This window comes from Prevotella sp. S7 MS 2, from assembly GCF_000762865.1.
GTDB lineage: Bacteria > Bacteroidota > Bacteroidia > Bacteroidales > Bacteroidaceae > Prevotella.
Window position 1 is genome coordinate 1 of record NZ_JRPT01000005.1, and the last position, 96,284, is coordinate 96,284.

82 protein-coding genes and 2 tRNA genes are annotated in these 96,284 nt (G+C 41.6%); 52 read left to right on the forward strand and 32 right to left on the reverse strand.

Annotated features, from left to right (window positions below; all coding sequences use genetic code 11):
- Positions 1-90: 90 nt before the first annotated feature.
- The 5 genes from cdd to HMPREF0671_RS02045 all read right to left on the reverse strand — a co-directional run bounded on the left by cdd (position 91) and on the right by HMPREF0671_RS02045 (position 4,905).
- Entirely contained in the window at positions 91-561 is a 471-nt protein-coding gene (cdd, locus tag HMPREF0671_RS02025) for a cytidine deaminase (protein WP_036896411.1), read from the reverse strand.
- A gap of 24 nt (positions 562-585) precedes the next feature.
- On the reverse strand, positions 586-1,953 hold the full coding sequence (locus HMPREF0671_RS02030) for a right-handed parallel beta-helix repeat-containing protein (RefSeq protein WP_231725676.1): 1,368 nt from the start codon (positions 1,951-1,953) through the stop codon (positions 586-588).
- Between the two features lie 78 nt (positions 1,954-2,031).
- Positions 2,032-3,216, reverse strand: coding sequence for an MFS transporter (locus tag HMPREF0671_RS02035; protein ID WP_036896416.1), 1,185 nt, complete (start codon positions 3,214-3,216; stop codon positions 2,032-2,034).
- A gap of 22 nt (positions 3,217-3,238) precedes the next feature.
- The gene (gene panB, locus HMPREF0671_RS02040; protein WP_036896418.1) at positions 3,239-4,057 is read right to left on the reverse strand and encodes a 3-methyl-2-oxobutanoate hydroxymethyltransferase; all 819 of its coding nucleotides are present in this window, start codon (positions 4,055-4,057) and stop codon (positions 3,239-3,241) included.
- A 173-nt stretch (positions 4,058-4,230) separates the two neighbouring features.
- On the reverse strand, positions 4,231-4,905 hold the full coding sequence (locus HMPREF0671_RS02045; protein ID WP_036896421.1) for an HAD family phosphatase: 675 nt from the start codon (positions 4,903-4,905) through the stop codon (positions 4,231-4,233).
- A 65-nt stretch (positions 4,906-4,970) separates the two neighbouring features.
- Here HMPREF0671_RS02045 and HMPREF0671_RS11715 point away from each other — a divergent pair, with 65 nt between their 5' ends.
- From HMPREF0671_RS11715 to HMPREF0671_RS02075, 6 genes are read left to right on the forward strand one after another with little or no spacing between them, the layout of a single operon-like run.
- Positions 4,971-5,768 (forward strand): RsiV family protein, encoded by a 798-nt coding sequence (locus tag HMPREF0671_RS11715; protein ID WP_052052759.1) that lies wholly within the window; start codon positions 4,971-4,973, stop codon positions 5,766-5,768.
- Between the two features lie 7 nt (positions 5,769-5,775).
- Positions 5,776-6,402 carry a 16S rRNA (guanine(527)-N(7))-methyltransferase RsmG gene (rsmG, locus tag HMPREF0671_RS02055; protein WP_036896423.1) on the forward strand — a complete coding sequence of 209 codons (627 nt, stop codon included), beginning with the start codon at positions 5,776-5,778 and terminating at the stop codon, positions 6,400-6,402.
- A 1-nt stretch (position 6,403) separates the two neighbouring features.
- Entirely contained in the window at positions 6,404-7,045 is a 642-nt protein-coding gene (locus tag HMPREF0671_RS02060) for an MBL fold metallo-hydrolase (protein WP_036896425.1), read from the forward strand.
- Positions 7,046-7,055: 10 nt separating this feature from the next.
- Positions 7,056-7,631 (forward strand): crossover junction endodeoxyribonuclease RuvC, encoded by a 576-nt coding sequence (gene ruvC / locus HMPREF0671_RS02065; protein ID WP_082721780.1) that lies wholly within the window; start codon positions 7,056-7,058, stop codon positions 7,629-7,631.
- Positions 7,632-7,639: 8 nt separating this feature from the next.
- Complete coding sequence (locus tag HMPREF0671_RS02070) at positions 7,640-9,124, forward strand: ATP-binding cassette domain-containing protein (protein WP_036896428.1); 1,485 nt, start codon at positions 7,640-7,642, stop codon at positions 9,122-9,124.
- 11 nt (positions 9,125-9,135) lie between these two features.
- Positions 9,136-9,615, forward strand: a complete 480-nt coding sequence (locus HMPREF0671_RS02075) for a hypothetical protein (RefSeq protein ID WP_036896521.1) — start codon at positions 9,136-9,138, stop codon at positions 9,613-9,615.
- 12 nt (positions 9,616-9,627) lie between these two features.
- Here the strand turns inward: HMPREF0671_RS02075 and HMPREF0671_RS02080 are convergent, their stop codons facing one another.
- Genes HMPREF0671_RS02080 through HMPREF0671_RS02095 form a run of 4 tightly spaced genes read right to left on the reverse strand, consistent with a single transcriptional unit; the run spans position 9,628 to position 14,438 of the window.
- Complete coding sequence (locus HMPREF0671_RS02080; RefSeq protein WP_036896430.1) at positions 9,628-10,785, reverse strand: DUF6057 family protein; 1,158 nt, start codon at positions 10,783-10,785, stop codon at positions 9,628-9,630.
- Between the two features lie 3 nt (positions 10,786-10,788).
- Complete coding sequence (locus tag HMPREF0671_RS02085) at positions 10,789-12,846, reverse strand: alpha amylase C-terminal domain-containing protein (RefSeq protein WP_036896433.1); 2,058 nt, start codon at positions 12,844-12,846, stop codon at positions 10,789-10,791.
- 23 nt (positions 12,847-12,869) lie between these two features.
- Positions 12,870-13,319 (reverse strand): YhcH/YjgK/YiaL family protein, encoded by a 450-nt coding sequence (locus HMPREF0671_RS02090; protein ID WP_036896435.1) that lies wholly within the window; start codon positions 13,317-13,319, stop codon positions 12,870-12,872.
- Between the two features lie 6 nt (positions 13,320-13,325).
- Positions 13,326-14,438, reverse strand: coding sequence for a phosphatidylinositol-4-phosphate 5-kinase (locus HMPREF0671_RS02095; RefSeq protein WP_036896437.1), 1,113 nt, complete (start codon positions 14,436-14,438; stop codon positions 13,326-13,328).
- 142 nt (positions 14,439-14,580) lie between these two features.
- On the opposite strand from HMPREF0671_RS02095, the gene kdsB reads away from it, so the two are divergent.
- Positions 14,581-15,330: a 3-deoxy-manno-octulosonate cytidylyltransferase gene (gene kdsB / locus HMPREF0671_RS02100; protein ID WP_036896439.1), complete on the forward strand. Its 750-nt coding sequence runs from the start codon at positions 14,581-14,583 to the stop codon at positions 15,328-15,330.
- Between the two features lie 215 nt (positions 15,331-15,545).
- On the opposite strand, the gene HMPREF0671_RS02105 is transcribed toward kdsB, so the two are convergent.
- Positions 15,546-17,135, reverse strand: a complete 1,590-nt coding sequence (locus HMPREF0671_RS02105; RefSeq protein WP_036896440.1) for an NAD(P)/FAD-dependent oxidoreductase — start codon at positions 17,133-17,135, stop codon at positions 15,546-15,548.
- Positions 17,136-17,318: 183 nt separating this feature from the next.
- Here HMPREF0671_RS02105 and thrA point away from each other — a divergent pair, with 183 nt between their 5' ends.
- From thrA to thrC, 3 genes are read left to right on the forward strand one after another with little or no spacing between them, the layout of a single operon-like run.
- Positions 17,319-19,754 (forward strand): bifunctional aspartate kinase/homoserine dehydrogenase I, encoded by a 2,436-nt coding sequence (thrA, locus tag HMPREF0671_RS02110; RefSeq protein ID WP_036896522.1) that lies wholly within the window; start codon positions 17,319-17,321, stop codon positions 19,752-19,754.
- 5 nt (positions 19,755-19,759) lie between these two features.
- Positions 19,760-21,001: a cofactor-independent phosphoglycerate mutase gene (locus HMPREF0671_RS02115; protein ID WP_036896442.1), complete on the forward strand. Its 1,242-nt coding sequence runs from the start codon at positions 19,760-19,762 to the stop codon at positions 20,999-21,001.
- An 11-nt stretch (positions 21,002-21,012) separates the two neighbouring features.
- A complete protein-coding gene (gene thrC, locus HMPREF0671_RS02120) occupies positions 21,013-22,320 on the forward strand; it encodes a threonine synthase (protein WP_036896443.1) in 1,308 nt (435 codons plus the stop codon).
- A gap of 135 nt (positions 22,321-22,455) precedes the next feature.
- Here thrC and HMPREF0671_RS02125 read toward each other — a convergent pair whose 3' ends face one another.
- The gene (locus HMPREF0671_RS02125) at positions 22,456-23,406 is read right to left on the reverse strand and encodes a GNAT family N-acetyltransferase (protein WP_084589705.1); all 951 of its coding nucleotides are present in this window, start codon (positions 23,404-23,406) and stop codon (positions 22,456-22,458) included.
- Between the two features lie 417 nt (positions 23,407-23,823).
- Here HMPREF0671_RS02125 and HMPREF0671_RS02130 point away from each other — a divergent pair, with 417 nt between their 5' ends.
- The 3 genes from HMPREF0671_RS02130 to HMPREF0671_RS02140 are packed head-to-tail and all read left to right on the forward strand — an operon-like array spanning position 23,824 to position 28,427.
- Complete coding sequence (locus HMPREF0671_RS02130; protein WP_036896448.1) at positions 23,824-25,344, forward strand: DUF4301 family protein; 1,521 nt, start codon at positions 23,824-23,826, stop codon at positions 25,342-25,344.
- Between the two features lie 16 nt (positions 25,345-25,360).
- Entirely contained in the window at positions 25,361-27,571 is a 2,211-nt protein-coding gene (locus tag HMPREF0671_RS02135) for a bifunctional (p)ppGpp synthetase/guanosine-3',5'-bis(diphosphate) 3'-pyrophosphohydrolase (RefSeq protein ID WP_036896451.1), read from the forward strand.
- A 1-nt stretch (position 27,572) separates the two neighbouring features.
- Positions 27,573-28,427, forward strand: coding sequence for an N-acetylmuramoyl-L-alanine amidase-like domain-containing protein (locus HMPREF0671_RS02140; protein ID WP_036896453.1), 855 nt, complete (start codon positions 27,573-27,575; stop codon positions 28,425-28,427).
- Between the two features lie 2 nt (positions 28,428-28,429).
- Here HMPREF0671_RS02140 and HMPREF0671_RS02145 read toward each other — a convergent pair whose 3' ends face one another.
- The 6 genes from HMPREF0671_RS02145 to HMPREF0671_RS02170 form a co-directional block, all read right to left on the reverse strand.
- Positions 28,430-29,476, reverse strand: a complete 1,047-nt coding sequence (locus HMPREF0671_RS02145; protein WP_052052761.1) for a DUF4421 domain-containing protein — start codon at positions 29,474-29,476, stop codon at positions 28,430-28,432.
- Between the two features lie 43 nt (positions 29,477-29,519).
- Complete coding sequence (locus HMPREF0671_RS02150; protein ID WP_036896524.1) at positions 29,520-30,503, reverse strand: Gfo/Idh/MocA family protein; 984 nt, start codon at positions 30,501-30,503, stop codon at positions 29,520-29,522.
- A gap of 274 nt (positions 30,504-30,777) precedes the next feature.
- Positions 30,778-32,919, reverse strand: coding sequence for a peptidylprolyl isomerase (locus HMPREF0671_RS02155; protein ID WP_036896455.1), 2,142 nt, complete (start codon positions 32,917-32,919; stop codon positions 30,778-30,780).
- A 170-nt stretch (positions 32,920-33,089) separates the two neighbouring features.
- Positions 33,090-34,349 carry a hemolysin family protein gene (locus HMPREF0671_RS02160; RefSeq protein WP_036896457.1) on the reverse strand — a complete coding sequence of 420 codons (1,260 nt, stop codon included), beginning with the start codon at positions 34,347-34,349 and terminating at the stop codon, positions 33,090-33,092.
- A gap of 20 nt (positions 34,350-34,369) precedes the next feature.
- Positions 34,370-35,035, reverse strand: coding sequence for an LPS export ABC transporter periplasmic protein LptC (lptC, locus tag HMPREF0671_RS02165; RefSeq protein WP_052052763.1), 666 nt, complete (start codon positions 35,033-35,035; stop codon positions 34,370-34,372).
- Positions 35,036-35,051: 16 nt separating this feature from the next.
- Complete coding sequence (locus tag HMPREF0671_RS02170; protein WP_036896459.1) at positions 35,052-36,359, reverse strand: hypothetical protein; 1,308 nt, start codon at positions 36,357-36,359, stop codon at positions 35,052-35,054.
- An 85-nt stretch (positions 36,360-36,444) separates the two neighbouring features.
- On the opposite strand from HMPREF0671_RS02170, the gene HMPREF0671_RS02175 reads away from it, so the two are divergent.
- The 3 genes from HMPREF0671_RS02175 to secA all read left to right on the forward strand — a co-directional run bounded on the left by HMPREF0671_RS02175 (position 36,445) and on the right by secA (position 42,536).
- Positions 36,445-37,656, forward strand: a complete 1,212-nt coding sequence (locus HMPREF0671_RS02175) for a DUF4105 domain-containing protein (RefSeq protein ID WP_036896462.1) — start codon at positions 36,445-36,447, stop codon at positions 37,654-37,656.
- A complete protein-coding gene (locus HMPREF0671_RS02180) occupies positions 37,653-39,065 on the forward strand; it encodes an alkaline phosphatase family protein (RefSeq protein ID WP_036896466.1) in 1,413 nt (470 codons plus the stop codon). The genes HMPREF0671_RS02175 and HMPREF0671_RS02180 overlap by 4 nt, the downstream gene beginning before the upstream one ends.
- A gap of 129 nt (positions 39,066-39,194) precedes the next feature.
- Complete coding sequence (secA, locus tag HMPREF0671_RS02185; protein WP_036896469.1) at positions 39,195-42,536, forward strand: preprotein translocase subunit SecA; 3,342 nt, start codon at positions 39,195-39,197, stop codon at positions 42,534-42,536.
- 215 nt (positions 42,537-42,751) lie between these two features.
- Here the strand turns inward: secA and HMPREF0671_RS02190 are convergent, their stop codons facing one another.
- Positions 42,752-43,933 (reverse strand): DUF3078 domain-containing protein, encoded by a 1,182-nt coding sequence (locus HMPREF0671_RS02190; protein ID WP_369793913.1) that lies wholly within the window; start codon positions 43,931-43,933, stop codon positions 42,752-42,754.
- Between the two features lie 530 nt (positions 43,934-44,463).
- On the opposite strand from HMPREF0671_RS02190, the gene yihA reads away from it, so the two are divergent.
- Both yihA and abc-f read left to right on the forward strand, forming a co-directional pair.
- Positions 44,464-45,060, forward strand: a complete 597-nt coding sequence (yihA, locus tag HMPREF0671_RS02195; protein WP_036896474.1) for a ribosome biogenesis GTP-binding protein YihA/YsxC — start codon at positions 44,464-44,466, stop codon at positions 45,058-45,060.
- On the forward strand, positions 45,060-46,841 hold the full coding sequence (abc-f, locus tag HMPREF0671_RS02200) for a ribosomal protection-like ABC-F family protein (protein WP_036896476.1): 1,782 nt from the start codon (positions 45,060-45,062) through the stop codon (positions 46,839-46,841). Before yihA ends, abc-f begins: the two co-directional genes overlap by 1 nt.
- Here the strand turns inward: abc-f and HMPREF0671_RS02205 are convergent.
- From HMPREF0671_RS02205 to HMPREF0671_RS02225, 5 genes are all read right to left on the reverse strand, one after another.
- Positions 46,838-47,440 carry an AbgT family transporter gene (locus HMPREF0671_RS02205; RefSeq protein WP_036896478.1) on the reverse strand — a complete coding sequence of 201 codons (603 nt, stop codon included), beginning with the start codon at positions 47,438-47,440 and terminating at the stop codon, positions 46,838-46,840. The two genes, abc-f and HMPREF0671_RS02205, sit on opposite strands and share 4 nt — an antisense overlap.
- Positions 47,430-48,155 (reverse strand): DUF5932 domain-containing protein, encoded by a 726-nt coding sequence (locus HMPREF0671_RS02210; RefSeq protein ID WP_036896481.1) that lies wholly within the window; start codon positions 48,153-48,155, stop codon positions 47,430-47,432. Before HMPREF0671_RS02210 ends, HMPREF0671_RS02205 begins: the two co-directional genes overlap by 11 nt.
- A gap of 6 nt (positions 48,156-48,161) precedes the next feature.
- Positions 48,162-51,650, reverse strand: coding sequence for a DUF5112 domain-containing protein (locus HMPREF0671_RS02215; protein WP_052052764.1), 3,489 nt, complete (start codon positions 51,648-51,650; stop codon positions 48,162-48,164).
- A gap of 283 nt (positions 51,651-51,933) precedes the next feature.
- Entirely contained in the window at positions 51,934-52,602 is a 669-nt protein-coding gene (locus HMPREF0671_RS02220; RefSeq protein ID WP_036896527.1) for a bifunctional 4-hydroxy-2-oxoglutarate aldolase/2-dehydro-3-deoxy-phosphogluconate aldolase, read from the reverse strand.
- A gap of 13 nt (positions 52,603-52,615) precedes the next feature.
- Entirely contained in the window at positions 52,616-53,638 is a 1,023-nt protein-coding gene (locus tag HMPREF0671_RS02225) for a sugar kinase (RefSeq protein ID WP_036896484.1), read from the reverse strand.
- Positions 53,639-53,885: 247 nt separating this feature from the next.
- Here HMPREF0671_RS02225 and HMPREF0671_RS02230 point away from each other — a divergent pair, with 247 nt between their 5' ends.
- Genes HMPREF0671_RS02230 through HMPREF0671_RS02250 form a run of 5 tightly spaced genes read left to right on the forward strand, consistent with a single transcriptional unit; the run spans position 53,886 to position 58,649 of the window.
- Complete coding sequence (locus HMPREF0671_RS02230; RefSeq protein WP_036896486.1) at positions 53,886-54,950, forward strand: substrate-binding domain-containing protein; 1,065 nt, start codon at positions 53,886-53,888, stop codon at positions 54,948-54,950.
- A gap of 24 nt (positions 54,951-54,974) precedes the next feature.
- Positions 54,975-56,267, forward strand: a complete 1,293-nt coding sequence (locus tag HMPREF0671_RS02235; RefSeq protein ID WP_036896487.1) for a Na+/H+ antiporter NhaC family protein — start codon at positions 54,975-54,977, stop codon at positions 56,265-56,267.
- Between the two features lie 12 nt (positions 56,268-56,279).
- Positions 56,280-56,978 carry a hypothetical protein gene (locus tag HMPREF0671_RS02240; RefSeq protein WP_036896488.1) on the forward strand — a complete coding sequence of 233 codons (699 nt, stop codon included), beginning with the start codon at positions 56,280-56,282 and terminating at the stop codon, positions 56,976-56,978.
- A gap of 56 nt (positions 56,979-57,034) precedes the next feature.
- Positions 57,035-57,742 (forward strand): glycoside hydrolase family 25 protein, encoded by a 708-nt coding sequence (locus HMPREF0671_RS02245; RefSeq protein WP_052052767.1) that lies wholly within the window; start codon positions 57,035-57,037, stop codon positions 57,740-57,742.
- Between the two features lie 10 nt (positions 57,743-57,752).
- On the forward strand, positions 57,753-58,649 hold the full coding sequence (locus HMPREF0671_RS02250) for a hypothetical protein (protein ID WP_052052768.1): 897 nt from the start codon (positions 57,753-57,755) through the stop codon (positions 58,647-58,649).
- 40 nt (positions 58,650-58,689) lie between these two features.
- Here HMPREF0671_RS02250 and HMPREF0671_RS02255 read toward each other — a convergent pair.
- Positions 58,690-58,763: transfer RNA gene (locus HMPREF0671_RS02255), tRNA-Pro, on the reverse strand.
- Positions 58,764-58,999: 236 nt separating this feature from the next.
- On the opposite strand from HMPREF0671_RS02255, the gene HMPREF0671_RS02260 reads away from it, so the two are divergent.
- Positions 59,000-60,085: an AAA family ATPase gene (locus HMPREF0671_RS02260; protein WP_036896489.1), complete on the forward strand. Its 1,086-nt coding sequence runs from the start codon at positions 59,000-59,002 to the stop codon at positions 60,083-60,085.
- On the opposite strand, the gene HMPREF0671_RS02265 is transcribed toward HMPREF0671_RS02260, so the two are convergent.
- A complete protein-coding gene (locus HMPREF0671_RS02265) occupies positions 60,074-60,769 on the reverse strand; it encodes an alpha/beta hydrolase-fold protein (RefSeq protein ID WP_036896490.1) in 696 nt (231 codons plus the stop codon). The two genes, HMPREF0671_RS02260 and HMPREF0671_RS02265, sit on opposite strands and share 12 nt — an antisense overlap.
- Positions 60,770-60,914: 145 nt before the next feature.
- Here HMPREF0671_RS02265 and HMPREF0671_RS02270 point away from each other — a divergent pair, with 145 nt between their 5' ends.
- The gene (locus tag HMPREF0671_RS02270) at positions 60,915-62,264 is read left to right on the forward strand and encodes an MATE family efflux transporter (protein ID WP_036896491.1); all 1,350 of its coding nucleotides are present in this window, start codon (positions 60,915-60,917) and stop codon (positions 62,262-62,264) included.
- A gap of 461 nt (positions 62,265-62,725) precedes the next feature.
- The gene (locus tag HMPREF0671_RS02275) at positions 62,726-63,322 is read left to right on the forward strand and encodes a sigma-70 family RNA polymerase sigma factor (RefSeq protein WP_036896492.1); all 597 of its coding nucleotides are present in this window, start codon (positions 62,726-62,728) and stop codon (positions 63,320-63,322) included.
- On the opposite strand, the gene rpe is transcribed toward HMPREF0671_RS02275, so the two are convergent.
- Both rpe and HMPREF0671_RS12580 read right to left on the reverse strand, forming a co-directional pair.
- Positions 63,319-63,978, reverse strand: a complete 660-nt coding sequence (gene rpe, locus HMPREF0671_RS02280) for a ribulose-phosphate 3-epimerase (RefSeq protein ID WP_036896493.1) — start codon at positions 63,976-63,978, stop codon at positions 63,319-63,321. The genes HMPREF0671_RS02275 and rpe overlap by 4 nt on opposite strands.
- 17 nt (positions 63,979-63,995) lie before the next feature.
- The gene (locus HMPREF0671_RS12580) at positions 63,996-64,121 is read right to left on the reverse strand and encodes a hypothetical protein (RefSeq protein ID WP_255347956.1); all 126 of its coding nucleotides are present in this window, start codon (positions 64,119-64,121) and stop codon (positions 63,996-63,998) included.
- 136 nt (positions 64,122-64,257) lie between these two features.
- Here HMPREF0671_RS12580 and HMPREF0671_RS02285 point away from each other — a divergent pair, with 136 nt between their 5' ends.
- From HMPREF0671_RS02285 to HMPREF0671_RS02345, 13 genes are all read left to right on the forward strand, one after another.
- Positions 64,258-66,840 (forward strand): endonuclease MutS2, encoded by a 2,583-nt coding sequence (locus tag HMPREF0671_RS02285; RefSeq protein ID WP_036896494.1) that lies wholly within the window; start codon positions 64,258-64,260, stop codon positions 66,838-66,840.
- Between the two features lie 198 nt (positions 66,841-67,038).
- Positions 67,039-67,112 (forward strand) — tRNA-Thr (locus HMPREF0671_RS02290).
- Between the two features lie 162 nt (positions 67,113-67,274).
- Positions 67,275-67,802, forward strand: coding sequence for a DUF4199 domain-containing protein (locus HMPREF0671_RS02295; RefSeq protein ID WP_036896495.1), 528 nt, complete (start codon positions 67,275-67,277; stop codon positions 67,800-67,802).
- A 2-nt stretch (positions 67,803-67,804) separates the two neighbouring features.
- Positions 67,805-68,767: a glycosyltransferase family 2 protein gene (locus HMPREF0671_RS02300; RefSeq protein WP_036896497.1), complete on the forward strand. Its 963-nt coding sequence runs from the start codon at positions 67,805-67,807 to the stop codon at positions 68,765-68,767.
- Positions 68,755-69,234 (forward strand): DUF6452 family protein, encoded by a 480-nt coding sequence (locus tag HMPREF0671_RS02305; RefSeq protein ID WP_036896498.1) that lies wholly within the window; start codon positions 68,755-68,757, stop codon positions 69,232-69,234. The genes HMPREF0671_RS02300 and HMPREF0671_RS02305 overlap by 13 nt, the downstream gene beginning before the upstream one ends.
- Positions 69,185-69,877: a DUF6048 family protein gene (locus tag HMPREF0671_RS02310; RefSeq protein WP_198025878.1), complete on the forward strand. Its 693-nt coding sequence runs from the start codon at positions 69,185-69,187 to the stop codon at positions 69,875-69,877. The genes HMPREF0671_RS02305 and HMPREF0671_RS02310 overlap by 50 nt, the downstream gene beginning before the upstream one ends.
- A 22-nt stretch (positions 69,878-69,899) precedes the next feature.
- Complete coding sequence (locus tag HMPREF0671_RS02315; RefSeq protein ID WP_036896499.1) at positions 69,900-70,925, forward strand: FAD:protein FMN transferase; 1,026 nt, start codon at positions 69,900-69,902, stop codon at positions 70,923-70,925.
- 14 nt (positions 70,926-70,939) lie between these two features.
- The gene (locus HMPREF0671_RS02320) at positions 70,940-71,626 is read left to right on the forward strand and encodes a Crp/Fnr family transcriptional regulator (RefSeq protein ID WP_036896500.1); all 687 of its coding nucleotides are present in this window, start codon (positions 70,940-70,942) and stop codon (positions 71,624-71,626) included.
- A 103-nt stretch (positions 71,627-71,729) separates the two neighbouring features.
- The gene (locus tag HMPREF0671_RS02325; RefSeq protein ID WP_369793914.1) at positions 71,730-73,811 is read left to right on the forward strand and encodes a M3 family metallopeptidase; all 2,082 of its coding nucleotides are present in this window, start codon (positions 71,730-71,732) and stop codon (positions 73,809-73,811) included.
- Between the two features lie 322 nt (positions 73,812-74,133).
- Complete coding sequence (locus HMPREF0671_RS02330) at positions 74,134-76,215, forward strand: M3 family metallopeptidase (RefSeq protein ID WP_036896504.1); 2,082 nt, start codon at positions 74,134-74,136, stop codon at positions 76,213-76,215.
- 2 nt (positions 76,216-76,217) lie between these two features.
- A complete protein-coding gene (locus HMPREF0671_RS02335) occupies positions 76,218-76,655 on the forward strand; it encodes a dCMP deaminase family protein (protein ID WP_036896505.1) in 438 nt (145 codons plus the stop codon).
- The gene (locus HMPREF0671_RS02340) at positions 76,642-78,291 is read left to right on the forward strand and encodes a S41 family peptidase (RefSeq protein ID WP_036896507.1); all 1,650 of its coding nucleotides are present in this window, start codon (positions 76,642-76,644) and stop codon (positions 78,289-78,291) included. The genes HMPREF0671_RS02335 and HMPREF0671_RS02340 overlap by 14 nt, the downstream gene beginning before the upstream one ends.
- Before the next feature lie 46 nt (positions 78,292-78,337).
- Positions 78,338-78,880 (forward strand): 5-formyltetrahydrofolate cyclo-ligase, encoded by a 543-nt coding sequence (locus HMPREF0671_RS02345; RefSeq protein ID WP_036896508.1) that lies wholly within the window; start codon positions 78,338-78,340, stop codon positions 78,878-78,880.
- A gap of 9 nt (positions 78,881-78,889) precedes the next feature.
- Here HMPREF0671_RS02345 and HMPREF0671_RS02350 read toward each other — a convergent pair whose 3' ends face one another.
- Together HMPREF0671_RS02350 and HMPREF0671_RS02355 are read right to left on the reverse strand one after the other, a co-directional pair.
- Positions 78,890-79,180: a DciA family protein gene (locus tag HMPREF0671_RS02350; protein WP_036896510.1), complete on the reverse strand. Its 291-nt coding sequence runs from the start codon at positions 79,178-79,180 to the stop codon at positions 78,890-78,892.
- A 6-nt stretch (positions 79,181-79,186) separates the two neighbouring features.
- Positions 79,187-80,290 carry a DNA replication/repair protein RecF gene (locus HMPREF0671_RS02355; protein WP_036896512.1) on the reverse strand — a complete coding sequence of 368 codons (1,104 nt, stop codon included), beginning with the start codon at positions 80,288-80,290 and terminating at the stop codon, positions 79,187-79,189.
- Positions 80,291-80,454: 164 nt separating this feature from the next.
- Here HMPREF0671_RS02355 and HMPREF0671_RS02360 point away from each other — a divergent pair, with 164 nt between their 5' ends.
- The 4 genes from HMPREF0671_RS02360 to HMPREF0671_RS02375 are packed head-to-tail and all read left to right on the forward strand — an operon-like array spanning position 80,455 to position 82,545.
- Positions 80,455-81,156, forward strand: a complete 702-nt coding sequence (locus tag HMPREF0671_RS02360) for a tetratricopeptide repeat protein (protein WP_036896513.1) — start codon at positions 80,455-80,457, stop codon at positions 81,154-81,156.
- On the forward strand, positions 81,156-81,632 hold the full coding sequence (gene ribH / locus HMPREF0671_RS02365) for a 6,7-dimethyl-8-ribityllumazine synthase (protein WP_036896514.1): 477 nt from the start codon (positions 81,156-81,158) through the stop codon (positions 81,630-81,632). The genes HMPREF0671_RS02360 and ribH overlap by 1 nt, the downstream gene beginning before the upstream one ends.
- A 12-nt stretch (positions 81,633-81,644) precedes the next feature.
- Complete coding sequence (locus tag HMPREF0671_RS02370) at positions 81,645-82,142, forward strand: 3'-5' exonuclease (protein WP_036896515.1); 498 nt, start codon at positions 81,645-81,647, stop codon at positions 82,140-82,142.
- A 22-nt stretch (positions 82,143-82,164) separates the two neighbouring features.
- The gene (locus HMPREF0671_RS02375) at positions 82,165-82,545 is read left to right on the forward strand and encodes a DUF6557 family protein (RefSeq protein WP_036896516.1); all 381 of its coding nucleotides are present in this window, start codon (positions 82,165-82,167) and stop codon (positions 82,543-82,545) included.
- Positions 82,546-82,559: 14 nt separating this feature from the next.
- On the opposite strand, the gene HMPREF0671_RS02380 is transcribed toward HMPREF0671_RS02375, so the two are convergent.
- The gene (locus HMPREF0671_RS02380; RefSeq protein ID WP_036896517.1) at positions 82,560-83,147 is read right to left on the reverse strand and encodes a DUF4738 domain-containing protein; all 588 of its coding nucleotides are present in this window, start codon (positions 83,145-83,147) and stop codon (positions 82,560-82,562) included.
- Between the two features lie 252 nt (positions 83,148-83,399).
- On the opposite strand from HMPREF0671_RS02380, the gene HMPREF0671_RS02385 reads away from it, so the two are divergent.
- From HMPREF0671_RS02385 to HMPREF0671_RS02425, 9 genes are all read left to right on the forward strand, one after another.
- Positions 83,400-84,080, forward strand: coding sequence for a DUF4230 domain-containing protein (locus HMPREF0671_RS02385; RefSeq protein WP_036896518.1), 681 nt, complete (start codon positions 83,400-83,402; stop codon positions 84,078-84,080).
- A 4-nt stretch (positions 84,081-84,084) separates the two neighbouring features.
- Entirely contained in the window at positions 84,085-84,723 is a 639-nt protein-coding gene (locus HMPREF0671_RS02390; RefSeq protein ID WP_036896519.1) for a DUF4230 domain-containing protein, read from the forward strand.
- A gap of 641 nt (positions 84,724-85,364) precedes the next feature.
- The gene (gene tnpA / locus HMPREF0671_RS02395; RefSeq protein WP_004292844.1) at positions 85,365-86,300 is read left to right on the forward strand and encodes a transposon Tn4555 protein TnpA; all 936 of its coding nucleotides are present in this window, start codon (positions 85,365-85,367) and stop codon (positions 86,298-86,300) included.
- Between the two features lie 141 nt (positions 86,301-86,441).
- Positions 86,442-87,560, forward strand: a complete 1,119-nt coding sequence (locus HMPREF0671_RS02400) for a site-specific integrase (protein WP_004338318.1) — start codon at positions 86,442-86,444, stop codon at positions 87,558-87,560.
- Between the two features lie 247 nt (positions 87,561-87,807).
- Positions 87,808-88,665 (forward strand): transposon Tn4555 protein TnpC, encoded by an 858-nt coding sequence (gene tnpC, locus HMPREF0671_RS02405; protein ID WP_004339687.1) that lies wholly within the window; start codon positions 87,808-87,810, stop codon positions 88,663-88,665.
- A gap of 199 nt (positions 88,666-88,864) precedes the next feature.
- On the forward strand, positions 88,865-89,239 hold the full coding sequence (locus tag HMPREF0671_RS02410; RefSeq protein ID WP_004338328.1) for an excisionase family DNA-binding protein: 375 nt from the start codon (positions 88,865-88,867) through the stop codon (positions 89,237-89,239).
- Between the two features lie 5 nt (positions 89,240-89,244).
- Positions 89,245-90,342 (forward strand): AAA family ATPase, encoded by a 1,098-nt coding sequence (locus HMPREF0671_RS02415; RefSeq protein ID WP_004348225.1) that lies wholly within the window; start codon positions 89,245-89,247, stop codon positions 90,340-90,342.
- A 3-nt stretch (positions 90,343-90,345) separates the two neighbouring features.
- The gene (locus HMPREF0671_RS02420) at positions 90,346-91,461 is read left to right on the forward strand and encodes a DUF6371 domain-containing protein (protein WP_004292742.1); all 1,116 of its coding nucleotides are present in this window, start codon (positions 90,346-90,348) and stop codon (positions 91,459-91,461) included.
- Positions 91,462-91,743: 282 nt separating this feature from the next.
- Positions 91,744-93,147: a hypothetical protein gene (locus HMPREF0671_RS02425; protein WP_004292734.1), complete on the forward strand. Its 1,404-nt coding sequence runs from the start codon at positions 91,744-91,746 to the stop codon at positions 93,145-93,147.
- Positions 93,148-93,239: 92 nt separating this feature from the next.
- On the opposite strand, the gene HMPREF0671_RS02430 is transcribed toward HMPREF0671_RS02425, so the two are convergent.
- Both HMPREF0671_RS02430 and HMPREF0671_RS02435 read right to left on the reverse strand, forming a co-directional pair.
- On the reverse strand, positions 93,240-94,205 hold the full coding sequence (locus HMPREF0671_RS02430; RefSeq protein ID WP_004339683.1) for a CfxA family broad-spectrum class A beta-lactamase: 966 nt from the start codon (positions 94,203-94,205) through the stop codon (positions 93,240-93,242).
- Positions 94,206-95,065: 860 nt separating this feature from the next.
- Positions 95,066-96,284, reverse strand: a 1,219-nt coding sequence (locus HMPREF0671_RS02435) for a DUF4982 domain-containing protein (RefSeq protein WP_156958353.1), incomplete at its 5' end; no start/stop codon positions are given.

The following is a 96,284-nucleotide window of genomic DNA, read 5'->3' on the forward strand; positions in this document are numbered from 1 at the left end:
CGAGATTTTAAGTGCAACATTGATGTGAGTCAAGGGAAAAGACAAGCTTTTTCGCAAAACAGCAAGAATTGACAAACCATAATATACAGCTTACAAACTAACAAAAGCAAACGGCAAAAGATCCTTTACAGAGTTTACAATATAAACTCCATCTGTACCATATAAATATACTTCCATATCAGAATGATAACGCTCTTCTATCTCTAACATCACTTGTCGACATGCTCCACAAGGGGTTATCGGCGATTCTAGCATTCCCTTATCATTTCGTGCCGCAATGGCAATTGCCTTTATTGCCTGCATAGGTTGTTGAGCTTGGGCAGCAAAGATAGCTGTACGTTCAGCACACAAACCAGAAGGAAATGCCACATTTTCCTGATTTGCCCCTATCACAACATCCCCATTATCAAGCAACAAGGCTGCTCCGACATAAAAGTGACTGTAATCTGCATACGAATTCTGCGTTGCGGCAATAGCTTTATCTATCAATTCTTGATAGACAGCGTCCAATTCTTCTTTCCGACAATATTTATATGAGATTTCAATTTTACGATTTTCCATATTAACTATATCTTTATTTATATTCTAATCTTTTGTACTCTGTCTTTCATAAGCTCCAATATCAGGATGTTCTAATCTAGGTATTCCTGTCCTATCAGTATACGAGGATTTGGATTTATCTCCTTTATCATTTGCCAAAGATGCTGATGATAAGCGGAAATCATATACTAAATTTCGTTCGTCAACCTTCATAAAGTTCTTCTTTCCTGCAGCGATGGTATCATCCACATTCTCATATTGCACATTCAAAAAACGATTGACATTCTCACTTGTAGGCTCTACTGTGCGCAAAAGGCATGATGAAAATTGATAATTAAAGGTCGATGCTTTATTATTAGAACCTCCAATAACATCCTTAGCATAACCTGTTATCAAACTATTATCACACGTAAATAACTCAAGCGCACCACTCGAATTAGAGATATTCAAAGCATATCCACGCGCAGAATCAAAAGGATAGAACTGCGCTATCGTGCAACCTTGTACCTCTACGCGTCCACCATTCGCAAACAGACAATCATTCAAACTGTTCGATAATTGACTATCATGAATCTTTAAATGAGCCGATTGAGCAGTAACTCCATAGCCTTTACAATTATGTATGGTGGAATTAGAAATGGTCAACTCAGAATTCTCATCGCATTGCACACCAGTATGCGCCCCATGCAATTCGACATATTGCAGTCGATTGTTCGTAGATTCAGAGTAAAACCGTAGCCCACCCCACTGTCCACTCACACGGTCATAAGGCAAATAGTCGAACACTCTGTCCAATCTATCGCCACGCATCAAAACTTCAGAATCCTTGTTCCCCTCACAGACAAGTGTCCCTTTTACATCAATTCCGGCACCATCATGAAAATACAAAGATGTTCCTCCAGCAATGCGAAGCGTAGCTCCACGGCTAATCGTTACCTTACCATATATTATAATAGGTGTAGATGAAGCCAATTGGGTATCTTCACTAACTACTAGATTATTCATTTTCAAAGCATTCCAAGTCCACGCTTTCAAATGAACCTTCTGCTCTACTCCACTTTCCAACTTAAAAACAAGTTCATCCTGACACAGTTGTGGTTTATCTTGATTGGTCGTTGGGGCTGTAAATTCCACATAAACTCGCAGGCTATCTCCACTACGAACCTCCAAGTCGTTTACTTGATAACCCGCTGTTTTACCTAGATATACTCCGTCAATATTTGCTCTAAAACCGTTTTGATTTCCACCAGCCAACTTCGCATTGGCCAATTTAATTCCTTCTCCCGAACGATTATAAACCCAAAACGAACGCGTAGACGAAGGTATATTGGAAAACACAGTATCAATTGATACCGTATCAGCAGAATAGACTAACATCTTATTCGGTGAAGTTGTGAACGATTCTTCGTTCATACAAGACACTGATACAAGCGAGAATACCGCTACTAAAAATATAAAACAAAATGTTCTCATCACTTATAATAACGAAAATCACCTGTTTTTATTTCTTACATACCAAGAATGGGTGAAGAAATTGTATATGATTAAAGATAATACCACCAAACATAAAGCCAACAAAAGCACCTGCTCTCGACTGGCTTGAAGAAAATAAAAGCTAACAAACAAGCCAACCGCCAATCCTCCTTCCCACAGCAGAAAGAACGTACTCTGCGAAGTACCACGTTCACAATGACGACTTAACTTAATGAGAAACAACAAAGTACGCGAACTTACTAAACCAACACCTAAGCCTAATAAGAATGCCGAAATCCATAAATGTGTCAATCCATGACGAAGATACATAATCAATATAGAGGCTCCAATACAAAGAAAACCTGAAATATTTTCACTCTTCAAATCGGCATTTGCAAACGCAAACTTCTCTGCAAGGAGAGCTACCAAGAAGCCTCCCATCAATAAAGCATAGAATGTTTCCGAATGGCTCAAACTAAAAAGTAAGCCAACAGCAATAGTTGTTAATAAGAAATTAAAGAACAACATGGCTCCATGCGACAAGAAAAATCGGTCGAAACTCATAACATGTGCATCTTCTTCCGGGGCTCTAAAAGAAAAATGTACGACCGAAAGGAACACAAAAGCAAGCACAGCTAATACAGCCGAAACCAAAAATGTATCAAGAATATTGAATTTAAACACCACCAACATTCCCACAACCGGTCCCAACGACAAAGCAAAACGACGAAGCCAAGCTGCCGAATAATTTGCTTCCGTACGATAGAACGACTCGCAAGAATCAATGACCAACGTACTTGCAAGAACCATCTCGGCCAATCCAAAGAATGCTCCCAACAAGAAACGCATAGCCAACATGCCAACTGCAAGTCCCCCCTGTGAGAACAATCCTGCATTCTTAAACATCAACCACATCAACACATACAAAGCCGCTACTACCAAAATAGCCTCCTTGCACACCAAATGTCGACATCTGGATTTGACCAAATAAGAGCAAAATGCCCCCAAGGCAAACAGGCCTATACCATAAGTTCCGAAAGCTAAACCTACAATATCAGAAGATGCAAAGTAGGTTTTACCCAAATAAGGTATCGACACCATCTGCACATACACAGACATGGTCAAGAACAATCCCACCAATGCCAGCATCCAAAAACTACGATGCCATAATCCTATGTGTATAGGGGAGTTTTGCGTATCCATTGCATTATCTCTAACAAAAATATCAATAACTTTCGTTGCCGTTTGGAAAATCAACCTCTTTGACTGCATTGATATAATCCTCTACCCCTGCCGTCATCTGCCCTCTTAATTCTGCAAACCGTCTCAAGAACTTTGGTTTGAACTCCTCTGTCAACCCCAGCGCATCTGCATAAACAAGGATTTGCCCATCAGTAGCATTACCCGCGCCGATTCCAATAGTTGCACAAACCACCGATTCAGTAACCTTTGCCGCCAATGCTGCAGGTATTTTCTCTAGCGTAATACCAAAGCATCCCGCTTCTTCTAGTGCATGAGCATCGGCCAACAACTTCTCTGCTTCAGCCTCTTCTTTCGCTCTCAACCCATAACCACCAAACTGATGGATACTTTGAGGGGTCAGACCAAGATGCCCCATCACCGGAATACCAGCATTGACAATAGCCTTTACCGTATCAACAATTTCAATACCACCCTCCATTTTCAATGCATCAACACCGGTCTCCTTCATGATTCTAATAGCATTTCGGAGCGCTTCTTCCTTGCTTATCTGGTACGATCCCATCGGCATATCACAAATTACCAAAGCATGCGAAACTGCTTTTGCCACCGATTTTGCATGATATATCATTTCATCAACAGTGATCGGGAGCGTATCAGCATTTCCTGCCATCACGTTGGAAGCCGAATCTCCTATCAAAATTCCATCAATGCCGGCAGCATCTATAATGCCGGCTGTCGTATAATCATAAGCAGTCAACATAGCTATCTTTTCACCGGAATTCTTCTTCTCAATGAATGTTTTGACCGTAACTTTCTTCTTATCTGTAGTTAAATATCCCATTTTAAATATTCTTTTATACATTCATACTCACTCATCTAGTAAGTATTCCATTTTAACTATATTTCTATCAATTTGGTGCAAAGGCCTAACAGTAGTGCTGCTTCCATTTTGCAGCGAAACTGCATAGGCTTGTCAGCAAGACTGCCAAACGTTTGCAGCAAGCTCATATCATTTCAACATGAAGCAGATTGTGGACTCTTACCCTGTTTAAAAGCACTTACTAACTCTTTAAAACCCTTATTTATATAATCCGTCCATACCACATCTGCATACGGAAGGATAGCTTCTTGGGGATTTGTCGTAGCCAAACCAACAACAAACATTTGCGCCGAACATACCGCACGCAGCCCATTATAGCTATCTTCTAAACCTACACAAACTTGTGGAGAGGCCCCAAAATGCTGAGCACCAAGCAAATAACATTCCGGATGGGGCTTACCATTCGTAAAGTCTTCGCTCGTAAAAATATGGTCAAACAAGTCTAAAAATTCCTTATGCTGCGCATATACATTCTGCATCTTAGGCCGATTACTGCTCGTTACTACGGCAGTCTTTACTCCATGCTTGCGTAAATCTAGAATAAATTCGACCACACCGGGCAGATAATCAAAGTGCATCTGAGTTTCAAATTTATTCAGTCGTTGAGTGATTTGTGGCTGTTCAGACCGAACATGCCCGAAATACTTATCGTAAATTTCGACAAGAGTTTGTCCCTTTATCTTTTGTTCCAAATTGGGAATATCAGGTTGATAACGTAAACACTCGCCTCTCCAAAACTCTGTATATTGAGGTTCCGTATCGAAAACCACTCCATCCAAGTCGAAGAGCGCGACTTTGAGTTCTTCCATTTTCACCTTATTTATTAATATTAGATGCAAAGTTACAATCTTTTTATGTAATTTTGCCCACGATTATGAAGAAATTACTGGTAGCAGCTTTGGTTGCATTGCTTGTAGTCTCATGCGGAAATTATGGTCATTCCATTTCCAAGTTGAAGGATATTGAGTTCGACAGTGTGACTGTGGATTCAGTATATAACTTGACGAAAGAACCCAACTCGCCTCGTATTTCGATTTCATTCAGGATATTGTATGCAAAAGGTAAAAAGGCCAATATCATCAACGATAGCCTTCTTCAATCCGCAATGTTAGGATATAGAAGCATTAGTGCTCACAACAATCATCTATCCTTTAAACAGCGTATAGACACCATTGCCTCGCTACTAATTGCCGATTACAAGGATTCATATTCTGATATGTATATGCTAGACCGCAATAATCCTGATAATTATAATTTCAAATGTCACATCAGAACAAAGGTTGAAAGCTTCAAAAACAACATCATTACATATACGGCAAATGTGTATTATCGACTGAACAAGGAATTAGAAGTACACCTACCAGTTGCCCTAAACTTCAACGCAAATACCGGACAACTTATCCATTTGGACGATTTATTTGTCAGCGGATACCAACCATTGCTGAACGAAATAATAGAAAAGGAACTCATTGAGCAATTCCATGCTGGTGACCAAGCCGGCTTGAGAAAAATGAAAATATGTGCTTACACACCGATATATCCGTCTGAAAATTTCATTTTGAAGAAAGATAAAATTATATTTGTGTACGAACAAGAAGAAATTGCCCCACACGACAAAGGAGAAATACGTGTAGCCATTGACAACGAAGAACTAACAAAAATACTCAAATAGATATTTCATGATAGATATTATCACTAAATATTTCCCAATTTTATCTGAGACGCAGTTGGAACAATTCCGCCAACTGATGCCTCTGTATACTGATTGGAATGCTAAAATCAACGTGATTTCTCGAAAAGACATCAACAATCTCTATGAACACCACGTGCTTCACAGTCTAGCTATTGCCAAGAAGATAGCCTTCAATGATGGAACCAAGATACTAGATTTCGGTACCGGCGGAGGTTTTCCCGGCATTCCATTGGCTATACTGTTTCCAAACTGCGAATTCAAACTCATTGATGGGACGAGTAAGAAGATTCGCGTAGTTCAAGAAGTTGCACAAGCTATTGGACTGAAAAACATTACAGCCGAGCACCTAAGAGGTGAAGATGAAGATGGGAAATACGACTTCATCGTGAGCAGAGCAGTCATGCAACTATCATCATTAATGCCCATTATTCGCAAGAATATCAAGAAAGAGTACTGCAATAAGCTGCATAATGGATTGTTATGTCTGAAAGGTGGAGACCTAACGAACGAACTTGCTCCATTCAAAAAACAAGTACAAGTAACTTCACTCGACACCTATTTCGAAGAAGACTGGTTCAAACAAGATAAGAAACTCATCTATATTCCGATTTAATATGCTGAACATCAAGAAATTTGTATGCAATATGATTCAGGAGAATTGCTACGTTGTGAGCGATGAGACACGCCAATGTGTCATCATTGATTGCGGTGCATACTATCCTGAAGAGCGTCAAGCCATCGTACAATATATCAAAAATGAACAGCTCACTCCTGTCCATTTACTGGCCACACATGGCCACATTGATCATAACTTCGGCAACAATACCATTTATGACGAGTTTGGGTTGAAAGTTGAAGCGCACGCCAACGAAGAGACAAATATGCAGCAACTAGACGCTCAGGTAAAGTCTTTTGTAGGTGTAACACTGGACTACACACTTCCACCTGTCGGGAAATATCTGCACGATGAGGATACAATAGCATTCGGTAACCACCGATTGACTATTATACCGACTCCCGGTCACACGGCCGGTGGGGTATTTTACTATTGCCAAAAAGAAAACTTGGCTTTTTCAGGAGACACGCTGTTCCGTCGCTCTATAGGGAGAACAGATCTTGGAGGCTCCATGTTCCAGATTATACAAAGCCTCCGTATGGTATGTCAGTTACCCGATGAGACTCGCATTTATCCCGGACACGGAGAGTCGACAACCATTGGAGAGGAACTAGCCGAGAATCCATATTTGGACAGATAAAGCTATAAAATTGAAACAGAGGGTTGAAAAAATAATACTGGGTATCGACCCCGGCACCAACATCATGGGATATGGAGTGCTGAAAACGAAAGCTAACAAGGCTTCATTGATTGCAATGGGTGTCATCGACTTGCGTAAGATAGGTGATATGTACTTGCGTCTAGGTACCATTTTTAAGAGAGTTACGGGCATCATAGACGAATATCTACCGGATGAAGTAGCCATAGAAGCACCATTTTTTGGTAAGAATGTACAATCAATGCTGAAACTTGGGCGTGCTCAAGGTGTAGCTATTTCAGCTGCAATCCTACGCGATGTGCCGATTCATGAGTATGCTCCACTGAAGATTAAAATGGCTATCACAGGACAAGGACAAGCCAGTAAGGAGCAAGTGGCAGGTATGTTACAGAAGATTTTACACATTCAAGAGCAAGACATGCCAAAGTTTATGGATGCCACCGATGCCTTAGGAGCTGCCTATTGTCATTTTTTGCAAATGGGAACACCCATAACCGACGCTACACACTATAATAGTTGGAAAGACTTTGCTAGAAAGAATCAACAGCGAGTTAGCAATAACGATTAAACTAGGATATGAATCATAAGATAATATCTATCCACCAAGGGATTGCCCGAATGCCGGAATGGCGTTTTACACAGCCCGTTGATTTCGAGATGTGTAAGGGAGAACAAATTGCCATCGTTGGTCCTAACGGTGGCGGGAAGTCGATGTTGGTAGATATTATCATTGGAAAACATCCACTCATTACCCACAGTCCTGAATATGATTTTACCCCTAGCAAGAAACAACTCGTTAGTGAAAACATCAAATACATCACATTTAGGGATTGCTATGGAGGAGATAATGACCGTACATATTTCCTTCAACAAAGATGGAATCAACAAGAAATAGATACAGAGACTCCTACGGTTGGCAGCAAACTAGAAGAGGCTTTCTTGCTATCCGGTGAAGATACACCTAAGCATAGAGCACTACAACAGCATATCTACGAATTGTTTGGGCTGGAGAATCTGCTAGATAAGTATATCATCTTACTGTCTAGCGGCGAGCTTAGAAAGTTTAAACTAGCCGGAATGCTATTCTCTAATCCTAGAATTCTGATATTGGATAATCCTTTCATAGGCTTGGATGCCGAAACAAGAGATAAGTTAAAGGTGCTTTTGAAAACGCTTGCAACAGAAGAAGGATTGCTGATTATCTTGGTTTTAAGTAAAACCGATGATATTCCAGACTTTATTACGCATGTCGTTGAAGTCAGCGATATGACGGTAAAACCTAAACGTCTCGCTGCTGACTTTATAAAACAGCAGGCCGAAGTACCTGCTCACATATTGGAAGAAAGCAAACGAAGCCTTATCTTAAATCTGCCTGCAAAAGATAAAGTCTACCATGCCAAAGAGATAGTAAGGATGAACCATGTCAAGATACAATATGGTGAACGTACAATTCTCAAGGATTTGGACTGGACAGTAAGGAATGGTGAGTGTTGGGCATTAAGTGGTCAAAACGGTTCGGGAAAGTCAACACTGCTTAGTTTGGTGTGTGCCGATAATCCACAGAGCTATGCTTGCGACATCACACTGTTTGATCAACCGCGTGGTAGTGGCGAAACTATATGGCAAATCAAGAAACATATTGGATATGTTTCACCTGAATTACATCGCGCTTATCAAAAAGATATGCCTGCCATTCGAATTGTTGCCAGCGGGTTAAAGGACTCTGTAGGCTTGTATAGCAAACCAAATCCAGAGGATTATGACGTTTGTCGATTTTGGATGCGTGTCTTTGGACTGAAAGGATTGGAAGATAAAAGTTTCTTAAAACTATCTAGCGGAGAACAAAGATTGGTTTTATTGGCACGTGCTTTCGTCAAAGATCCGGAATTACTCATCCTAGATGAGCCTCTACATGGTTTGGATTTAAGAAATCGAAGATTAGTAAAAGATATAATAGAAACATTCTGTAAACGCCCGAACAAGACGCTGATAATGGTTACACATTACAAAGAAGAACTTCCAGCATGTATCAACAACTATATATATTTGACGAAAAACTAACATTTGGAAATATGAAAAGAGTATTATTTGTTTTAGCCTTCATTGGCTTTACATTCACTTCGGTAAGCGCACAAAACGTTTACAGCGAAATCAAACGTTTGTCTGAGGCCGTAGCCAATGACCAAACAAAGGACATAGAAACACGAAAGATTGCCACTTTCAAGGTTGATGAACTGAACTATATGGCTGCCAAGAGTGCCGAGCTGATGCCGGATAGCAGCATGCGTATGCTTGATTATCAAGCTTATGCCATGTATGAATACGTGAATTTGTTCCTCGACAAACTCACCAAAGCAGAGAAGAAGACCGACAAAGACGAGGTAAAGGAAATCTTCAAAGTAGCTTCTATCAACAATAGTCGCTTCAATGACATGGACAAAGAATTGGTATTGGCCTATTATTCAAACCCAAACTACATAACACAGTTCAGTCTTGATACCGATTGGGTAAAAGCTTTGAGAGATGTAAAAGAATCTTTGGGGATTGAATAATCCCCATCCATCCTAGTTTGGAATACGGTTTCGGTAATAATACCAGAACCAATACGTGTCCCCATAAGAATCCCTTAGCATGCTATAGCGTTCTAAGGGATTCTTACTTTTATGTTGTAAGGACTCAAAATCTTGGAAGTCTGTATCAAGTATATCATTATGATAAGAGAGCAAAGGATTTTTTCGCAAATGATTATACAATACCAAAGCCTCTCTATAATGTTTAGGCAGATTCGTTAAAGAATCATGATGCTGTCTCAATGACTGTACGAACAAATCTAACTTACCATCAATCAGATAAGCACACAACCTATAATCATCAAGCTTCTTGTTCACCTTATGATGCTTACTCATATATTGGAAGTAGCGATAAGGGGGCATATATTGCTTAAACCAACCACCAAGAGACTTGTATAATCGGCTCTCTGGAAACATCATAAACTTGACACTACTACCATTAGGTAGCATAGACATAGTTCCACCAACCAAAGGATATTCGAATAACTTTTCTCCTAATTGATTCGTTTCGGACAATGCGGTGATACGAATAAGAGTGAGACTTGAATCAGAAGCATTCTCTCCCTTCCCTATTGTCAATGCCTTTTGATAGTCACCATCCAACAACGCCTGCTCAGCTTGCATTCGATAATGGAATACATCATCATGGTTTGCAAACAACCCAACTAGAAATATCATACAAGCCATCGTCAACAAGTTTATCCACATATCTTTTGAAAATAGTCCATGAGATGGTTTTAACGTATCAGGTAATTGTATTTGCAATACCAACCACACCAAACCTACATAGCAAACCACTAAAATGGGAATTGCATAAAGCCAACCACCCCAAGAAAGACCACCATCTATGTTTGGACTTATATCAGTAATGACTGTTAATATCAATAAAGATGGGAAATAAGTCAGTGCATGTACCTTTCCATCCAATCGTGTCCAAAAGTAGATTCCTAACTGTATCAGCCATAAAACGGTTGTAATCAAGGTAGCTCCAATCTCTCTATTATAGTGCGTTTGTCCCTTTGACAAGACATGTTGAGCTACAGCCAAGACATCGGCTTGGAAACTATAAAGGTATAAGAATGTAAAAACGAGAAAAACAATAGCGCATGCCATTCGAATAATGACAGTGCTATTGGTATAAGAAGATCTCATAAATCAATTTTTCTTTAGTACAAATGCAGTACGCGCAGGTAAATATAACTTCAACCATTCCTTATGTTCATTGACATACAATGGATCATAAGTAGTTAGATGTACGATAGAGTCATCATTCAATCCATTCCCTCCAAATTCCTTTGCGTCCGTATCTAACACCACATCATAGCCTCCTGTCTGCACCAAGAAACCATAATCTGTAAACGAATTGACCGGAGAGAAATTGAATACAAACAATAGATTGCCACGCATAAAGGCCAATACTTGGTCGCCATCATTGTGCCAAATCTCTTGAACATTCGTCAAATTGAATCGCTTCTCACTCTTGATAACTTTCAACATGGCTTTGTCAAAGTCACTCAAATAGTGATAATCCAATTCTAGATTATCCACAAGATTCCATTGTCTACGCGCATATTTATGGCTCCAACCATTTCCTTCTCGTGGGAAATCTATCCATTCAGGATGCCCAAACTCATTTCCCATAAAGTTAAGATAGCCACCATTGATGGCTCCGGCAGTCACAAGGCGTATCATTTTATGCAAGGCTATGCCACGGTGAACGGCTTCATTCTCATCCCCTTTCTTGAAATGCCAATACATATCAGCATCTATCAAACGAAAAATAATAGTCTTATCACCTACCAAAGCTTGGTCATGACTTTCGCAATAAGAAATAGTCTTCTCATCACTACGACGATTTCTCACTTCCCAGAAAATGGAGCTAGGCTTCCAATCCTCATCTTTCAGCTCCTTAATAGTCTTTATCCAGAAATCAGGAATATTCATAGCCATGCGGTAATCAAACCCATAACCACCATCTTCAAAGCGTGCTGCCAAGCCCGGCATGCCACTAACTTCCTCAGCTATCGTTATCGCGTGCTTGTTAACTTCATGTATTAACTTATTGGCTAAAGTCAGATAACATATCGCGTTATCGTCTTGTCGACCATTGAAATAATCACCATAGTTAGTAAAAGCCTCTCCTAGCCCGTGACTATAATACAACATGCTGGTCACACCATCAAAGCGGAAGCCATCGAAACGAAACTCTTCAAGCCAATACTTACAATTGGAAAGCAAGAAATGAACCACATTGTCCTTCCCATAATCAAAACATAAGCTGTCCCAAGCCGGATGCTCGTGACGGTCGCCCGGATAGAAATATTGATTCGGGTCGCCTGCTAAATTACCCAAACCCTCCTTTTCATTCTTCACAGCATGAGAATGTACCAAGTCCATAATGACTGCTACACCATGCGAATGAGCTTCATCTATTAATTCCTTCAATTCTTCCGGCGTACCAAACCGGGATGAAGAAGCAAAGAAAGAACTTACATGATAACCGAAACTTCCATAGTATGGATGCTCCTGTACGGCCATCATTTGTATACAGTTATACCCGTCTTTGATAACGCGTGGAAGCACTTGTTCCTTAAACTCACGATAAGTTCCCACCTTTTCTGCATCCAAACCCATTCCTACATGGCATTCATAGATGAGCAATGGGTCCTTATGTGGAGTGAATTTAGGCTTCTTCCAGATATACGCAAGTGCCGGATTCCACACCTGAGCAGAAAATATTTTCGTCCTTTCATCTTGTACAACGCGTGTTGCCCAAGCCGGAATACGCTCGCCTTCTCCCCCATCCCAGATGACGTACATCTTGAATAAGTCACCGTGTTTGACTGCTTTTGCACTCAATTTCAGTTCCCAATCCCCGGTCTCCGAGATACGGGTTGCACGATAACGGTCTGTTCGTTGCCAATCATTGAAGTCGCCTACCAAATAGATTTCTTTCGCATTGGGTGCCCATTCACGGAATACCCAACCTCTCGAAGTCTTATGTAAACCATAATACTGATATCCATTAGCAAAATCACTCAGTGTCTTTTTACCTTGACTAGTCAATTGGTTAATTTTCCATAGCGCATGTTCATGCCGCCCCCTTATAGCATCTTCATAAGGTATCAAGTATGAATCATTCTTAACCAATCCTATGTGCGAAGGCGCAGTATTCGTCTTCTTCAATGCAGTTTCTTTTGCCTTCTTTACCATATCGTGTTTATTTTAATTTCCAGTTAGTACATAGCAACCTTGAAGATTGCCTTCTTTAATTCTGCAGACTCACATATCCCCGGTGCATGTCCGTCTTGTGGAAGACATATAACCATATTTCCGAGTTTACAAGTTAGGAATGTCTGACATGAGACTCCTTCCACTTTAGCGAAATCCTTCTGCACATCAAAATCCACACTTGGCAATTCCGCAACAGGAGTATAGCCATATTCTTCTTCCGAAGTCAGTGGTATTGCTATATCCATCATCTTATGGTGATATTCCAATACAGCATCTTCCCGCTGCTTACCTTTCACCAAATCTATATTCACATAGACATTCTCACCGTCTATAAGATGCCTGCCTACAGGCAAGTCAATTAAAGAATGCGTTTCTACAAATTTACAAACCAAAGCTATACGAGGATTGAGTGCCGTATACATCTTTAGGTTTTCAAGTTTATCAATAATCATCTGATGCTAATTTTCAAATCGCCTTCCCAATTCATATCGCCCTTTCTTGACGATTTGACCATTCCGATCTTTCTCCACAAACTTACCATCACGCCGGCCATCTACATAACTTCCTTCAAAACGATTGCCGTCTTTATCTTCTTCCAAAGCAATACCATTGGGTACACCTTTCTTATATGTACCGCGGAACTTGCTTCCATTGGCATAGTGAATAATCACTTCTCCATTGAGTTCGCCATTCTTGAAAGTTCCTTCAAAGACGTCACCATTCTTCTTAGTCAACTTTCCTATACCGTTTTGCAAGTCATCTTTCCACTGTCCGGTATATATATCGCCATTCGACCATGCCAAAGTACCCTGCCCATCTTTGTTTCCTTCAAAGAAATGGCCGGTATATTTATCACCATTAGCGTATCTGAAAATTCCTTCACCAGTACGTTCGCCCTGCACATAGTCGCCTTCATACATGTCGCCATTTTGGAATTTATAGATTCCACGACCATTTTGTATGTCGTCTTTCCATTGTCCTATGTAAGCATCACCGTCTGCATACTTGTTTACTCCTTTCCCAGAACGCTGGTTATCTACCCACTGTCCATCGTAAGTAGTGCCATCTCCCCAATCAAAGATGCCCTTACCGCTCTTTTGGTCGTTCATCCATTGCCCATCGTAATAAGCCCCACTGGAATACGTATACTTTCCCTTCCCTTGACGTTTATTCTCTACCCAGTCACCGGCATACTTATCACCATTATAATAATACATCACTCCATGGCCTTGTTGCTTATCTCGAAACCACAGTCCTACATACTTATTATTGTTGAGGAAATAAAAGGTACCACGCCCATGACGCTGGTCTTGAAACCATTGACCATCATATTTTTTACCATCGGCATAGGTATAGATACCGGTACCTTGCCTTTTACCTTTCAGATATTCACCTTCATAGGTATCGCCATTGCCAAATACGGTACTTCCTTTACCTTGTGGTCGGCCTGAAACCATCTGCCCTTTATAGGTACCACCATCATGCGTGGTACATGAACCAAGCGTTATCTTCTGTGAAAAACCAGAAAGAGGGACAAGTAAGAGGAATAATGTTAATATCTTATTTTTCAATGTTTTTACAATTTAGTATACGCCAAAATTAAGAAATAATTGGATAACAACAAAATTAGTTAGTAAATTTTATTATTTTTGCATTGCATTCTCAGCCGTTAAATGTGCTGTAAGCCTAGTTATTAACTATCCAAAATTTGATATGAGATTTATAGGATTAATCCCCGCTCGTTACGGTTCCAGTCGATTTCCCGGAAAACCTTTGGCTCTATTAGGAGGAAAACCGGTCGTTCAACGTGTTTATGAACAAGCTAGCAAAGTGTTAGATGACGTATATGTAGCTACCGACGACCAACGCATTTACGAAGCCGTCGTATCTTTCGGAGGCAAAGCCGTCATGACCTCCACGGCACATAAGAGTGGTACCGATCGCATAGAAGAAGCTTACCAAACTATCAATCAGCCATTCGATGTGATTGTTAACATCCAAGGAGACGAGCCCTTTGTCAGCCAATCTCAACTCACGACCATTTGTCAAGCATTCGAAGATGACGACACACAGATAGCAACACTTGGCATATCCTTTAAAGATATGGCAAGTGTAGAGAATCCCAATTCACCTAAAATCGTTATCGATAATCAAGGATTCGCGCTCTATTTCAGCCGTAGCATTATTCCGTTTGTTCGTGGCATCGAATCTAGCGAGTGGCTACAACACTATCCTTTCCTCAAACACATCGGACTCTACGCCTACCGCTCCAACGTTCTTACTGAGATAACAGCCCTTCCTCAATCATCATTAGAGAAGGTCGAATCATTGGAACAATTACGTTGGCTTCAAAATGGATACCACATTAAAGTGGGAATTACGCACACTGAGACAATCGGAATAGACACTCCCGAAGACTTGGAAAAAGCAGAAACATTCCTCAAAACTAGGTTTAGGGAGTAGAAAACATAAGTTTCAAAATCTAGACTCAACGATTTTGAATCCTAACCCATAAACTCATAAACCAAAAAGCTCATGAACTCATCTTCCTGCATAGGCTTAGCAGCAATATTGAAAAGCCCGAACAGTAAAACTGCCAAGGCTCAACAGAAATGCTGTTGAGCCTTGGCAGCAGATGATTAAAAACCACATGAGGTCGTAATTACGGTAACATTGCCTTATAATTCATTCATATAAGCCGCACACATCTCGGCACATCGCTCCCCATCTATACCTGCCGACACGATTCCACCGGCATAACCGGCACCCTCACCACACGGGAATAAGCCACGAAGACGTACATGTTGCAAGGTTTCTCGGTCTCTCAAAATACACACCGGACTTGACGTGCGCGTCTCAGTAGCTATCAATACAGCCTCATTGGTTAAGAAGCCATGAGCATACTTACCAAATGTTTTGAAGCCTTCTTGCAAACGAGAACTAATCATATCGGGCAACCAAAAATGTAACGGACTACTGATGAGTCCCGGAGCATAACTGCTCTTGGGTAAATCATAACTCAATTTCTTGTTTACAAAGTCGGCCATACGCTGAGCCGGAGCCGTTTGACGCATGTTACCTTGCTGCCAACACATCTTTTCTAATCGCTTTTGAAAGTTCATTACCTTCAATACTTCCGGTACAGACGCATCCTCTTCCGAGTTTACAATATCTTCAGGATGCAATTCTACCACCATTCCACTATTACTCCAAGCTGTACCTCGATTACTCGGACTCATACCGTTGACCACTATTTGCTCCGGTCCTGTAGCCGCAGGGATAACAAATCCCCCCGGACACATACAGAAAGAATAGACTCCACGCCCCGCTACTTGCGTTACAAAAGAGTATTCTGCAGCAGGAAGATATTTACCTCGTCCCTGCTTATTGTGGTATTGTATTTGATCTATCAATTGCGATGGGTGCTCTAGTCTCACACCTACAGCTATTCCTTTAGCCTCCATCTCTACACGACTATCATACAGATAGTTATACACGTCACGAGCACTGTGTCCAGTAGCCAAAATAACGGGACCTCGGAATTCCTTTTCTACTCCTGTCTGTAGCTCAACAGCCTCTACACCTACAACAGTATCACCATCGAAAAGAAGACGTTCCATCTTGGTTTCAAAATGTACTTTGCCTCCACTTTGAAGAATTTGATTCCTCATATTCTCTATGACGCGGGGCAATTTGTCCGTTCCGATATGCGGATGAGCGTCGGCCAAAATACTCGTATTGGCACCGTGCTGACAAAAGACATTCAATATTTTGTCGACAGAACCACGCTTCTTGCTACGCGTATAGAGTTTTCCATCACTATATGCACCAGCTCCACCTTCGCCAAAACAGTAATTACTCTCGCCATCTATCTGATGGGTACGCGTGATTTGTGAAAGGTCTTTCTTGCGTTCTCTAACATCCTTCCCACGTTCCAAGACGATAGGACGGAATCCAAGTTCTATTAATCGAAGCGAAGCAAATAGCCCTCCGGGACCTTCTCCAACCACTATCACAGCCGGTTTGCCCGTCACATCGGGATATTCTGTATGAATGTAGCTATCATCCTGCGGCATTTCATTAATATATACGCGTATTTTAAGATTCACATAAATGGTACGCTGACGAGCATCTATACTCTTCTTTAAGATACGAATATGCTGAATGGTCCGTGCGTCCAGTCCTTTGTCTTGCGCAACAAACTGTTTTACACTCTCAACATTGTATGCTACTTGGGGTAAAACCCTTATTTGGTATTCTTGAATCATAGTTGCAAAGATAACATTTATCCCACAATAAAGACAACATTTTATAACTAAAGCACATCAATAAGATTCATTTTATTGTCAAAAACGTTGGTCATTGACATTTTTATCATTATTTTTGCCACTAAGTTTCGATACACCCTGCTTGTTTTAGGGATGTCGGAGCATTACATAAACATCTTTAAAATGAAAGTACTTAAATTTGGCGGGACATCTGTAGGTTCCGTAAAGAGCATTCTAAGCTTAAAACGTATCGTTGAGAACGAAGCCAAAAAGCAGCCTGTTATTGTCGTAGTGAGCGCACTAGGTGGCATCACCGACCAGTTATTAACAACCGCTCAACTCGCCCTAAAAGGCGATGAGACATGGAAAGACGAATTTGCCTCCATGGTAGACAGGCACCACAAGATGGTGGATACCATTATTACCAACCCCACAAAACGCGAGGCGCTCTTCACAACAATCGATTCCCTACTAGAGCAATTACGGTCTATTTATTTCGGAGTATATCTTATTCACGACCTCAGTGAAAAGACTCAAGATGCCATTGTGAGCTATGGCGAACGCCTAAGTTCAAACATTGTAGCCACTCTTATCAATGGGGCGAAATGGTTTGATAGCCGTAATTTTATCAAGACAGAATATATAAATGGCAGGCGGATGCTTGAGAGTGAACTTTCGGCCAAGCTTGTGAAGGAAGCATTTGCCGACCTTCCACGCATCAGTTTGGTACCGGGATTCATCAGTAGAGACGTGCATACGCGGCGCACAACGAACCTTGGACGTGGCGGAAGCGACTATACCGCATCCATTATTGCCGCCGCTCTAGATGCCGAAGTACTTGAGATATGGACAGATGTAGACGGTTTCATGACGGCAGACCCGCGTGTTATCAAGACCGCATATACCATCAACGAATTGAGTTATATCGAGGCTATGGAGCTTTGTAACTTCGGTGCAAAGGTCATCTATCCTCCTACAATCTATCCGGTATGCGTTAAAAATATACCAATAAGGGTGAAGAACACCTTCAACCCGGAAAATCCGGGCACCATTATCAAAAGTAAGATAGAGAATGATTGTAAACCTATCAAGGGTATTAGCTCTATCAAAGGAACTTCTTTGATTACTGTTACAGGCCTATCCATGGTTGGTGTTATCGGTGTAAACCGCCGTATCTTCACAGCCTTGGCCAACAGAGGCATCAGTGTGTTCATGGTGAGTCAAGCTTCATCAGAGAATTCGACCTCAATAGGTGTACGCGACCAAGATGCAAACGAAGCCGTTGATGTATTAAACAAAGAATTTGCCAATGAGATAACAGATGGTGCAATGTTTCCAATGCACGTAGAGAAAGGATTAGCAACCATTGCAATCGTTGGTGAAAATATGAAACATACGCCCGGTATTGCCGGCAAACTGTTCGGAACATTAGGCCGTAGCGGTGTCAGTGTGATTGCTTGTGCCCAAGGAGCCAGCGAAACCAACATCTCGTTTGTTATAGATTCTGCTTCATTACGAAAGAGTTTAAATGTATTGCACGACTCTTTCTTCCTCTCTGAATATAAGGTATTGAACCTATTTATATGTGGTGTAGGCACTGTCGGAGGCAAACTGATTGAGCAAATCAAAAAACAATACGAAACATTAAAGGAAACCAACGGACTGAAATTGAACGTTGTCGGTATCGCAAGTTCCAAAAAAGCCATCTATAATCGCGAAGGATTAAACCTCAATCAGTATCAAGAGGAGCTTAAAGCAAGCGAAGCCAGTTCGCCGGAGAAACTGTATGAGACTATCACGGAGATGAATGTATTCAACAGCGTGTTTGTTGATTGCACGGCCAGTAAAGATATTGCGGCGCTATATCAGCGACTTCTGGAACATAATATCAGTGTCATTGCAGCTAACAAGATTGCTGCCTCAAGCGAATACGATAAGTATTTGAAGCTCAAGAAGACTGCATTGACCCGCGGAGTGAAGTTTAGATTCGAGACAAACGTGGGTGCCGGCCTTCCAATCATAGGTACTATCAACGATTTAAGAAACTCCGGAGACAAGATATTGAAGATAGAAGCTGTTCTAAGCGGGACTCTTAACTTTATCTTTAATGAAATAAGCAGCACCGTACCATTCTCAGAAACTGTACGAAGAGCAAAGGAACAAGGCTACTCGGAACCCGATCCACGCATTGATTTAAGCGGAACCGACGTGATACGCAAGCTCGTTATTCTTAGCCGTGAAGCCGGTTACAAGGTCGAACAAGAAGATGTAGAGAAACAATTGTTTGTCCCAGACTCGTTCTTCGAGAGCAATGTAGAGAATTTTTGGAAGAATCTGCCAACACTAGATTCCGACTTCGAAAAACGCAGATCGGCTTTGGAACAAGAAGGAAAACGCTGGAGATTTGTTGCAACCATGGACAGAGGAAAGACCAACGTGGCTCTACAAGTAGTCGATCATAACCATCCTTTCTACAATTTGGAAGGAAGTAACAATATTGTCTTATTGACAACAGAGCGCTATAAAGAATATCCTATGCAAATACAAGGTTATGGTGCGGGGGCAAGTGTTACCGCCGCCGGTGTATTTGCCAACATCATGTCAATTGCCAATATCTAAAATAGATGAAACATATCATTATTTTAGGCGATGGCATGGCTGACCATGTTGTCGCAAGATTGGGTAATAAGACCCTTCTTCAATATGCTGACACTCCCTACATGGACATGTTGGCTCGTAAAGGAAGAACCGGGCGACTGATGACCATCCCAGAAGGATTCCATCCGGGTAGCGAAGTGGCCAATACATCTATTCTCGGTTACGACCTTAATTTGGTATACGAAGGGCGTGGGCCATTGGAAGCTGCATCTATCGGATATGATATGGCACTCGAAGACATGGCTATTCGATGCAATATTGTGAGTTTGGAAGACGGACGAATCAAGAGCCATCATGGCGGACATCTGACCACTGAAGAGGGCGATGTGCTCATTCAATACCTGAATAAAGAACTAGGCAACGACAAAATTAAGTTCATTACTGGTATTCAGTATCGTCATTTATTAGTCATCAAGGGCGGAAACAAGCACTTGGAATGTGCACCACCACACGACCATCCCAATGAAGAATGGATGCCTTTACTCATCAAACCAGAAAAGAATTATAAAGATTCCGAAGAGGAAGATAGAAAAGATGGAAGAATGAGTGCGCAAGAAACAGCCGACCTACTCAACGACCTTATATTGAGAAGTCAGCAACTTTTAGCGCAACATCCATTCAATAAAGACAGAAAAGAGAAAGCAAATTCCATCTGGCCATGGAGTGGTGGCTACCGCCCGAACATGCAAACACTGATGCAACTATACCCCCAAATCAAGGCAGGAAGCTGTATATCGGCCGTAGACTTGATTCGTGGAATCGGGCACTACGCAGGTTTAGACATTATTAAGGTACCGGGTGCCACCGGATTAGCTGATACAAACTACGAAGGAAAAGCTCAAGCTGCCATTGAAGCACTTAAGAAACAAGACTTTGTCTTCTTGCATTTAGAGGCCAGCGATGAAGCCGGACACGACGGAGATCTTGAGTTAAAGCTCCGAACAATAGAAAATCTTGACCATAGAATAGTTGAGCCCATCTATCATGAAGTTAAGAATTGGGACACGCCTGTGTGTATTGCGGTGCTCCCAGACCATCCTACACCTGTAGAAATCAGAACTCATGTAAAAGAGGCCGTACCTTTCTTGATTTGGCACAAAGAGATTATTCCAGACAAAGTTCAACTATATGACGAAACAAGTTGTGTAGAAGGAGGTTACGGACTTATCTATCTAAACCAATTCATGGAAACATTCATGAAGCTCTAAAACAGAAAGCTATGAGATACTATAGTACTAACAAGCAGACGCCATGGGCAACTTTGCACGAAGCTGTAGTCAAAGGATTAGCTCCGGACAAGGGGCTTTATATGCCCGAAACCATTAAACGACTACCCCACTCTTTCTTCGATAACATTGAAAATCTTTCATTTCAGGAAATGTCATTCGAGGTTTCCAAAGCTTTCTTCGGTGAAGATGTAGAGGAAAATGCTCTCAAACAAATTGTCTTTGATACATTGAGCTTCGATACACCAGTTGTAAAAGTAGAAGAAAACATATATGCCCTCGAACTATTCCACGGTCCGACACTTGCTTTTAAAGATGTAGGTGCCAAATTTATGGCGCGTTTATTACAATATTTCATCAAACAAGAAAGCCATGACCAAGTCAATGTACTCGTAGCCACCAGTGGAGATACGGGTAGCGCCGTAGCCAATGGATTTCTTGGCGTCGACGGTATTCACGTATATGTATTATATCCTAAAGGAAAAGTTAGTAGCATCCAAGAGAGCCAGTTTACAACGCTAGGGCGGAATATTACAGCCATAGAAGTAGACGGGGTGTTCGATGATTGTCAAGCTTTGGTCAAACAAGCTTTCATGGATAACCAGTTGAACAACCACATGAAGCTTACTAGTGCCAACTCCATCAACGTTGCTAGATTTCTACCACAAGCATTCTACTATTTCAATGCCTACGCTCAACTCAAGCAACTCCACCAACTAGATGGAAAAGAGATGGTAGTTTGCGTTCCGAGCGGGAACTTCGGAAACATCACAGCAGGATTGTTTGCCCAGCACATGGGACTCCCTATCAAGAGATTCATCGCTGCTAATAACGCTAACGACATCTTCTATCAATACTTGCAGACTGGTATCTACTCGCCTAAACCAAGCAAACAGACAATTGCCAACGCCATGGATGTGGGCGCACCAAGCAACTTTGCAAGAATTATAGACTTATACAAAGGTGATTGGAATGCTATTAAAGCGGCAATATCCGGAGCAACTTACTCCGATACAGACATCAAACAAATCATGGCCGACTGCTATCGAACCAATCAATACGTGCTCGATCCACATGGTGCATGTGGCTATGAAGCACTGAAAATAAATCTACAAGCAAACGAAGTGGGAGTATTTCTGGAGACTGCTCACCCAGCCAAGTTCAAAGAACAAGTTGATAGCATCCTCAAAACTGATATTGAGATTCCTCAACCACTGGCTAAGTTTATGAAAGGACAAAAGCAAATTATCCCCATGAGCATCAGATTTGAAGATTTCAAAGAATTTCTGTTGCAACAATAAAAGGCAAGTCTCCAATATTTTCCTTTGGTGACTTGCCTAAAAATGCTCTATCCCACTCTAGCCTCGTTTCTTCATTTCAAAATAGGCAGTGTGATACAACTCGCCTCCCATAGTTATTTTATAGCCTTCATCGCCTCAGCTCAAATCAAGATGACGTATTGATGTATGTTCCATACAATATTTAATGGTCTCATTAACTAGTTGATAACCCGGCGAATACCTTCCAAGTTTACCATCAATAGCCAACCATGGTATCACTACCCGTGTACCATCACGACTCACCATCCCCATCAATAAGGCAGCAATCTGTTCGTTATAATATAAAGTTGCTATGAAATTGTTACTACAGTTTCTAATACTTACGCAATCGTGCTTGGTGAACATCTTCATATACTTTTTGAGGCCTCTGTACTTACGGTATTTCTCCTGCTGCCTATCTGTATAAAAGAAATAGAACTTACTCCACTCTTTCAAGCAGAGAGGATGCCCACCTTCTACCATAAGCCGATACTCTAGTCCATCACTCTTCAACCTATTATATGAGGTGCGCAGATTTTGGCGTGCACTCTTACTCAAACCTTGGTAATAATCATCATAACTATCACTAAAGGGAATATTAACATAAGGGTAAAAAGTCACCTCTGTATCGGGGTATCGCTCTATATATCGCTGATAGACCTTAGATTGAACAGCAAAACGTGTCATCTTGATGATTCCAGACCGCTCCGTGAGTAGGTCGATGCATGCATCTATCTGTTCATCGGTTATGGTATCACGATAGATAAACTCTGCGACATCACATCCCTGTATTTCATTGAAGAGAGTTGGTAATTCACCTTGCTTTACCGAAACACTCAACGGGGCTATAAGCAGCGGTGTTTCATGATGGTAAATCACTACAAAAAGCGGATAACGCTTTTTACCAAAAATGCGCAATAAATGCTGTACCCAAATACACTTATTATAAAAATACGCCTGAAAAACACCCAGTGACTCATTATTATCATAAAGTTCTTTCCACACATGATGCAATTTCAATAGGTTGCTCGTCGTATATAAACTATAACATGATTTGGTATTTGCCATTTTCGTTAGTTGTATTTTGATTATTTACCCAATCCTATCCATTGATATATCCATTAGCAAGCTTTTATAGATAATAACCTTTCTTGTCGTAGTTCCATCCTCGTAACTGAAAAATATCATGAATAAGAGCGATAATTTGAGATGCAAAATTAATGAATATTCCTTTGATTACAAAATCAATATATTTCTTTATAAGAAACCCAACTTGTATATTAATGCTATCTAATAGGATTATCAACTTGTGAATTAAACAAATACAAGCGTAAAGGCATCATAAAGTTGGGAATTATAGATGCATTTCCTTTGTCAATAACTACAAAAATATTATCTTTGTGATGAACAGAATTGTGGAGGTTATCCATTATTCTTACATGCGATAAGCACAACCATAATTTCGTAATATAAAATCTTAACAATATGAATCTATCACCATCTGACCTAAAACAGATTTCCAATCACGGAATGACAAAAGAACAAGTAGAGCATCAGCTCAAAGAAATTGAAAGTGGTTTTCCATTTCTCCGATTAGAGCAAGCAGCTTCTACCAGTAGAGGAATTATTGCCCCTACACCCGAAGAACGCGATGCCTATATTAAGGCATGGAATACATATAAGGGAGAAGGACACACAATTGTAAAATTTGTACCGGCAAGTGGTGCAGCCAGCAGAATGTTTAAGAACATGTTTGCATTCTTGCAAGCTGATTACGATAAGCCAGAAACAGATTTCGAAAAGACTTATTTCGAGCATATACAGAACTTTGCTTTCTACGAGACACTCAACGATTGCTGCAAGAAGAATACCCATAAGGATATCCCGACACTGATAAAAAACAAACAATACAAGGATATCGTAGCTAACATGCTGAACGAGGAAGGGCTCAACTATGGTTCCCTACCCAAAGGTCTGCTGCTCTTCCATAACTACGAAGAGGGAGCACGCACTCCCATGGAAGAACATTTGGTGGAGGCGGCACTCTATGCCGATTCAAAAGGTGAGGCTAACATCCACTTCACTGTAAGCCATGACCACTTAGAACTCTTCAAACAAAGACTTGCCCAAAAACAAGCTTTTTATGAGAAGGAATTTAATATACATTACAATGTATCATTCTCTGAACAGAAACCTAATACAGATACCATTGCTACCAATCCCGATAATACGCCTTTTAGGAACGAAGATGGCAGCCTGCTCTTCCGTCCGGGTGGTCATGGTGCATTGATTGAGAACCTCAATGACATAGATGCTGACGTAACATTTATCAAGAATATCGACAATGTAGTTCCCGACCGGCTCAAAGAAGATACCATTGTCTACAAGCAACTCATTGCGGGTATTCTCGTCACTCTGCAAAAGCAAGCTTTCCACTATCTAAGAACGCTTGAGAGTGGACAATACAACCACGCTACACTAGAGGAAATCATCAGATTCGTACAACAAGATTTATGTTGCCGAAAGTCAGACATTAAGATGTTGGAAGATGCCGAATTGGTAATCTATCTCAAGAACAAGTTGAATCGCCCCATGCGAGTTTGTGGAGTGGTCAAGAATGTTGGAGAACCGGGCGGTGGTCCTTTCTTGGTCTACAACAGCGATGGCTCTGTCAGTCTACAAATACTGGAAAGCACCCAAATAGATACCAATAATACCGAATACAGCAAGATGTTTACCGAAGGTACCCACTTCAATCCTGTAGACTTGGTATGTGCAATAAAAGATTATCAAGGGAATCACTTCTATTTACCGGATTTTGTAGACAAGTCTACCGGTTTCATCAGCCACAAGAGCAAGAACGGTAAAGTTCTGAAAGCACTCGAACTTCCCGGTCTGTGGAATGGTGCTATGAGTGATTGGAATACCGTTTTCGTGGAAGTTCCACTCAGTACATTTAATCCCGTCAAAACTGTAAACGATTTACTACGGGAACAACACCAATAAAAGTAGCTACATCTTTATGAATAATAAGTTTGAATTCATTCCCCAAGAGAAGGCCGAAGCCCTGCAATTAAGGCGTCTATTACGTCAAAGCCTGACAGACTGCTTGATGGTAGACGACGAGAATAAAGTGAAACATTACCTCTACACGGCCATGGCTTCCGATATTATTCAGAGAGATGTATTCGGACTGAACCCGATACTTGAAAGTCTCAGAACCGCCCAACTTGCGGTCTCTGAGATCGGTATCAAACGTGATGGTGTCTTAGCAATATTGCTATACACCAGTATATCGAATGATTCGGATACCTTAACCCGCATTGAGGAAGATTTCGGAGGCGGTGTTTTCCGCATCATTAGAGGCCTATGCCGTATCCATGAACTCTATGCCAAGAATCCTATCATAGAAAGTGAAAATTTCAGGAACTTGCTATTGTCATTCAGCGAAGACATGCGTGTCATTCTCATTATGATTGCTGACAGAGTCAACCTGATGAGACAAATTCGTGATACGAACGAGCTAGAGCATAAGCAAGAAGTAAGTGAAGAAGCAAATTACCTCTATGCCCCACTCGCCCACAAACTAGGACTCTACAAACTTAAAAGCGAACTAGAAGACCTCAGCCTGAAATATCTTGAGCATGATGCTTATTATCTAATTAAGGATAAGCTCAACGCAACTAAAAAAAGCAGAGACGCCTATATCCAGCGGTTCATCGAACCTATCGACGAGAAGTTGAAACAAGCCGGTTTGTCATTCCACATGAAGGGCCGTACAAAGAGTATACACTCCATTTGGCAAAAAATGAAGAAGCAGAAGTGTAACTTTGAAGGTATATATGACTTGTTCGCAATCAGAATCATCCTTGACTCTCCTCTAGAAAAAGAGAAAATGCAATGTTGGCAAGCTTATTCTATCATCACTGATATGTACCAACCCAACCCAAAACGTTTGCGAGATTGGTTAAGCGTACCAAAGAGTAACGGATATGAAAGTTTGCATATTACTGTACTAGGACCGGAAAACAAATGGGTAGAAGTACAAATCCGTACAGAGCGAATGGATGAGATTGCTGAGCACGGACTAGCTGCCCACTGGCGCTACAAAGGGATTAAGAGCGAGGGAGGTATTGACGAGTGGCTCGCAAACATTAGAGCTGCACTCGAGAATAACGACGATTTGAAATTGATGGATCAATTCAAATTCGACTTATATGAGGACGAAGTATACGTCTTTACACCCAAAGGCGAGATTCTGAAATTTCCCAAAGGCTCTACCATACTCGACTTCGCTTACCATATCCATTCCGGTATTGGGAATACATGCGTGGGTGGGCGCGTCAACGGGAAGGCAGTTTCGTTTCGAGAACAGTTACATTCGGGAGATTCCATTGAGATTATTACCCAAAATAATCAACGGCCAAAGAGAGATTGGCTCAATATTGTAAAAAGCAGCAGAGCCAAAGCGAAGATTAGACTTGCCCTAAAAGAGACGCAAGCCAAGGACGGTTTGTTTGCCAAAGAACTATTAGAGCGCAGATTTAAAAATCGGAAACTAGAGATTGAAGAGAGCATCATGGCTCATCTCATCAAGAAGTTGGGCTATAAGGAGAATTCAGACTTCTATAAAGATATTGCCGACGAGAAACTCGATACCAATAATATTATAGAGAAATATATAGAAGTCAGAGACCACGACTTGAATCTCAATGCTCCCAAAGCTGCTGAAAGTGCGGAGAATTACCAATACGATAATCCAGATGCGAGGATACTAAAGCAGAATGATGACGTATTGGTGATTGATAAGAACTTGAAAGGTCTTGACTACAAATTGGCAAAATGTTGCCATCCTATCTATGGAGATTCCGTCTTCGGTTTTGTAACAGTCAATGGAGGTATCACCATTCATCGCACAGACTGTCCCAATGCGCCTGAATTACGTAAACGATTCGGCTATCGAATTGTAAAGGCAAAATGGAGTGGGAAAGGTACAAATCAATATAGTATCACACTTCATATCGTGGGGAATGATGATATAGGTATCGTCAATAACATTACCAATATCATTTCGAAGGAGGATAAACTCTCCATGCGTTCCATCAATATAGATTCTCATGACGGCATCTTCAATGGCAATGTGGTCGTGATGCTTGAGAATATAGATATGCTTAATTCACTTATCAAGAAGCTCCAGACGATTCGCGGAGTAAAACAAGTAGTAAGACTTTAATATGTATAGGAAACTTTTATTCATTATCATCAGCCTAAATACAATCGTTGCTAAAGCGGCTGCCCAGCAAATACAATATACAAAATATGATAGCACAAAAGTGGTATCACTGTTGAAACAGGCTAAGACACGGAAAGCTAATACAAATTACGTATTGTTTTTTGCTAGACAATTAGTCAATATACCCTATGTAGCCAAGACTCTAGAAAATAATCAAAGCGAAAAATTGGTCATCAATCTGAGAGAATTGGATTGCACTACCTATGTAGAAAATGTACTTGCTTTAACTTTATGTGCAAAGAAAAAACAGATAACCTTTAAGGACTTCTGCCATTATCTGCAAACAATCAGATATGAACAAGGAAGTATTCACTACACAAACAGGCATCATTATTTTACGGAATGGATTATCAGTAATACCAAATTAGGACTGGTAAAAGATAGACAAACAACAAAAGCACCTTTCACTGGTATACAGAAAATAAATGTGAGCTACATGAGCGAGCACCCTCAATACTATCCTATGTTAGTGAAAAACTCGACATGGAAAACAGCTATAGCTCGCATGGAAAAAGATTTAAACGGATTGACATATCGCTATATACCCAAGAAGACAATTGCAAACACCTCCCTATTCAAAAACTCAATTAAAGATGGAGATATCATTGCAATCATCACCAACAAGCGCGGACTAGATACTTCGCATATTGGAATAGCCGTATGGCATCGAGATGGACTTCACATGCTGAATGCCTCACAAATCCGAAAAAAAGTAGTAGAAGAGCCAATGCTGCTGAGAACCTACATGAGCAAGCATCCTATACAAATCGGAATACGAGTTATAGAAATCAAATGAGACTATTTTCTACCAAAATTAAAGCCAACATAGATATTTAAATTCCCAAATGTAGTATTGGCATGGAATTGGCTTTTATGGTAATTATAGGTATGCAGAATGGCACTTGTCCCTGCATACCATTTCGTATTATTCCACACGATACCGAAACGACCGACACCATCTAGATTCATATTCTTGAAAGTAAAGTTACGAAAACTAAAGCTCTTGTGTGCTTCATCTCCCTTACTACTCTGATATCCTAAGGCTAAAGACAGCGAAGCAGCAAATAACCAGTTCTTGGCAAAAACCCAGTTATAAGCATAACCACCCATTACTGAAAAATCAGAATAATTAATTTTTGAGGCCAACAGACTCGTATCGGCCTTTATCGTTTCAACGACAGCACTATTCAGTCGTTCTTCTGCCAAATCGTATAGCTTACACCAATCCAAATCTAAGGAATGGTGTGTATACCCAATACCAACAAGGGGCGAACCGGTACTAATCTTTTGACAAGTGCTCTGACTAAAGGCTGCCGGATAAGAAAATCTTTTATGGTTGAAAATATAATACAGATTAAAACCTTTTACACTCGCTTTAAATCCATCAAAAGAAGCTTTATCCAAAGGAGATGTATCAATTCCACTGCCAACTTCCAACTCACTGATTCGATAATCATCACCTGTCTTGCGGTAGAACAAATCAATTCCTATCTGATTACTATACAAACTCAAATCGAACTCCTTACGATTATTACCATCCGACAAATGACTAAGGTCTATGGTATAGCCTAAAAACACCCACCGCCAACCGATATAAGGCCCTATCTTTATACTCGGTTTAGGAGACAATCGCATTGTAGTTCCTTGTCTAGAACGCAACCAATACATCTCATAAGTATTCGTATTCTGCAACATGACTGTAAAATTATAATGCTGCGGCTCTATATAATGGGTATCTACACGGCTAAATTCCTTGACAACCTCATATATCCGATTGAATGTACTGCGCTTCTCATGATGCACAGTATCAAGTTGTGCCCATAAAGAAAGGGCACCAACAAACATAAAAATCAAAAATAAGAAGAGTGATTTCTTCAACACTGTCTATCTAAAGTTTACCTAAAATTCTATCCATAACCCAATTGACAGGGGTAGCACTCACACTAGTACATGTACAAGCACCAATCCCTTGTAAGTCTTCTGTCACAGTCTTGATAATTGGTAACTGTACATAGTCTGGATTAGGAACTGTAATACTTGTCGTCCCTGCACTTGTAACAAGCATGATTGGATCATAGTTAAATACAGAAAACGATACCATGCCTTTGTCGCCAATAACTTCTATTCGGTCTTCTTTGGCACTTTGATGCCCAACAAAACACCAAGAACCACTTCCGGGTAGGCCATTTTCAAACAAAAAACAAGCACTGATAGTGTCTTCGGCTTGATACAAATGAGCACGATTGGCACAATACCCATGTGCCCGTGTAATCACTCCGAACAGTTCTTGTAACAAATCGAGCTGATGAGGAGCTAAATCATAGAAGTATCCACCACCAGCAATATCGGGTTGAAGACGCCAAGGAAGATTCTTAGCACTACTATAATCTAAATCCCTCGGAGGTACAGAAAATCTCACCTGAACATTTGTCACCTTGCCAATAGTTCCACTAGAGATAATATTCTTCACTTTTTGGAAATAAGGAAGATACCGTCTATAATACGCAACAAAACAAGGTACACCAGTCTGCTCACTTACCCGATTGATTCGAGCACAATCTTCATAGCTGGAAGCAAGTGGTTTTTCTACATATACGGGCTTTCCTGCCTTCATCGCCATAATAGCGAATGTGGCATGACTAGATGGTGGAGTGGCAATATAAATGGCATTGATATTGGAATCGTCTATCAACTCTTGGGCATCAGTATACCATTTTTTGATATGATGACGCTCTGCATAAGAACGGGCTTTCTCTTCACTTCTACTCATGACTGCTTCAACATGAGAGCCTTCAATCTCGTTGAAAGCCGGTCCAGACTTCTTCTCTGTGACCTCTCCACAGCCAATAAACCCCCAACTAATTAGTTTCATATCTTTAATTTCCTTCGATTTAATATCTAATAGTAAGATGGTATCTTCTAAACTATCAACCATTCTACAGGCTAATCAGTGCAAAGATAATGCAAATAAGATATAAATAAGAAATTCTAGAATGTTTATTGTTGCTAATGTATTGATTCCTTGTACTACTCTATAAACTTTCTACTAGATGCTACAAAATAAAGCTCCAACCTGTTTTAGGCCGGAGCTTATATCTAATCAAAGAGATGTTACTTAATATAACACTTTCAATTCTAGGCAATACTTAGAAGAACAAATAACGGTTATCAACAACCTTTGCCTTCATATAAAGTTCATTCATGAAATTCCCAGCATACTGAAGAGCTTTCTGACGAAGTTTTTGTTCCTCTGACTTATCATTGAACTTAGTAGAACCAGCCTGCTTGTTCATGACTTGGAACACATAAACACCGGCATTACCTTTCACAGGTTTAGCACTAAACTGTCCTTTCTTCGTAGCAGCAACAGCACCACTAAGAGCTGGCTCACTAGCACCTGTTGCTGGAATAAATACTGGTGCAGCAAATGTAACCTGATTTACAGGAGAAACAGTTGCACCCTTAGCCTTTGCAGCAGCCACAGTATTGGCACCTTGAAGTTTTGCCAATAACACTTCAGCCTTCTTATCTTTCAACACTTCAGCCTTGACGACTTCCTTTACCTGATTGTCTTCCAAAGTACGATAACCGATAGGATGAATCTTTGTAAGCACTACAACCAACAAGTGGTCGTTATCGCCACATTCATACATAGGAGAAACACTACCCTGTTTAGCCTCAAACAACCATTTCAAAGCCTCACGTGTACTATGTATATTAGCCAAATAATGCTGAGCAGTTGTAACATCATTAGCCTCTTGAACCTTAAATCCACTAGCTTGTGCATTCTTCAAGATAGCTTCGGCAGATTGATTTGCACTTACAAAAGAGCTGAACTTATTATAAGCTGCACTGTAAGTCTCTCTAGAGAATTCTATATTCTTCTTGATAACAGCCGCAGTATACTTATTAATCATGCCCTTACGATCTACGACCTGAAGGATAATATTACCTTGAGTAACAGGAATATTAACGACTCCATTTACTGCCATGGTATTCAAGCTGTTGATAAATGTCTTCGTATCATTATCCATGGAAGGAGCATTCTGATACTGATTGGTGGTCATCCAAGTCTTCTCGCCAGTTTGGCCATACTTCTTAGCTAATGCCTCAAAATCAGCTCCACTCTTCAAAGCAGTATACACAGAATCAGCAGTCTTGCGAGCTACATCTACGGATGCGCCACTAATTTGAATCTGACGATACTGAATAGAATCAGGCAACTGCTGTTTTGCAACTAGTTTCACTATATTCATAGTATTGTCCTGATGGTTTACAGAAGGACCAAAAGTCTGACCTACAGCCATAGAATCCAAACGTTGCGCAATATCAGAGGGGAAAGCAGTCTTTGCTACAGGAATTCCAAGATAACTAATCAAAGAGGTACTCTTACGAACAACTTCCGCAGGATCAGCAGCGACAGCCAACTCACTAGCATAAGTAGCAAATTGCTTATTGATTGCAGACTTATCATTAGAAGAAGCTGTTACCTGATAATCAATAAACTTAATATCTCTACTTTCAACATACTGCTTAAAGCGAGGTTTCAATTCATCATACTTCGCTTTCAAATCTGCATCAGAAATCTTCACTTTATCGTCTGAAACACTGCTATAAGGCAATGAAGCCAATTGAATTTGATTTTCTTCTGTAGCATCCTTGAATGCCATCTTAGCTTCTACAGGATTAGACAAAAAGCTATGAGCCAATAGATTTTGGAACTTTTGTGCCAATGTTTGTTGACGCAAAGTCTTCTCTATAAAAGTCCAATACTTATAAATGGTTTCATATTGCTGTGCCATTTGAGGATTCGCTGTCTTCTGTGCCTTATACTCTGCAAGGAACTTTTGCAAAGCATTAGCATCAAAACGACCAGTTTGTTGATTAACAAAAGGAGTCTGCAATAACATTGGATTAGTTCCCTGTTTCAAAATATTCTGCATCTCCTTATCGGTAACTGTCAATCCAAGTTCCTTTGCTTCGTTTTCAACAAGCTTAGACTGGATATAAGTATTCCACACCATATCCTTCACTTGGTTCAACTGCTCATCGTTTAGGTTTTGAGTTCCCTGCTGCATTTTAATTACTTCAGTATACTCATCAACTAACTTTTGAAAATCCTGTACATTGATTTTCTCACCTAACACTTCACCGACTTGTTGACGTTGATTGTTTCGGTTTGTCTCACAAGAGCGAAACGCCTCTTCGGCAATGAAGGCAAAAAGACCTAGACCAATGATGATAATCAAGGTCACACCTTTGCTTCTAATTTTTCCTAATGCTGCCATTACTTTATTATGTTTATTTATTTTTATGTTTTTTCATCATACAAAGTGGCTACAAAAATAGCAATAAAAATATAAATAGAGTAACTTTTCTACCATAAAAGCTTACCTTATAAGCTATTTTCCTCATTGTTTGAATAGGTTAAACTATTTTTAAGTAGACTAATTCGCTATTATTTATCTATCCAAAGTCGCACTAATTCTATTTTTGTCATAGTATTCTTGATGATTTTAAATCTATATTTACCGATTTGTATCACTTCATTCAACTTTGGAAAGCTCTGATATTCGTGTAAAATAAAGCCTCCTATAGTCATATAATCATCACTTTCTGGCAACGCCAAATCGAAGAGTTCGTTCACTCGATCAATTTCCAACCGAGCCGACAACGTGTAACTTCCATCTTCATTTTTCTTGGAAATATATTTCATATTGTCGTGTTCATCTTCTATATCACCAAAAATTTCTTCCACAATGTCTTCCAAAGAGACTAGTCCACTAGTACCTCCAAACTCATCTACAACGATACCAAGACTTTTCTTTTCCTGTAAGAGCATATGCATTAAACGTTGAGCAGCCATCGTTTCAGGAACAAAGGGAATGGAATTGATATGGTCAGTCCAATGTGCAGGGTCACGAAACATTTCCGAAGAGTGTATATATCCCTCTACATGGTCAATATCTTCATTGTAAACAATAATCTTGGAATTACCACTCTCAATGAATTTCTGTTTTAATTCCTCCAACGTACAATTCTTCTCAACAGCATTGATTTCTGTTCGAGGAACCATACAATCCCTCACCTTTGTATCAGAGAAATCCAATGCGTTCTGAAAAATCTTCACTTCATCTTCTATATCATCGTCGCTCTTAGCATTCTCAATACTTGACTGAACAAGGAAATCAAGATCGACTTTTGAAAACTCACCGACACCATTACTTGTATCTATCTTTACCCCAAGTAGGCGTAATAAGATTTTAGAAAGGAACGTAGACAATCTACTAATAGGCCACAGGATGATATAAAAGACAAACACCAATGGTGAAAAGAATGCAAGGAGCTTATTCGGGTTGCTTTTAAAAAGCGTCTTAGGCATAAACTCTCCCACAAACAAGACAATAATCGTAGACAATATTGTGTCTGCCATCACCCTATATCCAGACTCCAACCCTACAAATATGGTGCTATCAAAGAAATGGGCAATCAAAATACCGTAAACAACAAGCACAATATTGTTACCCACCAACGTTGTACTAACAAAATCGTTAGGATGATGATAAAAGAAATCGACAATACGCTGAGTAATACTATTGCGATTTTTGTCCATTTCAGCTAACATCCTATTTGAAGAAACAAAGGCTATCTCCATCCCAGAAAAGAAAGCTGAGAAGAGCATCGTAATAATAATACTTATGATTAACGGTAAATCCAAATTATATAAATAATTTAATTTTAATGATTTAAAACAGGTACACTCAGTCTACGAGGTTCGGTTTGAGGACGCCTAGCTTTTTGTATCGAATCCGTAGCAACTTTAGCAGAATCCGTCATATCAGCATTATTATCAAAATCCCCCTTTTCAAAAGAGCCCTTCGTATTTGACACATAATACTTAGTCATCTTCTCATCACTTCGGAAATAAGTACCTTGTAACGTGCGTTCGGGAGTTATTAATCGGGAGAATACATAGGAATAAAGTTCATGTTTATTCTCGTCCCAAAATAATTGCTCGCTTTGAAACTTCAGTCCATCTTTCGTTAGAATCTTCACACGAGAGTGTAATTCCCATATTTTCTGCTGGGTATAATAATAAGCTGTATCGCATTGAATGTACGATTGAACATGGAATTTCTCATCAAATTGTTCCAAGAATAGTCCTTTATCAAATATCCATCTTGGAGGATTACGGTTTTCATTTACCTCCCACTCTTCTGTAACAATACGATATTTAATGACACCAGAGTCGGAGATGAGCGTATTAACTCCATAAGATGTCATCAATGCCACAGAATCTTTCTCTAAAATGGCAGGTGCAGTATGCTCTTTCTGCTCCTTACAAGAATTAAAAGAAAGGAACAGTAATAGTAAACAGCCGGATATACACCAAGAAGACTTCATTAAGACAAACAGCCTTTTATTCCACTTTCCACTTTGCAAACCAACGTTCATTAAACGTTAATCCTATATTTATTCTGAAAGTATTCTCCTTAATGAATCCTGTAGCTGATTGATTAACCCACTGTGCACTGATATTTAACATCGAACGATTATTATAAGCATTCATGATTGGAATGCCAAAACCTACAGTCGCACTAATCTCCTTAGGACCATCTTGCCCATTTATGACTAAGTATGGTGTCGCATAACTTACACCGGCCCGATAATGAATACGATTAAATAAAGACCGTGAACGCTTAGACATAGGAGTAAAATCAAATCCGGCCGTGATCTTATGTCTATCCTTAAACAGACCCGATGTCTTCATATAGCTTACATTACCATTAGACTCATTATATTGTGGAAACTCTGTAGTACCCCATTTTTGCAAAGAATAATCAACACCAAATTTCAACATATCATGGTGATTCCACATAAAACCGGCCCCAATGCTTGTCGGCATCTCAAGTGCTTTAGCCGCTATGTAAGACGTCGTATCGGCAGTAACCGTTTGGCTATTGGTAGAAACCACTTTACAAGAGGCATCTGCATTCAACTTATGTCCTAAACCATAAGTAAGACCAATTGTCAATTGATCCTTCTCTTTCAATTTTGCAGTATACTGAACACCGAAATCCAATTTATAGTTACTTACAGAAGCAGTATAATACTTAGCCAGCGTATTAACATAAGCATCGCTATAACTATTAATAACCGAGCGAGTATAATTACCCCAAAGGAAACCTACAGTCGCACCAAAAGAGAAACCTTTAAATGGCTCCCAACCAAATCCCAAATAGACATCATGCAACCCACCTTCACCATTATAGGTATTGCTATAAGCCTTTGACGTGTTGCTAGAATTTGGATTCAAGGTTTCTGTTGTCGCATAGTTATACCCTATATTAGTGAAGGGTATCAAACCAAAACTAACTCCAAAATGCTTAGCTGCCCGAAATCCAGCTACAACATAATCAAAAGTTGCATTATTAGCATTTTTACGAACCCCATTTTCGGAAAAATTGGTTATTTGTCCAGAAAAGCCTGCATCAAAGATGAAACTCAAAGAATCTATGGCAGACAACGATGCTGGATTTAGGTAATTTACTTGATTATGTTCACGAAAACCAAGACCTAAACCATTCATACCACGACTAAAGCCTGCTCCCTGCTCAGTGAGCATACCTAGTCCGAATTGACTATAAGGAGAATTCGTTCCACTCTGTGCAAACGCTGAGTTAGAGATTGCAGCCATCAAGGCCATGCATAGAAGTATCTTTTTCATCTAGTATAAAATAAACGCTGCAAAATTATCAAAAAAAACAGAAACAAATGCAGGATAACTCGGAAATATAAGTTATTTTTGCATCGTGAAACATTTCAACCACATATTAAGGACAGCTTATTTTATAATTTTACTGTCTTTAACAAGTATTACCAATGCCGAAAATACAAGCGGTACTCCAAAGAATTTATCAAAAGATTCTATTGAAATCAGTTTGTTGACATGCGGACCTGGGTCTGAAATCTATTCTCTTTATGGCCACACTGCCATCAGGTTTCATAATATAACTAGGAATGAAGATTGGGCCATTAATTATGGAATATTTTCATTCAAGCAAAGCTTTTTTATTTTAAGATTTGTATTTGGCCTTACCGATTACGAAATGGGTATCATCCCATTCAATGACTTTTTGGCAGAATACCAATCAGATCGTAGATGGGTAAAAGAACAAAAGCTTAATCTAACTCAAGCCGAAAAAGAGAATATAGAAAAGGCTCTAAGAACAAATTACCTACCAGAGAATCGAACCTATCGTTATAATTACTTCTACGATAATTGTAGCACAAGGGCTAGAGATATTTTAGTCAGTAATCTAGAAGGAAAAGTAACCTTTCCACCTATCACAAATCCGGATGCCACCTATCGTTCTATGATTCATCAATGGAATGAAGATAGTAGATGGGCACGCTTTGGCAACGATTTACTGCTAGGTATTAAGGCTGATTACAGAACAGAGAAATCTGAGCAACAATTCCTACCAGACTCGTTATGCAACGATTTTTCCAAGGCAACCATCAATCGCGTAGGCATTGCTGAGAACTTTGTTTCTGAAACACATTGGCTTATCCCTCCCACCACGGTGGTCTCCGTACCTAATATCTTCCAAGGAACACCACAAGGAGATGCTGCTATTCTACTTGCCATAACTATCATTTTTACGATTATAGCACATATATATTCCCCCTTAAAAGGTGTAACTATTTGCTTTGACTACCTACTATTCCTAGTTACAGGAGTATGCGGTCTCATACTTTTGGCCATGATTTTCAGCCAACATCCAACAGTTAGCATCAACTTCCAGATTCTAATACTGAATCCCCTGAACATACTTTTCCTATTCAAGAGATTTAGGAAAAACCACAAATATACTTATATACTGACTATTTGCTACACTTTTTTCTTCATATTAAGCTTCTTCCAGCAGTATGCAGAAGGAATGATGCTTTTGGCACTATGCTTGCTAATGCGTTGGACAGATAGAATATATTCTAAAAAACAATTAACAATAAATAGATGAATCGATACATTGCCATATTGATAGCTGCACTTACATCCGCTGAGATGCAAGCATTTCAATTGACACCAAGACTTGTTGTCAATATCAATATCGACCAATTGCGTACCGACTATATCGAAGCATTCTCCCCACTATTTGGCACTGATGGCTTCAAAAAGCTACTCTATCAAGGCAAAGTGTACGATGCAGCATCCTATAGTTTCACTCCTATAGACCGAGCTTCTGCCATATCATCTATTACAACTGGCACATCGCCTTATCATCATGGCATCATTTCGTCTACATGGTTAGATCATAAAACCCTCCGCCCTGCATCTTGTGTAGACGACATTAAATATTTTGCTTCACCTGCAAAGCTTCAGACCTCTACCATTGGAGATGAAATGAAAGTCAGTAGCAATGGTACAAGCATTGTATACGGACTTGCAGCTTACAAAGATGCCGCAATCCTTTCGGCCGGTCATGCAGCCGACAACGCTATATGGATTGACGAGAATACAGGGAAATGGCGTACCTCGACATATTACACACCCAAAAGCGAAAAATGGTTGCCTCAATCATCCATAGTAACAGCTACCAAACGAGGTAATAGTTTCAATGCAACAGAATACAATGAGCATATCGCCAATATGGCATTGACGGTCATTCAAGCGCGTGCCATGGGGGCCGATGAAACTCCAGATTTATTGAACATATCGCTTTCGGCAACTGCTTTTTCCCAAACATCCACCTCGCGTACCGATATGGAAAGAGTCTATACACAGCTTGACAAGACTCTAGGGAAATTAATTAGTAATATAGAAGCGCAGAGTGGAAAGGACAAGGTACTCTTCGTCATTACAAGTACTGGGTATGCCCAAGCAGATAATCGAAATTATACCCAATACCGTATTCCCACCGGCACGTTCTATATCAATCGTACCGCTAAACTCCTTAATGTCTATTTAAGTGCAATCTATGGACCGGGGGAATATATCGAGGCATATTATCACAACCAAATTTATCTGAATCATAGACTTATTGGACAGAAAAAGGCGACTCTCCATGATGTCCTTAGTCGGTGTCAAGAGCTTCTAAGTCAGACTGCCGGTGTCAGCGATGTATTTACAAGCAAGCGTTTACTCTCTGGGAATAACGACATACAAAAACTACGTAATGGTTTTTATCCCCCTGTCAGCGGAGATATTACGATAGAAATTGCTCCGGGTTGGCAACTAGTCAATGAAATTATACCAGAACATTATACAAGTAGTACAACTTTCGTACCATTTCCTATTATCTTTTATGGGGCAGGGATTCATGCAGAGAGAGTTACTACACCTGTTACTGTAGACCAAATTGCGCCTACGATTTCCAAAGCTATCAAGATTCGTGCTCCAAATGCTTGTAGCGCAGCTCCTTTATTCTAAGATTCATATCTTGGATAAAGCCCCTATATGCTTTTAGTCAATATTTTATCGAATCATGTGAAATTTATTTAGTAATTTTGCACACTGATATTGATATACCACTACAATAAGAATAAAACAATATAATATATGAACTTCAATAATTTTTTAAAATCGTTGTTCGGCGACAAGTCTACACGCGACATGAAGCTGATTCAACCATTAGTAGAGAAGGTAAAGGCCGCTTACCCTGAAATTCAAGCACTTAACAATGACGAGTTAAGAGCTAAAACCAAAGAAATCCAAAAGTATGTACAAGATTCTGCTAAAGAGCAGAAAACGAAGATAGAAGAGCTGAAGAAAAATATAGAAGAGACTCCTATTGATGAACGTGAAGAGATTTTCAACGAAATAGATAAATTAGAAAAAGAAGCTTTAGAGATATATGAACAGGCTCTTAACGAGGTAATGCCTGTCGCATTCAGTATCATCAAAGATACAGCACGCCGCTTCTCGGAAAACGAAGAAACAATAGTTACAGCCACAGACTTTGATCGTGAGTTGGCTGCCGACCCTAAGAACGACTTTATTACCATTGAAGGCGATAAAGCTATTTACCACAATGAATGGACAGCTGGCGGAAATAAACAGAAATGGGGAATGATCCATTACGATGTACAGCTCTTTGGTGGTATAGCATTGCATCAAGGCAAGATTGCAGAAATGGCTACCGGTGAAGGTAAAACCCTCGTTGCTACCCTACCGGTATTTTTGAATGCACTTACTGGAAATGGCGTTCACATGGTCACAGTCAATGACTATTTGGCAAAACGCGACTCAGAATGGATGGGGCCTCTTTACATGTTCAATGGCTTATCAGTCGATTGTATAGACAAACATCGCCCAAATTCTCCTGAACGTCGCAAAGCTTATCAGGCAGATATTACCTTCGGTACCAACAATGAGTTTGGTTTCGACTATCTACGTGATAATATGGCAGTAAGTCCTGCCGACCTTGTACAACGTCAACACAACTATGCAATAGTCGACGAGGTCGATTCTGTGCTAATTGATGATGCTCGTACACCTCTCATTATCTCAGGTCCTGTGCCTAAGGGTGACGACCAAATGTTCGAGGAATACCAACCATTGGTAGAGCGTCTTTATGAAGTTCAGCGTAAACAAGCTACGGAATTATTGGCCGAAGCAAAACAAAAGATTACAGAGGGACGACAAAAGAAAGATCAAAAGATTCTCGACGATGGTTTCCTCGCGCTCTATCGTTCATACAAGGCATTGCCTAAGAACAAGCCCTTGATTAAATATCTGTCAGAGGAAGGTATCAAAGCTGGTATGCTTAAAACCGAAGAGTTTTACATGCAGAACAACAACCGAGAGATGCCTAAAGCTGTCAAGCCTCTGTATTTCGTTGTTGACGAGAAGTTGAACAGTGCTGACCTTACCGATAAAGGCACCGAATGGTTGGCACAACAAGTAAACGACAAAGGCCTCTTCGTTTTACCCGACATCACCTCTCAGCTTTCTGCGTTGGAAGCTGAACATGAATTGACAGATCAAGAGCGACTTGACAAGAAAGATGACCTACTCAATAAGTATGCCGTTCAAAGTGAGCGTGTACACACATTGCAGCAGCTTCTGAAGGCTTACACCATGTTCAATAAGGATGACGAATACGTGGTTATCGATGGAGAAGTAAAGATTGTCGACGAGCAGACCGGACGTATCATGGAAGGTCGCCGTTGGAGTGACGGGCTACATCAGGCTGTTGAAGCCAAAGAGCATGTACATGTAGAGGCTGCAACACAGACCTTTGCAACGATTACATTGCAGAATTACTTCCGTATGTACCATAAGTTGTCTGGTATGACTGGTACAGCTTCTACCGAAGCAGGAGAATTCTGGGACATCTACAAGCTCGATGTTGTAGAGATTCCGACAAACCGTCCCATCCTCCGTAAGGACTTAGACGATCGCGTATACAAGACTGCTCGTGAGAAATATGCAGCTGTCATCGACGAGATTGAAGCTATGCGCAACAGTGGTCGGCCATGTCTTGTTGGTACAACATCCGTTGAAATCAGTGAACTTTTGAGCAAAATGCTCAAGATGCGTCGCATTCCACATAACGTATTGAACGCAAAGAAACACCAACAAGAGGCACAAATCGTAGCCGAGGCAGGCCGTTCTACAGACGGACTTGGTGCTGTAACCATCGCTACCAACATGGCTGGTCGTGGTACCGACATCAAGTTGACCGATGAAGTAAAGGCTGCCGGAGGTTTGGCCATCATCGGTACCGAACGTCACGAGAGCCGTCGTGTAGACCGCCAGTTACGAGGTCGCGCCGGTCGTCAGGGAGACCCGGGCTCTTCTGTGTTCTACGTAAGTCTTGAAGATAAGTTGATGCGCCTCTTTGCCAGCGAGCGTATTGCCAAAGTAATGGACCGTCTTGGCTTTGAAGATGGCGAGCGTATCGAAAGCCCAATGATTTCTAAGAGCATTGAGCGTGCCCAAAAGAAGGTTGAAGAGAATAACTTCGGTATTCGTAAACACTTGTTGGAGTACGACGATGTGATGAACAAACAACGTACCGTTATTTACGAAAAGCGTCGCCATGCATTGATGGGCGAACGCATCGGTATGGATATTACCAACATCATTTGGGATCGTTGTGTCAACATCGTAGAGAAGAATGACTTCGAAGGAGCTAAAGAGCAATTCTTGAAAGTGCTTGCTATGGAATGTCCTTTCGAACAAGACGAATTTGAAAACGCATCTACATCCGACCTTGCCGAACGTGCTTTCCAAGCCGCTATGGCTGCCTTTAAGCGTAAAGTAGACCGTATTCAGAGTGTTGCATGGCCTGTTATCAAAGATGTTCAAGAGAATCAAGGACAACTCTATGAACGTATCATGGTACCAATCACAGATGGTAAGATGATTTATCAGATACCTTGCAATCTCAAAACAGCTTACGATACAGAAGCCAAAGATGTCGTTAAGCAGTTCGAGAAAGTCACAATGCTCCGTATCATTGATGATAACTGGAAAGAGAATCTACGTCAGCTCGACGAATTACGCCACTCTGTACAGAACGCTTCATACGAACAGAAAGACCCATTGTTGATTTTCAAGCTCGAAAGTGTGAAGATATGGGATACGATGATTGACGACATGAACAATCGTACAGCATCGATTTTGATGCGTGCTCAGATTCCTGAAGTACAGCAACAAGTACAAGAAGCTGCTCCCGAAGAACATTCTCAGCTCTACCACGAGCAGAAAGAAGACATCAACGAGCAACTAGAAAGAGCCGCACAGCAAGCTGCCGCACACCGCGATACGCGTGAGGGATACAATGAAGTAAATCATACACCGTACGTAGCAGACAAGATGCCACGCCCCAACGACCCTTGTCCATGTGGTAGTGGTAAGAAGTTCAAGAATTGCCACGGACGCAATATCGAATAAAAACAAGAAAGCCATGGAGTCAACTCCATGGCTTTCTTGTTTTTATTTGATACATAGATCATCAAATTTAAGGCCTTATCTCAACTTACTTCTATCTCTTCTATCTTGCTTGTAATAAGCATTGAGCAACCCTTAATACACTCTGGCTATTTAATCTCTGCCAAAACAAGAAATAAAGCCACGCTGTTGAGAGCTATCAAAAACTACAGAGGAGATTAGAAAGAATAAGCAAATCCTAAACTAGCATACTCTTTCAACTGCCAATATCCATGATGATTATCCCTTTTAGAGCCATCATCAAAGCGCGGATAGATAAAGATATTAGTAGATATATACCTGTTGAATTTAAACACAAAGGTATTTTCCCATTCCAATTCTGTACGACTGTAAGTGGTATAACCATAGAGACGAGTCTTCCAACTAATCATATCACTGAATTTCCAGTTCAAGTCTACGGTGATTTCCGAACCTATATCATGCAACTGATGTTTTCCTTCATCAAGTCCAAATCGCGGTGCAAGAGCCAAACGGCTGACATATTTAAAATTATAAGCTGCAGGAGCTAGATGAACAGTACCTGTAAGTTTCTTCTTAAAAAAGTCAACCGTATAATCCATACCGACAGACAGATTGGCTCCAAAAGGACTCATGAAATCACTAAACACAAAGGGATTATTCGAAGCATAGCCACGCATGAACTGAGTATAGGCTATCAACTGAATTGTATAATACCATTTCTTAGTAGCTTGGAATCCCAACTTTCCAGTATAACGAATCAAGTCTTCGCTGGTCTTCAAACTATGAAGGCTATCACCTCTTGAAGTCTGTAGTCCTAGTTTCAGCTCTAACTTATTGTCCCATTTCACCTTCTGCTTATTGTTATAATTAGCTTGAAGCGTCACAGCACCAACCATCGAGTAGCTGCTTTCGCCCGCCTTATACCAGTTGCTAGAGACATAATTCTGCAAGAATTGCAAATAATAATCTCCACTAAAAGTCCAAAAATTAGGCTTATGAATAATCGGTGCTGCAGCTATCAAATCTGGTTCTATAGGCGTTGGGGCCACTTGTTCTACCAAATCAGGATGTGACTCCCTTGTCTGTTCACCTACTTCCAATGTCGGCCCAATAATATCAAGTTTACTTTGGGTCGTAGATACCAATTGCGGATGATTCATATAGACAGATAGCAGAGCTCGCTCCAAGGCCAGTTCAGTAGGCGATATCTTCTGCATATCACTATCTAGCGATAGCATACGATGGCTTACATTCTTATAGTAAGCCAATGGTAAAAACAGTCTTGCATAAGTAGGCGACGGTGTAAACCTACTAAATCCTATTTGAGGAGTCATATCAGACGACATCGTATCGGGCCTATGCTGTGCCAGAGAGTCCATATAGCTTTCTACAAAGTGAGAATCTCGAAGATTCATCCCTTCCCTATTAGTATGTTGTGCAACTACAGGCAGACACGATGCCATGCAAAATAAAATCAAAAACTTCTTGCTTGTCATTTTTATCATTATAGTAGAGTACTCTCTGCAAAAGTAAATAAAATAATCGTAATATCTAATGTAAATGAGAAAATTACGTTCCTACGAAGCTGTTGCTATACTTATAACAACGACAATATCAAGCTATCAACTCAAAATCCAAATCTTTTTATTTTCCCATTACATTGCAGTAAATACTTTATAGTATTGACAGCACTTCACTGCAAAATCGAGGCAGAAAAACTGCAAAGGCTTACCAACAATGCTGAATAAGCCATGCAGCAACGCTGCCCAAACCTTGCAGCAAGGTAAGTATAAATATAGTGATTCCTAAATGTAGAACAAAAAACAAACAAACTTCATGCTTCAAAGTATCCAACAAGTATCTATTCAGCTATTTTTTGTATCTTTGCAGAAGATAACAACACGAATATATGGAAATCAAAAAATCTGAATTTGTCATTTCATCTCAGACTGTAACCCAATGTCCAAAGGATTCCAAGCCTGAATATGCATTCATTGGCAGATCCAATGTTGGTAAATCCAGTCTCATCAATATGCTTTGCAACCATAAAAATCTTGCAAAGACATCAGCTACTCCGGGTAAAACATTGCTCATCAACCACTTTATTATCAATAATGAGTGGTATCTTGTAGACCTTCCCGGCTACGGTTATGCAAAGCGTTCAAAGGTGATGCAGAAGAAATTGGAGCAAATGATAAGTTCTTATATCCTACAAAGGGAACAACTCATCAATGTGTTTGTGCTCATCGATGTAAGACATGAGCAACAGAAAATAGACCGAGAATTCATCGATTGGTTGGGCGAAAGCAATGTACCATTCACCATTATATTTACCAAGGCCGATAAGCTGGGGGCAGTAAAAGCGCGTCAGAATGCTGCAGCTTGGATGAAACAACTAGAAGACAGATGGGAAGAGCTGCCACCATATTATATTACCAGCTCTGAAAAGAAGATAGGGCGAGAAGAAGTTCTCAACTGTATTGACGAAATCAATAAGACTCTCTGATGCCAGTACAACGCCCTTATCTTGATGTCCAAAACCTCACAAAGAGTTTTGGAGCTTTGGTTTTATTCGACAAAATCTCTTTTTCCGTAGCCGAAGGGCAACGAGTAGGCTTGATTGCTCAGAACGGAACGGGCAAGTCTACCCTACTCTCTGTACTCACAGGAAAAGAGGGTAAGGATTCAGGAGAAATCATTTATCGCAATGATTTGAAGATTGGCTACTTAGAACAATCCCCTGCCTTTGCCCCGGAAGAAACAGTCCTTGATGCTTGTTTCAATCATCATGGCTCTGAAGAAAAGATGCTCAAGGCCAAACAAATACTCACTCAGCTTAAAATCAGCGACATGAATCAGAAGATGGGAGAGCTGAGTGGTGGCCAACAAAAACGTGTCGCATTGGCTAATGTGCTTACCACCGAACCGGATTTCTTGATTCTTGACGAGCCTACCAACCACCTCGACCTTGACATGATAGAATGGCTTGAAGGCTATTTGTTGCGAGGTAATAAGACTCTTTTGATGGTTACACACGACAGATTCTTCCTTGACAGGGTATGCAATCTCATCGTAGAACTCGACAACAAGCAGACTTATACTTATCGGGGTAACTATGCTTATTATCTGGAAAAACGCCAAGAACGCATAGACAACACACGAGCCGAGATAGCAAGAGCCAACAATCTGTATAAAACGGAGTTGGAATGGATGCGCCGTATGCCACAAGCACGTGGACACAAAGCACGTTATCGCGAAGAAGCTTTCTATGAATTGGAAGCCAAAGCCAAACAAAGAATCGAAGAAAGACAGGTTCGACTGAAAGCAAGAAATGTATATATAGGATCTAAAATCTTTGAGTGCCAATATGTATCAAAAGCATGGAGCTCAGAGAAAGTGATTCTCAAAGATTTTTACTACAACTTTGCACGATTCGAAAAGATGGGAATCGTAGGTAATAATGGAACCGGTAAATCCACCTTTATCAAGATGTTACTGGGCTTAATACAGCCCGACAACGGTAAGTTTGATATTGGCGAGACCGTGCGTTTCGGCTATTTCTCACAAGAGGGACTGCAATTCGACGAGCAACAGAAGGTTATTGACGTCATCACAGACATTGCCGAATACATCGATCTTGGTGGAGGTAAGCATCTTACAGCAAGCCAATTCCTGCAACACTTCATGTTCTCGCCTGAAGAACAACATAACTTCGTATACAAATTGAGCGGTGGAGAGCGTCGCAAACTCTATCTATGTGCCGTACTCATGAGGAATCCTAACTTCCTAGTATTAGACGAACCTACTAACGATTTAGATATCCAGACACTCCAAATACTAGAAGCTTATTTGCAAGACTTTCCCGGTTGTGTCATTGTAGTGAGTCACGACCGTTACTTTATGGATAAAGTTGTAGACCATCTTTTGGTATTCAAGGGCGATGGAGAGGTACAAGACTTCCCCGGAAACTATACACAATATAGAGAATACAACGCCCTTAAATCGCAAAAGGAAGAGAAGGCAACTTCACAGACAACCACAACTACCAAAAACGACTACCATAATGTCACCAAACGAAAGCTTTCTTTCAAGGAAAAGAGAGAATACGAGCAATTAGAAGCAGACATTTCTGCCTTAGAAACAAAGATAAAAGACATTGAGACAGCCTTGTGTAGTGGCACGTTAAGTGTAGAAGAGCTTACAGAAAAAAGTAAAGAGTTGCCTCTGCTCAAGGATGAATTAGATACCAAGGAAATGCGTTGGCTGGAACTAGCAGAATTTGCTTAATTCACAGTCAACATGAAAACAGCAGAGGCATACAGCTGCACCGCTAAGAGATAAACCACAAATAGCGGTGCAGCAGTAATAATACCGGCAGTTAACATACTAAAAGCATCCTCTATCTTTTGCACTTCTCCGCAGACAACAGCATAACTAATAGAGAATGCTATTAGCGCAAATGCACCAATAGGAATAATTCCTTGCGAAAAACTGCTGGGATATAAATGCCCCGTAACACTCAACAGAATGGCATGAGGTAGCAGTGTCAAAGATGCAATAATGGCAAGGAAGATTAATAACTCCACTCCTACAAGTTGCAAAGCAAGGCGTTGTCGAAACGTCAGAGGGAACTTAATACTGAAAATACGACTACTTTTAACAGCGCCAAGAGCCACACATAGCAACAATAACCAACTAAGATAAGGAGATGAAAAATTCTCTATCATATGGCCGAAGTACCATCTCACTCCCTCACTACTCAATAAAGAGCGCAACGGTTCTTCCGGCATGGCTGCAGTAACCAGCCACGACAGTAATATAATAACAAACTGAGCCAACAGTAAACCCAGTGTCACAAAGCCCCATATTCGGTAACTATTCCTCATCAGGACGTAGATTATCTATATCAAGGATTCTTAATTCAAAAGCCCGTACCACCAATCTTGTGGCATTTACTCCCATTCCTCCGTTTCCATCGGGGAACATTTTCTGCACCAACTCGTTTTGTCTCTTTTCCAAACTCTTTACTCCAAACGGCATACCACGCAAGTTTGTAATTTGCTCCTTGGTATATCCCAATGCCAAATGGCGTAAAAAACGCTCATCATACTCATCAATCTCGTAGTTGACCAAAGCCTCTTGACGCATCAATTGATTGTTCACACTACGCTTGAAACGCTCCACTATCTTCTCTAGAATAGGCTGGTTGAATACCAATCTTTTCCCATCCATTACGCTAGATACATCCCCACGCGTGAGCAACTCACCGCTTTTCAAGATGACACCCTCACATCCGGCATCCAAAACATCCACCCATAGCTTCTCATTCAATATTTCACCTGTGAATATAAGCACCTTAACTAGGGGATAAGACTGCTTGGTCTGTCGGCATATTTCCACACCTACGGTCGTCGATCCACCCAATCCTAAGTCTAACAAGACAAGATCCGGCAAGTTTTGTTTCATCAGTTTCCAATACGCCTGTTCGTTTTCGGCCGTTCCAAGTATTTCCGCTTCCGGTATATCATTACGGATAATACCAAGCGTTCCCTTCAGTTCCAGAGGGACATCTTCTACTATTACAATCTTGAAATTATTCATATTCGGTTATTTTAATTTATCTGCTATCTGTTTAGGTAATACAATATCAATGGCTATACCACCAGTTACAGCGCTATGCCGTGCTTGTATTCCACTGGCTCTTGCATTTGTCGTCTCGCCAATCTCGCGCACTATCTGCCTGCAAATCATATATTCTATATTTACAGAAGAAGGCGTAAAGAGTTCCAAACATTCTTTATCAGACAATTCTAACTGCGGAATTTCAACTGTTACAATGCTATAAATGCCATCACGCTCCCTACTTTCCAACTGCAAATTGGATGTTCCGGTCAACTTACGGAGCTTATCTAGCAAGTATTTAAGAATGTCATCGTCTATCGTAACATTACTATCAATCTGTCGCATAGCCTGCATACTCAGCAACATGTACAGCTCTTTATAATAATCTACGACTTCTTTTATAACCTGCAAGTCTCCTTTATCGTCTATCAATTGCTTGATTCTAGACGGATAATACATGGTTTCGTGCTTCAATGTAGACAAGCAATTATCTAGCACACTATTACTTACATACAGCCGATCGCTTTCGTAACGAGTCCTATTCAACTCATCTTCGGCCAGTTCCAATCTGTTTTCTGTCTCTTGATTGTGCTGGATACTTTGGCTTAGCGACAATTGCACCTGACTTACAAGCGCATTTAATCCTGCATAACGGGGATGTAAAGGATGATTCAGTCCTTTCCACATCCTTTGAATCAATGTCAATTTCTCCTCAGGAGTCATGCTCGACAACAACACTTCGTTTATCTTGCGCACCTTTTCTACACAGAAACGATAATAAAGGCGATGCCTATAGTAAACGAAATAATAAGCCGGTAAGATACTTAACAGCAGAATTATCAAAATAGCAATAGCAACATTCTTATTGGTTTCCGACCGTTGCATCAGCGTCACATAGTTTCCCAAGCTTCTATCTGCCGAACGTTTCCTAAACAACTGAGTATAAGCTTTGTTATTATAATGGTACAATTTCCACTGATGTAAGGCCAAAGCTGCCACTGCACTCTCATTTCTTACCCTTAATATCACATCATAATTGGTACGCAAACCATCTTCAAGCCAAATCTGTTCGGCCGGTATATCTCCATTATCATACAATTTCATCTGATAAGGTGTACCCATTTTCTTGGACAGATAGAATGCATTTAAAGCGTCAATACACTTTTGGGCATAAACGAGCGTACGACTATAATCCCCACGAACGTTACTATCGTATACTGAATCAGAATACTGTAAGGCTATAGATAAGTCCTTATTCGCAGCATTCATCTCTTTTGGTGCCAACAATAAGATGGCAAATATAAGAATCCGACTAATCCCTTTAGGCAGTCGGAAAGAAAATACACTACCCTTCCCTACCTCACTGGCCACACTGATAGAGCACACATTGAATATTTGACTCACCTTGCGATACTTATCAATGATACCCTTACAATTCATCAAGCCGAAACCATGAGATTTCTCTGATGTCTCTATCTTTTTCTCATCAAGTAAGTGTTTATGGTCAAAAATGTGAGCAATGTGCTCTTCATCCATACCTACACCGGTATCAGATATGGAGATTTCAACATAATCAGAGGCCGAACGGCTGCACACAGACACCGTTCCACCTTTCGGAGTGAATTTACGTGCATTGTCTGTCAACGTGTTAAGCATAAACAGGGTCAATGTTTTATCGGCCTTAACAACACTATCCGTGTCTCCCACCTGTAAAGTAATGCCTTTCATGGCAAAACTCATTCCACCTTTTTTGAGTAATTCAAATAAATTTTGTAGTTTGAAACTCTCAATGTGAAGGTTCAATTGTCCCTGCTTCAACTGTATCCATTGAGTCAATTTATCATTATAGGCATTAATTTGACTCGTCAACTCCGAGATATACATCAAGCGTTTTTGACGCATATCCTCATCTTCATGAGAATTTGTAAGTCGCTGAACTTCATTGGAAATACGGTCTATCAATGGAGTGATACTATTGACTAGTGCTATCTTGGCACGCTGTTCTAAGTTTCGCTTACGATTATCCAATATGCGGAAGTGCATCATCTGGATTTCCTCTTCTATCTCATCCAGTTTATTCTGTTGGCTTACTAGCTGCTGTTCAGACTGCCTATTCCACTGCTCCAATGGCTCAAACAGATTCTCGGTATCTAATTCTTGGTCTTTGCGCTTACGCATTCGACTGAATACGATAAGCAATGCGATAATCAAAACTATCGTCACAACCACAGCAACAATCATCAGATTCAATACTTGCGACGACTGGTCGAGCTGTGCAGCACGTGCCTCTAGCAATCGGTCTTGGCGTGTCATCTCTTGTATATCCAAATAGATATTGCGATTATAATCACTCTGTGGCTTGTCGTCAATAGCCGAAAAGGCAAGACTTAATTGCTCTCGAATAGACGCAACTAGATCGGGCGCACGATTGATAACGGTATCTGAGTTCAACGCATCGTTCAAACAAATGATAGCAGAACGATAATCTTTCTGTCCCCAATAGCACTCTGCCAACGTTCGATAAGCACCTGCTATCTGATAAACATCACCATATTGCTTAAACAAAGCTAACGCACGCTGTGCCAAATTGCCTGCCAAAAGCGAGTCGGGCATTTGATCTACATTGAGATATTTAATTGCCGGGAGATTATTCTTAATCAGTCGCTGAGCCGATTGAGGTGATTTCAAATGCTCACTGATAGCTTGCATAGAATTAGCTTCCCAATAAGGATAGTCGTTTTCGCGCGACATGATATAGCAACGCACCAAATAATCGAACTCCGTCTGACTGATTTCCTCTTCCGTTCCACGCGTGATAATACCACCAGAACCTACATTATAATAATAAGATAGTAGCTGGGCGGTGTCTTTAGATACGATTCCGTTAGGGTCAATGCGTGCCATTGCCTTGAGAGAAGGCGCCGACAGGCCCACATAATAGAAATAGGTAGACCCCACAATAGCATACTCGCTCTGTGCATAAGCTACACGCATCTGCTGGCGAACATTCAATGTCCCGACCTCTTCATTGATACGCTTCAATCTAAGAGAAGCACGTTCACGGTATTTATAAAAATCTTTGTTCCGGGATTGTCGCTGGCATAAACGCATAAACTGGACATCAGCCACCAATAATTCTACCTGATTATCGGTAGCGTCTTGAGCTTTTGACAAATATTGGGCAGCACGGTTATAGTCCATTTTGACCATGCTGACAAAAGCCAAGTTATTCAGTGCCTCCGCCCGCCCGTCGGCATAACCATGGGACAAAGCATAAGCCTTGTTGGCATACTTTAAAGTTGAATCCAAATCACGGTAATGGAAAGCATACGAACGAGCATTCAATTCATCCACAATTTGATGATTTGAATGAGTACACGCAACGCAAAGAGACAGATTGATAATCCAAAAGACTACCAATAACAACCTCTCTATCAGCCGTTTATGACACGTATGGTACACCGATAAGGTCATGATTATTCAAAGGTAGTATTTTTTTTCTACATACATTCTAGCCTTTGGACTTTTTTAACAACACACATCTATAAAGCAACAGTCATCAAATTAATACTAAAAACTCATCACTACTCACTCCTACCCAATCACTCCTTATATACTGCAAAACCTCTGCAATATCGCTGCCTAGACTTTTCAGCGTTGCTGTTTGGTTTTTTCAGCAATGCTGCCACAGCCGTGCAGTAATATCACAGAGGCTATTAAAATTATTAATAACAGTATTCTTATTAAAGAATATGTTCTATCTAGCCTTGGCAATATAGCCCAAAGCCTCTTTACACTTAGCAGTAATAGCCTGCCAATTGGCAGCTGCTATCACATCTTTAGGGAACAATTGCGACCCCATACCGACGCAAAGTACCCCCGACTTTATCCACGAAGTGAGGTTCTCTTCATCGGGCGACACAGCACCAGTCACCATGATATTGCTCCAACGCAACGGACCAAGCACATTCTTCACAAACGACGGACCACCAACATTGCCTGCAGGGAATACCTTCGTGACATCGCAACCGGCTGCTTGTGCATCGCTAATCTCGCTGACACTGCCACATCCGGGAGAATAAGGTACCAATCGACGATTACATACCGGTGCAATTTCGGGATTAAAATTAGGGCCTACAATAAAGTTGGCACCCAATTGCATATACAAGGCAGCCGTAGGAGCGTCTATAACTGTACCTGCACCCAGTATCATCTCAGGGCATTCAGACGCTGCCCACTTTACTAATTCACCGAAAATTTCATGTGCAAAGTCACCACGATTGGTAAATTCAAACACTCGCACGCCACCCTCATAGCACGCTTTGATGACATTCTTGCAAATATCTACATTGTTATTAAAGAATACAGGTACCATTCCGGTAACCCGCATGGCTTCTATCACCTGAACTTTATTAAATCTTGCCATTGTCGTAGTTGTTTTATCGTTGTACTCTACCGTTTGCATTACCCCCTGCCAAACTCTCTACTTCTGCAACAGAGACTATATTAAAGTCACCGGGAATCGTATGTTTCAAAGCAGAGGCAGCCACCGCAAACTCCAAAGCATCAGCTTGGTTGTCGTAAGTTAACAGTCCATGAATGAGTCCACCAGAGAAACTATCGCCTCCACCAACGCGGTCTATGATAGGCAAAATGTCGTAACGCTTACTCTGATAGAATTCTTTACCATTGTAGATGAGCGCTTTCCAACCATTATGAGAAGCAGAGATAGATTCCCTTAACGTGCTGACAACATACTTAAAACCAAATTGTTCCATCATGGCTTTGAAGATATTGTAATATCCCTCAGCATCTGTTTTGCCCCCTTCCACATCGGCATTAGGCTTAAATCCAAGGCATAATTGAGCATCTTCCTCATTACCTATGCACACATCGACATACTGCATAAGAGGCTTCATGATGCTTTGCGCCTTTTCAGGTGTCCATAGTTTCTTTCTAAAATTCAAATCACAGCTCACGGTTACACCATGTCTTTGTGCGGCTTCACAAGCCAACTTAGTGAGTTCAGCAGCCTTATCGCTGATAGCCGGAGTTATTCCACTCCAATGGAACCACTGTGCATCCTGCATTATCACATCAAAGTCGAAGTCTGAAAGTTCAGCCTCGGCCATGCTACTTCCGGCTCTGTCGTATATCACTTTCGACGGTCTCATGCTCGCACCACTTTCCAAATAATAGATTCCAAGCCTATTACCACCACGTGCCACATACGATGTATTGACTCCAAAACGCCGTAAAGCGTTAACAGCACACTGCCCTATCTCGTGAACAGGAACCTTGGAAACGAAGTAAGCTTCATCTCCATAATTGGCACAACTCACTGCTACATTGGCTTCACCACCTCCATAAACTACGTCAAAGGAATCACTTTGTACAAATCTTTTTTGTCCGGGAGAAGACAGGCGAAGCATAATCTCGCCCATTGTTACTACTTTTGCCATTACAATTAATTTATTGTTTGTCAGATATTGATTATCTTTTCGGCAAATATAAACAATATTTTGCAAAGCAGAAAAACTAAAAGCACAAAATTAAAATTCATTGTGTAGGCACACACCTTTTTCTTTTTAAGCGCGTAAAATTCAAAAAAAATATGTAAGTTTGCAAAGTATAATATGTATAAAAGCATACGGTGAGGGAATCATCCTTTTGTCGTTATGTTCTTGCAAACTATCTATTAGAATTTCAATGACTGAAAGAATCAGAATCAAAGACATTGCGAAAAGAGCAGGAGTCTCCGTTGGAACTGTAGACCGTATCCTACATAACCGCCCCAATGTGTCGGCAGAAGCACGTAGAAAGGTAGAGAAAGCATTGGCAGAAATGAATTATCAGCCCAATATGTATGCTAGCGCATTGGCCTATAACAAGTCGTATACATTCTATCTCATCCTACCCAAGCACGACTCGGAAGCCTATTGGGAAGAGATTGAAGAAGGGGCAAAGAAAGCAACAGAAGCTCGTAGAGATTTTCATATCGAAATCCAAATTCTCTTCTACGACCGATTTGATGACGAGTCTTTCAACAATACATGTGCGACTTGTCTGGAAGCCGCTCCCGATGGTGTAGTTGTAGTACCGGTATTATTAGAAATCACACGCAGATTTACGGATAAACTGCACGATCAGAACATCCCTTTCATCATGCTAGACTCTTATATGCCCGATTTAAGACCACTGTCTTTCCTCGGTCAAGACTCGTTTGCTAGTGGATACTTTGCAGCCAAGATGCTGATGTTGATAGCTTCACAAGAGTCGGAAATCATGTTGATGAAGCAGATGAAGAATGGTATTGTGGTCAGTAAACAGCAAAATAACCGCGAAGTTGGACTTAGACATTACATGAATGACCATTTCCCTGAGATTAAGATTATCGAAGTTAATCTGCCTCAAGATGGCTCTAAGAGAGAATACGACCATATTCTTGAGCAATTCTTTTCGACACATCCACACCTGCATCACTGTATTACACTGAACTCTAAAGCACATCTTGTCGGTGATTTCCTACTCCGTACAAATCGCCGGGACGTTCAGATTATGGGCTATGATATGGTAGAGAAGAATGCTCAATGCCTCAGACAAGGTAGCATATCTTTCTTGATTGCACAACATGCATTCCAACAAGGCTACGGTTGTATAGAGACTTTGTTCAAAGCTATCGTATTGAAAAAGAAAGTAGAACCGGTCAACTACATGCCGATAGAGCTTCTCACGAAAGAGAATGTAGAATTCTACCGTCGCACACAATTATAAATCGTTTTAGCAGGATATAAAATATTGAAAACCAAGAGAGGGTTGTTGGCACTCACGCCACTTGCTGTATTACTCACATTCATTGTGATATTCACTATATATTCTGTTAGCAAGACAGACCAAGAGGGCAACCTTTCGCTAACAGTAGCTTTTCTTGTGGCCAGCGTATATGCCATTGCCATACCCGGAACATCATCTCTTAACAAAAAGATAGAGATTTATAGCCGAGGAGCGGGAAGTAGCAATCTACTGCTAATGCTATGGATTTACATCTTGGCAGGGGCTTTTGCGTCTTCCGCCAAAAGCATGGGAAGCATCGACGCAACAGTAAATTTTGCCATGAGTGTGCTACCGGCGAGTCTCCTTTTGCCCGGTCTCTTTCTGGCAGCATGCTTCATCTCTATCTCAATAGGGACAAGTGTAGGAACCATCGTAGCCCTGACACCTATCGCAGTAGGCATCGCCCATTCCACAAACTTCAATATTCCATTGGTAACAGCGATTATTGTGGGAGGCGCATACTTTGGAGACAATCTTTCATTCATATCAGATACCACTGTCGTTGCCACACAAACACAAGGCTGTAAGATGAGCGATAAGTTCAAAGTAAATGCTCGTATTGTAGCTCCTGCAGCCATATTGGTACTGATAGCATACGCTACCATCGGCACGGATGTACAATTGCCATCCCAACTTCCACCTGTGGAATACGTAAAAGTAGTTCCTTACCTCGTGGTTTTGATAACTGCTATTTTGGGAATGAACGTCATGGCGGTGCTGACTATCGGACTTCTACTCTGCGGAATCATTGGTATTATCAATGGGAATTACAATATTTTCCAATGGTTTGGTACGATGGGAACCGGTATACTAGGCATGGGAGAACTCATTATCATAGCCATGATGGCTGGAGGAATGTTGGAAATCGTACGAGAGAATGGAGGTATAGACTTCATCATACAAAAATTGACAGCTCATATTAACGGTAAACGAGGTGCCGAACTTACCATCGCCGCACTGGTATCATTCGTCAATATCTGTACAGCAAACAACACCGTGGCTATCTTGACAGTTGGTAATATCTCTAAAAAGATAGGAGATAAATATGGTGTAGACAATAGAAAGGCAGCTAGTATACTGGATACATTCTCTTGTTGTGTGCAAGGTGTCATACCATACGGCATACAAATGCTGTTGGCTGCGGGCCTTGCCGACATCAATCCGATAGATATTATCCCTTGTCTATATTACCCTATGGCGATTGGAGTATTTGCTTTACTGGCCATTCTACTTAGACTTCCAAAACAATATTCTTAAAACTATTCAAGTATGGACATCATCAAACGAAACCTATTTGCAGAGTTAAGAATACAACACTTTGCCTCCGATGAAAAGCCGGAGCCAATGTCTCGATTCAAACAAAAAAGATTAGAGGGATTATTGGCGAATATTGACTATAACAACAAAGGGAAAGCAACACTTAGTACTCCTATTCTCAACAGACGCTTGAAACATATTCAAGAGGCAGAACGACATGCCATAGACACTTCTATGGAAACACTCGACCTCTTAAATATTATTGTTTCCAACATCAATGCAACCATAAACAGCGGTATTTCTATCAAAGGAATCATTCTATTGGGACAATATTTGCGCACCAAAGGCGATAAGGTAGATTTCATAAAACTAGAACAATGGCTTCGGAAATTGCACATCAGCCGAATGGCTCAGTTGCAAGGAAGTATCCTTATACAGTTCTTTGGCTTTGAAATAGATGAGATTCCATTTGTCGAATTCCTAGAAAAAGACTCTTTCAGGCTCATGAATAGGACGGTAACTCACACAGAATCCGACCAAAAAGAGGAATGGCACTTTAGACAAGATAAAACTGGATTCGTGCATAACAACCCTACCTTATTGCGCAAAAACCTGAGAAGAAGCATTCGCTATGTCAAGTTTGCACCCATAGAGACCATTAGTAACTTCATAGGAAACTTTGCACGATCGCTTTCAGAGATAGAAGAATAAGCAAAATATATTTAATTTTCTTTGTCATTACTGCCTTTTACCGTATTTTTGCAAATATGAATCAATTTCTAAAGAAAGCTATATATATCCTTTTCGGGCTCTTATTCTCTATCCAATTACAAGCTCAGGACTATTATATACAATGTGAAGACACTTGTTCACATATCCATGGTATTGACCTAAGTCACTATCAAGGCGATGTATTTTGGGAGACAATAGGAGACAACACCAAAATGGCATACGTGTATTTGAAAGCTACCGAGGGGGGAGACAGGATTGATGCTAAGTACGAACGCAACATTGAGTTGGCACATAAATACGGACTTAAAGTAGGCTCCTACCATTTCTTCCGCCCTAAAACAAATCTCACGGCACAGTTACAAAACTTCATGACACAGTGTAGACCAGCCGACCAAGACCTCATTCCAATGATTGATATTGAGACAAAAAGTGGTCTTTCTACTGACGAATTTTGCGATTCACTCTTCAAATTCATTGACATGGTAGAAGCTGCATACCATCAAAAGCCACTAATATACACTTTCACAAACTTCTACGACAACTATCTACTGGGCAAACTCGACAACTACGAGTTAATGATAGCCCAATATACACAGAGAGAACCGGTCTTGAAAGACAACAGAGACTTCATTATGTGGCAATATACCGGTAAAGGTAGAATCAATGGTATCAATGGATACGTAGATAAAAGTCGCATGATGGGCAATCACTGTCTAAGAGAAATCAGATTCAGACACAGATAAATCATTTACTATGACACCAACAGAAAACAATCAAAAAAGCGGTAAACGCACTTCATTCATCCTTGGTTTCGTCATTGCCATATTCGCTTGTGGTATCTTTTTCTACTTTTATACCAACACATCCGGCAATAAAGAGAAGGAAGCATACGAATACGCGATGAAGAGTACAGACCCTAACGTACTGCAGAGTTACCTTGATAGCTATGCCGACGCACCGGAGGAGCATCGCGATAGCATCCAAGCCCACTTATCTATGTTAAGGTCTATTGATAAAGACTGGACCAATGCGGTGGTCAGCAACTCCAAATCCATGCTGGAAGATTACCTAGCTGCTCACCCGAATTCGCCCCATAAGCAAGAAACTCTCAGCAAGATTGACTCCATAGATTGGCAAACGGTGTCGACAGCCAACAGTATCGACGCTTACAATTCATACATGGAAGACCATCCAAGTGGTGCATTCTTCGAGCAAGCCAAGGATGCCATCAAGACCATCAAGGCCAAAACTGTTCAACCGGAAGAGCTACAAATGATTAGCACAAGTTTCCGTAACTTCTTCCATGCCATTGAAACAAGGAACGAAGATGCTCTACTAAGCACAGTCAATAACATCCTTACCTCATTCTTAGGCAAGCAAGATGCCATCAAAAGCGATGTTATTACTTTCATGCATAAGATATATAAGGACGACATGACGAGTATGCAATGGATTCTCAACAATAATTATAAGATTTCAAAGAAAGAAGTTGGGCTAGACGAATACGAATATACCGTCACTTTCTCTGCCATACAAAGTACTGAATATACTGATGCTAGCAAGAATACGAAGACCAAATACAGATTCAATGCGAAGACTGGTCCCGACGGAAAGATAACAGAACTCAATATGTCGAGAATCATTGAGTAAACGAAAATAAAAAAGCATACCTAATTGGTATGCTTTTTTGTCGGGGCGACAGGATTCGAACCTGCGACCACCTGGTCCCAAACCAGGCGCGCTACCGGGCTGCGCTACACCCCGTTGCAATGTTTAGAAACCGTAATTTCTGAATTGCGAGTGCAAAGGTAACAACATTTTCTAATACTACCAAATTTTATCTTCACTTTTTCCAGACCTTTTTTATTTATCTATCTGTTGACAATTATGAGTCGACAGCTTATTATCAATAACTACAATATAAAGGTATAATTTGGCACTATGCAGGAAATTGACTAATTTTGTCACTCATTTACAACCATAACAACAGATTGAAGAGAATGAAAGAAATCAAGAAAATCGTACTTACAGGTGGCCCATGCGCCGGTAAAACCACAGCTTTAGTCAAGGTGATAGAGCACTTTTCCAGCCTAGGCTTTAAAGTTTTTACTATTCCTGAAGTCCCTACTCTCTTCAGTCAATCAGGTATGGACTATCTCACCTCAAACCCTCAACTGTTCTACGAAGGTGAAAAAGCCACCTTAGAAGTACAATTAGAGCTTGAAAACAAGTTCATTCGCATGGCCGAAACATGTACAGAACCCGTTGTCATCATTTGTGATCGTGGCGTAATGGACATCTCTGCTTACATGAAATCTGAGATGTGGGATAAGATTATTGGCGATATTGGCGTCACAACAGCACAATTGCGCGATGCTCGATACGACGCCGTACTCCACCTAGTCTCGGCTGCCGACGGTGCAGAAAACTATTACACCAATAGCAACAACAAGCATCGAAGCGAGGGATTGGAGTTAGCTCGGCAACTTGATAAGAAAGTTATCGAAGCTTGGACAGGCCATCCGCACTTGCGCGTCATCAACAATCACGAGAATTTCGACAACAAACTCTATCGCGTACTCAAAGAAATCTCAAGTGTACTTGGACTTCCCCAGCCTATTGTTGAGGAACGGAAATATATCGTAGAATGTATTGCCGACATCCCCGGAAGCATTGAGAGCGAGATAACACAAACCTACTTAGTGGCCGACCCCGGCTGCGAAGTAAGACTTCGCCAGCGTAGTTGGAATGGTAAAAATGTAAATGTACACACCACTAAGAAGAGGCTTTCCGAAACAGAACAACTAGAGACAGAGCGTCAAATCAGCAATAACCTTTATGCATCGATGCTACAACAGGCCGATCCTTACCGACAAACGATTCGTAAAATGCGCAAGAGTTTCATTTGGAAAGGACAATATTTTGAACTCGACACGTATCTCAGCCCCATTGAAAACCTTGTGATACTTGAGACAAAAGGGGTAGAAAAGCAAGAAGACGTGAAGTTTCCACCTTTTATTAAAGTCATCAAAGACATCACCGGCAATGCCGATTACTATAATTACAACCTTGCTTTACGACGCTGACAATTGCCTCAAAGCCCATATAAAGCCCTTGGCGGTTCGCTCAACCGACTGTTGGAAATGATTACCGGGATTCCATTCCAAGATTGATGACATCCCCACTTGCTGTTGACATAATTCATATTGTCGCCTAATGCATTCTCCAACCAAAACCATCTGTTGGTTGCGAGTATGTTCTTCGCGATCCCCCAAACTTAAATAGACAGCCTTTACATGCTGCGGATGATGCTCTGCAAACTCCAACCAACGCGGAAACCATACCGACGGAGAAGCTGCTACAACTGCTTGAAACATATTTGACTGGCAGCCAACCCATAAGGCAAATAGCCCCGCCAAGGAGTAACCACCTATTATACATATAGGTGACTTCGCCACAACACGCTTATCTCGCAATGCAGGAATCATCTGTTTTATAATAACTTGCAACGTATCGGCTGCACCATCACCAAACGCTTGTTTCCCAAATACAGGCGGAGTCGACCACGGTGACAACTCTTCCAACCATTGTTCGATGGGATATGCGACAAGCAGAAATGATTCATCAACCGCTCCCGCAATCATAGCCACTTCCTCATCAAGCACTTCTAGATTGTGCTCATCAACCGGTTGGATCAGCACATAATTTGCATCTACATTTCCATACATACGGCAATTACGCTTATTTATCAAGATTTCCGTTTTCTCCATCTCCTCTTTCTTTGGCTAAAATCACCTTTAAAGTTATTCATTTTCCTGTACCAACCCACCATAAACGGTACTTTTTTATATTTTTCCCATCTCTCATACCCACCACACCTCATAATTTAACTATCTTTGCACTCATATGTTAAAGATGTATTCATATTCCAATCATTACAAGTCGTTACTCACTTTAGGGTTTCCCATCATTGTCGGGCAAATCGGAACCATTATTCTCGGTACTGCCGATACACTGATGATAGGACATCATAGCACGCAAGAACTGGCGGCAGCAGCCTTTGTCAACAATCTGTTTGTATTAGTCCTCATCTTCTCCATGGGCTTTTCTTATGGTTTCACCCCTATTGTAGGCTCGCTGTTTGGACAAGGAAAAAGCCGAAGAATTGGCGAATTTCTAAAGAACAGTCTCCTTGCCAACAGCCTGTTAGCCATCATTGTTATGGGCTTACTAGGCTTTCTATATCTCAATATACACCATTTAGGGCAGCCCAAAGAGTTACTTCCGCTTATGCGTCCCTATTTCATCATCAATCTAGTTTCCATACCTTCTGTTGCATGGTTCAACACATTCAAGCAATTATCCGATGGTACTGGCGACACGAAGACACCCATGTGGATACTGTTAGGTGGCAATCTCTTAAACATCCTAGGCAACTATATTCTGATATATGGCAAGATGGGGCTGCCGGAATTAGGACTGCTAGGTGCCGGAATCGCTACTATGGTCTCTCGCATAATCATGGCCATTGCATACTTCTACATATTTTTCTTCACCAACAGACATCAGGAAATACGCCGAGGCTATCATGAAGGTAATCTCAATCGCAAAGATTTCGTCCACCTCAACAAACTAGGATGGCCATTGGCATTTCAGATGGGAATGGAAACTGCAGTTTTCAGTCTCAGCTCTATTATGGTAGGATGGATTGGAACCACTGCTCTTGCAGCCCATCAAGTCATTTTAACCATTTCACAATACTTTTATATGGTTTACTATGGCATGGCTGCTGCTGTCGCCGTAAGAACCAGTCACTTCCATGGACAGCACGATTATAAGAATATCCAATGCACAGCTACAGCCGGCTTTCATCTTGTTCTCGCGATAGCAGTAATGATCTCTATCCCCGTATTGGCATTTCGTAGCTCTATCGGTGGTTGCTTTACCGACAACCTAGAGGTGACAACGCTTGTATCAGAAGTCATCATCGTACTCTTCATCTATCAGTTTGGCGATGGCATGCAATGTAACTACGCCAATGCTTTACGTGGAATGGCAGATGTAAAGCCACTAACCATCGTTGCCTTTATAGCCTACTTTGTCATATCCCTACCCACCGGTTACTTCTTAGGCATACGCTATCAATACGGCCTGCTGGGTATTTGGGCTGCCTTCCCCATTGGCCTGACCACTGCAGGAATCCTATATTATTATTTTTTCAAGCGTCGATTAAACTCCTACACCAATCACTCTGTCCACTCATAATCCCCTCACTCTTCACTCATACCGCATCGTTTTTCACTCCTAACTCACCACTTCTCACTCCTAACTCATCATTCTCCACTTACTGCCGAGCCTCGGCAAGAGTGCTGTCTTGCCTTTTCAGCAATGCTGCAAAAGCTTGGCAGCCATGCTGTTAAGCTCTTGCAACAAGGTCAAGAAATAGACAATTATGTTAAAAAAAAGACTTTTGTGGGTCTAAAATTTGCTTTTATCAAATGAAAAACCTACATTTGCGGTATTAGTTTTCATGATTTCGACCATTTTATCGAAATCTATTTTTGAGGTTGGTAGCATCCTGCACCAACCTCTTTTTTATATCATAAATTTGGTAAATTGGTAAAATCATCTTAACTTTGCATATAATTAACAGTTCTAAGACAATAGTTTTATAAGTTTATCAGCCTATCGATACACATTTACTTGAAACAATTAACTTTTAAGAAATGAACAATCTCCAAGAGATGACCGATGAGGAATTGGCTCTCCGTTATATAGACGGAGACAATAGGGCTTTTGATTTATTATTGTCACGCAACCAATCCAAACTCTTCTCCTACATACTTTTCGTTGTCAGAGACCGCGAAGTTGCTGACGACATATTCCAAGAAACTTTCGTTAAAGTTATCTGCAAACTCAAACAACGTAAGTATACGACAAGTGGGAAATTCTCTGCTTGGCTTACGCGTATAGCCCATAATGTTATCATGGACTGGTATAGAGCCCAAAAAACGGAAAAGATAGTTGAGCCGACACAAGATAACGACCTTTCAAACCTGCATGTACAGCAAACTATCACAAGCAATATAGAAAACTATTACGTCTATCAACAGACACTCAACGACGTAAAGCAGATGATGAATCTACTCCCAGCCCCACAGCGCGAGGTGGTATTCATGCGCTATTACCAAGAATTATCGTTCAAAGAAATTGCCGAGCTTACCAATGTAAGTATCAATACTTCGTTGGGAAGAATGCGCTACGCTCTGCTCAATATGCGCAGAATGGCTAAAGAACACAACGTAGCGCTGGTGATTGATTAAATTTTCTTCAATTCTTTTAGAGAATGGATGGTGGCTATAGGGTCCCTTGACTTAAACACATAGCTACCACTTACAAGTGCATCTACTCCAGCTTCTACGAGCCGGGGAGCCGTTTCCCCCTGCACCCCTCCATCGACTTCAATGAGCGCATGACTACCTGTACGCTGTATCAACTCGCGAAGTCGAGCCACTTTATCAATTGTATTTTCTATAAATTTCTGTCCACCAAATCCGGGATTCACACTCATCAACAATACCAAGTCCAAATCCTTGATAACATCTTCCAACACCCAAACTGGTGTAGAGGGATTTAAACTTACTCCCGCTTTCATTCCTGCTGCATTAATTTGTTGAATAGCACGATGCAGATGGGTGCATGCTTCATAATGGATTGTCATATATTCGGCACCGCATTTAGCAGTCTGCTCTATATAGCGTTCGGGGTTCACAATCATCAAATGCACGTCCAACGGCTTATTACAAGCTTTACTTACAGCTTCCAAAACAGGAAAACCAAATGATATGTTCGGCACAAACACACCGTCCATCACATCCATATGCAACCAGTCGGCATCACTTTTATTAATCATTTCCACATCGCTCTTCAAGTCAATGAAATTGGCCGACAACAACGAAGGAGATACAATAGTCTTCATTCTTTAAATAGATGGGATTAATTAAAACAACATACAGTTTCTTTACCATTCACATTGGCAACACGATAATGATAGGCTATCTGCCTAATAATATGCAAGGTCTGCTCTGACGGTTTCAATTCTTCTTGGGTAAAAATTTTCATAGGCAATGTTTATTGGTTTTATTATTTAAACGACGTGGACTTGTCTTTATTACATCAGAAACCGAATATTTTCACAGTCGAAGAAAAATGTGTAACTTCGCGCCCATATTCAATAAAGAAAAGAAGCTACTCTATCATGATATATCCCACTAGTTTTGAGGAAAAAATAGGATTTCGGGAAATCCGAGAACTGCTAAAAACGCATTGCCTATCGACACTGGGTAAAGAAGAAATAGACAAGATAACCTTCACTGACGAACCCGATACCATCAACGAGTGGATGAAGCAAATCAGAGAATTCCGTCGTATATTGGAATCACAGGAAGATTTCCCATTGGAATATTTCTTCGATATGCGTGCTGCCATAGCTCGCATCAGACTCGAAAACACCCACTTGGAAGAGGAAGAACTTTTCGATTTAAGACGTTCAATAGACACTATCGGACGCATTGTGAAGTTTCTTTCACGTGGTGTAGAGGAAGATGACGAAGCCAGTGATTATACTGCCACGCCCGGAGAACGTGGAGAATACCCGTCTCTCTACACATTGGCCGACGGTGTTGCCACCTTTCCGCTGCTCATACAGCGTATAGACCAAATTCTAGATAAATTTGGTCGTCTACGCGATAACGCCTCTCCCACTCTTCTCAACATACGTCGCGAATTGAAACGAACAGAAGGTTCTATCTCGCGTACCTTATATAATATATTACGTATGGCACAAAGCGAAGGAGTCGTAGACAAAGATGTGACTCCCACTTTGCGCGATGGACGCCTCGTAATACCTGTTGCCCCGACCCTGAAACGCAAAATTAAAGGTATCATACATGATGAGTCGGCAACGGGACGAACAGTCTATATAGAGCCCACCGAAGTGGTAGAAGCCAACAACAGAATACGAGAACTAGAAAGCGATGAACGACATGAGGTCATTCGCATATTGACAGAAGTCACTAAGAAGATTCGTCCACATGTACACGAGTTGCTCGACGCCTATCATTTCTTGGGACTGGTAGACTTAATACGGGCTAAGGCGGAGACTGCAAAACAGATGCTTGCTTTCGAGCCTACAGTAGAGTCAAAACCTGTAATCGATTGGATACAAGCCATTCATCCACTCTTACGGATTACCCTAGAGAGACAACAGAAGCGTGTAGTGCCCTTAGACATTACGCTGACTAAAGAAAAGCGTATCCTCATTATATCCGGTCCAAATGCTGGAGGAAAAAGTGTCTGCTTGAAGACTGTAGGATTATTACAATATATGCTGCAATGCGGACTGAGCATCCCGGTTGGCGACCGTTCACAAGCAGGCGTATTTGAGAACATCATGATTGACATCGGAGACGAACAGAGCATGGAAAACGACCTAAGTACATACTCCAGTCACCTGATGAACATGAAGAATATGATGAAGCAAGCCAATGATCGAACAATTATATTGATTGATGAATTTGGCTCAGGAACGGAGCCACAGATTGGTGGAGCTATTGCTGAAAGTGTACTCAACAATCTTGCCGACAAAGGAACTTGGGGCGTTATCACCACTCACTATCAGAATCTAAAGCATTTCGCAGACAATCATGACTGCGCCGCAAATGGTGCAATGCTCTATGACCGACATGAAATGAAAGCGCTTTTCCAATTGGCTATCGGCCGACCGGGAAGTTCCTTTGCTATCGAGATAGCACGAAAGACCGGTTTACCCGAAGCCGTTATCAATGAAGCATCAGAGATTGTGGGGAACGATTACATTCAAAGCGACAAATATCTACAAGACATTGTACGCGACAAACGATATTGGGAAGGCAAAAGACAGACTGCCCGACTCCGTGAGAAAGACATGGAAAAGACTATAGCCCGATACGAAGACAGCATCAACGAGATTGAGCAACAGCGCAAAGAAATACTTAGAAAGGCAAAAGCGCAAGCAGAAGAACTCATCAAAGAGAGTAATAAGCGTATTGAGAATACAATTCGAGAGATTCGAGAAAAACAAGCTGAGAAAGAAGAAACCAAACGTATTCGACAAGAACTGAAGAAATTTGAGGAAAGCATCAGCGATATTGACACAAAAGCTAACGACGATCTCATCGCTCGTAAGATTGAACAGATTAAACAACGCAAAGAGAGAAAAGCTCAACGCAAGAAAGACAAGGCCCACCAAGAGGCACATGCGGTTGAGGTTTTGCGCAATGCTACAGACAAACGTACACCTAGCACCCATAACAAACCGCTTGTTGTGGGTGATACCGTACGCATCAAGGGACTAAAAACGATTGGTACGATTGAAACTATAGAGGGCAACTCATGTACCGCAATATTCGGTGGCATGCGTTCAAAGTTGAAACTTGATCGATTAGAAGCAGTACAAGACCTTCCGGAAACCAACTTGACAAAGAGCAATAAAACCATTGAGAAAATCTCTACAGGAGTAAATAAGCAGACACGCGACACCATTGATGACCACCGACAAAACTTCCATCAAGACTTAGATGTGAGAGGTATGCGAGGCGACGAAGCACTGAATGCCGTGCAATATTTTATTGATGACGCTATTCTTGTGGGAATGAGCCGAGTCAGAATACTCCACGGGAAAGGTAATGGAATCCTCCGCCAACTCATCAGACAATATCTCGCGACTATCCCTAACGTCATTAGATATGCCGACGAACACGTACAATTCGGTGGTGCAGGAATCACCGTCGTGGACATGTAAGTTATAAATATATGTTAATAAAAGCAGAATTCCAAGCTGGTTTCTTCCTTTTATTATTCAAATTATGTACCTTTGCACCCGCTTTATAAGCAAAACATGGGCAAGTCTCATACGGCCAGCTCCCTTTGAATCCCCCAGGGTGGGAACGCAGCAAGGGTATTAGGTTGTAGCGGCGCGATATGAACAGCTTGCCCACCTGCCTCTTTAGCTCAGTTGGCCAGAGCACGTGATTTGTAATCTCGGGGTCGTTGGTTCGAATCCGACAAGAGGCTCAAGAAGGAATAGAACGTACATTCATTGTAGCTCTGTTCCTTTTACATTTTCAAGCAGACCTCTAGCTCCCGTCTAAAAAAACACAATTTTTCTCAACTTATGGCATATTATGCGGGAATTTGCGTATTTTTGCAACTAAATACAAACGCATTTTTCTGTTAATGATAAACATTCGTTCCATCTTACAAATGCAAGCTTTCGCCCGATTAGACGGTGTCTATTTGGCCATTTTATGGATTGTAAGTTTCCTAAGCACGATCTATTTACCTGAAATAGGAATTGGTGGGTTCCTTGTTTTGTTCACTCCGTTCTTCGTAGGGTGGCGATTGACAAAATTTAGAGACTACGCTTTAGATGGCATCATTCCTCTTGGACGTGCTATACTATATTGTATGGATGTGTTCTTCTGCGGTGCTTTCATCTTTTCAGCATTCCAATTTTTCTATCTAAGCCTTGTAGATGATGGGCAGTTCACCTCGATGTTGACATCAACGGCCATATTAATGGACACCATAACCGGCTCAAAAGGGCACGAATATACTAAAGCCATAAGCTTCTATACTCAAATGTCGCCTCTGTCGTTGACCTCCATCTTCATGATAGATGAAATCATTTTAGGTTTCATCGTTACGCCTGTAATTGCCCTTTTCTGCTTCAGACGAACTAAAAAGAACATTATAAAACACTAAATATGGATATATCAGTAGTTGTACCTCTTTATAATGAGGATGAATCTTTACCCGAATTGCACGCTTGGATTCAGCGTGTGATGAAGGCCAACAACTTTACTTACGAGATAATCTTTATCAATGACGGTTCTACAGACAACTCGTGGAACGTCATAGAGGAACTTAGTACGAAAGATAATAACGTCAAAGGAATCAAGTTCCGTCGCAATTATGGAAAGAGTCCGGCACTCTTTTGCGGATTCCAAGAGGCACAAGGAGACGTTGTTATCACCATGGATGCCGATTTACAAGACTCTCCCGACGAGATTCCTGAGCTATATCGAATGATTACAGTAGATGGTTACGACCTCGTTTCCGGATACAAACAGAAGCGTTACGACCCACTATCAAAGACCATTCCTACCAAACTTTTCAATGCAACAGCACGAAAAATCAGTGGCATCCCTAATCTTCACGACTTCAATTGTGGCTTGAAAGCTTATCGTAAAGAGGTTGTAAAGAACATAGAAGTGTATGGAGAGATGCATCGATACATCCCTTATTTGGCCAAGAATGCAGGATTTGATAAAATTGGCGAGAAAGTTGTGCACCACCAAGCACGCAAATACGGCTCTACAAAGTTTGGTATCAATCGTTTCTTCAACGGCTATCTAGACTTGATAACCCTGTGGTTTCTCAGCAATTTCGGTAAAAAACCAATGCATGTATTTGGCCTTTTGGGTTCAATCATGTTCTTTATAGGCTTCATTGCGGTTCTCTTGATTGGAGCAGATAAGCTCTATGCCCTCTCTAACGGGATTCCCCAACGCCTGATTACAAGTTCCCCTTGGTTTTATATAGCATTGACCACCATGCTCATCGGCACCCAGTTGTTCCTTGCAGGATTCCTTGGTGACCTCATCAGCAGAAGCAATCCCGGTCGCAATGATTATCAAATAGAAAAGAAATTAAGATGCGAAGACTGATTCTACTCATCTTATCGGGTGTGCTGTTAGCTGCTTGTTCGAGTATCGAATGCCCCATGAACAGTCGAGTTTATACCACGTATAAGCTTCAAGGTACTGTGAAGAAACTGCAAGATTCGTTGACAGTATTTGCTAATTTGGGCAATGGCGTCGATTCAATCGTTCTCAATAGAGCTATTGAAGTGGATAGTTTTCAGTTACCAATGAGCTATGCCAACGACGCAGACACCTTTTATTTCTTATATGCCAATAAGAGCGGTAAGCTCGGAAGAGATACCATTGTTGTGGAAAAGACTAATCAACCACACTTTGAATCGGTAGATTGTAATGCAGTTGTCTTTCATACTATCAAGTCGGTACGCTTCACTACCCACATGATTGAGAATCTTTCTATTAACAATGCCAACGTAAACTACGATGCAACACCAAGCCATTTCAACATCACTTTCAAAGATCGCTATCAGTAGTCTTTTGTTCTTGGTGTGCATTCCGTCCTTTGCACAACAGTATAAAAAGAAAATTGTACCGGTCCAAGACACGATACCAACATTCCGCGGAATGCAAGTTTCAACCGATTTAGTAGGTCCTGTGCAACTTGCCGTGAGCGATTATGGACAATACGAAGGTGCTGTTAAAGTGAATTTAAAAGATAAATACTTTCCGACAGTGGAACTTGGTTATGGTAAAGCCAATGCCGAGAATGTCTCAACCAAACTCACTTATAAAACAAATGCGCCTTATTTCAAAGCAGGTGTAGACTTCAATCTAATGAAAGATAAGCACGATATATACCGCATATATGGCGGTTTTCGCTATGCTTTCACGAATTTTAAATATAATGTAGCTAGTTCCGGACTTGTAGATCCGATTTGGAAAGGCAATACAAACATTTCTGCTACCGGTATCAGTGGTTCTTTTCATTGGCTCGAAGCACTCTTTGCTATTGATGCAAAAATATGGGGACCACTCCGATTAGGTTGGAGTTTCCGCTATCGTCGGCGCTTAATACACAACCATGGAGACATTGGTGCTCCGTGGTATGTACCGGGATACGGACGATATGGCAATGCCCGACTAGGTGGAACATTCAATGTCGCACTTGAATTCTAATCTTTTAACAATACGAAAAGATATGGAGACGAAAAAAAGAAAACAACTCGCTTGGCAATTACCATTCTTGATTGTACTGATTATCGGTACAATTTATATTATCAAGCAGCAACGTTCAATGCCTTATCAGCACAATACAGGCAATATCTTTGGTACAGTGTATAACATTACTTACCAAAGTGAAACCGACCTGAATCAGGAAATTGTTGCAGAACTGAATAAAGTAGATAACTCATTATCTACTTTTAACAACTCTTCCATCATCACACGAATCAACAATAACCAGACCGTCAAGACCGACAGACTGTTCAATGAGGTTTTCAACATGGCCGAAGAGATTTCTCTACAGACCCATGGTGCCTTTGATATTACCGTGGCTCCACTTGTCAATCTATGGGGATTCGGTTTTAAACAAGGCAAGAATCCCAATAAGCAAAAGATTGATTCACTCTTAAATATCGTTGGATACAACAAGGTATCACTCAAGAACAATACTGTAACCAAGGCCGACCCGCGTGTTATGCTTGACTGTAGTGCCATCGCAAAAGGCTACGGAAGCGACTGTGTAGCAAGATTCTTGAAAAGCAGAGGTATCAAAAACTTCATGATAGAAATTGGTGGCGAGGTTGTAACATGTGGTATCAGCGAGAAGCGAATGCCATGGAAGATTGGTGTAACCAAACCTACCGACGACTCATTGCAAATCAATCAAGAACTCCAAACCGTCTTGAACGTCACCGACAAAGCCATGGCTACCAGCGGAAACTACCGCAACTTCTATTACAAAGGTGGCAAGAAGTATGCTCATACCATTGATCCGCATACTGGGTATCCCGTCCAACACAGCCTCTTATCGGCTACTGTGCTTGCCAATACATGCGCCAAAGCCGACGCATATGCCACAGCTTTCATGGTATTGGGTATTGATGAAGCCAAGAAAGTGTTGAACCAGCACCCTGACCTCATGGCCTATTTCATCTATTCCGATAATAACAACCGCCTAGCAGTATGGTATTCGCCATCGCTTAAGAACAAGATTGTAAAATAGGAACCTCTATACAGATGCAAGAATATGATATTCATTTATATCACAAACTCGTTACTCTCCCACTATTCCAAGGCTTAAGTCGCTCCGAACTTGAAACGATTGTGGGAGAAACCAAGTTTGGTTTCCACAAATACGAGTCCGGACAACCCATTGTTGTTGCCGATTCGCCCTGCACACATCTTTATTTTCTACTGACAGGTAACCTGCTTGTCACGACTCAAGCCGACGATTACAGCTATCAAATCACAGAACACATCTCGACTCCAGACATTCTTCAACCCGAACATCTTTTTGGTCTTACACAACGTTTCAGCAAAACCTTCACCGCCGAAACGAAATGTTACGTGATGAGTCTCGACAAAAACGAGATAATGAAATTATCAACTGAGTATGCCATCTTTCGTATGAGCCTACTCAACATCATCTCTACTAAGAGTCAGCGAATGCAACATGCCCCCTTAAGACACGTTCCAGAAAACCTCAAGGAGCGTATTGCTCGCTTCGTCACCGACCGCTGTCTACGCCCAGCAGGGCCAAAGACAATCAAAATTAAGATGCAACAACTGGCTGAAGAACTGAATGATAGTAGGTTAGACATATCCCGTGCACTCAACGAAATGCAAGACTTAGGCCAACTAACTCTTAAACGTGGTTATATCATCATTCCAGCTTTAGAGCATTTAGGTAAGCCTATCACATAAAATTCCAAAAATATTTAATTTGCAATGCATATAAATTATGAACACAAAAACAAAGAAAGTGCTTCTTATCGCTATGTTTACTTGCGCCATTCCATGCTTACAAATGACTCAAGGCGTAACTAAAAAGAAAGCACAAACTCGCGTAACCAATTCACTCATGACACCCAGTACACTCCCATTTGGTGCACCCGACTTCAGCAAAATCAAGTCATCCGACTATGTACCTGCTATTCAAGCCGGTATCAAACAGCAACGACAGGAGATTGCCAACATCGTTAATAACAAGCAAACTCCAACTTTCAACAACACGATTTTGGCATACGAGAAGAGCGGTTTACTCTTAGACCGCGTTAGCAGTATATTCAATGCTGTGGCCGAAGCCGACAAAACATCGGAGTTAGAGCAAGCAGAGAATACCATTATACCGCTACTCACAGCCTTTGAAAATGAAGTTAGCTTCAATCAAAAGCTTTTCAAACGTATCAAATACGTCTACGATCATCAACTGAAATCGCTTACCGGAGAAGATCGCAAACTGCTTGAAGACGTCTATAAAGGCTTCGTGCGTTCCGGCGCCTTGCTGTCTCCTGAGAAAATGAAGCGCATGGAGACCATCAATAATCGTTTGGCCAAACTGCAACAAGAGTTTGGTAACATGCTTCCCAAAGCTGCCAATGCCGCAGCCGTATGGGTGAATGACGTCAAGGAACTCGCGGGATTGAGCGATGCAGATATTGCACAATGCAAGAAAGATGCCGAAAGTCGTGGTGGTAAAGCGCCTTACTGTATCGTCATTACCAACACCACACAACAGCCAATCTTGGCAAGTCTTGCTAACCGAAACTTACGTCAACGTGTCTTCGAGGCCTCAATCCACCGCGCTGATGGCACCGGTAGCTTCAACACATTCCCACTTGTATCGGAGATTGCACGCTTGCGTGCTGAGAAAGCTCAACTCATGGGATTCAAGGACTACGCTTCTTACTCCCTTGACAAAGCAATGGCCAAGAATCCAACTAATGCCTACAACTTCTTGAAAAAACTCATCAAAGCATACCAACCTAAAGCTGAAGCCGAAACAAAAGCTATCGAAGAATATGCTCGTAAGACAGAAGGAGCTGATTTTAAACTCCAACCTTACGACCGTTTCTACTATTCTGCAAAGATGAAAAAGGAGCAGTTCAATTTTTCAGACGACGATGTAAAACCTTATTTCAATATAGATACCGTACTCATCAAGGGTGTTTTCTACGCCGCACATCGTGTTTACGGTCTCAATTTCAAAGAACGTAAGGATCTGCCCACCTATCATAAGGACATGAAAGTATTTGATGTGCTGGACGAGAACGGCAAGCAAATAGCCTTATTCTATTGCGATTACTATCGTAGACCAACCAAACGAGGTGGAGCATGGATGAGTTCGTTTGCCAAACAAAGCAAACTACGTGGTCAATTACCACTCATCTACAACGTTTGCAACTACGCAAAGGCTCCCGAAGGACAACCAACACTCATCACATGGGACGATGTATGTACGCTATTCCACGAGTTTGGACACGCCCTCCACGGTATGCTTTCCAATTGTAAATACAATACTTTAAGTGGAACAGCTGTAACACGCGACTTCGTAGAAATGCCATCGCAATTCAATGAATCATTTGCCAGCATTCCCGAAGTGTTCAACAATTATGCTCGCCAATATCAAACCAACGAGCCGATGCCCGAAGATTTGAAAGCCAAGATGATGAACTCGCTCACCTTCCAATCTGCTTACGCCCTTGGCGAGAACCTCGCTGCCACTTGTGCCGATATGGCATGGCATTGCCTTGAGGCTTCTCAAGTGCCTTCAGCAGATAAGGCTAACGAGTTTGAAGCTACAGCATTGAGAGAGATTGGCCTCTTAAACAATCAGATACCTCCCCGCTATCACACTTCATATTTCAATCATGTATGGGGCGGTGGATATGCAGCCGGATACTATAGCTATCTTTGGAGTGAGGTGTTAGCAGTCAATGTTGCCGACTATTTTGCTGCCCATGGAGCATTGACACGCCAAGTTGGTGACGCTTTCCGCACCAAAGTATTAAGCAAGGGTAACACCCTTGACTTAATGAGCATCTTCTCCGATTTCACAGGATTAAAAGAACCTGATGCCGCAGCACTGCTCAAGGCAAAGGGGTTATAAGCATCAAGAAAATCGAGTAGTCTGTTACCGGACTACTCGATTTTCTTTTTATACAGTCTATCAAGACATCATTATGATGCATTCATGACTCATTTACATTACCATATATTTCTTATCAGACGACTGCAGAGGCCTAACAATTTCCCTGCCTAAAAACGGCAGTTTTACTGAAAAATCTAAACAGCAATATTGCCAAGTTGTTGCAGCAAAACAAGCATAGTATGCTCGGTTCCATAAATTAGCTAAAAAAGCGATAGTAAATTTTGTTATTATCCTGATTTAGCGTAACTTTACAGCTGCAAATAGCTTTTACTAAATTAGTATGAATGAGAATCAAATAGAGAAAGAAAATCGTATTAATCCTTTTTTTAAACCGTATAATACTCCACATGATACTATCCCCTTCAACTCCATTCAGACATCTGACTTTGAAGAGGCGTTCATGGAGGGAATCCGTCGTGATGATGAAGAGATTCAGAAGATTATCAACGACAAGGAAACACCGACATTCGAGAACACCATTATACGTGTAGACACAGAGAAAGACGAACATTATTACGACTTATTGGACCGCGTATCCAATGTCTTCTCATGCATGTTGAGTGCCGAGACCAACGATGAGCTAGACGAATTGGCTCAAAAACTCAGCCCAATATTGACACAGCACGCCAACGATGTCAAACTAAACAAGCGTTTGTTCGAGCGTATCCAATATGTCTACAACCATCATCGCGACCTTACACCCGAAGAGCAAATGTTGCTCGAAACCAGTTATGACGGTTTTGTTAGAAGTGGTGCGCTGCTCAATGATGAACAAAAAGAGACCTTACGCAAACTGACAGAAGAAGCCGGCGTACTCTCTTTACAGTTCTCACAAAACCTGTTGAAAGAGAATAAAGCTTTCACGCTACACCTGACAGACAAGAAAGACCTTGCAGGACTGCCTGATACAGCTATCGAAGCTGCTGCGCAAACAGCAAAAGAAAAGAATGAGACGGGATGGATATTCACACTCGATTACCCCAGCTACAGTCCTTTCATGACCTATTCTGCATGTCGAGAATTACGCAAGCAAATGTACATGGCTCGCAACACTGAGTGTACACACAACAACAGCGAGAACAATCTGGAGATATGCAAGCGACTAGTAAACCTTAGAAGAGAGATTGCCCAACTGTTAGGATACGACACTTACGCTGACTATGTACTGAAACATCGTATGGCCAGCAATATAGACAACGTATATAAACTCCTAGACGACCTCCTCAAAGCATACAAACCGACTGCCATAGAAGAGGTAAAAGAGATTGAACAGTTGGCTAAACAGACCGAAGGCGACAACTTCCAACTGGAGCCATGGGACTTCGGTTACTACAGCTACAAGCTGCAAATGGAGAAGTACAATCTTGATGCAGAAATGCTCCGCCCCTATTTTGAATTGTCAAAAGTTATTGATGGCGTATTCGGATTGGCCAACCGGCTTTATGGAATCACTTTCAAAGAAGCCAAAGACATACAGGTGTACCATCCTGATGTAAAAGCATACGAGGTCTACGACAAAGACGGAAGCTATTTGGCTGTATTCTATGCCGACTTCCATCCGCGCAAAGGCAAACAAGGCGGGGCATGGATGACAGAATTCCAAGGCCAGTGGATAGACCACAAAGGAGTGAACGTACGTCCGCACGTAAGCGTAGTAATGAACTTAACCAAACCTACCGACGAGAAGCCTGCATTGCTGACACTGAGCGAAGTAGAAACTTTCTTACACGAATTTGGACACTCCCTCCACGGCATGTTTGCCAATACTCGCTTCGAGAGCCTAAGTGGTACCAACGTATGGTGGGATTTTGTTGAGCTACCATCACAGTTCATGGAGAACTATTCGATAGAGAAAGAGTTTCTACGCACCTTTGCTTTCCATTATCAAACAGGCGAGCCATTACCCGACGAGTTGATAGACCGCATTGTCCGTAGCCGCAACTTCATGGCCGCCTACAACTGTTTACGCCAAGTAAGTTTTGGACTTTTAGATATGGCTTACTACACACGGAAAGATGTTTTCGATGCCGACATCATCCCATTTGAGAAGAAGGCATGGGAAGAAGCAATCATTACCAAGCAACAACCCGATACATGTATGACCGTGCAGTTCTCACACATTATGGCCGGAGGGTATGCGGCAGGCTACTATAGCTACAAGTGGGCAGAGGTATTAGATGCTGATGCGTTCAGTCTATTTAAGAAAAACGGCATCTTCGATGTAAAAACAGCCCAAAGTTTTAGAGATAACGTGCTATCAAAAGGTGGTACTGAGCACCCTATGACGCTCTATAAGCGATTCCGCGGACAAGAGCCTACCATTGAAGCATTGTTGGTTCGCAATGGTATCAAGCAAGCATAACCATGAATAAGAAGCAAGAGAAACTAGATTTAAGATATCTGCGCATGGCTAGAATATGGGCAGAAAACTCTTATTGTGAGCGCAGAAAGGTAGGCGCATTGGTGGTTAAAGACAAGATGATTATCAGTGACGGCTACAACGGAACGCCCAGTGGTTTTGAAAATGTGTGCGAAGACGAGAACAAGTTGACCAAGCCCTACGTGCTACACGCAGAAGCCAATGCCATCACCAAGTTGGCACGATCGTCAAACAACAGCGATGGGAGTACGCTCTATGTGACGGCTTCTCCCTGTATAGAGTGTGCCAAGCTGATTATCCAAGCCGGTATCAAACGCGTTGTTTACGGTGAGAAGTACCGTTTGGAAGATGGTATCAACTTATTAAAGAGGGCAAATATAGAAGTAATATATTTAAATCCTGACGACAATGAATCAAAATAAGAATCGTTATATGCCGCTATTGATGGCACTTAGTGTTGTCTTAGGTATTATTATCGGTACATTTTACGCCAATCATTTCTCTGGAAACAGACTGAATATTATCAATTCGGGTAGCAACAGGCTCAACAATCTGCTGCACATCATTGATGATCAATACGTGGATAAGGTGAATATGGACTCTTTGGTAGACCATGCCATCCCGCAGATACTGTCTGAATTGGATCCCCACTCAGTCTATATCAGTGCAGCAGACGTACAGGCTGCCAGTGATGATTTGAAAGGTTCTTTCTCTGGAGTCGGTATTGAATTCACCATTAGAGAAGATACTATACACGTCCAAAACGTCATTAAAAACGGGCCGGCAGAAAGGGCTGGCATCTTGGCAGGGGATAAAATCGTAAGCATTGACGGTAAACCTTTCGCCGGAAAGATGGTAACACAAAGCGAAGCTATGCACCGATTGAAAGGTCCGAAAGACACAAAAGTCAAGATTGGAGTACTGCGCTATGGTGTCAAAGAGGCTAAATACTTCACTGTTACACGTGCTGACATTCCGGTAAAGAGCATCGCTGCCACTTATATGCTTGATGATAATACCGGTTACATACGCATTAAGAACTTTGGAGAAACTACATATCCGGAGCTCCTTATCTCATTGGCAAAGCTCTCACAAGAAGGTTTCTCTAATCTAGTGATAGACCTTCGCGACAATACAGGCGGTTATTTGAACTCTGCCGTACAAATGGCTAACGAGTTTTTACCAAAGAATAAGCTTATCGTTTATACTGAAGGACGTAAGAGTCCACGCCAAGACTATCGTTCTGATGGACATGGAAGTTATCAGAAAATCCCAATGATAGTACTTATCAACGAAGGTTCGGCTTCATCGGCTGAAATTTTTGCCGGTGCCATGCAGGATAATGACCGCGCTACTATCATCGGTCGGCGCTCGTTCGGAAAGGGATTGGTACAGAAACAAATCGGTTTTCCGGACGGCAGCATGATTCGACTAACCATCGCACGCTACTACACTCCATCGGGAAGATGTATCCAAAAGCCTTATACAGGCGGCAAATACAATGAGTATGAACAGGATTTGATAAGCCGTTATCAGCATGGTGAATACTTCTCGCAAGACAGTATTAAACATACAGGACCAGCATATCACACTGGCATAGGACGTACAGTATATGGTGGAGGTGGCATTACGCCGGACATATTCGTACCGGAAGATACGCTTGGTATGACTTCTTACTACAAGCAAGCAGCCATAAGCGGACTCATCTTGCAGTATGCTTTCACCTATACAGACGACAATCGACTGAAGTTGAACAACTTTAAAGAAATGTCGGAGTTAAGCGATTATCTTGCAAAGCAGAACTTAGTAGATAAGTTTGCAACCTATGCAGAGGGTAAAGGACTGCAACGCCGTAATCTACTTATCAAACGTAGCTACTCCCTACTCTACAAGTATATCAACAGCCGAATCATCTATAATATGCTAGATGAAGAAGCATGGAATGAATATATCAACATTTCAGATCCGGTTATCAGTCGAACTTTGGCGGTATTCAAAGCAAATGCAGCTTTCCCAAAAGTAATTGAAAAGCCTGCGACTCCAAAGAACAAGAAATAAAAAGATAGGAGTGTGGAAATTCCACACTCCTATTTGCTATCATAATATGAAAATAACAGATAAGAAAGCATTACGCAGAATCATACGGGAACGAAAGAAACAATATACTCCAGAACAATTGACTGCCATGTCAAAGGAAATTGTTACACGATTGCTTTCACATCCTCGTATCCTGCAAGCTAAATATATACTACTCTATTATTCGCTTCCCGACGAAATTGATACGCATTGCTTAGCCGACCAACTGATAGCTATGGGAAAGCAAATCCTCCTACCTGTCATAGTCGGTGAGACTGATTTAATCCTTAGAAGATACACCGGCACACAAGATTTGAAAGCAGATAATGCCTTTCATATATTGGAGCCGACGGGCGAATTATTTACTGAGTATGAGAAAATAGAGGTAGGTATTATCCCCGGTATGAGTCTCGACAATCATGGAAACAGACTCGGAAGGGGCAAAGGGTATTATGATAGATTGCTCACACAGATACCACATCTATATAAAATAGGTGTATGTTTCGACTTTCAGAAAGTAGATTATGTACCGACATCGGAATACGATGTTCCTATGGATGAAGTCTTATAACGCCGAGAATCAGTAAAACTTAATATCAGAGATGATAAATCCCCCCACCTGTTCATTCAAACGAGTGACTAACTTTCCTTTCATCATGCAGAGATCTTGACGTAATGCCGGATTAGAAATCTTGACCAAGAGGGTTTGGTTTTTGATAAATAGAGACTGAGTATAACGAGCTATGGTCGGTCCTGCGACTGTCGGCCATGAATCAATCAGCCGTTTTTGCTTGAGAGGAATCTCCAATCCCTCTACACGCAAAAACTTATTAAGGACTTCATCGAGTGTTAAGACCTGTCGTTTGAACATATCTGATTATATTTTCTCTATTATTTCGCCATTCTCAACTGAAAATAGCTTATAATCACAATGGCTACTTTGCAAAATTTGATCAAGGTGGTCGCGATTAGTATCGGTCATAAATATCTGCCCATAGCTATCTCCCGATACCAGTTTTACGATTTGCTCAACCCGGCGAGCATCTAGTTTATCAAAAATATCATCAAGCAATAACAAAGGAACTGTATTGGAAGATGTGCGCTTTAAGAAATCAAATTGCGCCAATTTAAGTGCCAATACAAATGTCTTATGCTGTCCCTGACTCCCTTCGCGTCTTAACTGATAGCCTCCAAGAAGCATCTCTATGTCATCACGATGGATACCGTGAAGCGAATAACCCACTGCCCTATCTTTGAATCTATCACGTTGTATCACATCTAAAAGGCGGCCACGTTGGCAATGTGATACATAGTTTAGGGATACGGTCTCCTTATTTTCAGAAATAGATTGATATATCTGTTGGAATAATGGCACTAATTCCCGGATGAAAGCATCACGTTTTTGGAACACAAATTCACCATTCTCAGCCATCTGTTGTTCCCAAATTTCCATCAGTTGCACATCAGGTTCGGCCTCCATTTTGAGCAAAGCATTACGCTGCTGCAACGCTTTATTGTAAGCCATCAGGGCTTCCATATAGCCATGATCATATTGTGAAATCACAATATCCATCAATCTGCGACGCTCATCACTGCCCCCCTCAATCAAAATACTGTCGGCAGGAGACACAAAGACCAATGGTATTAGTCCTATATGTTCAACCAATCGCTTATAATCTTTCTTATTCCGCTTGAATCGTTTACGCTGTCCGCGCTTCATACCACAGTACACATCCTCTACATCCCCGGCATCATTGAGATACTTACCATCCAAAACCATGAAGTCGGAATCGTGCTTCATGATTTGGGAATCAATCGGATTGAAAGCACTTCGGCAAAAAGAAAGATAGTAAATAGCATCTAGTAAATTGGTCTTCCCTTCACCATTACTTCCTATTAGGCAATTCAATTTCGGAGACAACTGCAAATCAGCCGACTCAATATTCTTAAAATTAATAATGGAAATCTTATCCAATAACATCGTAGATGCAAAGTTAGGGGTTTTGATATTCATAAACGAAAAAAAGGGATAAATAAATTTCAATATATGAGATATATTCAGTACTTTTGCGACAAATATGGTATACAGGTCTCAACATGTATACCTTTGCTTTTTAGCCGAAATAATAAAAAACATATAAAGTAATGTCAAAACAGAACGAACAGGGAGTTTTCGAAGCTAATGAAGCTCTCAACAAGTCAGAAGCTTTCTTTGATAAATACAAGAAAGCCATCATCGGTGCAGTCATTGCCCTTATTGTTATCATTGTAGGATTCTTCCTTTACAAGGCTTATGTAGCCGGTCCACGTGAAGAAAAAGCAAGCACGGAACTAGGAAAGGGACAGGAATACTTTAACAACGAGATGTTCGACAAGGCTCTCAATGGCGATGGTGCTGGTTATGCCGGCTTCGTTAAGATTGCAGATGACTTCAGTGGAACAGACGCAGCTAACTTGGCTAACCTTTATGCAGGTCTTTGCTACGCCAATTTAGAGAAGTGGAATGATGCTGTAAAATATCTCGATCAGTATTCACCTGCTGATGATGCGATGATAAGTCCGGCTGCAGTTGCTGCTTTAGGCAATGCTTACGCTCATGTAAACCAATTGGATAAGGCTATCAGCAACTTGAAGAAAGCTGCAGATATGGCCGATAGCGAAGGCAATGATGGTGTAAATATAAGTCTGTCACCAACTTTCTTATTGCAAGCCGGTGAACTATTGGAGAGCCAAGGTAAGAAAGATGAAGCCCTGAAAATCTATCAAGATATCAAGAGCAAGTATGTAAACTCAGCCCTCGTTCAAAGTCAGGAAATAGACAAATACATAGAACGCGCTTCACGATAATGGCAACAGCATTACATAATCTTTCAGATTACGACCTCAGCAAGGTTCCTGATGCAAGCAACATGTGCTTCGGTATCGTTGTCTCAGAATGGAACCCTGAGGTAACAGGAGCCTTACTTGATGGCGCAGTGAAGACTCTTGAGAAGCATGGAGCGTTGCCAGAGAACATCCATGTGAAGACTGTTCCCGGAAGTTTCGAGCTTGTTTATGGAGCACATCAAATGATTCTCAATGGCGGCTATGACGCTGTTATCATTCTAGGATGCGTGATTCGTGGTGAAACACCGCATTTTGATTATATCTGTCAAGGCGTAACTGCCGGCATCGCAAGGCTCAATGCCACAAGTGAAATTCCCGTAGTTTATGGTCTATTGACCACTAACGACTTGCAACAAGCTCAAGATCGTTGTGGTGGTCGACTGGGTAACAAGGGGGATGAATGCGCGGTTGTTGCCATTAAGATGGCTAAATTCTAAAGAATAGTATAGTTGAAAGACTTTGCAGCTATAGATTTTGAAACTGCAAATGGTTACCGAACAAGCGTTTGTAGTGTAGGTGTGGTGATAGTAGAGAATGGGATTATAACCGATTCATACTATCACCTCATTCGTCCTGTACCTAATTATTACAATCCATACAATACTGCTGTACATGGATTGACGCGCGAAGACACTGACGATGCACCTAGTTTTCCTGATGTTTGGGCTGAGATTGCTCCCAAGCTCAAGCATCTTCCACTCGTCGCTCACAACAAAGCTTTCGACGAAAGCTGTTTGAAAGCCGTGTTCAATGCCTACGAATTGGCCTATCCAAACTATCCTTTCTTCTGTACTCTCGCTGGTGCACGCCGACGATTCCGCAAGACTGAGATTGCCAACTATCAACTACATACAGTCGCAGCCAAGTGCGGTTACATACTAGAAAACCACCATCACGCCTTAGCCGATGCTGAAGCATGCGCCCATATAGCTATTAAGATATTATAAGCAACCCATTCAATAAAACAAAATGAAATTACATCAACTCTTTCAGGCATACGATTTCGATGAAGTCATGCCCATCATCAACGATATGTTCCCCGGAACTAGCAAGTACAGAGAACCACTAGAAACAGCATACAATCTCATCCTTCAGATGAAACCAGTCCCAAACAAAGCTGCAATCCGCTATAAAATAATGGATTCAGACAATAAGGGAGAACAGTATATGGGGGCAGAGGACAGCGCTTTCATGACTACATGGGAGGTATGCCTTGGCAAAGATATCTCAAAAGAAGGCGGTGTAGACCTCAGCAACGCAGAGATTTTGGCCAATTGCCTAGTCAACATGTGCTTCATCAGCAAGTATCCCAAAGCCTTTGAAGCTGCTCGCAAAAAACTTCTAAAATAAACAATTAGAGGGGACTAAATCCCCTCTTCCTCAGACAACTCGTCTTCTGTCTTTTGTGTTCCATCTCCTGTATCCAATTGGGTATCCTTCGAAATGGAAACAGCACCAGTCCTTGAAATCATCAAAACCAGAGGAACGTATTCATCACTCATCTTATCTGGTGAACCCACGCTGGCTGCAAAGCGCAATCTGTCGCCCTGTGCTGCATCCAACACGACGCCTAACAGCGCACTGTTTTTCTTGTAAATATCATCCACATAAGATTCGAAATCACTTTTAGTGAAAGTACGATTAAAGAATTCCGAACCATCTTTACGCAGTATTTTCACAGTTATTTTGTTATCATAGTAGCGATTTCCGCTATCATCAACAACCAATTTCAAAGTTTCGTCGGCCTGTCTGGATACCACAACCTTATAAGTTGCTCCAATCCATTCCACATTTCGCGTTTGTAAATAGTCTCCAATCTTTTGCGGTTTCTTATTTATCACCTGAGCTTTAGGCTTATGGGTGATAATATCTTGGCTCTTTTTGGCTTCCTTACAGCCAGTAAGTCCACCAACAAGCATGCTTATCACTATGAAAGGTAAAAATCGTTGCATCGTACAATGGTTCATTTAGGAAGCAAAGTTAATAAAAAACCGCGATAAAAACAACGGCATCTACCGCTAAAACAAATTTAGCAGTTTCTACTGCCAAAAGATTCAAGCCCAATTAATAAATATATATGAAATACGAGACATCTATGTTTTTTTGCTATCTTTGCATAAGATAGGTTGCATTTGGCAAATAGAAAAAAGTTTTCTTTGGGCTCATTTACACTATCTTTGCACCAATTAAACAAGTATTATCAAATGAAATATCTCTTTTTTTACATATTTATGTCTGTAGTTTTCTTTTGTTCCTGTTCTCAACATAAGACTACAGAAATATCGAACGAGTCTCCTATTGACACCATCCCACAGATGATTATGCAAATACAGCGAACATCTCGGCTCTATACGGCAGAATGTAAGGTACATAAAATCATCACCCATGATGACCAAAAGAAGATTTCTGGCTCGTTCATGAGCAAGGATTTCAGTATCAATCTTCCCCTCGGTAATCGCAAAGTTGCCATTCCAATGAACGCAACCATCAAAGCATACATTGACTTCGACAACTTCTCAAAAGAGAACATACGTAAAAAAGGAGATAAAATCAACATTATATTACCAGACCCGAAACTAGTTCTTACCAGTTCGAAGATAAACCATCGAGAAGTAAAACAATATGTAGCGTTCACTCGTTCCGACTTCAGTGATGCCGAACTTACATCGTTCGAGAAGCAAGGGCGACAGGCTATCATCAACGATATTCCCCATTTAGGCATCATCAATCAAGCCAAAGAGAGCGCTGCACGGACCTTGATTCCTATCATCAAACAAATGGGATATACAGAAGAAAATATCATTATAACATTCCGCAAAGAGTTTACTATCAGCGACTTACCAACACTATTAGACTATTCAACAATAGAGAAGAGCAACAATTAGACACATGGAACACCCCAATAACAATCCCATACTCGCAGCTTTAAAACATCTCTCAAAAGCTGTATGGATTACCATCATCACCCTATTCTTATTGATAATACTCGCCATTACTACCTTTACATGGTATAATCGCGACAATCATGTAGCCATCAACAGCGACAATCGTATAGATATAACCCCTACTCAGATTCGGTCTATCGAGAATATCGGTGAATGGGAGTTCTTGTCTATCAGCGACGAAGAGTTTGTAGACACTGTGAAACGAGGCTTCTTCGGCGATTCTAAACTTGCACGTATCTATTACGGAACGCTCCGAATAGGTATCAACATGCATGAAGCCACACCCGATTGGATTCAAACCGATGGTGATACCATCCAAGCCACGCTCCCACCTATCAAACTTCTAGACAACGATTTCATTGATGAGACAAAAACACAATCGTTTTATGAAGAAGGCAAATGGACCAATGTCGACCGTGAATTACTTTATAAGAAAGCATATAAGCTGATGAAACAAAGATGTCTTACGCCGCAAAACATAGAACATGCACAAGAAAATGCCACACGGCAATTCTATAGTCTCTTCAAATCCATGGGTTATGAGAATGTCCGTATCACATTCCAAACAAATGAAAAGAAGTGATATGAATAGTTCATATCACTTCTAATTAATTCCTTAAATACTATTCTTCAATCACTGCTATGGCCTAGCAACCACTCTGAAGAGCCATGGCAGCAATGCTGACAAGCCCGAACAGCAGACTTGAAAAGCCCATACAGTTTTTTGAAGTCTACTCGCCGATAAGTAAACAAATTATCAATTAAGAATCAGGAGTGAGGAATTATTTTGCCTGCAAGGTTATTATTCCATCATTTATCCCAACGCCACGTGCACTCAATTGAATTTGTCCGGCCTCTTTCCCTGCCTGTATTTATAACCATAGAACAACCAAAACTAATCAGAAATATCCGAGTGTAAATCTTTAATTACCAGCATATTCTAAAATTTAACACTTTTCGGTTGCCATTTGTCGCTTCCCAAATTTCCACATATTTTTGAGACGTATTTCTGACGTGGAGAATTTGCGGGGCTTGTTTTTTGTCACACCGTGCAGACAGTTGACAAGGGTTTACAACCGTTTACGACAAGCGACAATAACCGCCCCGATATGCGGAAACAGTCACACTGTGTAGAAAAGCGACAATGGTTGACTTCCGTTCACATCCGTTTACCATTTCAGAGATATAGGATTGAAGAAATGAACCATTAAACGATAAAACGGTATGAAAGCAACCAGAAAATGCAGTTTTTGCGGCAAGTCCTTTGTAACCCGAAGCGGTATGCAAAGATATTGCAGTGAGGCTTGTCAGGCAGAAGCCAAACGAGCCAGAGTGATGCAGAAGAACAACCTCTTCAAAGTCGCCCAACCCTTGATGGAGATACAGCATCAGGAGTATCTCACCTTTTCCAAAGCAGCCATCCTCATGGGCTGTTCCCGACAGTACATTTACAAACTTGTAGCCATCGGCAAGCTGAAAGCCTCACGCATCAGCAACCGCATGGCATTCATCCGCAGAGCCGACATCGAGCAGATGTTGGAGGGCAATCCCTATCACCGCATCCTGCCCGGCAACACCTCCACACCAAGGAAATCATCTTCATCTTCCTTACCTGCCAAAAGAGAAAAAAGGGAAAAGGAAAGCGAAGAAGTGTTGGACTTCTATTCGGGCGAGGAGGTGATGTCCCTTTTTAAGGTAAAGCAGTCATGGCTTTACACTTCCGCCAAGCGTAACCATATCCCCATCTGCCGTATCGCAGGAAAGAACTATTACAGCAAGAAGCATATTGACGAGTTTTTCGGTGTGGCAGTTGATATTAGCGAAATTACCGACTGGCTACTGACCGAGGAGGTGGAGGAACTGTTCGGCATGAAGCCGACCGCACTCCGTGCCTACACCTATCGCCATAAGATACCCACTAAAAGAGAGTACGGGCGTACCTATTACTCCAAATCACATTTGAACGAACTCCGCAGAACTGACCTTGTGAACGATGAACGCTACTATACCGTTGAGCAGGTGCAGCAAATCTATGGTCTTTCGTCAGCCAACATCTGCCATATCGTCAAGGTGAAGCACATCGAAAAGATAAAGGTGGGTGTGAAAAACCTGCTTTTGCGCTCAGATGTGGAGCGTGTCATGGCTGAAAGGAACAAATAACCGTGAAAAATCGGGATTATCGAAAATTATTTCAAAATGATGTATCGTGGAGGTATTCACGGATATTTCACGTTGTTCCTTTGCCATCGGAAACATGGATACAACTCCAAAATGTATACAACCAATTAAAACATAATTATTATGAGTAAATGCAAAACAGTTACCTTGCGTAAGCGCAAGATTAAGAACGGGACACAGTATTCACTATGCCTTGACTACTATCCCGGCTACCGTGACAATGTCACCATGAGAGTGATTACACGTGAAGCCTTAGGAATTTACATCTTCGCCAAACCTGCAAACCAGCAGGAACGGGACTTCAACGCACGCATGATGAAGAAAGCGGTCATCCTGCGCAACCAGCGCTACGAAGCCATTTTCAATGAAAACAACGGCTTTTTTGACAAGACCAAGATGAAGGGCGATTTCCTTGCCTATTTCAAAGGACTGGCTGACCGCAAGAATATCAAGTGGCAGCACGTATACAAGCATTTCCAGCGGTTCGTGAACGGCAAATGCACCTTTGAGGAGGTGGATGTGGATTTGTGCCGCAAGTTCATGGAATACCTGCTTGATGCACCCCAATCCATCCACACCAACCAAAAGCTGCACATCAACTCCGCAGCAGGCTATTGGTCAACTTTCCGTGCCGTGCTGCACACCGCTTACCGTGACAGGAAGATAAAGGAGAACCCAAACGGCTTCTTAGACCGCATCGAGTGCATTCCCACCATCAGGGAGCATTTGAGCCAAGAGGAACTGATACGGCTTGCCGAAACACCCTGTGAGGAGGAGGTCTTGAAAAAAGCTTTTCTTTTCGCCTGTCTTACGGGACTGAGAAAGAGCGACATCAGACAGCTCACGTGGCAGCAGATACAACCATACACCAACGGCAGGATGTTCGTTACCACCCGTATGCAGAAAACCAAAGAAATAGTGCATAACCCCATCAGTGATGAAGCCTATGGACTGCTGGGAGAACGGGGCGAGGGACTTATCTTTGAGGATTTCAAGGACAAGATGCTGCAAGGACCACTCCAACGGTGGCTCACGGCAGCAGGGATAACCAAGAAAATCACCTTTCACTGTACCCGCCACAGCTTCGGAAGCCTGCACGTGGAAATGGGAACGGACATGGCTGTCATCCAAGCCTATCTCGGACATAAGAACATTACCACCACACAAATCTATTCCAAGATAGCAGCGCAGCAGATGTGTCAGGTGGTGGACAAGATAACCTTGAAGCGCAAGGAGGCATAAATGTCTCACATTGACAGGTATTCAGAGGGGCGGTTATGGCTACAAGGCTATAATCGCCCCTCTATGTTTTTGGCTTGATGCCACCATTTATAAGCCCCTCAGAGTATGAAACAGAGTATGATATGATGACATTTCGTGAAATACATTGAAAAAGACCGTTCTAACCGCAAATAACGGGCAGTAATTGGGAAAAATAGCATTAACTTTGCACAAAATAATACAGGAACATTCAATCTCTCAACGAAATATGGAATCATCAATCAAGGACAAATACATCATCTTGGGCTTTGTCGGCTTCGCCATCGTCCTAATATCTTCCATTGCCACGCTGGTAATAGCGGACAGCTTCAACCAAGACAACTTTGTCAGGTGGATAGTATTCGTATGCTGTAACCTGTTGGGATGGTTGCTCTATCTCTCCTTTCAGACACTTATCTTTGATACATACGAAATCTACAAAATCAAGTTCGGCAAGAAAGAAACGATTGCCGAAGCCATAGAGGTGCAGGAAGAACTGTCACAAAATACACTTGAAGAAGCCACATCTGTGCCTGGACCTACATCAGTCCCTGAGCCTGTACCCGAATCATCCCCGACAAAAGAAGAGACACTTATCCAAACACAACCGATAGAGCTTACTATCGCCCCGGATCTTCACGAAAAGAACCGTGCCAATTACGCAAGCAGAGAGCAACGGGAAAAGGAAGAGCGCATCCGCATGGTCATGGAGTATTGCCATTATTACCTGCCTCGCATTGCCGACCAAGAAACCGTGAACCACATCTGTACTGAGGTGGACAAATGGATGAATCTTAACACTTATACCCCGAAGCCCATACAAAGACCGTTTACCAAAGACATCAACAACATTCCACTCCGTCACTTCGTATGGAATATCTCTGAGCGTTTCCTGTACAAGAGATACTACAATGGGGATAACCGTGCCAAGTTCATCAAAGCCCTTTTCCCGAAATCGTTTGCTGATACAGACTTATCAACCATCAAGAATTTCAAGGTAGAGCCGTTAAAGACGGAAATTCCCATTGATGAACCCGAAAACGGCAAACTTGATTTCCACTATCCCGAGGATTATGTGCGGAATTAGGATAATCACGACACCAACGACAACCATCCGGTAACTCATAACCGCCTGTTTTACATCGTTTCCCGAGTAATTTTACCCGTCATTTATGGCTGGGCTTAATTATTCGGGAATTATTTTGCAATGACGTGTCGTGGAGATATTCACGGATATATCATTTCAGTCCTTTGCGCCAAGTCTTACAAAAGAGACGAGTACGCGAATGGAAAAATCAATTCTTACCTTCAACGACCTCCCCGAGGTTGTCGCTCAGCTTCGAGACGAAGTGATGAGCCTGAAAAGCCTGCTCGCCGAGCAGCGCAGTGTGAACAATGCCAAAACGGTGGACACCCACGTGCCCATGTCTGTGGACGAGGCAGCAGAGTATTTAGGTATCCCTAAGGGTACGCTCTACATGAAACTGTCAGAAGGGACAATCCCTGCCACCAAGCCCGGCAAACGCTATTGCCTTTACCGTGACGAACTGGACAAGTGGCTGGAAACCGCCCGAAAGAATCCCATACCGTTGTCAGACGAGGAACTGAACAAGTCCTTATCCTCTTCCCACCGTCGCAAGCCCAACCCACGTAACTGGTGAATGATATGGAAGAGGATAAGAACTATATCAACCTGATACGTGGCGACCTCACAAAAGCATCCCAAGCGCATAACGGTATGCCCGACAGTGTAGGCATGATGAATATCAAGACGGCAAACCAAACCATTCTTGAAGCATCGTTATTGCCTACGCCCCGTGCGCTGTGGGACAGCTTTTGGTACGAGGGGGAACTCTCCTGCTTGTTTGCCGATTCCAACGTGGGCAAGTCCATCCTTGCCGTGCAGATAGCCGACCGCATCGCCCGAACCGACAATGTGCTGTATCTGGACTTTGAACTGTCCGAAAAGCAGTTCCAGCTCCGCTATACCAACGAGCATGGAGAGCTCTACACCTTTCCCGACAAACTCTATCGGGTGTCTATTGACTGCAACCAGCTTTTGGATGCCAACTTTGAGGAAGCTATCATAGGCGGCATTGAACAGATGGCTGTGCAGACCGACTGCAAGATTTTCATCATTGACAATCTTACCTACCTGTGTTGCGCCATGGAGAAAGGCGATGCCGCAGGACGGCTGATGATTCAGCTGAACAATCTCAAAAAGAGATATGCGCTCTCTATCCTTGTCCTAGCACATACGCCCAAACGCTCTTTGGATTGTCCCATCACATCCAACGACCTTGCCGGAAGCAAACGGCTCTACAATTTCTTTGACAGCGTGTTCACCATTGGAAAAAGTGCCCAAGACGGAGGGCTTCGCTATGTGAAGCAGCTTAAAGTGCGCTATGGCACGTTCTCTCATGATGCGGATAATGTAATCGTTTACGAGATTGACAAGGTGGATGCTTTCTTGCAGTTCGTGTTCAGGGGCTATTCCACGGAAAAGGAACACTTGAAAAAATTGGGCGACAATGAATCAAGCCAAAGGGATTGCCAAATTCTGCAACTCTCCCAATCGGGCAAGTCCGTCAGGGAGATAGCCTCACAGGTGAATTGTGGCAAGTCCACCGTAAACCGTATCATCCAGCGCAGCAAAGAGAGTAAAAACGCAGGTGTCCCAAGTGTCCCACTGTCCCAACCCTTAGAGTGTGGGACAATGGGACAGGATGGGACAGCCGACAATCAACCATCAAAAACGGACTAAGCTATGGGCAATTATTCATTACAGAAGTATAAAGGAACGGCAACACGGCATACCTGCCCCAAATGCGGAGACAGGCATTCTTTCGTCTATTACGTGGACGAAAATAATGTGCCGTTGCATCCATCGGTCGGCAGATGTAACCACGAAAGCGGTTGTGGGTATCACTACACTCCGAAAGAGTATTTTCAAGAGCATCCTGAACACAGAACTACCAATGATTTCTCTTTTGACAGGCAAAGAGCAGAGCAGAAGAAAGTGAAGCAGCAAAGTAAGCCGACAGCCATCGGCTATATTCCCCCTCACTATGTGGAGAAGTCGCAAAGCGAGCGTAGCAATTTCTTCCGTTTCCTCTTCACACTCCTTACTTCCTACTATGGCGACAAGGCGAAAGAGGTGTTGAAGCGGTTGTTGGAGGAATACCGTTTGGGGGCTACCCGTGACGGCTCTGTTATCTTTTGGCAGATAGACAGGACGGGCAAGGTACGCACGGGAAAGGTGATGCAGTACAATCCCGAAGACGGACACCGTATCAAGGGAGGACAGACATCGGCAGTGAACTGGATACACAGCATATTGAAAAAGCAGCGTGTGTTGGCAGAGGATTGGCAACTATCCCAATGCCTTTTCGGGGAACACTTGTTGAAAACGCATCCCGACAAGGTGGTGGTCTTGGTGGAATCCGAGAAGAGTGCCGTTATCGGTTCTGCTATCTTCCCCGATTATGTATGGCTGGCTACGGGTGGTAAGAGTCAGATGAGAGAAGAGAAACTCCGTGTACTGTCAGGGCGAACCGTGCTTCTCTTTCCCGATGCCGATGCTTATGCCGAGTGGAAACAGCGAGCCGAGAGCATGTACTTTTGTAAGGTGGTGGTTTCGGACATCATCGAAAGGAATGCCACCCCGAAACAAAAAGAAGCCCATATCGACATAGCCGATTGGATTATCTTTCAGATACGGGAGGGCAAGGTGATGAGTACAGCCAACCACTTGGTCGAGGCTGAGAGAATCCTCCAGCGGATGATAGAGAAGAATCCCGTCCTGCAAAAACTGATAGACGATTTAGACCTTGTGCTGGTCGGTGCATCTCCAATCGGCAACGATGATGAAAAACCTCCCTGACGGAGGAGAGCGGAAGCCGTAGGCTGGAGTTTGCAGACAATGGCTTGCCATTGATATAGCCCACTATAACTACACGCTCCGCTTACGTAGTTGTGGGCTCTCCCGAGGGGATTAGGGTTTTACCCTAATGACCCACTCAGGGCGTTTCTCCCCTGAGAACCCAGAGCAAAGAGTGACCCTCTCTTTGCAATCTCCGCTTATGGGTTGCACCCCTAAGAACCCCATGCGTTTACGGACAGCGGAAAAGCAAACAATAAAGTACAAACCAAAAAACAAGTATCTATGGCAACAAAATCAAGCATACATATCAAGCCCTGCAACATCGCATCGAGCGAGGCTCACAACAGGAGGACTGCCGAATACATGCGCCACATCGGAGAGTCCAGAATCTATGTCGTTCCTGAACTATCCACCGATAACGAACAGTGGATAAATCCCGACTTCGGCAGTCCGGATTTGCGGATGCATTATGACAATATCAGACAGATGGTAAAGGAAAAGACCGGACGTGCCATGCAGGAAAAGGAGCGTGAACGCAAAGGCAAGAACGGTAAAATAGTCAAGATTGCGGGATGCTCCCCCATACGTGAAGGAGTGCTGCTTGTCAGGTCGGACACCACACTGGCAGACGTGCGTAAATTCGGTGAGGAGTGTCAAAGACGCTGGGGAATCACACCGCTGCAAATCTTCCTGCACAAGGATGAAGGGCATTGGCTGAACGGTCAGCCGGAAGCGGAAGACAGGGAAAGCTTCAAAGTCGGGGACAGATGGTTCAAGCCGAACTATCATGCCCATATCGTTTTCGACTGGATGAACCACGAAACAGGAAAGAGCCGAAAGCTCAATGACGATGACATGATGCAGATGCAGACCCTTGCATCCGACATCCTGCTGATGGAACGCGGGCAGTCAAAGGCTGTCACTGGTAAGGAGCATCTGGAACGGAACGACTTTATCATTGAGAAGCAGAAAGCTGAACTGCAACGCATGGATGCAGCCAAACGGCACAAAGAAGAACAGATAAATCTTGCCGAGCAGGAACTGAAACAGGTGAAATCAGAAATACGCACTGACAAGTTAAAGAAGACAGCCACCACGGCAGCGACAGCCATAACTAGTGGAGTTGCTTCTCTTTTCGGGAGTGGAAAACTGAAAGAACTGGAACGTGCCAACGAAAAACTGCAAGACGAGGTTTCAAAACGGAACACCAATATTGAAAAATTGCAGAGCCAAGTACAGCAGATGCAGAAACAGCATGATACGCAAATCCACAATCTCAGAGAAATGCACAGGCAGGAACTTGACATGAAAGAAAAAGAACTGTCACGGCTCGCCAGAATCATAGACAAGGCTTTCAGGTGGTTTCCGATGTTCAGGGAAATGCTGCGCATGGAAAAGTTTTGTGCCATGCTGGGATTCTCTAAAGAAATGACTGAAAGTCTTATAGTCAAAAAAGAAGCCCTGAAATGTAGCGGTAAAATCTATTCCGAGCAACACAGGCGGAACTTTGATATAAAGGATGATATTTTAAGGGTGGAAAATGACCCTGACGATGAAAGCAGGCTGAACCTGACAATAAACAGGAAGCCGATTGCCGACTGGTTCAGGGAGCAATGGCACAGGCTTAGATATGGAGCAAGAGTGCCGCAACAGGAAGAAAGAAAAAGTAGAGGATTCAAATTATAATAGAAGCAATTTGATTAGTAATCTAAAAGCACTCCGATAACGATTAGAGTGCTTTTAGATTGTTTATCATTAATTATCAAAGCAAGTGCAGTTTAAGATTTTACTGAAGTTTGCATTAATAAAGAATATACTACAGCTGATATATGCGCAACATATTGTGACGCTTGTGATTCATTTCCCTTGAAATCCTTAACAAATACCGCTAAGGTATAACTGATATTATTAGGCAGACATATATAGGCAACATCATTGTGAGCTGCAAGAACACCATTTTCATTAACATAACCTGAACCTGTCTTATGCGCTATAACAACCCCTTCTTTATCAAGAAGTGGAGCTGCTATCCTATCTACACCTGTTTTGCATTCTTTTAACGTATTCTTAATGAAACTTTGTTTCTCATCATCGATAAGACCTTCAGTAAACAAACGATTCATCAACATTGCAGCACCAAGAGGAGATGTATAGTTAGAGTAAGCCTTGTTATGGTCAGCCGACATTTCCTCTTCCGTATAAGCTATCTGAAAACTTGAACGAGGAATGAGTGTGGCTATAAAACTATCTGTTTGAGCGACATTAACCATATCCTTAAACATAAGGTTGCTTGCATTGTTGTCACTCTGAGTAAGAGTATAACGCAGCAAATCTCTCACTGTCAATGATATGACTGGCCCTGAATAATCTTTCAGCATAGGACTCCAAGTCTTTGGGTCAAGTTTATCCCTATTTATATTTACTAAGGTATCAAGTGAAATTCCTTTATTGTCAAAGTCATTACAAAGAGCTAATGCCTGATGAACCTTAAACACACTCATCATAGGATAAACACTCTTATTATTGACCTTAACCGTATCTCTGTTATTAACAATAACCGCCACACCAATTTCGCCAGGACAAGCTGAGACAATTTGAGAAATGCTATCAGTCAAAACATTTGTTAAAGGAGGATTTGCGCTATCTTTTGTCGCTGATTTATGGAACAATGAAAATACCAAGATGAAAATGCAAACTAAAGCTATACTCAAAACTACGATTTGTTTTTTTCTGTTTTTTTCCATGTTTATATTATTTATATTTGTTTGACGAGAATATCTTTATTTGCCGACAAAGGTACATAACTTTACGGAAAAATATGTTTCTAAAATATATAAATAGACAGCTGTGGGGAAAATGTGGGGAAAAATTAGATAATTAAAAAGGCTAAATGACTGGAAATAATCACTTAGCCTTTTAATCCGTACCCAGACCCGTACTTCGTAATTGCTGCGCCCATCATTCAAGACTGTCAAATCGGGTCTTTCCTGTCAAGCCAATGATGCCTATGCGTATGCCAAACACATGGATTACGGATTTCTCGTTCCGTGAACAAACACTTTATCCGCAACTCTGCTATGTGGTGTATTGGCTTAACTCCATTTCTATGGGCAACACTTTTGTTGCAGATTTCAAGCAGCTTTTATCGAAATACCCATCAGTAAGAACTCGTTTATTAGGCTTTCCTCATAATTGGGAACAAGAGCCTTTGTGGAGATAAAATAATTGCCCTGTTTCTTAAAAAGCACTGGGGCAAACCAGCTCCGTCTTTAATTGTTTCCAATAAATGGATTGTTTCAAGCCCCTATAGAAAGAGAACAAAAATTCCTGTGTGAAAATTAATCTACGACAAGGAGCAAGCAAGGAGCAATATCAAACAAAAATCAATACCTTTGCAGTACATATGAGATAGACCAAAACAAAAGTGGAATATCGGAAACGAATAGCAAGGAAAAGAGAAGAAACGACCCAAGTTGATGTCCTTTTTGAGTTAATAATCAATAAAAGCGTTAAATCTTCACCTTTTAGAATGTGCAATTAAAAATAACAACCATATTTCTGACTTATTATCTATAAAATATTGAGTAATAATCGGTTGTAAATACTATGGTTGTAACACAACTAGACAACGCCCATTAAATGCTTTTCGTTTATTATCTTTAAAGCGTTCCATAGAGTATGAACAGCCATTATCTACTCCCACTATCTTCGCATTCCCTTGTATCGAGAAGTAAAGTTGATTGTTGGCATTCGGACAAACGTTTCCGTCTTTATCCACAACCTCAATAGTTACAAATGCCAAACTCTTTCCATCAGCCTTCAAAGTTGGCTTATCAACAGACATACGTAGATGGGCTGGTGCCCCGGCTGTATGTATTTCCTGCTCACGTACAACTTTTCCACCCTTTCGAGCAACCACTTTCACCGCACCGGGCTCATACTTTACACGCCACATCACATGGTAATCGTGTTCTCCTTTCTTACGAACACCGGCACTCTTCCCATTGACGAAAAGTTCCACCTCGTCGGCTTGGTTGTAATAACACCACATGTCAATATCCTGCCCCGGTAACCAATTCCAATGTGGGAACAAATGTAAAACAGGCTTGCCAGTCCATTCGCTCTGATACATATAATAAATATCTTTCGGGAAACCAGCCAAATCAATAATGCCAAAATGACTGCTACGTGCCGGGAAACCATACGGAGTGGGTTCACCAATGTAATCCCAACCGGTCCATATAAACTGGCCGCCCACATAAGGAGTATGTTTCACTACATCCCAAGTAGTTTCATGCGTACTACTCCATGGTGCATGCATGTTGTCATAAGCACTACATGAGAAGGAAGGATCTGTATAAGGCAGGCGCCAATCTGTGGGAGCTACATACACAGAGTCACTTGGCATCATGTAGTAACCACGAGTTTGAAGAGCCGATACCGATTCAGACATGATAAAAGGCTTACCGGGAAAATTGGTCGGAACATCTTTGATGTTCTGATGATGATAATTAAAGCCAATGAGATCAAGTGCTCCGCTCTTAAAAAGATGATTCTGTGGAGAGGGTTCACTACAACCTGCTGTTATGGGACGTGTAGTATCCAACTTACGAACTATATCAGCTAGCCAAATCGTCAAACGTGCATTGTCGCTTAATGACTTGCCATTTTGTCGGAGAGCAGATGAGTCACGGGCTGCATTTAACAATATATTGACATCACCAGTTGTTACCCCCTTCTTAGGATTCCATTGCTCTAACACCTCATTTCCTAAACTCCACATGAGAATAGAGGGGTGATTGCGGTCACGAAGTACTAAATCG

Coding starts and splice junctions, on each gene's coding strand:
- cdd (WP_036896411.1), bottom strand. CDS start 561: ATGGAAAATCGTAAAATTGAAATCTCATATAAATATTGTCGGAAAGAA.
- HMPREF0671_RS02030 (WP_231725676.1), bottom strand. CDS start 1,953: ATGAACGAAGAATCGTTCACAACTTCACCGAATAAGATGTTAGTCTAT.
- HMPREF0671_RS02035 (WP_036896416.1), bottom strand. CDS start 3,216: ATGGATACGCAAAACTCCCCTATACACATAGGATTATGGCATCGTAGT.
- panB (WP_036896418.1), bottom strand. CDS start 4,057: ATGGGATATTTAACTACAGATAAGAAGAAAGTTACGGTCAAAACATTC.
- HMPREF0671_RS02045 (WP_036896421.1), bottom strand. CDS start 4,905: ATGGAAGAACTCAAAGTCGCGCTCTTCGACTTGGATGGAGTGGTTTTC.
- HMPREF0671_RS11715 (WP_052052759.1), top strand. CDS start 4,971: ATGAAGAAATTACTGGTAGCAGCTTTGGTTGCATTGCTTGTAGTCTCA.
- rsmG (WP_036896423.1), top strand. CDS start 5,776: ATGATAGATATTATCACTAAATATTTCCCAATTTTATCTGAGACGCAG.
- HMPREF0671_RS02060 (WP_036896425.1), top strand. CDS start 6,404: ATGCTGAACATCAAGAAATTTGTATGCAATATGATTCAGGAGAATTGC.
- HMPREF0671_RS02070 (WP_036896428.1), top strand. CDS start 7,640: ATGAATCATAAGATAATATCTATCCACCAAGGGATTGCCCGAATGCCG.
- HMPREF0671_RS02075 (WP_036896521.1), top strand. CDS start 9,136: ATGAAAAGAGTATTATTTGTTTTAGCCTTCATTGGCTTTACATTCACT.
- HMPREF0671_RS02080 (WP_036896430.1), bottom strand. CDS start 10,785: ATGAGATCTTCTTATACCAATAGCACTGTCATTATTCGAATGGCATGC.
- HMPREF0671_RS02085 (WP_036896433.1), bottom strand. CDS start 12,846: ATGGTAAAGAAGGCAAAAGAAACTGCATTGAAGAAGACGAATACTGCG.
- HMPREF0671_RS02090 (WP_036896435.1), bottom strand. CDS start 13,319: ATGATTATTGATAAACTTGAAAACCTAAAGATGTATACGGCACTCAAT.
- kdsB (WP_036896439.1), top strand. CDS start 14,581: ATGAGATTTATAGGATTAATCCCCGCTCGTTACGGTTCCAGTCGATTT.
- HMPREF0671_RS02105 (WP_036896440.1), bottom strand. CDS start 17,135: ATGATTCAAGAATACCAAATAAGGGTTTTACCCCAAGTAGCATACAAT.
- thrA (WP_036896522.1), top strand. CDS start 17,319: ATGAAAGTACTTAAATTTGGCGGGACATCTGTAGGTTCCGTAAAGAGC.
- HMPREF0671_RS02115 (WP_036896442.1), top strand. CDS start 19,760: ATGAAACATATCATTATTTTAGGCGATGGCATGGCTGACCATGTTGTC.
- thrC (WP_036896443.1), top strand. CDS start 21,013: ATGAGATACTATAGTACTAACAAGCAGACGCCATGGGCAACTTTGCAC.
- HMPREF0671_RS02125 (WP_084589705.1), bottom strand. CDS start 23,406: ATGGCAAATACCAAATCATGTTATAGTTTATATACGACGAGCAACCTA.
- HMPREF0671_RS02130 (WP_036896448.1), top strand. CDS start 23,824: ATGAATCTATCACCATCTGACCTAAAACAGATTTCCAATCACGGAATG.
- HMPREF0671_RS02135 (WP_036896451.1), top strand. CDS start 25,361: ATGAATAATAAGTTTGAATTCATTCCCCAAGAGAAGGCCGAAGCCCTG.
- HMPREF0671_RS02140 (WP_036896453.1), top strand. CDS start 27,573: ATGTATAGGAAACTTTTATTCATTATCATCAGCCTAAATACAATCGTT.
- HMPREF0671_RS02145 (WP_052052761.1), bottom strand. CDS start 29,476: ATGTTTGTTGGTGCCCTTTCTTTATGGGCACAACTTGATACTGTGCAT.
- HMPREF0671_RS02150 (WP_036896524.1), bottom strand. CDS start 30,503: ATGAAACTAATTAGTTGGGGGTTTATTGGCTGTGGAGAGGTCACAGAG.
- HMPREF0671_RS02155 (WP_036896455.1), bottom strand. CDS start 32,919: ATGGCAGCATTAGGAAAAATTAGAAGCAAAGGTGTGACCTTGATTATC.
- lptC (WP_052052763.1), bottom strand. CDS start 35,035: ATGAAGTCTTCTTGGTGTATATCCGGCTGTTTACTATTACTGTTCCTT.
- HMPREF0671_RS02170 (WP_036896459.1), bottom strand. CDS start 36,359: ATGAAAAAGATACTTCTATGCATGGCCTTGATGGCTGCAATCTCTAAC.
- HMPREF0671_RS02180 (WP_036896466.1), top strand. CDS start 37,653: ATGAATCGATACATTGCCATATTGATAGCTGCACTTACATCCGCTGAG.
- secA (WP_036896469.1), top strand. CDS start 39,195: ATGAACTTCAATAATTTTTTAAAATCGTTGTTCGGCGACAAGTCTACA.
- HMPREF0671_RS02190 (WP_369793913.1), bottom strand. CDS start 43,933: ATGGACTCTCTGGCACAGCATAGGCCCGATACGATGTCGTCTGATATG.
- yihA (WP_036896474.1), top strand. CDS start 44,464: ATGGAAATCAAAAAATCTGAATTTGTCATTTCATCTCAGACTGTAACC.
- abc-f (WP_036896476.1), top strand. CDS start 45,060: ATGCCAGTACAACGCCCTTATCTTGATGTCCAAAACCTCACAAAGAGT.
- HMPREF0671_RS02205 (WP_036896478.1), bottom strand. CDS start 47,440: ATGAGGAATAGTTACCGAATATGGGGCTTTGTGACACTGGGTTTACTG.
- HMPREF0671_RS02210 (WP_036896481.1), bottom strand. CDS start 48,155: ATGAATAATTTCAAGATTGTAATAGTAGAAGATGTCCCTCTGGAACTG.
- HMPREF0671_RS02215 (WP_052052764.1), bottom strand. CDS start 51,650: ATGACCTTATCGGTGTACCATACGTGTCATAAACGGCTGATAGAGAGG.
- HMPREF0671_RS02220 (WP_036896527.1), bottom strand. CDS start 52,602: ATGGCAAGATTTAATAAAGTTCAGGTGATAGAAGCCATGCGGGTTACC.
- HMPREF0671_RS02225 (WP_036896484.1), bottom strand. CDS start 53,638: ATGGCAAAAGTAGTAACAATGGGCGAGATTATGCTTCGCCTGTCTTCT.
- HMPREF0671_RS02230 (WP_036896486.1), top strand. CDS start 53,886: ATGACTGAAAGAATCAGAATCAAAGACATTGCGAAAAGAGCAGGAGTC.
- HMPREF0671_RS02240 (WP_036896488.1), top strand. CDS start 56,280: ATGGACATCATCAAACGAAACCTATTTGCAGAGTTAAGAATACAACAC.
- HMPREF0671_RS02245 (WP_052052767.1), top strand. CDS start 57,035: ATGAATCAATTTCTAAAGAAAGCTATATATATCCTTTTCGGGCTCTTA.
- HMPREF0671_RS02250 (WP_052052768.1), top strand. CDS start 57,753: ATGACACCAACAGAAAACAATCAAAAAAGCGGTAAACGCACTTCATTC.
- HMPREF0671_RS02260 (WP_036896489.1), top strand. CDS start 59,000: ATGAAAGAAATCAAGAAAATCGTACTTACAGGTGGCCCATGCGCCGGT.
- HMPREF0671_RS02265 (WP_036896490.1), bottom strand. CDS start 60,769: ATGGAGAAAACGGAAATCTTGATAAATAAGCGTAATTGCCGTATGTAT.
- HMPREF0671_RS02270 (WP_036896491.1), top strand. CDS start 60,915: ATGTATTCATATTCCAATCATTACAAGTCGTTACTCACTTTAGGGTTT.
- HMPREF0671_RS02275 (WP_036896492.1), top strand. CDS start 62,726: ATGAACAATCTCCAAGAGATGACCGATGAGGAATTGGCTCTCCGTTAT.
- rpe (WP_036896493.1), bottom strand. CDS start 63,978: ATGAAGACTATTGTATCTCCTTCGTTGTTGTCGGCCAATTTCATTGAC.
- HMPREF0671_RS12580 (WP_255347956.1), bottom strand. CDS start 64,121: ATGAAAATTTTTACCCAAGAAGAATTGAAACCGTCAGAGCAGACCTTG.
- HMPREF0671_RS02285 (WP_036896494.1), top strand. CDS start 64,258: ATGATATATCCCACTAGTTTTGAGGAAAAAATAGGATTTCGGGAAATC.
- HMPREF0671_RS02295 (WP_036896495.1), top strand. CDS start 67,275: ATGATAAACATTCGTTCCATCTTACAAATGCAAGCTTTCGCCCGATTA.
- HMPREF0671_RS02300 (WP_036896497.1), top strand. CDS start 67,805: ATGGATATATCAGTAGTTGTACCTCTTTATAATGAGGATGAATCTTTA.
- HMPREF0671_RS02305 (WP_036896498.1), top strand. CDS start 68,755: ATGCGAAGACTGATTCTACTCATCTTATCGGGTGTGCTGTTAGCTGCT.
- HMPREF0671_RS02310 (WP_198025878.1), top strand. CDS start 69,185: ATGCAACACCAAGCCATTTCAACATCACTTTCAAAGATCGCTATCAGT.
- HMPREF0671_RS02315 (WP_036896499.1), top strand. CDS start 69,900: ATGGAGACGAAAAAAAGAAAACAACTCGCTTGGCAATTACCATTCTTG.
- HMPREF0671_RS02320 (WP_036896500.1), top strand. CDS start 70,940: ATGCAAGAATATGATATTCATTTATATCACAAACTCGTTACTCTCCCA.
- HMPREF0671_RS02325 (WP_369793914.1), top strand. CDS start 71,730: ATGACTCAAGGCGTAACTAAAAAGAAAGCACAAACTCGCGTAACCAAT.
- HMPREF0671_RS02330 (WP_036896504.1), top strand. CDS start 74,134: ATGAATGAGAATCAAATAGAGAAAGAAAATCGTATTAATCCTTTTTTT.
- HMPREF0671_RS02335 (WP_036896505.1), top strand. CDS start 76,218: ATGAATAAGAAGCAAGAGAAACTAGATTTAAGATATCTGCGCATGGCT.
- HMPREF0671_RS02340 (WP_036896507.1), top strand. CDS start 76,642: ATGAATCAAAATAAGAATCGTTATATGCCGCTATTGATGGCACTTAGT.
- HMPREF0671_RS02345 (WP_036896508.1), top strand. CDS start 78,338: ATGAAAATAACAGATAAGAAAGCATTACGCAGAATCATACGGGAACGA.
- HMPREF0671_RS02350 (WP_036896510.1), bottom strand. CDS start 79,180: ATGTTCAAACGACAGGTCTTAACACTCGATGAAGTCCTTAATAAGTTT.
- HMPREF0671_RS02355 (WP_036896512.1), bottom strand. CDS start 80,290: ATGTTATTGGATAAGATTTCCATTATTAATTTTAAGAATATTGAGTCG.
- HMPREF0671_RS02360 (WP_036896513.1), top strand. CDS start 80,455: ATGTCAAAACAGAACGAACAGGGAGTTTTCGAAGCTAATGAAGCTCTC.
- ribH (WP_036896514.1), top strand. CDS start 81,156: ATGGCAACAGCATTACATAATCTTTCAGATTACGACCTCAGCAAGGTT.
- HMPREF0671_RS02375 (WP_036896516.1), top strand. CDS start 82,165: ATGAAATTACATCAACTCTTTCAGGCATACGATTTCGATGAAGTCATG.
- HMPREF0671_RS02380 (WP_036896517.1), bottom strand. CDS start 83,147: ATGCAACGATTTTTACCTTTCATAGTGATAAGCATGCTTGTTGGTGGA.
- HMPREF0671_RS02385 (WP_036896518.1), top strand. CDS start 83,400: ATGAAATATCTCTTTTTTTACATATTTATGTCTGTAGTTTTCTTTTGT.
- HMPREF0671_RS02390 (WP_036896519.1), top strand. CDS start 84,085: ATGGAACACCCCAATAACAATCCCATACTCGCAGCTTTAAAACATCTC.
- tnpA (WP_004292844.1), top strand. CDS start 85,365: ATGAAAGCAACCAGAAAATGCAGTTTTTGCGGCAAGTCCTTTGTAACC.
- HMPREF0671_RS02400 (WP_004338318.1), top strand. CDS start 86,442: ATGAGTAAATGCAAAACAGTTACCTTGCGTAAGCGCAAGATTAAGAAC.
- tnpC (WP_004339687.1), top strand. CDS start 87,808: ATGGAATCATCAATCAAGGACAAATACATCATCTTGGGCTTTGTCGGC.
- HMPREF0671_RS02410 (WP_004338328.1), top strand. CDS start 88,865: ATGGAAAAATCAATTCTTACCTTCAACGACCTCCCCGAGGTTGTCGCT.
- HMPREF0671_RS02415 (WP_004348225.1), top strand. CDS start 89,245: ATGGAAGAGGATAAGAACTATATCAACCTGATACGTGGCGACCTCACA.
- HMPREF0671_RS02420 (WP_004292742.1), top strand. CDS start 90,346: ATGGGCAATTATTCATTACAGAAGTATAAAGGAACGGCAACACGGCAT.
- HMPREF0671_RS02425 (WP_004292734.1), top strand. CDS start 91,744: ATGGCAACAAAATCAAGCATACATATCAAGCCCTGCAACATCGCATCG.
- HMPREF0671_RS02430 (WP_004339683.1), bottom strand. CDS start 94,205: ATGGAAAAAAACAGAAAAAAACAAATCGTAGTTTTGAGTATAGCTTTA.